Source organism: Saccharopolyspora galaxeae (assembly GCF_016526145.1).
Taxonomy (GTDB): domain Bacteria; phylum Actinomycetota; class Actinomycetes; order Mycobacteriales; family Pseudonocardiaceae; genus Saccharopolyspora_C; species Saccharopolyspora_C galaxeae.
Genome location: NZ_JADDUE010000012.1, coordinates 56492 through 167405, shown reverse-complemented (window position 1 = coordinate 167405; position 110914 = coordinate 56492). Strand labels below are relative to the sequence as shown.

Sequence of the window (110914 nt, the reverse complement as noted above, 5' to 3'; positions counted from 1 at the left end):
CAAGGACCTCCATCGTTCGGTGCGTGATGTGGTGATCCACACCGAACCTGGGGGTCCTTCCTATTCCAAGATCATCCAACCGCATGTTCCAAATTCACAACCTCCCGAGGCACTACAGCTACCGGCACCGCCACGCAAACCGCTCTGAATGATCTTCAATATCCATCGCCGCCGAAGAAGATTTCTTCGATGTGGTCCGCCGTGTCGGACACGAAGGTCAGCGGGTCGATGAACTCGTTGATGTCCAGGTTCATCAGCGGGATCGAGTGCCGCAGCACCACGTGCTCGCCCATGATGACCGCGCCGCACACGACGGAGGTCTCGCCGATCTCCGCGAGCAGCCGGTGCAGGTCCACATCCGCGACGCGGCCGCACACCGAGGCGATCTGCACCCAGTCCTCGCGCTTGTCCAGCTCCTCGCGGCAGATCATGATGACCTGGCTGCGGTGGTCCTCGTACTCGATGAGGATCCGGATCTCGTCGCCGGTGTCCTCGATGACCTTGTACTCGGAGCGGACGAAAGTGGCGATGTCGCCCCAGGTGGCCATGTTGCTCCTCAGCTCGTGATCGTTTCCGACACGAACGGTAGTGCATCGATCACGCCGCCCGGAACACGGCGACCGCGTGACACCGACTCCCGTTTTCTCCAGGAGTGAACGGACTGTTCGACCAATCTAGTGGGACCAACAGTCCGTTCACTCGGCCCGAGTCGCCCGGATCGAGCGATTCGCCCGTGTGTCGGCCGCACGGTTTCTCCAGGAGTGAACGGCCTGTTCGACCAATCTAGTGGGACCAGCGGTCCGTTCACTCGGAGCGGGCCGGGTTCGGTGCGGCTCCGCCACCGGCACCGCCGCGTTGCTGCTCGCGAACGGAATCCTCAGCGGTGCGCGGGGAATTCGACGACCTGCTGGTAGGTGGGGCGGTTCTGCCAAGTGGCCTTGTCCTGCGCGATGCCGCCGATCTTGTTGTGGATCAGCGAGTCGGCGCACCACTGGTCGCCGGGTTCGCAGTCGCCGTCGCCGGGGTAGGTCTGCTCGGGCGGTTCGGCGTCGGCCGCGGCGAGCGTGTCCAGCAACGTCTGCCGGCATTCGCCGAGATCCCCGCCACCGCACAACGTCTGCTTGCCGTTGACCTCGGGGAACCCGCCAGGCACGGGTTCGCCGAGCGCGCCGCGGATGTTCTTCGACACCTGCCCGTACCAGCCGTCCAGGAACGCCGAGCCCTGGTGCTCCTGCCCGACGTGCTCGCCCGGTTGGGCGTTCTGCCAACCGGAAGGCGACTCGTTGATCTGCTCGGCCTCGGTGAGCGCCCGGAACGCGTCCGGCCCGACCGCGGGTTCGAAGATCCCCCGCGTCAGCAGCGGCCACCACGCGTCCATGAGCTTGATCGCTTCGGCGTGCTCGTACTCGTGGCTGCCCGGTTCGGTTTCGGTGCGCTTGCCGCCGTCGGCGAGCCAGGCGCGCAGCGACTCGATCCGCCGGGCCGTGCCCGGGTCGTTGACCGGCGCGGATTCAAGCACTCGCAGCAGATCCGGCAGCACGCGCTCGGCCTTGAGGTCGGTCAGCGCCGCGTCCTCCATGGCCTTGGTGAGGTCGGCGCGATCGACGTCACCTCGCTCGACCAGGTCCCGCACCCGCGAGTCGAGCAGGTCGCCGCGCTGCACCGCGCCCATGTTCGGCAGCGCACCGGCGGTTCCGGGCGCTTGCTTGTTGTTCCAGCTGATCAGGTAGTCCTGATCGACGACCTGCGGATGCTGCTCGGGCGGCGTGTAATCCGCGGTGTTGGTGTCCGGATTCCAGCCGCGCCAGTCGAACCCCGACCGCACCGGCATGTTCGAGTCCACATCGGACGGACGGTGCGGGTTGTCGCCCGAGTTGAAGTAGGCGGTGTGCGCGGCGTCGGCGTAGAACCAGTTGAACGTGTAGTTCACGTCCTGCGCGGCCCGCTGGAACGCCTGCGGCGACGTGATCACGTTGGGGTCGTTGAACTTCTGGAAGCCGATGATGGAGTCCACCTCGTGCTTGAACGTGGAGCGCGCGGTGGTGTAGGCGACCGGTTTGCCGTCGATCGTGGCGCGATGCGTCACCGGCCCGTAGCGCGTGCGCAGCGACACCAGCCGGTAGGAGCCTTCCGAGGTGTCGTCGCCGAGGTTCGGTTCCCAGGAGTTGCGCCGCTCGACCCGCTCCATCGGCAGGCACTCGCCGCGGAACAGGTAGTGGCCGGAGTCCTTGGTCACCGGCCGCCCGTCCGGTTCGCACAGCTCGACGGCGTAGGTGTCGATCATGTCCTGCGCCGCGGTCGTCGCGCTCCACGAGTAGTCCTGGCCGCGGCCGAGCAGCGTGTAGAAGCTCAGGCCCGCGAACGACGCGCCCTTCGAGGAGATCCCCGGCCCCTGCAGCTCCTGCAAGGTCAGCAGCTGCGGGGCGAAATACCCGGTCTGCGGCCCGAAAACGGCCACCGGGTTGCCACTTTCGGTGTGCGCGCCGGAAACGGCCAGCGCGTTGGACATGCCGCGCGGTTCGGCCAGGTCCGCGGGCACCACGCCGTCGTCGAAGATGCCGCGCAGCGACTCCACCGGATCGAGGTCCGAAGGCAGCGGATGCTGGCGGGATTTCGGTTTGTCGGCACCGCTGTCCGGGTCGTTGGCCGAGCCGGTCGGGTCGAAGACCTGTTGCTGCGGAGTCACCGAGCCCGGATCCGGCAGCGCTTCGCCGCGCGGATCATCCGGCGTCGTCGCATACGGGAACTTCTGTCCGTTGTGGACGGTCGAGATGGCTTCCGGGTCGTTCTCCGCGCGGAAGGTGCGCCACACCTGTTCACCGCGCTCCGGGCCGAACTTCTCCTGCAACTCCATCCGGGCGACGGCGTGCTGCACCTCGTTGCCGCCTCCGCCGCCGAACTGCGCGCCGACCAGCGAGGCGAGCACGACGAGGTCGGTGAGCTTGAACGGCTCGATCTCGCCTTCGTTGGTGATCGCGTCGACGTGCCCGGTGGCGACGTACTCACCCGGGAAGGTCCGGTCGTGGTGCGCCTGCGCGATGTAGTCGTTGATTCCGTCCACGTAGGACTTCGCATCGGCGAGCGCCTGCTCGCCCGCCGGTCCTTCTTGCGCAGCCGAGTCGATCTGCTGCTGCAGCTCCTGCTCGGTGTACGGGGAGGTGGCGAAGAAGTCCTGCTCCAGCTTCCGGTTCGCCGCGGCACCGCCCGCGAACGGGGTCACCTCGCCGCGGCCCGCGCGGCGGAGCGCGTCCATCAGGAACAGCTTGTCCTCGGCGGTCGTGTAACCGGCGCCGAACGTGGTGCCGCCGCGGGTGCTGCCGTAGATGTGCGGGATTCCGGCGGTCTTGTCGCGGACCACCGTGACGTCCTCGCGCGGCTGGTAGCGGCGCTCGACGTCGTCCGGCGCCACGCCGAAGGAGTTGTCGTTGAAGAACTCGTTGATCGTGCCGGTGTCGAGCTGCTTGTAACCGGCGGCGAGGTCGTCGTACTTGCCGAGCTGGTCGTCGGAGTGCGGCGGCATCGTGCCCAGCAGCATGTGCCCGGCGAGGTCGGCCAGCGTCGCGTTGCCGTTCTGACCGGGCGGCAGCACGTGGTGGCACTGGTCGCCGCAGTAGTCCGGCGCGGGGTTGCGCACCGGGTCCGGCTGCGGGCTCGCGGTCGCGGGCGGAGCCAGGAGCAGAGCACCGAGCACGGTCCCCACGCTGAGCAAAGCGATGCTGCGGTGCCCTGTCATCCGATCCTCCCCGTCGATCTGCCGCGGGACGCTAATCGGCGGAGCCCGAAAATGAAAGGGTTTCACGTTCATTCTGGGCTGTTCGGGTGAAGGAGCAGCGGGGTGCGCTGCGCCGGATGCCGCTCGGCGCCGCATCCGAGGAGGCTGCCGGGTACAACCGGATCGCTCGCCGCCGCTGGTGCTTCCGGCATCCGTCGGCAGCTCGGCGCGGTCGGCGCCGGGAGATCAGCGGGGCTGGCTTCCGGAGTTCCGCAGGCAGGTCGGCACGGCTCGCACCGTGGCCGGCAGATCGACGCGGCTCGCGCTCGGGTTTTCGGCAGGTCGAGAGGCCCGGCTCAACCAGACCGCTCCTCCCCCGGGCCGAGCGGGAACGACTCGGACGGCAGGGGCTCGGAGTGCAGCGAATCGGGCGGCAGGGAACCGGAGGGCTCCGGCCGCGCAGGCTCGACCAGCTTGAGCCGCCGCCTGGCCCGCCGCTCCCTGCGCATCGCCACGGCCTCGCGCCACACCACCAGCACCCCGTGCGGCAGCAGGTCGAATCCGCGCCGGAACAGCCACGGCACGCCCTTGAACAGCAGCCACGCCAAGTGCTGCCAAGCCCGCACCCGCGCGCCGCCGGAGCAGCGCAGGCTCACCGGACACGGCACCGGGCACCCGGCGCCGGCCAGCGAGTCGGCCATCGCCCGCGCCAGCATCCGGTGCCCGAGTTCGGACGGGTGCAGCCGGTCCACCGCCCACGTCGCGAGGTCGTAGGCACCGGGCAGCGCGTCCAGGTCGACGCAGCACGCGCCGTGCCGCGCGACCACCGCGTCGATGACCTCGTTGACCTGCTCGATCCGTTTGCGCAGCGCGCGGTGCAGCGGCGCGGGCAACCGGAACACCCGGCCGTGGTCGTGGTACCGCGCGGTGACCACGAGTGCGCCTGCGCCGGTGAGCCCGCCGATCACCGCGTCCAGCTGCCCGCGCATCCGCGCCGGGTCGAAGTCCGAGCGCAGGGTGTCGTTCATGCCCACCACCAGCGCCACCGCGTCCGGCCGCAGCCGCAGCGCCGCCGGGTACTGCTCGCCGTGCACGTCCGCGACCCGCGCTCCGGATGTCGAGAGGTTCGTCAGCGCCGCCCCGCCGAGCGCGTCCGCGAGCAGCGGGCCGAATCCGCGCCACCCGCCGCCGGGCAGCTTGTCGCCGATGCCGAGGGTGGTCGAGTCGCCGAGCGCCACCAACGTCCGCACCGGGCGGGCGCCGGTGGCTTCCGTTCGCAGCTCGCTCACCCGCCCACCGTCGCCGCCGCAGGCTCACCTCGGGTGAGGAGACGGTGACCGGGCGGGGACGAACTGGGTAAATCTCACTGCGCGGATTCTGCGCAACACGTTCAGCTCGCCGCCTGCGCGCACTCCGCGGCGACCGCGATGTTGTGGAAGTAAGCGGCCAGGTTCGCCTCCAGGCTGCGATCACCGGTCGCCGCCCGGATGTGCTCGAGCAGGAAGGGCGTGGTCGCCGGACCGCTGATGCCGCGTTCCCGGGCGGCCTGCCAGGCTTCGGCAACGACCCGCTCGTGCAGTTCCGGGTCGAGCTGCGCGGGCAGCGGGACCGGGTTGGCCAGCACCGTCGCCGCGCGCAGCCCGAGCTTGCGGCGGGCGGTGAGCAGCGCGGCCACCTCGGCAGGAGTGTCCAGGCGGTGATCCAGCGCGAAACCGGAATCCGCGACGTAGAAGCCGGGGAACTGGTCGGTGCCGAACCCGACGACCGTGATTCCCAGCGTCTCCATCCGCTCCAGCGTCGCCGCCCGGTCCAGGATCGACTTCACGCCCGCGGTGACGACGGTGATCGGCAGCGTCGCCAGCAGCGGCAGGTCGGCGGATTCGTCGTAACTCGGCGGTTCTTCGATGCCGCCCGCGGCTCCGTGGTGCACCCCGCCGAGCCCGCCGGTGGCGAAGAACTCCAGCCCGGCCCGATGCGCCAGCCAGGCCGTGGCCGCGACGGTCGTGCCCGCGGACCTCGATTTCGCCCACAGCACGGGCAGGTCCCGCACGCTGGCCTTGGCCGCGTCGGTTCCGGCGAGCCGGTGCAGTTCGCCGGGGGTGAGCCCGACCTTGGGCACGCCGTCGAGCACGCCGGTGGTCGCGGGGACCACTCCGGCGCGGCGCAGCGATTCTTCGGCTTCTTCGGCGATTTCGGCGTTGCGCGGGCGTGGCAGGCCGTGCGTGATGATGCTCGTTTCGAGGGCGACCACGGGTCTGCCGTCGCCGACCGCCTCGCGGACCTCGGCGGAGATCGCCGGTAGTTCAGGACTCATGGCCGGGTTTCTAGCAGCCGCCGGGGCGCTGCGGGCCATGGTGTGCGCTGCGGCCGGACGCGTGCGCCGGGAAAGCCCGATACTCGTTTCGCTGGAAATTGCCGCGAAAACTTTGGAATATACCCACCGGCTGCCATTTGCCCCGCAACGGATGCACCTGCGAAAACAGCGCCGCAGTGGGATTCTTACCGGATTCGGCAAAACATTGCCGAAGTCCGGCAACTGCACAAACACCTGATCGAGCGAAAGATTTGTCCGCGCGCTGATCATATTCTGGTAACCATGTCGAACTCCCCCCGCGCGCGGGCGCTGGCTGCCGAGGTCCGGGCCGCGCGCAAAGGCAGCGGCATGTCGCAAGGGCTCGTGGCCGAACAGCTCGGGTGGAGCATCGCGAAGGTCAGCCGGATCGAAACCGCCCAGCGCGGCCTGACCGCAGCGGACCTCGCCGCGATCCTCGCGGTGCTGCGCATCCGCGGGCAGCGGCGCGAATACCTGCTGGGACTGGCCGAAGAACTGGACCACCCCGCTTGGTGGGAGGCGATGAGCGGGTTGTCCGCGCACGTGCGGGCCACCATCGACGCGGAACAGCGGGCCAGCCGCATCGCCGAACTCGCGCTGGCCTACGTGCCGGGGCTGCTGCAGATCCGCGCCTATTCGGAGGCGGTGCTCGGTGGAAACGCCGCGGAATCCCGCAACACCGACGAGGCGGCCAACGTCTGGCAGGTGCGCCAGGGCATTCTGCACCGCGCGGAGCCGGTCGCGTTCGAGGCGTTCCTGGACGAGTCGGTGCTGCGCAGACCCGTCGGCGGCCCCGCGGTCGCGGCCCGGCAGTTGCGGCACCTGGCCGAGCAGCAGGCCGAGCACGTCTCGGTGCGGGTGCTGCCCACCGAACTCGGCGCGCACATCGGGCTGAACGGCGCGTTCACGCTGATCGAGTTCGAGCACGGCATGACCAGCGTGCTGGTGCAGAGCCAGGAAACCGGTGCGCTGCTGGCCGAGCCGGAGGACGACGCCCCGTTCCGCGGCTCGCTCGCCGAGCTGGACCGGGTGGCGCTGGACGTGGCGGACTCGCGTCGGCTGATCACCACCCACGCCGAGCATTTCGAGGCGCAGGAGGAAATCGCGACACTCTGAAGAATCCCGATCCGATGTGGACGGTATTCGTCGCGCTCAGTACGCAACCGTGCCACCGGAACCGCTGAGCCGCGCACAGCACCCACGTTCTCCAGGAGTGAACGGACCGTTCGCCCAATCTAGCCGGACCAACAGGCCGTTCACTCGGGTCCACTTCACCCGGAGCGAGTGATGCGCGGGCGTGTCGGTTCTTGTGCTCAGCGGAGCGGCTGGGTCGGGGTTTCGCGAGGAGTGAACGGACCGTTGGACCAATCTATTGGGACGAACAGGCCGTTCACTCGGTGAGAGGTGGGGCGCGTCGCTGGTCGGGGTCCGCGACGCGCCCCCGTCGGTCTCCGTCGCGCGGTCGGCGGAGTTCGGCCGCTGCGGGCGGGAGACCGCCCCGGGCTCGTGCGGCGGGGAGGCGGGAGGCCGCTCGAGCCCGGAGAAGCCGCTAGTCAGATCGGGGCGTGCCGGGCGTCGGCTGCGTCGCGCGCAGAATCCCGTTGCACGCCGGGCAGGTCGGCGCCGCGAACCAGTCCACTTCGGACACTTCAGCGGTCAGCTCCAGCTGAGCGCCGCACACCGAGGTCGCCTCGGTTCTGCCACTCCACCGGCGCCCCCAGAAGGCGTGGCGCACCGAATCACTGCTCGGCCGCCAGAAGTGCCGCAACGATTCCTCAGCCATCCCCCGACCCCACTTCCGCGCACGACCGGCACGCATCGCGATCGAACTCCCCGTCCGGGCAAGCGCCGCGCCGCAGATGCACCGGCCCGTAGACGAAAGCACCGCAAGCCGACGGCAACGCCCCGCCATCGGTCCGCCGCACCACATGCCATCGCGAATCCACCGGGCCGCACGAAGCCGCCCACACCGAGTCCGTCATCTCGAAATCCCCCTGGTACCGACTGTCTCTGCCGTTACCGCACCAGGTAATCATCGACTGTTCCGGAGCCGCAAGAACGCTTTCGGGGGATCTTCAACTCCCGATCTGCTCGGCATATTCTGTGGTGCATGGCTGGTACCACCCCGAAGGCGCGAGCACTCGGCGCAGAACTCCGAACCGCGCGCGATGCCGCGGGGTTCAGCGTCCGCACATTGGCCACCGCGCTGGACATCTCACACGCGACGCTGTCCCGCTGGGAGACGGGCGATCGCTCGCCGAAGCCCGAGATGGTCGCGGCTTACCTGGCGAAAGTCGACGCACCCGCCGAACTCCGCAGCGAGCTGGTAGAACTCGCACGCAACCCGGACGGCCCGCACTGGCTTTCCGTGGGGATGCCGGAGCAGCAACGGCAACTCGGCGCCCTGGTCGACATGGAGAGCACGGCAACCGCGATGACGACGGTAGCGCCGAATCTGGTTCCTGGATTGCTGCAGACCGCCGACTACGCACGAGCGATCATGGTCGCTGGCAACGTCACCGGATCGGAAATTGCGACCCGCGTCGCGGTCCGCGTGGGACGACGCGAAGCGATCGTCCGGAAGAACCCTGTGCAAATGCAGGCATTCATCGGCGAGCCGGTCCTCATGCAAACCATCGGTGGCGCCGAGGTGATGGCCGATCAGCTCGCGAAGCTGCTGGATTTCGGGCAGCTGCCGAACGTGACGATCCGGGTCATGCCGACTCGTTGTGAGTGGCATCCCGGCCTTGAGGGACCCTTCCTGCTCATGGACTTTGCGGACCAGGGTCCGGTGGTCCACCTCGAGAATCGGGTTTCCGCTCTCTTCCTGCACGAGCCGAACGACATGCAGCAGTACCGGGACGCGGCCGAGGCCATCGCGGAGGCGTCGATGAGCGAAGCGGATTCGCGCGAGCTCATCGCGAAGTTGAAGGAAGAGAAGGAGTGAAACTCATGATGCCCGAGCACATCACCAACTGGCGAAAGTCCAGCCGCAGTGTCAACACGGACAAGTGCGTCGAGGTCGGCCGTGTGCTCGACGGATCGGCGGCGGTCCGCGATACCAAAGATCGTGCCGCCGGACATCTCACCACGAGTCCATCGCAATGGTTATCGTTCATAACCGCCCTCAAGTCCGGCCGCTACGACAACTGACCGCAGCTGCGAAAAGGCGCGGGAGAACCGATCTCCCGCGCCTTTCGCGTGCGTGCGATCAGGAGTTGATCTGCTCGGTCAGCTCCTGGTTGTAGGCGCCGACGCGGCCGTAGATGCCGGGCTTGCCGGGCCGGGCGCAGCCTTCGCCCCAGGACGTGACACCGATCAGCCTGCCGTCGGCGACGATCGGGCCGCCGGAGTCGCCCTGGCAGGCGTCCACGCCGCCCTCGGGCAGCCCGGCGCAGACCATCGCGTCCGGCTTGTACTCCTGGTACGCGGCGGAGCAGTCCGCGTCCGATCGCACCGGCACGGTCGCCTTTTGCAGGTGGTCGGAGCTCTGGCCGCCCTCGCTGGTGGTGCCCCAGCCGAGGACCGTGGCCGGGGTGTCCGGCGCGTAGCCGGGGTCGTCGGCCGCGGCGAGTTCGATCGTGGGCTGCTGGACCGGCGCGGACAACGTCAGCACCGAGACGTCGGCGCCCAGCGTGGCGTCGGTGTAGTCCGGGTGCACCCAGATGTCGCTGACCTCGGAGACCGTGCCCTCGTTCCCGCTCAGCGAAGTCTGGCCGCTGAGCACGTTGACGTTCGCGGGCTGTTCGCCCTGGGTGCAGTGCGCGGCGGTGACGACCTTCGTAGGGGACGCCAGCGAACCGCCGCAGAACTGCTGCCCGTCCGGGGTGGTCAACGCGACGACGAACGGGTGATCGGCGATCTCGGCGTCCTCGCCGCCGACGACGAACGGGTTGACGTCGGCCGAAGCCTGACCGACCGACAGCGTGGCGAAAGCCGACAGCGCGACCGCGGTGAGACCCGCGAACCGCGCGATGCGTGGGGCAGCGACCATTTCGTTTCTCCTCCAAGTCGCGCCCGGGGCAGTGGGGCGCCCCGGACGTGGCGATGTCCCGGGCGACCGGCCGCGGCGCAACGCGGACTCGACCCGGAGTTCCCGGTGAAACGCCGCGTCCGCTGCGCTGCAACGGGAAACCGATCGAACCTTAAACGTCGCCGCATTCCGCCCAAAAGTCCCGCTATTTGCCGTTTTCCCAGCTCCAGCGGCCTATTGTGCGAATTCCGCGAATCGGCTGCGAGCTAGCCCGGCGGATCGAGAGGATCACCCGGAGCGCGTCCCCGGCACGCCCCGAACGCGCCGGGGACGCGGCCGCCCCGGCCGGAACTCCCACCGGCCGGGGCGCACGCCACCGGTCCCCGCACCGTGGCGGAAGCGTCCCCCTCCCGGCCCCGACCGCCGGTCGTACCGAGGACGCCGCACCCGGTTTACCCAATGCCGTGTGGCATATACCAGACCCTATTCGGGGCGGACTTCGCCGCACTCGACTGAATCGGCGCTGACCAGGCACGCTCCGAAGATCACAGGTTGATTGCGGAGCGCCGGAAGCGGTGCCCGCGGCGCAGCATCCGCTGCACTGCGGCCGGTCCCGCTGACACACCCGACCAGCGCCGATCACGCGCGATCAGCGCTATTCGAGCTGCGGAATCCAGTGCGACTCGACCGGATCCCAGCGTCCAGGCGATTCAGCGGCGAGCAACGGCGTCACGAAACGGTCGACCAGCTCGACGGCTTCGCTCAACCGCCGGTACTCGCCGAGTCCAGGCACACCGGCCGCCTCGCGTTGGTATCCGCTCTCCCAGACCTTCCGATCCGGCACGGTGAACCGCACCGGCAGCGCCTGCAACGTTCCCGCGTCACGCCGGCGGTTCGCCTCAGCCTGCAGCGCATCCCGGGCCACCCGCCCGTCGAGCGGGTCACGCAACGCGATGACGACGAGGTCGACCAGGTCTTTGAGCCGGGTCGAACCGGTGCAGCCGTACTGCTCGTACAACGCGCAGATCTTGTCCGCGACATGGTCCGGCAACGGGTATAGGAGAACGTTGGGCCAGGTGTCCGCACCGAGATCGAGGTCGATCGGCGGGTTCAACTGCCGGACACCGGGTTCTCCCAACGGAGCCAGGTCAGCTACGAGGTCGACGCTGACCATCACAACGGGCTTGCCGCCCAAGTACGGCTGGAATCGCACGCGACGGGCGATCCGCCCTTGGGTCTCCCGCGTCGTGTCGTAGTGCTCGAAACGCAAGAAGTCTCCGAGTTCGAGCCCCGCCGCCCGGCGCAACGCCTTGACCGCGTCGTCCAAACGTCCTTCATCCGGTCGATAGAAGAGATCGATGTCGCGCGAGTGGCGAGCATCCGGGTAGCGGACCAGCAACGCTTGCCCGCCCTTGAGCAACCACCCGTGCGGATCATCGACGAATACCCGCGCAAGCAGTCTGGCCAGGTAGAAGCGGCGAAGAATCTCGTTGGTGTCGACGCCTTCGGCCGAAGCGGCGGCATTGGCGCGTTTGTGCAGCGCGGCACGGAGCGCTTGCGGGCTGCGGTACGGGTTTGTCACCACGGGCTCGTCTCGTCAGTGCTATTTCGAGTGCACGCTTGTGTCCAGGTTCAGCATTGCTTCGCTCAGCGCTTCTGCTATTCGCTGTTGTTCCGCGAGAAGGCTCCGCACCTTGTCGAGTCCGGTCGTCCGAACAGCATCGATGTGGCTGCGCAGATGCTCGAGCAGCGCTCGCCCGTCGCGGCCGGTGACCCCATAGCGCCGTGCGTAAGGCGCGGCGCGGTCGGCGAGCTCATCGAGATCGACCTTGCCCGCCCGGTCGGCTTCCTGGATGACCTGCGCGAGATGGCTGGCGTCCACGCGATCGGCCATCAGATCGACGATCGTGCGCAGCACGGTCGTGATCGGCAGTCCGTCGACGAGCGTCACGTCGTCTTCGGGCAGCTCAGCGCGCCGCAGCCGGACGGAGGTGTCCCGGACGCGGCGGCGGCGCGGCACCGTCATCTCGATGCGTGGCACGACCAGATCGCCGAGTCCGTGCAGCAGCGCTGCCGAGCGATGCGAGACGACCCCACCGTCGCGATCGAGCTTCGGCCGCCGCCAGCCGGGCTGGCTCGGGTTGAGCTTCAGCCACACCGCCTTCTCGTCTTGGTGGCCGGTCATCTCGCCGGCGGACACCGCGTACACGCCGTGGCGCACCTGCGTCAGCAGCCCGGCTTCGACCAGGCGCACCAGCGTCGTGGTGTTCACGCCGAGCTCACCGGCCTGCGCGGTGGTGAGCAGCCCCCACTGGTCGCTGCTCACCTCAGCCAGGCGGGACATGGCCTCAAACACCTTCATGACACCGAACCATACGCCGCTTGCGCAACGTTTGCTACTTCCGATGAAGCTTTTGGTGCATCGAGTTGTAGTTTTCGGTGTGTCAGCGTGCGATGAGCCCCGCCTCGTAAGCCAGCAGCCCGGCCTGCACGCGGTTGCCGCAGTCGAGCTTGACCAGCATCCGCGAGACGTAGCCCTTCACCGTCGCCTCGGACAGGTGAGCCGCTGCCCGATCTGCGCGTTCGACAGGCCTTCGCCGAGACCGGTGAGCACCTCCACCTCCCGCTCGGTCAGCTCCCGCACCAGCCGCAGCGCCCGCTGCCGGGCACCCTGCTCGCCGGAGGACGCGGCCACCAGCCGCTGCGCGGCCTGCGGTGAGAGCACGGTGTGCCCGTCCGCAGCGACCCGCACCAGGCCGAGCAGGTCCTCCGGCGGCGTGGACTTGACCAGGAATCCCGAGGCACCGGCCCGCAACGCGCGCAACACGTACTGGTCCGCGTCGAACGTGGTCAGCGCGACCACGGCGGGCGGGTCGGGCAGCCGGCTGATCCGCTCGGTGGCGGTGAGCCCGTCCACCCCGGGCATCCGCAGGTCCATCAGCACCACCCGCGGCCGGTGCCGCACCACTGATTCCACGGCGGCCGCGCCGTCCTGCGCGTCGTCGACGACTTCGATGTCCGGGGCGGAACCGAGGATCGTGCGCAGGTGCGCGCACACCATCGGCTCGTCGTCGACCACGACCACGCGGACGGGCTCGCTCACCGCTGGGCCTCCTGCAGAACGCCTAGCCGTCCGAGCCGGCTTCGGCAGTGGGCACGTACGCAGGGAGTATGGCACTGACCTCGAAACCCCCGTCCGGCAGCGGACCGGCCCGGAAGGTGCCGCCGACGAGTTCCACCCGCTGCCCCAGCCCTTGCAAGCCCGCGCCGGAACCGCTGCCCGCCAGCTCGTGGTCGCCGGCCGGTGGAGTGTTCCGCACGGTCAGCAGCACCCGTTCGCCGTCGTAGACCACGCCGACGTCGACCTCGGAATCGGGCGCGTGCTTGTGCACGTTCGTCAACGCCTCCTGCACCACGCGATAGGCGGTGCGGCTGACCAGCGGCGCGACTCCCGCGGTTCCGCCCTGCTCGGTCAGCCGCACCGGGATGCCCACCGCCTCGGTCTCGGCGATCAGCCCGGACAGGTCCGGCAACGCGGAGCGCTCCGACTCGTCCGGCGAGTCCTCGCCGCCGGAGCGCAGCACGCCGATGAAGTCGCGCAACTCGTCCAATGCCTGGCAGCCGCCGGAGCGCAGTTCCTCGGCGGCGGAGCGGGTCGGCTCGTCCTGCGCGGTGACGCCGAGCGCGCCGGCCTGCAGCACCATCAAGCTCACCCGGTGCGTGACCACGTCGTGCATCTCGGCGGCCATCTTCGCCCGCTCGTCCGCGCGGGCCTGCTCGGCGAGCAGCTCCTGTTCGCGCTCGGCGCGTTCCGCGCGGTCCCGCAACGCGGTGACCAGCTTGCGCCGCGCCGCGATCCACGCGCCCAGCACCGGCGGGAACGCGGTGATCCAGAAAGCATTGCTCATCGTCTCGCTGTCCGGATTCGTCCACAGCCGCAGCGCGGTGAGCACGACGACACCGACCAGCACCCAACCGGTGATCTGCCGCTTCCGGCCGGTTTCGTAGGCGGCGAACGCGTAGAGCACGAACGGGAGCACACCCGGCATCCACGGGTCGGTGCGCTGGTTCATCGGCAGGAACGCGCCGATGCCCGCGGAAAAGGTCGCGGCGTGCAGCAGCATCGCCGCCGCGCCCGCGCACAGCAGCGCGAACGGGAATCGCCGCCGCACCAGCAAGCTCACGGTGAACAGGTGCATCAGCAGCTGGGCGACCCAGCGCCCGCCCATCCAGCTGTAGTCCTGCGGCGGCAGATCCGGCGGGTAGAAGCTCGCCAGGATCGGGCCGAGCGGCAGCAGGACCGCGACCAGCGCCACGTCGAACACCGCTGCACGCGGCGAATCCCACAGGTACCGCCAGATCGGACGTCGCACGGGCTCACGGTAGCCGCCGTGCGGGCGCGAACGGCCGCGGAAACCCACCGTCGTCGGTGGCGGAACCTACGAAAGTTGCACCGGTGATCACCGGAGGTCGCTACCTTCAGGTACCAAGCGCCGTCGCACCGCCAGCGCCCGATGTCCTGGAATGGCGGCGAATCGCGCAAGGACCTTTGGGGGAACCATGCAAGCAGTGCTCGCACCGGAGAGGTCGGCGCCGCCCGGCCGACCGTCGCTCGCGTGGCGGCCGGTCCTGCTGATCGCCGCGGTGTTCACGGCCTTGCACGCGATCGCGAGCGCGTTCGGCGGCTACTGGCTCGACGAGGCTTACATGCTCGCGATCGGCCGGTACCACCTGGACTTCGGCTACGTCGACCAGCCGCCGATGGCTCCGCTGCTGGCCGGGGCGTTGGAGTGGCTGGCGCCGGGCGTGCAGCTGTTGCCGCGGGTGGTGATGACGCTGATCTCGGCCACCGGTGTGCTGCTGGCCGGGATGCTGGCGCGCGAGTTCGGCGGTGATCGGCGGGCTCAGCTGCTCACCGCGCTGGCCTTCGCCACCGGGACCTGGACCGCGCTCACCGCGCACTGGCTCACGCCCTACGCCATGGAAGTTCCATTGTGGATGGTGCTGACGTGGTTGCTGGTGCGCTGGCTGCGGCTGGACGCCGAGGACCGCGCCGACGATCGGCTGCTGCTCGCCATGGGCGCGGTGATCGGCGTGACGATGCAGACGAAGTTCCAGATCGCCCTGCTGTGCGCGGCATTGCTGGGCTGCGTGCTGGTGTTCGGACCGCGGCGGCTGCTGCGGCGGCCGATGTTCTGGGCCGGAGTCGGGATCGCGCTGATCATCGCGGCACCGACGCTGATCTGGCAGGCGGCGCACGGGTGGCCGCAGCTGGCGATGGGCCAGGTCGTCACCGAGGAGACGCCTTCGCTGAGCAACGGCAGGCGAGGGATGGCCGTCGGAGGAATCGTCTCCGCCGGTGTGCTCGGCGTGCCGCTGCTGCTCTGCGGCATCGGGCGGATGTTGTTCGGCAAGGACATGCGGCCTTACCGGTTCATCGCGGCCGCTTTCCTCGTGCAGTACGTGTTCTACGTCGTCACCAGCGGGCGGCCGTACTACCTGATCGGCATGTACGGAGTCCTCGTGGCGGCCGGAGCGGTCGGCCTGCAACGGCGACGCGAGGCAAAGACCGCGCACTCGTCCCGGAACTGGAGCTGGGTGCGCTGGCCGGTCGGCGTGGCAGCCGTGCTCACCGCGGGCGGGATGGTCTGGCTGTCCACGGTCGCCATGGGAGATCCCGCCAAACCCCTGGACCGCACCATCACCGAGTACACCGCGGCCGAGTACCGAGCGCTTCCCGCCGGGGTCCGGGAACGGACCGCACTGGTCACCGGCAGCTACGTGCCCGCTGCGATGCTCGACGCGCACTCCGCCGAGTCCGGCCTGCCGCTGGCGCGCAGCGCGCACCGCGGCTACGGGTTCTTCGGGCCTCCCGGGCCGCAGGCGGACAACATCCTGCTGGTAGGCAAGGAGGTCGACGAGTGGCGGCCGCTGTTCGCGCAGACGCGGCTGGTCCGCGGCGGCGACATCCCGGTGTGGCTGCTCACCGGCCGCGAACAACCCTGGCCGCAAGTCTGGGAACAGGTGCGAAGCCTTGCCTGATCGGAGAAATCGAGTGTCCACAGCGGAGGAAGGCGGGGTGCGGCTGCGCCCGCCCCGCAACCCGGTCGACCGCCGCTCCATCGGCTGGTGGACGGTGCAAGCCTTGGTCGTGGCCGTGCCGCTGCTCGTCGTGCTCGGCGTGCTGGCGGCCCTGATCACTCCGGCCAGGCCGTGGCTGCTGCTCGGGCTCGCTGTCGTCGCAGTTGTCGCACTGCCGTACGTGGTGGTGCGACCGCAGTGGAGCTATCGGGTGCACCGCTGGGAAACCACCGACGAAGCCGTCTACACCGCGGCGGGCTGGGTGCGCCAGGAGTGGCGGATCGCGCCGATGTCCCGGATCCAGACCGTGGACACCGCGCGCGGGCCGGTGCAGCGCCTGTTCGGGCTCTCCAGCGTCACCGTGACCACCGCATCCGCGGCCGGGCCGTTGCGCATCGACGCGCTCGACCAGCACGTTGCCGCCGAGCTGGTCACCCGGCTCACCGCGAAGACCCAGGCCGCGCGAGGAGACGCGACATGAGCTGGCAGAAGCTGAACGGCCGGATCGTGGCCGCGCTGGCCATCCTGGTGCTGGCGCCGATCGTGCCGACCATCGCGGTGATGCTGATCGCCGGAGCGGGAGCGGACGCGGTGCGCAACGTCGCCCAGGTGTATTCGGCGATCGCGGCGCTGCTGGTGCTGTCCCGGGCGCTCGAGTGGTACGCGACCAGCTACCGGATCACCGACGAACGGGTCGAACTGCGCAGCGGAGTGGTCTCGCGCAACCACCGCTCGCTGCCGCGCGAGCGCATCCGCAGCGTGGACCTGACCGCCGATCCGGTGCACCGCCTGCTCGGGCTCGCCGTGGTCAAGATCGGCACCGGGGCGCAAGGAGCGGGCGAGCTCAAGCTGGACGCGGTCGCGCGCGGCGAGGCCGACCGGATCCGAACCGAGCTGCTCCCGTCCACTTCGGACGGTCAGGATGCTCCGCTGGCGCGGCTGAATCCCGCCTGGCTGCTGTATTCCGCGGTGACGCTGTCGATGATGCTGGCGGTTTGGGGCGCGATCGCCTCCGCGTTCGGTTCGCTCTCGGACGTGTTGCAGAAGTTCGGGCTGTACGGGGAAATCGGCGAGCTGTTCCGGTCGGTGCCGCTGTGGGCGGGCATCGGCGTGCCGGTCGCGGCGGTGCTGCTGACCGGTGTGCTCGGGGCTTTCCTGCTGTCGCTGGAGTTGTGGTGGGACTTCACGCTCACCCGGGAGGACTCCGGAACGCTGCGGGTGCGGCGCGGGCTGCTGACCCGGCGCTCGATTTCCCTTGAGGAGCAACGACTTCGCGGCGTGGAGGTCGCCGAGCCGCTGCTGCTGCGCTGGACCGGCGGCGCGCGCACGAACGCGATCGCCACCGGGCTCAGCGAGCAGGCCGACGGCAAGAACCAGCCGGACGCGAAGACGCTGCTGCCACCGGCACCTCGCGCGCAGGCCATGCGAGTGGCCGCGGCGGTGCTGCGGGAACCGGAATCGGGGGAACCGGAATTCCCCTCCACCGCCGAGTTCCGCCCGCATCCGCGTGCCGCGCTGCGGCGGCGGCTCACCTGGGGATCACTCAGCGCCGCACCGTTCGCAGCCTTCGTGATCACCGCCGCCGCGCTCGGCTGGATCCCCTGGTGGCTAGCGGTAGTGGTGGCCGCGCTGAGCGTCGCGGTCGCGGCCGCGTTCGCCGTCGACGCCTACCGCAACCTCGGGCACCGGCTGCACGGTCGGTTTCTACTGGCGCGGCGGGGAAGCGGGCTGCGGAGAACGGTGGCGCTGCAGCGCAGCGGGATCATCGGCTGGCGCTTCGAGCAGTCGTTGTTCCAGCGCCGCGCCGGACTGCTGGACGTCGTCGCCACGACCGCGGCCGGGACGGGCCGCTGCACGGTGCCGGACGTGGCGGCAGGAGCGGGTCTGGAGTTCGCCGAGCAGACCGTTCCGGGACTGGTCGCCCCGTTCCTCGAACCCAGCCACCCGGAGGATTAATGCGGTCCGCCGCCGCGGCCATCCGGGTGAGACGCAATTCGCAGTATTTGCGCCGAGCACCCGTGATCAAGCCCCGGATCGGAGCATTTTCCGGTGATCAACAGCGGAATAATCCAGATCGGATAATGCCGGCCGAGCGGGTGCGGATCTGGCGACCCGCCCGGATCTGGTGGATTCCGGCGCGCCGGGAACTCCGATGCCTCGGGCGCGCGCTACGGGATCAGCGGTCGAACTCGCCGCGCTTGATGCGCTGGACGAAGCCCGCCCACTGCGCGGGTGTGACGGTGAAGTAGCCGCCCGGCCGGTTCTTGGTGTCCCGGACGCCCACGCGCCCGGTCCCGAATCCGACCTCCACGCACTGCCCTTGATGCGAGGTGCGGCTGCTCGTACGCCAACCCGTGACGTATTCCATCTACAGCTCTCCTATGCGCTCCTGAATCAGCTGACCAGACCCTTCCGGGTTGATCGCATGTGCGCGTAGATGGTCCATCATCGTCGCGTACTTCAACAGCTCGTTATCCCGTTCGAGGTAAAGGCCACCGACGTGGGTTTCCAAATAGACCACATCCGGATCGATGTGATTGGAGTAGCGCAGGATGACGAAAGGACCCGCCTGCGCCGGATGCGCGCCCACCTCCAGCGGCATGACCTGCACCGTCACGTTCGGCAGCTCGGAGAGCTTGAGCAGGTGCTCCAGCTGCTTGCGCAGCACGTCGGTACCGCCGACCACGCGGCGCAGCGCGGCTTCCCCGATCACCGCCCACAAGTCCAAGGGCTGGGAGCCGGTGATCCGGTCCTGCCGTTGCATCCGCAGCTCCACCCGGCGGGTGATCTCCGGTTCGTGCGCGCGGATCAGGGTGGATTTGGTGATGGCGTAGGCGTATTCCTCGGTTTGCAGCAGGCCGGGGATCGCCTCCGACTCGTAGGTGTGCATCGAGGAGGCCTCGGCCTCCAGGCCGACGTAGGTCTCGTACCACTCCGGCAGCACGTCGCTGTAGGAGTGCCACCAGCCGCGCTTGCGGGCATCGCGGGCCAGGTTGATCAGGTGCTCGCGCTCGGCGCCGGTGATGGCGTAGAAGTCCAGCAACGCGCTCACGTCGCCGATCGAGGGGGAACGCTTCGCGGTTTCGAACCGGCCGATCTTGGCCTGGGTGCAACCGAGGTGCGCGGCGGCCTGCTGCTGGGTCACCTCCGCCCGTGCCCGGAGCGTGCGCAGCTCCGCGGCGAGGCGTCGGCGACGCACCGTGGGACTCACTGTCATGAAAACAGTGTCCACCTCTGCCCACAGCGAGTCACCACCGCATCACCCGGACAAGGTGAGCAGGCAGCGGCTGCCGGTTGCCGCGTAGCTCGCGGGATGCGCAGTCCGCTGCCGCTGACCGCCGCGCCCGAGCCGCGGCTTTTCGTTGGCACGCGGGCTGATCGATGCTCTCGGCGGCGTTCCGGCCGACTCGCGGCCGACCGGGCGAACAGCTGGAACAAGACCTCAACAAGCTTACGCTGAGCAACGATCGACGCGAATGATCGAATTTCGACATAACCGAGCAGCGTGAACGCTCAGCGCCCGGGGATGTTGCGCAGGTTGCTGCGCGCCAGCTGCACCATCTTGCCGACCCCGCCGGAGAGCACCGTGCGGCTCACCGCCAGCGCGAACCCCTTCACCTGCGTGCCGGTGATCCGCGGCGGGATGGACAGCGCGTTCGGGTCGGTGACCACGTCCAGCAACGCGGGACCTCGGTACGCCAGCACCTCGGCCAGCCCATCGCGCACCTCGCCGGGCTTCTCCACCCGCACCGAGTGAATTCCCGCAGCGGCGGCCACCGCGGCGAAATCCGTCGCGTCGTAGTCGGTGCCGAAGTCCGGCAGACCGTCCACCAGCATCTCCAGCTTCACCATGCCCAGCGAGGAGTTGTTGAACACCACGGCCTTCACCGGCAACCCGCGCGAGCGCAACGTGAGCATGTCGCCGAGCAGCATGGACAACCCGCCGTCGCCCGCCATCGCCACCACCTGCCGCCGCGGGTCGACCAGCTGCGCGCCGATCGCCTGCGGCAGCGCGTTGGCCATCGAGCCGTGCACGAACGAGCCAAGCACCCGGCGGCGGCCGTTCGGCGTGACGTACCGGGCCGCCCACACGTTCGCCATCCCGGTGTCCACTGTGAACACCGCGTCGTCCGCGGCCAGGTCGTCGAGCACGTCGGCGACGTACTCGGGGTGGATCGGCACCTGGTTCTCGACGTTGGTGGTGTAGGCGTCCACGACCCGTTCGAGCTGCTCGGCGTGCGAGCGCAGCATCCGGTCCAGATAGCCGCGGTCGGACTTCTGCCGCAGCTGCGGCAGCACCGCGCGCACCGTCTCGCGCACGTCGCCCTGCACCGCCAGGTCCAGCACGGTGCGCCTGCCCAGGTGCGCCGGTTCGATGTCGACCTGGACGGTGTTGGCCTGCGGGAGGAAGTTGTCGTACGGGAAGTCGGTGCCCAGCAGCACCAGCCGGTCGGCCTTGCCCATCGCCTCCTGGCACGCGCCGTAGCCGAGCAGCCCGCTCATGCCCACGTCGTAGGGGTTGTCGAACTGGATCCACTCCTTGCCGCGCAGCGCGTGCCCGACCGGGGCGTTGAGCTTGCCCGCCAGCTCCATGACCTCGCGGTGCGCGCCGCGGCTGCCCGCGCCGCAGAACAACATCACGCGCTCGGCCGAGTTCAGCGACTCCGCCAACCGCTCGACCTGCGCAGGTGACGGCACGACGGTCGGCGGCTCGGAGTGCACCACGCCGGAACCGGTGGGCCGCGCGGCGGGTTTGTGCGCGATGTCGCCGGGCAGCACCAGCACCGACACCCCGCGTCGCCCCGCAGCGGTCTGGATGGCGCTGCGCAGCAGCCGCGGCATCTGCTCCGGCTGGGACATCAGCTCGCAGAAGTGGCTGCACTCGCCGAACAGCTTCTCCGGGTGGGTCTCCTGGAAGAAGCCGGTGCCGATCTGCTCGGACGGGATGTGCGAGGCCAGCGCCAGCACCGGCGCGCCGCTGCGGTGCGCGTCGTAGAGCCCGTTGATCAGGTGCAGGTTGCCCGGCCCGCAACTGCCCGCGCACACCGCCAGGCGCCCGGTGACCTGGGCTTCCGCTCCGGCGGCGAACGCGGCGGTCTCCTCGTGCCGGACGTGCACCCACTCGATGCCTTCGGTGCGCCGCACCGCGTCCACGACCGGGTTGAGGCTGTCGCCCACGATCCCGTAGATCCGCTGCACCCCGGCTTGCACGAGGACTTCGACGAACTGGTCTGCGACGGTCGGCATAGCTGCTCCCGCTGACTGGGCTACGACACGTTCCGCCACTCCGTGTACGCGCAGCGCACCGGCCCCGCAACACTGCTCGGCCGGGCGGGCCCCAGCACGCGGCGGTAACGTCCGCGCGGCCACCGGCGATCACTTCTTCGTCGACGTGCCCCTGCTCCCGGAAGGAAGACGCGGTGAACCTGCGCCTCTACACCGTTTGCGCGCTGTCCGTCACGATCTCGGCCGTGGCCGGACTTTTCGTCGGTGGGTTCATCGCATCCAGTGAACGGGACGAGCCGAAGGTGGCGGTGAGCACCGTCGGCCCCACCGCACCCGAAGATGTCGGGGCGCGACTGCGCTGACGTGCCCGCGGGCGGCGTGCGCCGGTGCACTTTGGTTCTGCTTCAAGAAGCGGCGGCAGCCGCTTGCGGCGTCCGAGGACTCAGCCGGACCACCGGCGGGTTCTCAGACGTCTTCTGGCGAGGACAGCGGCCCGGACCTATGAAGACGCCGAGTAGGGAGCTACTTCAGGATGAGATCCCGGAGCCAGAAGGCGTCTGAGGTTCCGCTACCTGACCCCTACGCAAACCGCTCACTGAACAGCCCCTAGCGTCGAGGGCATGAGCGAACAGCAGCGACTTGAGGCGGGTGACACCGCGCCGGAGTTCTCCCTGCCGGACGCCGACGGCAAGACCGTGGCGCTGGCCGACTACCGCGGCCGGTCCCTGGTGGTCTACTTCTACCCGGCGGCGAGCACGCCGGGCTGCACCAAGGAGGCCTGCGACTTCCGGGACAGCCTGGCGCCGCTGAGCGACGCCGGTTTCGACGTGGTCGGGATCTCCCCGGACAAGCCGGAGAAGCTGGCGAAGTTCCGGGACGCCGAAGGGCTCACGTTCCCGCTGCTGTCCGATGTGGACAAATCGGTGATGGCCGAGTGGGGTGCTTTCGGGGAGAAGAACAACTACGGCAAGGTCGTGCAGGGCGTGATCCGCTCGACGTTCGTGGTGGACCCCGACGGCAAGATCGCCAAGGCGCTCTACAACGTCAAGGCCACCGGCCACGTCGACCGCCTCCGCAAGGACCTCGGCGTCTGACTCCCCGCATTTCCGGGTGAACGGCCTGTTGGTCCGACTGATTCGGGCGAACAGGTCGTGCACTCCAGGGAATCGGCGGGTGCGCGGGCGTGTCGGGCGGGCTTAGTCCAGGACCATGTAGACGGCGACGCCTGCGGCGATGACCACTACGACGTAGCGCAGCAGGGTCGCGGGCAGCCGCTGGGCGATCTTGCCGCCCGCGAAGCCGCCGAGGACCGTGGTGGGCACCAGCGTCAGCACCGCGATCCAGTCGACCGGCGCGATCAGCGCGTACACCGCGAAGGTCACCGCGCTGCCGATCAGCCCGAGCCAGCTCTTCAACGCGTTGAGCCGCCGCATCGAGTCGTTCACCGCGAGCACCAGCACGGCGATGAAGATGACGCTGCGCGCGCCGCCGAAGTAGCCGCCGTAGATCGAGGCCAGGAAGATCCCGATCGTGAGCCCCCAGGTGCGGTCCGGCCCGCCTTCGGCCGGTTGCCCGAGCCAGCGGCGGATCGTGTTCTGGAACGCCATCAGCACCGCCGACAGCGCGATCAGCGCCGGGACCACGGCGTCGAAGACCGCACCGGGCAGGATCAGCAGCAGCACGCAGCCGATCACCGACCCGATCGCGGCCGCGACCGAGGTGAGCACCAAGCGCCGCCGCGCTCCGCCCAGATCAGCGCGCTGGCTGACCGCGGCACCGACGAATCCCGGCCCTTGCGCGACGGAGTTCGTCACGTTCGCGATCAGCGGCGGCATCCCGGTCGCCAGCAGCGCGGGGAACACCAGCAGCGAGCCCCCACCGGCCACCGCGTTGATCGCGCCGGAGAGGAATCCGACGACGACCAGCACAACCAGCTCGAACCATTCGGTGAACACTCGCGGAACCTAACCGCCCGGATGGCGGTACACCCCACCGGGGCGATCGCCGTCACACCCCGAACGTCCCTCGCCGAGCGGAAGAGCAGTCTCCCGGACGGCGGGATCCGGAACCGGTCGGGCGGGCTGAAACCGGACGCCGGGGGTGCTGATCGCCGAATTCCACCGGAGCGACCGCGGTTGCCCTGGTGATCGCTTTGCTACGGTCGCGCCGACGTAGCGGCGGCAAGTTTGCAGGGGTTTCGGTGGGTTTATTCGACAAGGTCCGCGGCGAGTTCATCGACACCATCGAATGGACCGACGACAGCAGGGACACCATCGTCTGGCGATTCCCCCGCCACGACAACGAGATCAAGATGGGCGCCAAGCTCACCGTACGTGAATCCCAGGCCGCCGTCTTCGTCAACGAGGGCCAGGTCGCAGACCCCTTCCCGCCCGGCATGTACACGCTGCAGACGCAGAACATGCCCGTCCTGTCCACGCTCAAGGGCTGGAAGTACGGCTTCAACTCGCCGTTCAAGGCCGAGGTGTACTTCGTCAACACCCGGCAGTTCTCCGACCTGAAGTGGGGTACGCAGAACCCGGTCGTCGTGCGCGATCCGGAGTTCGGCATGGTCCGGCTGCGCGCGTTCGGCGGATACGCGCTCCGGGTGATCGAGCCCGTCGCGCTGCTGCGCGAACTCGTCGGCACGGACCCGGCGTTCCGCACCGACGAGGTGTCCGAACACCTCCGCCAGATGATCGTCGGAAAGCTCGGACCGGCGCTGGCGTCCTCCGGTGTGCCGATGCTCGACCTGGTCACCCAGCAGTCCCAGCTCGGCGACCGGATCGCCACCGCGCTGAACCTGGAGCTTCGCACGCTGGGCGTGGAGATCTCGCGGTTCGTCATCGAGAACATCTCGGTGCCGCCCGAGGTCGAGGAGATGATCGACAAACGCACCCGGATGGGCATCGCGGGCGATCTCAACCAGTACACGCAGTTCCAGGCCGCCAACGCCATCGAGCAGGCCGCGTCCAACCAGGGCGGCGCCGGCGAGGGAATGGGCATCGGCATGGGCGTGGCGTTCGGGCAGCAGACCGCGGCAGCCGCGTACCAGCAGCAACCGGTGCAGAACGGCCTGCAGGCGCCGCATCAGCCCGCCGGACAGCCCCCGCAGTACGGGCAACAACCTCCCGCTCCCGCGCAGCAGCCGCCGCAGGCCGGACCTCCGCCGCTGCCGCAGCAGGACCAGTGGTACCTCGGTGTGAACGGTCAGCAGCTCGGGCCGTTCGACTTCGCCGCCCTCGCCCAGCAGGTTTCCAACAGCGCCCTCACCGCGGAAACCCTTGCGTGGAAACAAGGCATGTCGCAATGGGCACCCGCAGGCCAAGTGCCGGAGCTGAGTCCCCTGTTCGGCCAGGCGCCGCCGCCATTGCCGCCGCAGTCCTGAGTCCCTTCCGGACCTGAGCGCGGGGCCCCGCAACCCGGGAACTGATCCGGTTGTGCCGGGACACCTGCGCCGGAAGGCACCGACTGGACCTGATTTCCGCTACTTCCGAAGGAAAACCTGATGTCAGATCCGTACGGCGACGGGCGAACCGCGTCAGCCGCCACCTATCCCTGTGGCGGCTGCGGCGCCCGCGTGGAGTTCGCGCCCGGCACGAACGTGCTGCAGTGCCCGTACTGCGGTTTCCGTCAGGAGATCACGGCCAGCAGCAGGCAGGTCCGGGAGATCGCGATCGAGGACCTGGACGTGCTGGCCCGCAAGCCGGTCGGGCAGCTCGCGCCGTACACATTGGTCTGCCAGCGCTGCGCGGCGAGCACGGAGACGACCGAAACCGCGGGGTTGTGCCAGTTCTGCGGCTCACCGCTGGTGATGGACGCGGCCGCGACCGGTCAGATCATCCCGGAGGGCGTGCTGCCGTTCGAGGTCGACCACAACGGCATCCGGGAGGCGCTGGGCAAGTGGGTGTCGTCGCGGTGGTTCGCGCCGTCGGCGTTCAAGAAGGTGGCCGCGGCGGAGTCGACCAAGGGCACCTACGTGCCACATTGGACGTTCGACGCGGAGGCGTTCTCGGCCTACAGCGGTCAGCAAGGGCGGCATTACTGGGTGACGGAGAACGACGGCGAAGGGCGGACGAAACGGGTCCGCCGGACGCGCTGGCACCACGTGCGGGGTGAGGTCTCCAGCGGGTTCGACGACGTCCTCGTGCCGGCCAGCACCGTGCTACCGGTCAACCGGGTGGACGCCCTGGGCCCGTGGCCGCTGCCCGAGGCCGGGCCCTACCAGCCCCAGTACCTCGCCGGTTACCACGCGCTGCGGTACGACGTGGAACCCGAGAACGGCCTCGACGAGGCCAAGTCGCGGATGTCGCGGGAGATCCACGAGGAGTGCCGACGGGACATCGGTGGTGACGAGCAGCGGGTCGAGCGGGTCGACACCGACTTCAGCAACATCACCTTCAAGCTGATGTTGCTGCCGGTCTGGGTCGCGACGTACATGTACGCGGGCCGCAGCTGGCAGCTTCTGGTCAATGGCCGGACCGGCGAGGTCCAGGGCGAACGCCCGTGGAGCAAGGTGAAGGTCACGCTCGCGATCCTGCTCGCGGTGATCGTCGTGGCGGCCCTGGCGGTCCTGTACTTCAACGGCCACCACACCGGCGGGTCCAAGACGACGAAGCACCACTGAGGAGCTCGCCCACCGGAATTCGAATTGAACTACCGAACCACTCGGTTTGCAGGCAAGATCTGCTAACGTCCGCGACATGAACGAGCACCACCGGCCGCAAGAGGTTTGCACATCACCTGCCCAGAGCACGGACCGGGGGCTGCCACCGCCTTCAGCATTTCAGTCCGCCGGACAGGTGGACCGCGTGTGGAAAAAGGGCCGGTTCGTTCCGTTGCTCGCCGCCGTTTTCGTGTTCTTGTTCCTGCTTTTCTCCTGCTGGCTCACTCTCGGTGCTGCGGTCCACCGCCCCAAGGGAACCGGCTTTTGGGTCGTTGCGGACGTCGTCCTGGCGGCGATCACCGCCTGCTGCATCGCGGCGGCTTTCCGGCGACGGGTCACCTTGACCTCGAACGACCTGGTAGTGCGGACGTTGTTCCGGACCCGGGTGTTGCCGCTGGGCGATATAACCGAATTGCGCATCGCACGGCGCCGGTCGCGCGCACGTTTCCGCTCGGCCCGCGTCCGCACGGACACCTACGACCATTCACCGAACGAATTCCCCTTGTTGAAGTTCGTGAGGTTCCTGCTGCGACGACTGCACCCCGGGCAGGTGCGGATCGAAACCTCGCGAGACGGACGGACCTGCAAAACCAAATCCTTCGGCTGGCGCCCCTGGGAAGCGATGCAAGAGATCGCAAAAGCCGCGAAAGCCGCCGGCAGCCCGATTGATCTGCACGCCACCGGACAGGGTCCGGCGGGGATCGAATGGATGTCAGAGCGCGTGCGCGACGCGCGTGACCGCATGTGAACAGAACGGGTTTGCACCGCAGCTCACGCGGGGATCTGCAAGCGGCCTGCGCTGGTTTCGGAACTGGACGACGGCTCTGGCCGGAGAGTCGGCGGGCCCCGGCTGCCTCCGCTGCCGCTACCCGATCTGACCGGCGATCTCCCGCAGGTGCGGCACCAGCTTTTGCAGGGCGCGGCCGCGATGCGAATCCGCGTCCTTCTCCTCCGCCGAAAGCTCCGCAGACGTCCGCGTCTCGCCTTCCGGCACGAAGATCGGGTCGTAGCCGAAGCCGTTCGTGCCGCGCTCCTGGCGGATGATCGTGCCGGGCCACTCGCCGCGCACGACGGTCTCGGTGCCGTCCGCGCGCACCAGCGCGCAGGCGGACACGAAAGCGGCACCGCGGCGCTCGTCCGGCACGTCGTGGATCTGGCCGAGCAGCAGGTCCAGGTTGGCCTGGTCGTCGCCGTGCCCGCCGGACCAGCGGGCGGAGAGCACGCCGGGCATCCGGTTCAGCGCGTCCACTTCCAGGCCGGAGTCGTCGGCCACCGCGGGCAGGCCGGTGGCGCGGGCCGCGTCCGCTGCCTTCGCGAGCGCGTTCGCCTCGAAGGTCGCGCCCGTCTCGGGGGCTTCCGGGAACTCCGGAACCGCGTCCAGGCCGACGACCTCGATGCCGGTGACACCGGCGGCTTCCAGGATCCGCCGCAGCTCCACCAGCTTCTTCGCGTTGCGGGTGGCCAGCAGGACGCGGCTCACCGGGAGCTCCCGGGCAGTTCGCCGGGGTACGGCGCGGCCAGCGCCTCGGCCTGCTTGCGGGCCAGCTCGCCGCAGCCGTGCAGCGCGTAGTCGATCATCGTGTCCATCGTGGACCGGGTGAACGTGGCGCCCTCACCGGTGCCCTGCACCTCGACCAGGGTGCCGTGGTCGGTGGCGACCACGTTCATGTCCACCTCGGCGCGCGAGTCCTCCTCGTACGGCAGGTCCAGCCGCACCCGGCCGTCCACCACGCCGACGCTGACCGCCGCGATCGAGCACGACAGCGGCTTCGGGTCGGAGAGCCTGCGCGCCGAGCTCAGCCAGGTGATCGCGTCCGCCAGCGCCACGTAAGCGCCGGTGATCGCGGCCGTGCGAGTGCCGCCGTCGGCCTGGATCACGTCGCAGTCCAGCGCGATCGTGTTCTCGCCCAGCGCGGCCATGTCGATGCAGGCGCGCAGCGAGCGCCCGACCAGGCGGCTGATCTCGTGCGTGCGGCCGCCGATGCGGCCCTTCACCGACTCGCGCTGGCCACGGGTGTTCGTCGCGGACGGCAACATCGCGTATTCCGCGGTCACCCAACCCAGGCCGGAACCGCTGCGCCAGCGCGGCACGCCCTCCTGCACGCTCGCCGCGCACAGCACGCGGGTCCGCCCGAACTCCACCAGCACAGACCCGGCGGGCCAAATCTGGTAGCCGCGGGTGATCTGCACTTCTCGGAGCGCGTCGTCGCTCCGCCCGTCCGCTCTAGCCACGATCCCCACCCTAAGAGGACACGCGCGGCCGGTGGTCACGCCCCTACCAGTCGACGGTGCGCCAGTCCACGACCTTCGGCCGCGACGCGGTCTCCAGGAAGTCCTTCAGCGCCGCGGCCAGCACGCCCACCGCGACTCCGCTGCCCGCGGGGAACTCGATGTCCTCGCTGGTCAAGCCAGGGGATTCCGGGTCGCCCTCGATCACCGCGAAGTCGTGATCGACGTCGAAGTGGCTCAGGTAGCCGTAACCGCCATCCACCGCGGCGATGACGTCGTGGTCGAGCATCCCGGTGCTCTCGTCGGCCAGTTCGCGGTGCTCGTGCCAGATCGAGGCCGGGCCCGCGTTCGGCTCGGACAGGCGGCGGATCAGCTCGTCGACCTCGCCGGGCTCGGTGATGGTGAGCCCGTCACCGGCGTTCGCGTCGGTCTTCGACGCGATCGGCCAGACCGCCGTGATCGTCATTAGTTCCTCCAAGGACTCATCCCGCGCAGATGCTGCTCGTGTCGACGGTCGCCCGGGCGAGCGGTTGCACGGCTACGAGCCGGCCGGGACGCGCTCACACCTGGTAGCTGCGGGCGGCCTCGACCACCTCGACCGGACCGTCGAACTCCGCGGTCGCTTCCCGCAGGATCTCCCCCGCGTCGGTCCACGGCTGCAGGTGGGTCAGCAGCAGCTTGCGCACCCCGGCCTGCTTCGCGACCCGGCCCGCCTGCGCGCCGGACAGGTGCACGCCGTCCGGGCGGTCCGGCGCGTCCGGCCAGGACGCCTCCGCCAGCAGCACGTCCGCGTCGCGGGCCAGCTCGCCCAGCTCCGCGCACGGGCCGGTGTCGCCGGTGTAGGCGAGCACCCGGTCCTCGCTCCGCACCCGGAAACCCCAGGACGGGCACAGGTGATCCATCGGCAGCGCGGTGACCTCGAACGCGCCGGCACGCATCGGCTCGTCCACACCGCCGAACTCGAACACGTCGGACAGGTCGGTGTCGCCGAGCTCCGCGGAGCTCGGCGCGTACAGCCGGGCCAGCCGGTCCGCGGCCTCCGGCGGCCCGAACACCGGCAGCCGGTGCTCCCTCGCATCGAACGGCGGATCCGGGTGGTAGCGCCGCAGCACCGTCAACCCGCCGAAATCCGCGCAGTGGTCCGGATGCAGGTGCGTCAGGAACAGGCCGTCCAGCGCGAACGGGTCGGCGAAGCGTTGCAGCGTGCCGATGCTGCCGCTGCCCAGGTCGAGCACGATCCGCGAACCGGCGGACTCGACGAGGTAACCGGAGGCGGGCGAATCCGGCCGCGGGAGGCTGCCGGAGCACCCGAGAATCGTCAGCTTCACGAGACCGAGCCTGACATGGCGAACGACCGCACGGACCCGGTCGCCGACATCGGCCCCAGAAAGCGGCGGGCCAGCTTGGCGAACCGGTCCGGCTCGCCGGTGGCCAGGAACTCGTGCTCGGCATCGCCGGCCGTGCTGAGCAGGTCGTTCTCGGTGAGCACCCGCACCACGTCCTTGGCGGTCTCTTCCGCGCTGGAGACCAGCGTGACCTGCTCGCCCATCGCCAGCTGCAGCACGCCGGTCAGCAGCGGGTAGTGCGTGCAGCCGAGCACCAGCGTGTCCACGTCGTCCTGCTGCAACGGGTCCAGGTAGCCCTGCGCGAGGCCGAGGACCTGGCGTCCGCTGGTGATGCCGCGGTCGACGAACTCGGCGAACCGGGGGCAGGCGGCGGTGCTCAACCGCACTTGCGGGGCGGCGGTGAAGGCGTCCTCGTAGGCGCGCGAGCGGATCGTGGCCTGGGTGCCGATCACGCCGACCCGGTTGTTGCGGGTGGTGGCCACCGCGCGGCGGACCGCGGGCAGCACGACTTCCACGACCGGGATGTCGTAGCGCTCGCGGGCGTCGCGCAGGCAGGCCGACGAGGCCGTGTTGCAGGCGATCACGAGTGCCTTCACGCCGTCCGCCACCAGCGCGTCGGTGATCGCGAGGGTGCGGGCGCGGATGTCGGCCAGCGGCTTCGGGCCGTAAGGGGCGTTCGCGGTGTCACCGACGTAGCGCACGGATTCGCCGGGAAGCTGGTCCATGACCGCGCGGGCGACGGTAAGCCCGCCCGCGCCGGAGTCGAAGATCCCGATCGGCGCGTTGCTCACGCGGACAGTGTGCCAGGCGAGGCGGGCTTGTCCGGACGACGAGTGTTGCGGGACACCAGCCACGCCGCGAGCAGCCCGCCGAGCGCGCCGCACAGGTGGCCCTCCCAGGAGATGCCGGGCTGGCCGGGCAGCACGCCCCACAACATGCCGCCCCAGTAGAAGAACAGCACCGCGGCCACCAGGATCTGCCCGACGCTGCCCAGGAAGAAGCCGCGGACCAGCAGGAACACCATCCACCCGAAGGCGACGCCGGAGGCGCCGACGTGCGTGGGCGGCGCCCCGATCAGCCAGGTGCCGAGGCCGCCGACGATCCACACCGTGGCGGTGACCGCGATGAACTGGCGTGCACCGTTGGCCAGCACCAGCCAGCCCAGCACCAGCAGCGGCAGCGTGTTCGAGATGAGGTGCGCCCAGCCCGCGTGCAGCAGCGGCGCCCACACGATCCCGTCCAGGCCGTCGACCGCGCGAGGCACGATGCCGTTGTCGTCGAGGCTGGTGGCCGGGGTCAGCTGGTCCGCGAACTCGACCGCGTAGAGCACCGCGATCAGGAAAGCCATCTGGACCGCCGCGCGCAGCGGCTGCTGCGGCAGCACCCGGGGCCGTTGCCGTGCCGGCTGGTTCGTCACCCTTCCGAGATTACCCGGATGACTCGGGTACGACCTCGGGTCGACAGCGGCGAACGTTAAGCTCCCCGGCGACCGGAAGCCGTTCGCAGGAGGTGGCGATGACCGCGCGAGCCGAGTTCGCGGTGCGCGCGAACGCTTCCGTCGGCCTGAGCCCCACCTGGGACGTCGGCACCGACACCCTGCTGTGGACCGACCTGCGCGCGCACTCCGCGCATCGCTACGCGCCGGACGACACCGATCACGCCATGGACGTCCCCCAGCAGATCAGCGCGGCCAAACCGCGGACGCGCGGCGGGCTGCTGCTGCACTTCGACGAGGGCATCGCGCTGTTCGATGCGGACGGCAAGAGCCGCACCTGGCTCACCTTCTGGGCTCGGGAAGGCGTGCGCGCCGGGGAGAGCACCATCGACACGCGCGGGCGGCTGTGGGCGAACACGGTCCCCGAACAGCACGGCGGCGACGGCTGGCTGGTGCGGGTCGACGCGCGTGGCGCCGCCCACGTCGTGCTGCGCGGTGTCGCCGCGGGCAACGGCTTGGCGTTCAGCCCGGACGACACCCGGCTCTACTTCGTCGACAGCGCGACGCACCGGGTGGACGTGCTCGGTTTCGACGCGCAGTCCGGCGAGGCGGGCGGCCGCCGCCCGCTGCTGGCGATCGACGGCGAACCGGGCGGGTTGTGCACCGACGCGGACGGCTGCCTCTGGATCACCGTGCGGGACCGCGGTGAGGTGCGGCGGTACGCGCCCGGCGGCGAGCTCGACCGCACGATCCAGCTACCCGCGCAGCGCCCGACCAGCTGCTGCTTAGGCGGCGCGGACCTAACCGACCTGTACGTCACGACCGCCCGCGAAGAACTCGCCTCCCCCGGCGAAGCCGACGGCGCCGTGCTGGTCGTGCCGGGCGTGGGCGACGGGCTGCGCTCGTACTCCTTCACCGGCTGATCACAGGTCCACCACCAGCCGCGGCGACCGCGCGCGGGACACGCAGGCGAAAATCCGCCCCTGCTCGGCGCCGATGTCGTCCCGGTGCTCGGGCTCGCCTTCGACGACGGTGAGTTCGCAACTGCCGCAGACGCCTTCGCGGCAACCGGACGCCACGGGATGCCCGGAGTGGTTCAGCGCGTCCAGCAACGTCTCGTCCGCCGCGACCTCGACGGTTCGCCCGGAGCGGGCGCACGCCACCTCGAACGCGGTGTTCGGCGGGAAGGTCTTGGCCACCGGCCGGAAACGTTCCGCGTGCAACCGCTGCGCGGGAAACGCGGCCTCGGCAGCAGCGATCATCGACGTGGGTCCGCAGCAGTAGATCAGCGCACGCGGACCGAGTTCCCCGGCCAGCGCCGCGAAATCGGGTCGGCACTGATCTTCCGTGGCGACGATGCGCACCCGATCGCCGTGGTCGCGGCGAAGTTCGTCGGCGAACGGCATGGCCGCCACCGACCGTCCCACGTAGACCAGCGTCGCCGAGGACCCCGCCGCCACGGCCGCCCGCAGCATCGGCAGGATCGGCGTGATCCCGATCCCGCCCGCGACGAACAGGTACTCCGGCGCGGCCCGGAGCGGAAAATGGTTGCGCGGCAACGAAATGTCCAGCGTGCGGCCCTGCCGGAGGAACCGGTGCACGTACTCCGAACCGCCTCGGCTGAGCCGGTCGTGCCGGACCGCGATGCGGTAGTGCTCCCGGTCGGCGGGATCACCGCAGAGCGAGTACTGCCGGGTCAGCCAGTTCGGCAACGCCAGATCGATGTGCGCTCCCGGCTCCCAGGGCGCCAACGGGGCGCTCGCACCGCGCAGGACGAGCGCGGCGACGTCCTCGGCCACCGGGTCGATGCGATCGAGAATCGCTTGCTGCATCGGGAAAATCCTCGTGGTCAGTACAGCTGGCGGTAGGCGGCTTCGAGCCGGTCGTTCAACACCTGGGGATCGGCTCCGAGCTCGGCGGCGACGATCTCGCCCGCGGACGGGATCTCGTCGGCCAGCGCCTGGCTGGCCGGATCCCACAGCCGGGAGCGCAGCAGCGCCCGCCCGCAGTGGAAGAACACCTGCTGCACCTCGACGATCAGCGCGAACATCGGGTCCTTGCCCTCGACCTGCATCCGCGCGAGCACGTCGGGTTCGTCGGTGGCGTAACCGCGGCCGTTGATCCGCAGCACTTCCCGCACGCCGGGGATCAGCAACAGCAACCCGATCCCGTCGTTGTCCGCCAGGTTCCGGAACGAGTCGGCGATCTTGTTGCCTGGCCGGTCCGGGATCGCCAGCGTGTGTTCGTCCAGCACCTTCACGAAACCCGGGTAGTCACCGCGGGGTGAGCAGTCCGGCAGCCCCGCCGCGTCCGCGGTGGCCAGCGACAGGAACGGGCAGTGCGCGATGAACCGGTGCGCGTGCTCGTCGATGCGGGTGCCGGACTTCGCGGCCTTGAGGCCGTCGTCGGGCTCGCCGATCCGGGCGCGGATCTCGTCCAGCGGCACTCGGCGGAATCGCTCGCGGGCGCGGGTCACGACCGGAGCCGATCAGCTCGCACCGTTCGATGGCTAGTTTCTTCGCAGTTCATGGCACTATTATGAGCAATTGCTCAGTTCCCGGTCTACTCGCTTTCACGGCCCGGCAGGAGGTGCCATGACATCCGGCGAGCGCAGGCTCCGGCCCCGCAAACAGCCCCGCCAGGTCCGCGCCGAACTCACCCGGCGACGCATCCTCGCCGCGGCTGCTCACGTTTTCGCCGAACACGGTTACGCCGCGGGCACCACGAACCGCATCGCCGAGCGGGCGCGGATCTCGATCGGCTCGCTGTACCAGTACTACCCGAACAAGGACGCCATCCTCGCCGAGCTGATGAGCAGGCACCTCGACGACGGAGCGGCCGCGCTGCGGCGCCAGGACGAGCAGCTGCCCGAGTCGTTCGAGGAGATCGTCCGGGGGTTCGTGCGCACGGCGATCGACAACCACCGCGAGGATCCGCGGCTGCTGCGCCTGCTGCTCGAACAAGCACCGCGCTCCCAGCAGCTGCTGGAACGGATCTCGCAGCACGAGCGCGAAAGGGTGGCGGGCGTGCGGGAACTGCTCGACGGGCATCCCGAGGTCCGGGTGGACGACACCGGCACGGCCGCCCGGCTGCTGGTGTCCACGATCGAATTCGTCGTGCACCACCTCGTCGCCGCACCCGACCCGATCGACACCGCGCGGCTCGAGGACGAGCTCGTCGCCATGCTCACCCGCTACCTCACGGCCGCCGGCTGACGACCTCGTCAACGGCGGAGCGGCTGGGCAGCGCTCGCCTCAGCAACCTGACCACCGGCTCGCCCGGAGTGTTCTCGCGTGCGGTCACGCTCCGGCCCGATCAGTCGGTGACCGAGGCCCCAGCGGCCGCCCATGCGCGTGCCTCGGCGAGATACGCCTCCCACTCGTGGGGCTCGTGTTCGCGGGTGTACTCGACCGCGGCCACGGCGGCGGACTCCCAATGCTCATCGAGCAGCCGCCGGATCGCCTCGTCGACGCTGACGCCGCCGAATTCCTCTTGTGCCAGCTGCCGGACCCGCTCACGGGTCTGCTCACTCACGCGCAACATGCAGCTACGTTGGCACGTCCCGTCGCCGCAAAGTCAACGCGCATTGCAGCGAGCACCTGGCACGGCGAAAACGCAAGGCCCACCCGAGCGGATCGGGTGGGCCTTGCGAAGAAATGCGGGCGGCGGGATCAGGCCCAGAGCTGGCCGTCCAGGCGTTGCGCCGCCTCGTCGAGGGTGCCGCCGTAGGCGCCGGTGGACAGGTACTTCCACCCGGCGTCGGCCACGACGAAGACGATGTCCGCGGACTCCCCGGCCGCGGCCGCCTTCTCGCCGATGGTCAACGCCGCGTGCACCACGCCGCCGGTGGAGATCCCGGCGAAGATGCCCTCGGACTCCAGCAGTTGCCGGGTGCGCCGCAGCGCGTCGTAGGACCCGACGGAGAACCGGCGGGACAGCACGCTCTCGTCGTAGAGCTCGGGCACGAACCCCTCATCGAGGTTGCGCAGCCCGTAAACCAGCTCGCCGTAGCGCGGCTCGGCCGCCACGATCTGCACCCCGGGCTTGTGCTCGTGCAGGTAGCGCCCCACGCCGACGAGCGTGCCCGTGGTGCCGAGCCCCGCAACGAAGTGCGTGAGGCCCGGCATGTCCCGCAGGATCTCCGGCCCGGTCCCCCGGTAGTGCGCGTCCGCGTTCGCGGAGTTGCCGTACTGGTAGAGCATCACCCAGTCCGGGTTCTGCTGGGCGAGCTCCTTGGCGACCGCGACCGCCTGGTTCGAGCCGCCCGCGGCGGGCGAGGACACGATCCGCGCGCCGAACGCCTGCAGGATCTGCCTGCGCTCCTCGGAGGTGTTCTCCGGCATCACGCACACCAGGCCGTAGCCCTTGAGCTTGGCGGCCATCGCCAGCGAGATGCCGGTGTTGCCGGAGGTCGGCTCCAGGATGGTGCAGCCGGTGGTGAGCCGGCCTTCCTTCTCCGCCGCCTCGATCATGGACAGCGCGACGCGGTCTTTGACCGAACCGGTCGGGTTGCGGTCCTCCAGCTTCGCCCACAGCCGCACGTCCGGTGCGGGTGACAGGTGCGGCAACCCGACCAGCGGGGTGTCGCCGAGCGCGTCGAGCAATGAGTCGTAGCGGGCCACGACGTTCGCCTCCGCCTCAGCGCATGCCGCCGGCCACGGCCGGCAGGATCGTCACGCTGTCCCCGTCGGCCACGCTGGCTTCCAGGCCACCGGAGAACCGCACGTCCTCGTCGTTGACGTAGACGTTCACGAAGCGGTGCAGCGAGCCCTCCTTGACCAGCCGGTCCTTGAGGCCGCTGTGCTTGCTGTCCAGGTCGTTGATGACCTCGGCGACCGTGTTGCCGCTGGCCTCCACCGACTTCTGGCCATCGGTGTGGGTGCGCAGGATGGTGGGGATCGAGACGTTGATTGCCATGGGGGTACCTCCCTGTCCACAGGAACTACTGAACGGAACTTGCACACGCCCGCTCGCCGAATGACTGCGGCGAGCGCGGCTCAGCCGCGGTCGGGCACCTCGTCGGTGCCGGTGTGGGCGAACATGTAGGACTCCACGATCTCCACCGGCTCCTCGGTCACCACGCCGTCGAGGATGCGGTACGAGCGCAACTCGTGGGTCTCCGGGTCCCTGGTGGACACGAGAACGTAGTGCGCATTGGGTTCCAAGGCGTAGGACACGTCGGTGCGCGACGGGTACGCCTCGGTCGCGGTGTGCGAGTGGTAGATGACGACCGGCTCCTCATCGGCCTGGTCCATCTCCCGCCACACCTTGAGCTGCTCGCTCGAATCGAAGCGGTAGAACGTCGGCGAGCGCTCCGCGTTGATCATCTCGACGAACCGCTCGGGCCGGTCCGACCCGTCCGGGCCGGCAATGACGCCGCACGCCTCGTCCGGGTGGTCCCGTCGAGCGTGCGCGACCATCGCGTCGACGAGGTCGCGTCGAATCACCAGCACAAGCACCATCCTACTATGTGGGGCACCGGTGTCCCACGATCCGGGAGGCCACGCCCCCGGCCGGTGCCGTTCGGCGGGATCAACGTCCGCCAACCATGGTTCATTCCCGCGCCGAGGGGTAGGTGCGCGTGTAGGAAGTCACCTCGCCCACCGGTTCCGCGGCCAGCACCGCGCGCACGATGGCGTGCTGCACGACGTCGGCCGCGGCGGCGCAGACCTCGTCGAGCAGCCGCGCCTCGGCACCGGCCAGCCGCTGATCGGAATCCCGTTCCCTGGACGCCGCGGGGGAACCGGTCGACAGCGCGAACACGGTGTCCCCATCGGACATCCCGTGCGCCGGCCGGATCGCGCGCGCCAGCCCGTCGTGCCCGGCGACCGCGATCCGGTGGCACTGCGGTTTGGTCAGCGCGAGGTCGGTGGCGACGACTCCGATGGTGGTGTTCACCGGGCGCTGCGCCGTCCCGTGCCGCGACGGCCGGGGGCCGAGCCGCTTGCCCGCCGCGATCTCGTCGGCGGATGGGGCGCGCAGGCCCGGATGCGGGTTCCAGGGCAACCCGGTCTCCGGGTCGATCACCGAGCCCGAGGAGTTCACGGCCATCAACGCGCCGACGGTGACCTCGCTGCCCAGCACGTCACTGGTGAACACCGCGCTGGCGGAACCGGTGCCGCCCTTGAGCGAGCCCGCGACCGCGCCGGTTCCGGCGCCGACGTTGCCCTCCCGAGCCTCGGTGGCCGAGGCCGCATCGCAGGCGCGGTGGCCGAAGGCGGCGTCCGGCCGGTTGCCCCAGTCGCCCATCGGCAGGTCGAACAGCACCGCCGCCGGGACGACCGGAACGATCTCGTGCGGCTCGGTGCCCACCGGGAAACCGTGCTCGCGTTCGCCGAGCCAGCGCATCGCGCCATCGGCGGCGGCCAGCCCGTAGGCGCTGCCGCCGGTGAGCACGATCGCGTGCGCCTGCTGCACCGCGTGGGTCGGTTCGAGCACATCGGTCTCGCGGGTGCCGGGGCCGCCGCCGCGCACGTCGACCGCCGCGGACGCGCCGCCCGCGGTGAGCACCACGCTGGTACCGGTCGCCCACTGCTCGTCGAGCCGCTGCTCGTGCCCCACGAGCACGCCGCGCACGTCGGTGATCGAGTTCCGCGCTCCTGATCGCATGCGACGACCCTGCCCGATCTGCACCGCGGCTTCACCCCCGGCTTTCCCGAGTGAACGGACTGTTCGTCCCACTAGATTGGGCAAACGGTCCGTTCACTCTTCGCGAACCCCGGCTCTGCCGCTCTGGCGAACACCCGCGCACCACTCGCCCTGCGCGAAGTGGACCGAGTGAACGGCCTGTTGGTCCGGCTAGATTGGTCCAACGGTCCGTTCACTCCTGGAGGAAACGGCTCAGGAGGTGAGGGTTTCGACCAGGGAGTCCTGGACCCAGGTGAGCCACTGGTAGACGCCCAGGTGCTCGCGGCGCAGGTCGTCCTCCGGCGGCTCCTCGGGCATGTCCTCCTGCACGTCGAGGGCGGTGCCCAGTGCCAGCCGCACGTCGTTGATCGCGCTGAGCCAGTTGTCGGCCTGCTCACCGCTGAGCACCACCCGGCCGCCGTCGCGCGGGCAGGTCTCCAGCACCACCGCGGCGGTGCCCGTCTTGCGGTCCAGCAGCTCCGGCTCGTACAGCGAGCGCATCGCCCCGGCGGCCGCGGGCTTCTCCTCGTCGGTCTCGCCGGTTTCCGGGTCGCGCCGGTAGAAGTCCGGCAGCAGCCGCTCCAGCACCCGGTCCTCGGGCGGGGTGGACGGGCCGGTGCGGATGCCGGTGAGCTCGGCCAGCTCGTCCTGCGGGGCCTCGTCGGCCCGGGCGTCGAGCATGTCCTTGATCTGCCCGACCAGGCCGCGGATCACCGCCGCTTCCTGCTGAGACAGTTCGGCGACGACGTGCCCGTTCTTGCGCGTCCAGCCGTTCACTTGAGATCACGAGTCTTTCTGCATCGTCGCCCACAGGCCGTTGGCGTGCAGCTTCGCCACATCGCCCTCGACCTTCTCCTTCGTGCCCGAGGACACCGCGGCCCGTCCCTTGTGGTGCACGTCGAGCATCAGCTTGGTCGCGTGGTCCCGGCTGTAACCGAAGATCTTCTGCAGCACGTAGGTCACGTAGGACATCAGGTTCACCGGGTCGTTCCACACCACGGTCACCCACGGTTTGTCCTCGTTGCCGAGTTCGTTCGGCTGCGCGCGCTCCAGTTCAGCGGGCGAAGTCATGTCCCCATGTTCGCACGTGTGCGCGGGAACCGTGTCGACCGCACGGGCACACCCGGCCCGACCTGTGCGGGAACCGCGCGGGCGGCACGTAGCCTCTGATCCATGACGGCCGCATCCAGTACCGCACTGCGCACCGATCACTACGAGCTGACCATGCTGGCCAGTGCCCTGCGCGACGGGACCGCCGAGCGGCGTTGCGTGTTCGAGGTGTTCACCCGGCGATTGCCGGACGGGCGCCGGTACGGCGTGCTCGGCGGAATGCAGCGGGTGCTGGACGCGATCGAGAACTTCCGCTTCGACGAGGCCGAGCTGACGCGGCTCGCGGAGGCCGGGGTGGTCGACGAGACCACGCTGGACTGGCTGCGCAACTACCGGTTCCAGGGCGATGTGGACGGTTATCCCGAGGGCGAGCTGTACTTCCCCGGTTCGCCGCTGCTGACCGTGCGCGGCACGTTCGCGGAAGCGGTGCTGCTGGAGACGGTGGTGCTGTCGATCCTCAACCACGACAGCGCGATCGCCGCCGCGGCCGCGCGGATGGTCTCGGCGGCCAACGGGCGCCGGATCATCGAGATGGGATCCCGCCGCACGCACGAGGAATCCGCGGTGGCCGCCGCACGCGCCGCCTACCTGGCAGGGTTCTCCGGGACGTCGAACCTGGAGGCCGGTCGCCGCTACCGCATTCCCACCATGGGGACCTCGGCGCATTCGTTCACGCTGCTGCACGACTCCGAGCGTGCCGCGTTCGAGTCGCAGATCGCCGCTCTTGGCGCGGACACGACACTCCTGGTGGACACCTACGACATTTCCCGCGGGATCGCGACGGCCGTGGAGGTCGCGGGTTCCGGTCTCGGCGCGGTCCGGATCGACTCCGGTGACGTGGGCGTGCTGGCGCGGCAGGCGCGGGAGCAGCTGGATTCGCTGGGCGCGACCGGAACCCGCGTGGTCGTCTCCGGTGACCTGGACGAGTACGCGATCGCGTCGCTGCGCGCGGAACCGGTCGACGGCTACGGCGTGGGCACTTCGCTGGTGACCGGTTCGGGGGCGCCGACGGCGGGCATGGTCTACAAGCTCACCGAGGTCGAGGGCCGCCCGGTCGCCAAGCGCTCGTCGAGCAAGGAGTCCCGCGGCGGCAGCAAATCCGCGCTGCGCAGGCACAAGAACACCGGTACCGCGATCGAGGAGGAGGTGTACCGGACCGGGTCGGGCTTCGCCGCGCCGCAGCCGGGCCCGCACGACCGCGAGGTGCCGATTCCACTGGTGCGCGGCGGGAAACAGGTCGATGACCTGCCCACGCTGGAGGACAATCGGGAGCGCCTGCGGCACGCACTGGTGAGCCTGCCGTGGGAGGGGCTGAAGCTTTCCGGTGGCGAACCGGCGATTCCGACCGTCTTTCCGGAGAGCTGATCCCCCGCGAGCCGAGTGGAGGAGCACGGATGAGCACTGCGCTGCTGATCGTCGATGTGCAGCTCGACTTCTGCGAGGGCGGGGCGCTCGGGGTGTCCGGCGGGGCCGGTGTCGCCGCGGCGATTTCCCGCCATGCCGCGGAGAACGAGTACGCACACGTGGTCGCCACCCGCGACTACCACGTCGATCCCGGGGATCACTTCAGCTCGCAGCCGGACTACGTGCGGTCCTGGCCGGTGCACTGCGTCGCGGGGACGGCCGGCGCGGCGTTCCACCCGGAGCTGGAGGTGGGGCCGGTGCGCGCGGTGTTCTCCAAGGGGCAGTACAGCGCCGGATACTCCGGTTTCGAGGGGAAAGATCGGCTTGGCACGCCGCTGCGCGATTGGCTCGGTGAACGCGGAGTGGACGCCGTCGATGTGGTCGGCATCGCCACCGACCACTGCGTGCGCGCCACCGCGCTGGACGCCGCGAAAGCGGGCCTGACCACGACGGTCCTGCTGTCGCTGACCGCAGGAGTCGCACCGGCCACAGTGGACACAGCTGTTCGCGACCTCCGCGCGGCGGGAGTGGCGCTGACGGGGACGCCGGTGGTGGCGTGAGGCCGGGACATCAGCAGCGGCACCGCTACAACTCGGGAAATCCCGGGGGCAGCGGGTCGAGTTCCGCGACGAGCGGCGCTCGCCGGTCCCGGTACTCCGCGCACAACGCCCGATAACCGAGGGCACGTCCGACCGGGGCGAGCACCCCGAACAGCAAGCGCTGCACCGGCCACGGCGGTGCGGCGAACCGGACGATGTCGGCGTATTCGGCGGAGGTCACCGCATGCTGCAGCAGGCCGGGCTTGCCGTTCGAATCGGTCCTGCCGTCTTGGGCCAGCCCGTACAACTGCCGGAACACGGCCTGCTCGAAGCGATCCACCCGGCCCTGCATCCGGATCACGATCCGCGTCGGGCCGGAGTCGCCGTTCCAGAAGTAGTGCCGGGTGCCCGCTTCGGCGAGCACGCTCTCGCCCACTTCTTCGAGAACCCGCGACCGGCCGCCTGCCCGAATGCCCAGCTTGCCGCTGACCAGCACGAACCTCTCGTCGGCCGTCGGATGGTAGTGCTCGCCGACCACGGTGCCGCCGGGCTCCAGGTACAGGTCCCAGATGAGCACGGACCCGTCGCCTTCGTCGTTGCCCCGCCGGATGACGACGCGCTCACCGCAGACCGGGTTGTCGTAGACCTCTTTCGACCGGACGACCATCCGTCCCCTCCTCGATCCCGCCCCTCCTCGATCCCGGCTGGTCAGCGCTTCACCGCGAACGCCAGCCCGTCGGCGAACGGGAGGATGCTCAGGTCCACCCGCTCGTCCTCCCGGATCTTCTCGTTGAACGCGCGGATCGCCGTGGTCTCGCTGTCCTGTTCGGCCTCGTCGAGCACGGCGCCGTGCCACAGCACGTTGTCCACCAAGATCAGTCCGCCGGGCCGGACCAGGCGCAGCGCGATCTCGTAGTAGTCCGCGTAGCCCTCCTTGTCGGCGTCGATGAAGACCAGGTCGAAGGAGCCGCGCCGGTCCGCGCGCCCGGCGAGTCCGGTGAGTCCGGTGAGGACCCCGACGGCGTCACCGACCCGCAGGTCGACCTTGTCCTCGACGCCGGCCCGGCGGGCGTGCGCCAGGGCGATCGAGCTGGCCTCCGAGCTGATGTCGCAGGAGAGCACGCTGCCGCCGGCGGGCAACGCGCGTGCGATGGAGATCGTGCTGTACCCGGTGAACGTGCCCACTTCCAGCACGCGGGAAGCACCGAGCGCTCGCACCAGGACCCCGAGGAACTGGCCTTCCTCCGGCGAGACCTGCATGATCGCGCCGGGCATCTGCTCCGTCTCCTCCCGCAGCGCGGCCAGCGCCGCGGGTTCCCGCAAGGACATTTCGGCGATGTAGTCCTGGAGCGCGGACGTCACTTCGACCTGTACTCGCACAGGGCGACTCCTTCGATGTTCGCGGACCGCGCACCGAATCGGACGATGCCGCGGGCGCGCCAAGGCCCCGCGAATCGCTTCGGCGCGGATCATCGGAATGCACCCGGAAACCCCCATGGCACGGGTGATGCCGCCGATGTTAGCGGCGGCAAATCGAAGATCGTAATGTGATTCAGGACACTGCCGCAATTTTTCGACAAGAACTCCTTGCGTCCGGGCATCGGATCCGTCCGGTTGCCGTTCACCGCTTCAGAGCAATTATTCACCTGCACAGCGGAAGCCGCCGGAAAATCCACCGCGCGCACGTGAGCCGTTAGCACCAAACGACAACCGATCGGCCCCGGTGCGAATGTGAAATCGGAGCGGGAAGCGGTCGCGGAGCCGCATTTCGCTTGACACACCGGGTGCCCCGCCCCAAACTCGGCAGCACACCGGACATCTCGGGATGTGCGGGACTGGGGAAGGAATCAGGGCCGCGCGGTCCACCGCGGAACGCAGCGCAGCGCGCCGTGTGCGATCGATCGACACTTCTGGCCCGACCGCGTGGCGAAGCGCCACCCAATTCACGCTTCCGCCGTTTTCGCACGCTCGTACACGGAGGGAACGATCCTTGGTAGACGCAGTGATCGTCGCAGACCTCAACGAACCGTCGGACATCCACGGAATGCACAGCGGCGAAGGCCTGGCCCGCTGGAAAGTGCTGGCTCGCAGGGGCAGTTTGTTCGGCTACTGGGAGGCGGTCGAGTGGTCCGCACTACCGCCGGGCGGGGTGAGCGGAGAACATATTCATTCGCGCACCGAAGAGTTGTACTTCATCGTCTCCGGCGACGGAGAGATGACGCTCAACGGACGGACGCACCAGGTCCGGCCGGGCCACCTCATCGTGAACGGCCTGGGCACCCGCCACGGCTTGCGCAACACCGGTGACGAGGAACTGGTCTGGCTGGTCATCGAAGTCTCGGGACCGCACACCGCGGCGGTGCTCGACACCCCGCGAGAAACACCCCGACACGAGCCGGAGAGGACAGCAATGAGCGACGCCGTGGTCATCGATCTGCGCCAGGCAGGCCAAGTGGACACCACCGAGCACCTGACCGGTCCGCTGCGGCTCGCGCGGCTGGTGCGCCTGCGCCCTGGAGAGCCGCTGGAGCTTTCCGCCGACTCCGAAGAGCACACCGTCTACACCATCGGCGGCCAGGGACGCGCACGCGGATCCTCGGAAACGGTCGCGCTCCGCTCCGGAGTGGGCCTGACGCTGCCGCTCGGCGGAACGGTTTCCATCGAAGCCGCGTCCCAGCGGGAACCGCTGGAACTGTTCGTCGTGAGCCTCGCCGTCCCCGGCGCCGCGGGAGGCCGGCAATGATCGTCACCGACTCGCGCGGACTGGTGCTGACCGCCGACGAGCGCACCGGCGTGATCAGATCGCGTTGCCTGGCTCGGCGCGGAATGCTCTACAGCGAATGCGAAGCCGTGGACTACTTGCTGCTGGCGCCCGGGGCAGCGCAGGACGCGCGCGGGCAGTCCGGTGTCGAGCTGGCGGTGCTGGTGCTCGGCGGGAGCGGCGAGCTGTCCGATACCCGGCGGGACCGGCCCGCTCCCCTGCGTCCCGGGGCGCTGGTGCTCGCGCCCGCGGGTTCGGGCACGGTGTTGCGCAACACCGGCGAGGCCGAATTGGAACTGCTGCTGATCGCGGTTTTCCCGGAATCGGTGACCGGCCGGTTGCCGATCCGGAAACCCGTGGAACGGCCCGCGGGGGCCGGCGATGGGTAGCGGAATCCCCGGAGCGCGAAACGTCGACCACGTCGCCTTCACCGTGCCCGATCTGCAGCGGGCGGTCGACTTCTTCGTGGACGTGCTGGGTGCCGAAACGATCTACTGGGAAGGTCCGGTCCAGGACCTGGCCGGTGACTGGATGACTCGCAAGCTCAACGTGCACGAACGAGCGACGGCCCGGATCGCGATGCTGCGGCTGGGCCCCACCACCAACCTGGAACTGTTCGAGTACACGGCCCCGAACCAGCAGCGCCGGATACCGGAGAACAGCGACCACGGCGGTCACCACCTGGCCATTTACGTCGACGACGTGGACGTCGCCGCCGAATACCTGCGGAACCAGCCGGGGGTGCGGTTGCAGGGCGAACCGGAAACGATCGAAGAAGGCCCGCTCGCCGGGAACAGGTGGATGTACTTCACCGCGCCGTGGGGAATGCAGCTGGAAGTGGTCGACATGCCCGCGGGAATGCCCTACGAACAGCGCACCGCCGCACGCAAGTACGGACCGGCCCCACGCTGGGACAACAGGGCCGAGCAAAACCGCGACGCGATCCCGAGCAGCGCCGACGCGAATGCGGCCGGCGATCCGCACCCGTCCCGGAACACCGGCGCGAACCTGACAGAGAAGGAGCGTTAGATGACGCCGACCGCAACGGAATCGTTCGCGCCGTGGCGGGATCGATCCGAAGCATCCCGCAACCGCTGGACCGTAACGGCGACCCGGCCCGTCAGCTACGACGTCGCGCTCTGCGACGGCATTCTCGATCCCGCGAATCCGGCGCTGCTGCGGGCCGTTCCGCGCGGCGTGCCGCCAACGGCGCGACGACTCCTCGTGATTGATTCCGAGGTGCACCGGCACTACGGCCGTTCGTTCACCGACTACTTCGAGCGGCATTCGATCCCGTCCGCCACCTGCGTGCTGGATTGCGACGAGACGACGAAGCACTGGGGCAACGTGCGCACCGTGCTGCAAGCGCTCGATCGGTTCGGCATCGACCGCCGGAACGAGCCGATCGTCGCGGCGGGTGGCGGTGTGCTGCTGGACGTCGTCGGTTTCGCCGGCAGCCTGTACCGCCGGGGCACGCCGGTGGTGCGGGTGCCCACGACGCTGATCGGTCTCGTCGACGCGGGCATCGGAGTGAAGACCGGCGTCAACTTCGACGAGCACAAGAACCGGATCGGGACCTATCACGCGGCCGATCGCGTCGTGCTGGATCCGGCGTTCCTGCGAACCGTCGACCGCAGGCATCTCAGCAACGGGCTGGCCGAGATCCTCAAGATGGCGCTGATCGGGGATCGCCGGCTGTTCGACCTGCTGGACTGGCACGGTGCCGGGCTCCTCGCTGCCAAGTTCCAGCGCGACGGCCGGCACCGGGAAGCCGCGACCGAAGTTCTCGAACGGTCCATCGGCGGCATGTTGGACGAATTGCAGCCGAACCTGTGGGAGAGCTCGCTGGAACGCGTCGTCGACTACGGTCATTCGTTCAGCCCGACGCTGGAGATGCGGGCGTTGCCGGAACTGCTGCACGGCGAAGCGGTGAGCATCGACATGGCCTTGAGCACGCTGCTCGCCGAAGCGCGAGGTCTGGTCACCGCTACCGAACGGAGCCGCGTGCTGCGGCTCATGCGCGCGCTGGAACTGCCGATCTCGCACCCGCTGTGCACCAGCGAGCTGCTGATCTCGGCGCTGGGCGACACCACCCGACACCGCGGCGGCAGGCAGCGGTTGCCGCTTCCCGTCGGCATCGGGGCCGCCCGGTTCGTCGACGACGTCGACGAGCGGGAACTCGAGGTGGCGGGCGAGTCGCTGGCTGAGCTGGCGAAGAACGGCTGATGCGCGGCCACGCGGCGATGCCCGGCCCCGCGACCGGTGCGGTGCGATGCGCCACCAGGGCGATCGCACCGCACCGGTACGGGCCTGTCCCATCAGTCCGGCAGCCGCACGGATTGGGCGTGCCGGAACACGTCGCGCGGATCGAACCGCTTCTTCACCTGCTGCAGCCGCTCGTAGTTCTCCTTGTAGTAGAGCCGGTACCAGGGCACTTGCGACTGGTTGTGCTCCGCGGAGTTCAAGTCCACGTCCGGGTAGTTCACGTAGCAGCCGTCCGTGAGCTCGTTCGGCACCGGCACCCCGCCGGTGTCCCGGTACAGGTCCGCGTAGAACCGGCGCAACCAGGTCAGGTGCTCGTCGTCATCCGCCGGGTCGTCCCACAGCACTTGCCAGTAGAGCTTGAAGAACGAACTCCGGTGCGCGAACGCGGTCGCGGACTCGGGCACCGCGTTGACCTGGGCCCCGAAGCCCTGCAGGTGCATGGTGGCGGTCGAGTTGTCGATGTCGGTGCTGGTGAGGCTCTGGTACATGGTCGCGACGTGCTTGTCCGGGAAGTTGCCGCGCATGTACCCGGATTTGTAATCGGCGCGCAACGTCGGATTGTTCAGGTCGACGTTGTTGGTGCCCAGGAAGCGCGTCGCCTGCAGCCACGGCAAGCGCTGCGCTTCGTAGCACCCGGGCATCGCGTTGTACTCCCCCATCGACGCGGTCATCGGTTGGAGCGGTGCACCGACCCCGTCCGTGATCGCGTCGAGGTATTCCGCTAGCAGGTCGTCCGCCCCCGGCAGATCGGCTTCCACCTGGGTGATCAAGCCGATCTGCCCGTTCGACCGGTGGTTGAGCACGGCCAGCCCGAACAGACCTGCGGCCCGGCTGCCCGGCCGGGAGTTGCGCACGTGCCAGTCGGCGTAGTTGTTCACGAGCCGGGTGAAGCCTGCTTCGGTGATCTCGTCCCAGGACAGCGCGGCTGCGCTGAGCAGCACGTGCCGCGGTGGGCGCGGCAGGATCTCGCCGGGTTCGCGGCCGGTCGCGCCGGGACTGCGGAACCAGTAGCGGGTGATCACGCCGAAATTGCCGCCGCCACCGCCGGTGTGCGCCCACCACAGGTCCCGGTTGGGGTCGTCTTCCTCCCTCGTGGCCACTACCCGGCGGACCTCACCGCCTTCGCCGACCACGACGACCTCGACCGCGTAGAGGTGGTCAACGATCAAACCGTGCCGCCGGGCCAGCGCGCCCCATCCACCGCCGGAAACGTGTCCCCCGACACCGACCGAGTAGCAGAGGCCGCCGGGGAGGGTGACACCCCACCGCTCGTAGAGCTTCTTGTACACGTTGAGCAGGTTCGAACCCGCTTCGACGGCGACGGCGTTCATGGCCGGGTCGTAGTACACGGCGTCGAGGTGCTTCATGTTGATCACGACATCGACGTCGCTGTTGTAGACGAAGTCCTCGAAGCAGTGCCCGGCACCGTTCACCGTCATCCGCTTGCCGTCGCGGACGGCTTCCTGCACCACCGGTGCGACCTGCTCCACGGACTCGACCAGGACAACGGATTCCGGAGTCCCCGACCACCGCTGGTTGTACCCGCTGGTCAGGTCCGGGTACTGCCGCGCTTCTTTTGAAATTGTTGCCATTGCAGAAATACCTCTTCAGTCCAGTGCAGCGACCCCCAGGGCGCTGCGCGCGAGAATTGCCGACGAGCTCGCCCGTGAACCGCGGTGCTCGGGCCGCGCAGGCCCGGAACGCGATCAGGCCCCCAGAGCCTTGGGCCCGTACTCGGCCGGTGGTGCGGTTTCGGGCGCACCCCGGCTCGATGGAACTCGCCCCAGTAGTGATGACCCAGTGAATGCCCAGTGCTAGTGATGCCCCAGTGCCGCTGCCTCAGCAGCAGCGCTGACTTCTCCCACGAACCCCCGGTTCTCCGCACCGTTGCACGGTCGGCGGAGCCCGCTGCGCACCGGCCGTCGAATCAGGCCGCCCATCCCCCGTCCACGGGGATCGAGGCACCGGTGATGTGGCGCCCACCGGCACCGGACAGGTGCACGACGGTGTTCGCGATGTCTTCCACCACGCCGTAGTGCCCCAGGGCGGTGATGGCGCGCTGCCCGTCGGCCCCTTCGGAATCCGCCGGGTTCATGTCCGTGTCCGTAGGCCCCGGGTGCACCACGTTGACCGTGATCCCGCGGGGGCCGAGCTCCCGGGCCAGCGCCTTGGCGAAACCGGTGAGCCCGGACTTGCTCAAGGTGTACAGGCTCACGCCGGGGAACGGCACCCGTTCCACGAACGAGGTTCCGATGTGGATGATCCGGCCGCCGCCGGACATGTGCCGCACCGCGGCCTGCGTCGTCAGGAAGGCGGTCCGCACGTGCACCGCGATGGCCTGGTCGAACTGCTCCAGCGTGACGTCCTCGATCAACCCGTAGGGGAAGATGCCGGCGCAGTTGACCAGGATGTCGAGTCCGCCGAGGCGGTCGGCGGCCTCGTCGACCGCGACGCGGGCGGAGTCCGCGTCCATCCCGTCCAGCGGCAGGGCCGCCCCGCGCACCCCCGAAGCCTCGATGTCGCGCACGACGGAATGCGCTTTGTCCTTCGAACCCGAGTACGTGATCGCCACGTCCGCGCCGTTCGACGCGAGACCGCTCGCCGCTCCGGCCCCGATGCCCCTGCTCCCGCCGACCACGAGTGCCTTCTTGCCCGCGAGCTCCGCCATCGTTCCCCCATCGATTGTTCTGTATCGGTCGATACAGAAGTAGTCTGACGTCACCACTGGTGGCCGTCAAGCAGAATTTGCGGCAGGAAGCCGCGACACCGGCCGGGGAGGGCACGAGATGACCGAACGCGGACGACCGCGGGCCTTCGACCGGGAGGTCGCGCTGCACAAGGCGATGGAGGTCTTCTGGGCCAGCGGGTACGAGGGGACTTCCATCGGCGACCTCACCGCCGCGATGGGGATCAACGCACCGAGCCTGTACGCGACGTTCGGCAGCAAGGAGGGACTGTTCCGGTCCGCGACCGAGCGGTACAACACCGTCGAGGGCCGCGCCGCGAACGACGCCCTGCACCGGGCTGCGACCGCGCGGCTGGCGGTGGAGTCCATGCTGCGCAGCTACGCGCGGTCCTACACCGACCCGGCGACTCCGCGGGGCTGCATGATCGTGCTGGCTGCGAACGTCGGCACCGCCCGCAACGCCGGTGTTCGCGAGCACCTCGCCGGGCTGCGCCGCGAAGTGCTCGCGACGCTGCGGCAACGCCTGGAACGCGGCATCGCCGAAGGCGACGTTCGGGCGGACACCGACACCGCATCGGTCGCGACCTTCTACGCGACGGTGCTGCAAGGGCTGTCCATCCAGGCGAAGGACGGCGCGTCCCTGGCGGACCTGGAAGGCGTGATCGATCACGCCATGAGCGCCTGGCCGGCGGCGCCTTCCTGACCCGCTGGGAACGGCGCGGTGCTGCGAGTGCCGGGCAGGCGGCGTAGCAGCCGCTTGGCTGCGGCCACGCCCATCCATGCGTCACCGCCCGACTCGCGCCGGTGTGTGCCCCGCAGCCTTGACGTGGCCGCGCGGTAGCGTCGGAGGGTGCCTGGTTCCGTTCCGCAGTGGTCCGATCCGGACGTGTTCGCGCCCGACGATTCCGACGATCTTCCGCCGGAGATCGCCGCCGACCTCGCGAAGCAGGGCGGGCCGCAGCAGGCTCAGCACCGGAGCGAGCCGAGCACCGCGAAACCACCGGAGCAGGTACCAGAGCTGGCCGAGCTGCTGGAGATCGCGGTCCGCTCGGTCGGCGGCACCGAGCGCGAGGGCCAGGCGCGGATGGCCGACGCCGTGGAGCACTCCATCGGATCCGGTGAGCACTTGGCCGTGCAGGCCGGAACCGGCACCGGCAAATCCCTCGCCTACCTGGTTCCCGCGATCCGGCACGCCGTCACCGCGGCCACCACGGTGGTGATCTCCACCGCGACGATCGCGCTGCAGCGCCAGCTGGTGGACCGCGACCTGCCGCGGCTGGCGACCGCGCTGGCCGAGGCGCTGGGGCGGCCGCCGACGTTCGCGATCCTCAAAGGCCGCCGCAACTACCTGTGCCTGAACCGGATCCACGGCAACGCCCCGGAAGAACCCGACGAAGGCGCGCTGTTCGACCCGTTCGCCGCCTCCGCGCTGGAGCGGCAGGTCAAGCGGCTGCGGGAGTGGGCGACCGAGACCGAATCCGGCGACCGGGACGAACTCGTGCCGGGCGTGACCGATCAGGCGTGGCGGCAGGTTTCGGTGACCGCCAAGGAATGCCTCGGGGTGCAGCGCTGCCCCGTCGGCACCGACTGCTTCGCCGAACGCGCGCGCGGTGAAGCGGGCCGGGCCGACGTGGTCGTGACCAACCACGCGCTGCTGGCGATCGACGCGCTCGACGACCGGCCGGTGCTGCCCGAGCACGACGTGGTCATGGTCGACGAGGCGCACGACCTGGTCGACCGGGTGACCTCGGCCGCCACCGGAGAACTCACCGGAGGCCAGGCGAAACTCGCCGCGCGGCGCTGCGGGCGCGCGATCGACCAGAGCATCGCCGACCGGCTCGACGAGGCGGCCGAAGGACTCGAAACCGTGCTGGAGGACGCGCCTGCGGAGCGGCTGGAGGCGATGCCGGAAGCGCTCGGCGGGGCGCTCACGGCGTTGCGCGACGCGGGCGCGGCGTGCATGACCGCGCTCGGGCCGGAGCGCAAGGAGGACGTCGAAGGCAGCACGGCCCGCAGGCTCGCGCTGGCGTTGACCGAGGAGCTGCACGACACCGCGGTTCGGTTGCTGGACGCCTTCGACGAACCGGAGGGCCAGCGCCGCGACGTGGTTTGGATCAGCGCCGAGCCGAACCGGCCGCGAGCGGTGAAGGTGGCCCCGCTCGGCGTCGGCGGGCTGCTGCGGGAGCGGCTGTTCGGGCAGCGCACGACGGTGCTGACCTCGGCGACGCTGGCGCTCGGCGGGTCCTTCGACACGCTGGCCCGGCAGTGGGGCCTGCCGCCGGAGCGCCAGGCGGCCGCGGCCGAGGACATGGCCAGCCGCAAGGAAGCACCCTCCGACAGCTCCAGCACCGCCTGGACCGGGCTGGACGTCGGCTCACCGTTCGAGCACCGGCGCAGCGGCATCCTCTACATCGCGCGGCACCTGCCGCCGCCGGGCAAAGCCGGACTTCCGGACGAGTACCTGGACGAGCTCACCGAGCTGGTGCAGGCCGCGGGTGGCCGCACGCTCGGGCTGTTCTCCTCGATGCGCGCGGCCAAGCAGGCGTCCGAACAGCTGCGGGACCGGCTGTCGACGCCGGTGCTGTGCCAGGGCGAGGACAACACCGCGCAGCTGGTCGCGAAGTTCTCCGAATCACCGGAAACCTCGCTGTTCGGCACGTTGTCGCTGTGGCAGGGCGTGGACGTGCCCGGTGACTCGCTGCAACTCGTGGTGATGGACCGCATCCCGTTCCCGCGGCCGGACGACCCGCTCGCCTCGGCGCGGCAGAAGGCGGTGTCCGCGCACGGCGGCAACGGGTTCATCACCGTCGCCGGGACGCACGCGGCGCTGCTGCTGGCCCAAGGCGCCGGGCGGCTGCTGCGGTCCGTGCACGACCGCGGCGTCATCGCGGTCCTCGACCCGCGGCTGGCGACCGCCCGCTACGGCAGCTTCCTGCGCGCCTCGCTGCCGCCGTTCTGGGCCACCTACGACCCGCAGGTGGTCCGCGGCGCACTGGGCAGGCTGAACGCGGCGGCCTCCGGCTGACGGCGCAGGAGCGGTCGCCGATCAAGCGGCGGTTGCGGGGCCCGCTCCCCTGCTCGCCGATGGTGAGCGGAGCCGCGAACGAACACGGTGGGTTTTCTTCCGATCACGTTCCGTACGGTGTGGTCATGATCGTGCGGGTGTTCTACGTCGACGACTCCGGCTCGGAGCAGCACGGAATCAACGTCTTCGGCTGGGTGGAGCTTGAACTGGGGGCGTGGAATCAGGTGCTGCGCGGCTGGCTGGACTGGCGGCAGGAGCTGTACCGCTCGATCGGGCTGGCCACCGACTACGAGCTGCACGCGACGAAGTTCCTGGGCGGGCGCGGGCGACCGACGGGCACGGACTGGGACACGGCGAAGCCGAATCGGTCGCAGGTGATGCGTGATGCGCTGTCGACCATTGACGGTTTGGACGGATTGGCGGCAGGCGCGGTCTTTCTGCGGACGACGCCCGGAGTGAAGCATCCGGCGGCGAAGGCGGATGCGTACGCGCGGCTGGTGCGGTACCTGGACGCACGTCTGACCGCGGCGGGCGAGCTGGGCCTGATCATGATGGACGGGGACGGCAGTGATCACACGTATCGCGGTGCGCACCGGGAGTTGAAGCTGGCGACGCGCTCGGTGATCGAGGATCCGCTGTTTCAGCACTCGCACCACAGCCAGTGGGTGCAGATGGCTGATCTGGTGGCGTACGCGGCGTTCATGCGGGTCGAGCGCATGGTCGGCAAGCCGTTCGCGTGGGAGTGGTTCACGCTGCTCGCGGACTGCTCGACGAGCGGCGTAGAGCCACTCGACCGGCACCTGGCCTGAAAACTCGCCCCGGACAATAAGCAAGACCCGCTACCCCAAGCACATGGGACGGGTCCGCGACGACCAATGTACACGATGCCTGCGGTCGGCACCAGGACTGCCCGGCGGCAGCAACCGTCGCCGGGCGCGGCAACGACGCGGTACCAGGGATTCAGGCCGGGCCGGTCGCGGCGCGGATCTCGGTGATGACCTGGTCGAGTTTGTTGAGGACGAACAGTTCGGTGGAGCCGTCCGCGCAGTCGATCCGCAGTCGGGTGCGCAGGCCGCCGTTGTACGCGGCGCGCAGGTTCAGGGTGCGCGGCTGCTTGCCGACCTCGGTGATCGCCGCCAGCGGGATGCTCCGGTATTCGCCACCGGTGTTGGCGTCGAAGGCGTGCGGGCAGAACAGCACTCGCCGGTTCGTCAGGTACAGCCTGCCGCCGGCGGCGCGGGAATTGCTCTGCGTCCGGTTCGCCCAGCGGCGCCAGGTGACGATCTCGCCGTCATCGGTGGGAGCGACGTTGCCGGGTAGTTGCGTGGTCACGACTTCCCCTTTCGGGACTCGGGTAGGGCCGGGCGCGATCTTCGCGGCAGCCGGGGAATGCGGGCAAGCCCGGCACCGCCCGGTTGTGGAGTGTCCACAATGGGACGGAACACTTTCTGTTCCGCAGGCCGAGCCGGGTAGGTTGACGCCGGACCGCGATCGGTGAGGAGTCGTCGTGCCTGGACAACGCACTGCCCCGGCCACCGAGCTGGCCCGGACCGTGGTGTTCGCGGCGTTCATCGCCGTGCTCGGCCTGTTCCCCGGGTTCTACCTCGGCGGCGCCGCGGTGCCGGTGGTGCTGCAGAACATGGGGCCGCTGCTGGCGGGCAGCATCCTCGGTGCCCGCCGCGGAGGCGCATCGGTGCTGCTGTTCCTGGGACTCGTGGTGATCGGGTTGCCGCTGCTGTCGGGTGGCCGCGGCGGCATCGCGCCGTTCGCCGGGCCGAGCGGCGGGTTCCTGCTGGGCTGGCTGCTGTCGGCGTTCGTGGTGGGGCTGATCGTGCAGCGGGCGACGCCGCGTCCGGGGCTCGCGGTGCTGCTGCTGGCGAACCTGGCCGGGGTGGCGGTGGACTACCTGGTCGGCATTCCGTACTGGGCCGCGTTCACCGGTGATCTCGGTGCGGCCGCGGTGCAATCGCTGGTGTTCGTGCCGGGTGACGCGGTGAAGCTGGTGCTGGTTTCGCTGGTCGCGGTGGCGGTGCACCGGGCGTTGCCCGCTTCGCTGAGTGGTTCTGCGCAGGGCGGTTCCCGGACGGCGCGGGAATGACCCTGCCGATCCTCGGGCGCCGACTCACCGCCGGCGTGTCGTGCGGTGCGGACGTTCTCGACGGCGCCGAGATCATGCGGCACGCGCAGGGCGCGGCGGGCGAACTCGCCGGAGTCGATCGGGTGGCGGTCGACGACCCCGACCCGCTGCACCGGCTGTGCTGGCTGCTGGGCGCGGACCTCGCCGGAGCCGCCACGCTGATCGTCGACCCGGATTGGCCGCGGCCGCAGGACGTGCTGGACGAGGCGAAACCGGGCCGGGTGGTCCGCGGCCTGCCGATTCCGGGCGAGCCGCCGGAAACGCCGCGCGGCGACGAGCTGACCTGGTTCTACCTGCCCACCACTTCCGGCAGCAGCGGCACGCCGAAAGTGCTGGCGCGATCCCGGAAGTCCTGGCTGCGCAGCTTCACCGCGCTCGACGCACCGTTGCGCGACGACGATTCCGCGCTGATCCCGGGGCCGTTGAGTTCCTCGCTGTACCTGTTCGGCGCGCTGCACGCGCTGCACCAGGACCGCGATGTCCGCCTGCTGCGGCGCTGGTCCGCGCGCACCGCCGCGCAGGAGTGCCTGCACGCGACGGTCGTGCACGTCGTCCCCGCGATGCTCGCCGAGTTGCTTTCGGTGTGGGAGCGGCATCCCGAGCTGCGTGCCTCCTGTGCGCTGCGGCTGATCGTCTGCGGCGGGGCCGACCTGGCGCCCGAGCTGGAGACGCGGCTGCACGCGCTGCTGCCGGGCTGCGAATTACTGGAGTACTACGGCTCCGCGGAGACCTCGCTGATCGCGCTGCGCCGCGGCGAGCATCGGCTGCGGCCGGTGGTGGACGTGGAAATCCTTGATGCGCAAGGAAATCCGGTCAGCGAAGGCGAATTGCGGGTGCGCTCGGAGCTGGCCTTCGACGGCTACCTGCGGCAAGGCGTGCTGGAAGCCCCGGAATCGGACCGGATCAGCGTCGGCGACCGCGCCGTCCGGCACGACGACGGCGGGCTGAGCGTGCTCGGTCGCTGCAGCGCCACGATCAGCACCGGCGGGACGCTGGTGGCCGCCGAAGAGGTCGAGTCCGCGCTGCGCGGCCGGGGCGTCCGCGAGGTGCTGGTGACCGGGACGCCGCACCCCCGCCTCGGCGCGCTCGTCACGGCGGTCGTCGAGGTCGATCCGGCCGCGCCCGCGACGCGGGAGGAGCTGCGCGCCCGGGTTCGCGAGCTGGAGCCCGTCAAGCGCCCGCGGCGCTGGCTGACCGTGCCCGAGCTGCCGCGCACCGGCTCCGGGAAACCCGCGCGCGGCGTGCTGGACGAGTGGCTGCGCAACGGCGCGCCGCAAGCCGAGGTCTTGCGCCCGAGCACCCCTTCGCAGGAACGACCGTGACCGACCGGACACCCGTGATCATCGCCGCGCGCCGCAGCCCGATCGGAGAAGTCGGTGGCGTGCTGCGCAATGTGGCGACCGATCAGCTCGCCGCTCCGGTGCTGCGCGCCGCGCTCACCGATTCCGGGCTGGACACCGTGGACGACGTGCTGCTCGGCAACGCGCTCGGGCCGGGCGGGAATCCGGCGCGGGTCGCCGCGCTGCGCGCCGGGTTCGGGTTCGACGTGCCCGGCATGACGGTGGATCGGCAGTGCGCCAGCGGGCTCAGCGCGATCCTCACCGCTGCGGCGCTGCTGCGCGCCGGGGTCGGCGATCGGTTCCTGGCCGGTGGCGTGGAGAGCCCGTCGACCGCGCCGTGGCGGGCGTGGCGACCGCGCACCGCCGGTGAGCCACCGCGGTTCTACTCGCGCGCCCCGTTCGCCCCGGCCGACATCGGCGACCCGGACATGGGCCCGGCCGCCGACCTGGTCGCCGCCGAGGCGGGCGTTTCCCGCCGGCGCCAGGACGATTTCGCCGCGCGCAGCCACGCCCGCGCGATCGCGGCGCAGGATTCCGGCCGGTTCGACGCCGAACTCGTCGAGGTCGGCGCCGCGCGCGACGAACGCCCGCGGCGCAACTTCACCGCGCAGCGGCTGAGCCGGTTCCGCCCCGCGTTCACCCCGGACGGCACGGCCACCGCCGCGAACTCGTGCGGCGTCAGCGACGGGGCGGCCGCAGTGCTGCTCACCACCGAGGACGAGCGCCGCGCACTCGGCGTGCCCGGCCTGCGGCTGGCCGCCGAACGGACCGCGGGCGTGGACCCGAACCGGCTCGGGCTCGGCGCGGTACCCGCCTTGCAGGCCGTGCTGCAGGACCGGCCGGAGCTGGTGGAGTTCACCGAAGCCTTCGCCGGGCAGGTGCTGGCGTGCGCGGACGCGGCCGGGCTGGACGAGCGCACGATCAGCCCGGACGGCGGCGCCGTCGCGCTCGGGCACCCCTGGGGAGCGTCCGGCGCGGTCCTGGTGGTGCGATTGTTCAGCCGCATGGTGCGCGAGAACGGGCCGCGCACCGGAGTGGCGGCCCTGTCCTCCGGCGGCGGGCTAGGCGTGGCGAGCGCGTGGGAGCGAGTGGGTTGATCGAGTTCGAAGACGTCGCGCACTCCTACGGCGAGCACTCCGTGCTCACCGGCGTCGACCTGCGGCTGCGCGAGCCGCGGGTGGCGTTCGTCGGTGCGAACGGCTCCGGCAAGTCCACCCTGGCGCGGATGGTCAACGGGCTGGTCACGCCCACGCGGGGCCGCGTGCTGGTGGACGGGCTGGACCCGGCGAAGAACGGGCGGGCGGTGCGCAAGCGCGTCGGTTTCGTGTTCACCGACCCGGACAGCCAGATCGTGATGCCGACCGCCGGTGAGGACGTCGCGTTCTCGTTGCGGCGCCGCGGAATTCCGAAAGCGGAGCGGGAGCGGCGCGCGGCCGAAGTACTCGCGCAGCACGGCCTCGGCGGGTACGAGCAGCACCCGGCGCACCAGCTCTCCGGCGGGCAGAAGCAGCTGCTGGCGCTGTGCTCGATGCTGGTGCTGGAACCGGACGTGCTGGTCTGCGACGAGCCGACGACGCTGCTCGACCTGCGCAACAAGCGGCACTTCATGGAGTTGCTGCGGGAATTGCCGCAGCAGGTGCTGCTGGTCACGCACGACCTGCACCTGCTGGAGGACTTCGAGCGGGTGGTGGTGCTCGACCGGGGACAGGTGGCCGCCGACGACTCGCCGGACGCGGCGTTGACGCGGTATCGGGAGCTGGCCGGATGAACCCGCTCGGGCTGTACGAGCCGGGAACGAGCCCGCTGCACCGGGTTCCGGCGGGCGTGAAGTTCCTGGCGCTGCTGGCGCTCGCGGTGCTGATCTTCGTGTTCGCCGCGCCGACTCCGCTCGGAGTGCTCGCGGGCGCGGTGCTGCTCGGCTACCTCGTCGCCCGGGTTTCGCCGGGACGCTGCTGGCGGCTGGCTCGGTTCCTGGTCCCGCTGCTGGCGGTGATCTTCGCGTTGCAGTGGTGGCTGCTGGGGCTGGATCAGGCGATCGTGGTGGCGCTGCGGCTGTTCGCGGCGCTGGCGGCGGCGAACCTGTTCACCCTGACCACCCGGGTCGACGACATGGTCGGCGCCGTCGAGCGCGGGTTGCGCCCGCTGCGGCGGTTCGGCGTCCGGCCGGAGCGGGCCGGACTGCTGGTGGGGCTGACGATGCAGGCCATCGCGGTGCTCTCGACCATCGCGGCGGAGACCCGCGAAGCCCAGCGCGCTCGCGACGCGGACCGTTCGGTCTCCGCCTTCGCCATCCCGTTCCTGGTGCGCACCCTGCGCCACGCCGACGAACTCGGGGAAGCGCTCGCGGCACGGGGCGTCGGCGACGACTGATCGGGTCGGCTCAGCCGTGCAGGAGGTCGCTCGGGCCGGACGGGTCGTCGTCGCGCACCGGCTCGCAGGACAGCGACTCCGGGAAGCCCGCGTGGGCGAGCCGGGTGAGTTCGTGCTTGCACGCGGCGCTGGTGGGTTCCTCGCTCACCAGCTCCGTGTCGAACGCGCCGCCCAGCACCGCCACGGACGCTCCCACTGCGCACAGCGCCACGGCCGGAACGACGTTACGCAACCTCACGAGCATTCCTCTTCTTGTACGCCTTCGAGCTTCCACCGGGATGCTACGCGGAGTCGCGGGGCGCGGTCCGTGCCGCTGAGCGCGGTCCGGCGCCGCCAGGACTTTCGCCTCTGTCGGCGGGGCGGCGGCGACCGCAGGCTGGGGTTGCCGGGAAACCGGCGGATCCGCCCGAGAGCGATCTGGCCTTGACGACTCAAGAGCCGCCGAAGACCTACCTTGCAACCGCAAAGGTTGCCCGAGCTCTCGGGCGGGTTCTCGCGGGCGCGAATCCCACCGCTGCCCGGTTGCGCGAGCAACCGGATCAGGCCGGGAAAGTCGCTTCGCCGTTCCGCTTCGGACACGCGCCGGAATCGACCGCTGCCGCCGAATTCCTCGCGACCGGACGGTTCCCCGCGTTTTCGGGGTTTCGACGCCCGGAGCGACGCAGCCCCAGCTTCCGCCGCGGCTCCTGTACGCCGCACCGCCCGAACCGGGGCCCGAAGTGAGCGGAACCGGCCGTTTCCGGAATACTCCCCTTCTGCACCGACGAAAACCGATCCCCCGCCGCACGGCGGGGGATCGGTTTCGAGTACCGGGCTCAGCCACGCACGAGGACCTGCGGGCCGTTGTCATCATCGGTGGTCGGTTCGCACATCAGCGGACCCGGGTCACCCTGGTCGGCGAGCCGCTGGAGCTCGGCCGAACACTGCTCGGCCGTGTCGAAGTGCCCCACCACTTCTTCGGCGACGGCGGTGCCCGCACCGAGCACGGACATTCCCGCCGCGCACAAGGCCAGGGTGGCAACGGTCTTGCGGATACGCATGAGTGGTTCCTTCCGCTCGAAATCTGATTACGTTGGGAAGACTATTCGCGGCCGGGCAGACGAGCGGGCACTGTCGGCATGACACGGGGAAACCCCTCAATTCATTTCCCACGGGGATTTCCCCGAAGGAGTGCCACGCACCCGACGAATCCGCCTGGATGCAGGTACCGCATCCGGCGGAAATGCGCGGAGAACCCGCCCGGCACGCGGCCATCCGGGAACGAGGCCGCCCCGGGCGGGCAGTAACGCCGAATTCGCTCCTCGGCGGGTTCACCGGGAATGACGGATGTGCGCGGTGGTCACGTCGCCGGACGAGTCCGCCGCTTCAGCCCTCCGGTCGTTCTCGCAGCGGCGCTTCGGGCTCGACCTCCACCATCGTCAGGTGCGAACCCCGCGGGGTGCCGACGATCGCGGTGATCGCGGCCGCCACGTCGGACGGGCGCAGGAAGTAGGGGTGCCGCGCGAGTCCCCAGTGCACCCAGTCCTCCAGCACCGCGGTCGCGACCTCGTCCTTCCAGGTGGTGCCCATCGCGGTCTTCGTCGGCCCGGGACGCACCAGCGACGTGCGCACGCCGGTGCCTTCCAGCTCCATCCGCATCGTCTGCACCATCGCCTCCAGCCCGGCCTTCGCGGGCACGTAGCCGCCCATCCGCGGGCGGTGGGTGCGCGCCACGTCGGAGCTGATGAACACGAAATCGCCGCGCTGCCGGCGCACCATCGACGGCACGATCGCCGCCGCCAACCGCTGCGGGCCGCCGAGGTGCACTTCGACCTGGCTGGCGAAGGTCTCCGGGTCCTGCTCGTGGATCAGCGCGGCGTCGATGTCGCCCGCGCCGGAGACGACCGTCTCCACCGGACCCAGCGAGTCCTCGACGGCGGCGACGAAGTTCTGCACCGACTCGGTGTCGGCGACGTCGAGCGGTTCGGCGATCGCCTCTCCCCCGCCAGCGCGGATCGTCGCGGCGATCTCCTCGCACAGCTGCACCCGCCTGGCGCCGAGCGCGACGGGGTGCCCGGCGGTCGCCAGCGCCTGCGCGGTGGCCGTGCCGATGCCGGAGGACGCCCCGGCCACGATGGCCGGGCGCCGCTGCGGATGGGGATCGAATCTCGGCATGTCACGCCTTCTTCCGTTCCGGTGGTGCGGTTCCGGAGCGAACGGCATGTTCGCCCGATCTGTTCGGACGAACGGTCCGTTCACTGCTCGCGGCTTCCCAGGTGAACGGACTGTTGGTCCCGCTAGATTGGACGAACGGTCCGTTCGCTCACTGCTCCCGCGGGGGCGCGGGTGGTGCGGAGAGCCCCAGTCCTGGCCCGAGGCCGGTGAGCGCGTGCCGGGCGAGCGGGACGTCGACGCCCAGCTCCCGCGCCAGCTCGATCGCGAACCGCAGGTCCTTCTCCCCCAGCGCGCGGACGTGCTCGAAGATCCCCACCCACGGGTCGCCGTCGGCCAGCGGCGCGGCCGTGTCGCGGTGCATGATCGCGCCTGGTCCGCCGGTGATCCCGTCGGTGTGCCGCACGACCCGGCCGAGTTCGACCAGGTCCAGCCCGGCCGCTTCGGCGAGCCGCTGCGCTTCCGCGGCCGCGGTGAACGATGCGAAGTGCAGCAGGTTCCTGGCGAGTTTCATCCTGGTTCCCGCGCCGATCGGGCCCGCGTGCACGACCTGCCCGCCCATCCGGCCGAACGGTTCGGCGCAGGTGGCGAAGGCGGTTTCGGGGCCGCCGACCATGATCGCCAAGCTGCCGTCCGCAGCTCCCATCGGACCGCCGCTGACCGGCGCGTCCACCAGCGCGACGCCGTGCTCGGCGGCCTGTTCGGCCAGCTCCGCAGGGGTACCGGGGGCGATCGTGGAGTGCACCGCGACGACGAGTCCGTCGCGGGCCGCGGGCAGCACCTCGGCGAGGACCGAACGCACCTGGTCGTCGTCGCGGACCATGACGCACAGCAGATCCACCTGCGCCGCCAGTTCCGCCACGTCCCGCGCGACCTTCGCTCCCGCCGCGCGCAATTGCGCCACCGGCTCGGACGCGATGTCGAAGACCAGCAGGCCACCGGGGCGGTCCACGAGCCTGGTGGCCATCGCCTTGCCGATGTTGCCGAGACCGGCGAACCCGACCGCGCTCATCGGATCACCTGGCCGCCGTCGACGTTGAAGATCTGCCCGGTCACCCACGACGCCTCCTCGGACAGCAGGAACAGGCAGGCGCCGACCATGTCCGCCGGTTGCCCGATCCGCTTGATCGCCAGCCCGCGCACCAGGTCCGCGGCCGCTTCCCCGACCTGGTTGCGGGTGGCTGCGGTATCGGTCGGTCCCGGCGCGATGGCGTTGACGCGGATGTTCATGCCGCCGAGTTCGTGCGCGAGCTGCTGCGTCAGCCCGTTCACGCCCGCCTTCGCCAGCCCGTAGAAACCGGAGTAGAGCCAGGCCGCGGTGGAGCTCTGGTTCACGATCGCGCCACCGCCGCGCCGCTGCATGTGCGGGTGCACCGCGCGGGTCACCACCAGCGCGCCGTCCATGTTCACGCTCATGAACTTGCGGTAGTAGTCCCAGTCGACGGTCAGCAGCAGGTCGAACTCCATGTCGCCGTAGATCGCGGCGTTGTTGACCAGCAGGTCGATGCCGCCGAGCTCCTCGGTCGCGCGCGCCGCCAGTTCGGCGGCCGAATCCGGGGAGGAGACGTCGGTGCGCACGAACATCGCTCTCCCGCCGTCGCTCTCGATGGACTTGGCGCAGGTTCGCCCGGCGTCGGCGTTGAGGTCGGCGATCACCACCGACGCGCCGTGGGCCGCGAGCGCTTGCGCGTAGGCCGCTCCGATGCCCTGCGCCGCGCCGGTGACGATGGCGACCTTGCCGTCGAACCGCTTTCCCATGCCCGCTCCCGTCATCCCGGTCGGCGAACCGCCGGCGGCCTCGCCGCCGAATTCCCCGGCGGTCCCTCTGACTCCGCCATCGAATTCCCGGGCGGTCACGCCGGTTCCGCCAAGTAACCCGCTGGCGGTCACGCCGGCTCCGCCAAGTAACCCGCCGGCGGTCACGCCGGCTCCGCCAACAACTTGGTCTCCAAGTACTCCTCGAACCCGGCCACACCCATCTCGCGTCCGATGCCGGATTGCTTGTACCCGCCGAACGGCGCGTCCGGGCTGAACCAGAGCCCGCCGTTGACGGCCAGCGTCCCGGTGCGAACCCGGGCCGCGACGTTGCGCGCGCGCTCGATCGAGCCGCTGTCGACCGACCCGGACAGCCCGTACGGCGAGTCGTTGGCGATCCGCACCGCGTCGTCGTCGCCGTCGTGCGCCAGCACGACCAGCACCGGCCCGAAGATCTCCTCGCGGGCCACGCGGTTTTCGTTGCGCAGCCCGGAAATGACGGTCGGTTCGATCCAGAACCCCGCGTCCTTGCCCGCCGGAATCCCGCCGCCGGTGGCGAACGTGCCGCCTTCCTCGGTGGCGAGCCGCAGGTAGTCCAAGACCCTGTCGCGCTGGGCCTGCGAGATCACCGGCCCGCAGATCGTGCCCGCATCGCGCGGATCGCCCGCGCCGATCTTGCGCATCGTGCGTGCGGCGATCTCCACCGCCTCGTCGTAGCGGTCCCGCGGAACGACGAGCCGGGTCGTCAGCGCGCATCCTTGCCCGGCGTGCACGCAGACGCCGAAGGCGGTCGCGCCGACCGCGGCGCCGAGGTCGGCGTCGTCGAGCACGATCGCGGCGGATTTCCCGCCCAGCTCCAGGAAAACCTTCGCCAGCGTCGTGGACGCGGCGGCCATGATCGCGCGCCCGGTGGCCGTGGATCCGGTGAACGAAACCAGATCCACCCTCGGATCGGTGGTCAGCAGCGCCGCTACCGCGTCGTCGTGCGGTGTCACGACGTTGAACACGCCGGGCGGGATGTCGGTCCGCTCGGCCACCAGCCGCTCGAGTTCGGCGGCCACCCACGGCGTGTCCGGCGCCGGTTTCAGCACGACGGTGTTGCCCGCGGCCAGCGCCGGGCCGATCTTGGCCAGGTTGACCTGGTTCGGGAAGTTCCACGGCGTGATCGCCGCGACCACGGCCACCGGCTCGCGGCGGATGGTGCGCCGGGTGGCGATCCCCATCGGCTCGGCGACTCCCAGGTCGGTGCACCACGGGTAGCCCTCGGCCATCTCGACCGTCCACTTGAGACTTTCCACCGGCACGTCGTACTGCGGCCCCGCGGTCAGGAACGCGGGCGCACCCGCTTCTTCCGTCGTCAACGCGCGCATCGCCGCGCCGTGCTCGACCAATGCCGAGTGCAGCTGGCGCAAGCAACGGATGCGGAATTCCGGGGAGGTGGCCCACTCGCCGAAGTCGAATGCGCGGCGCGCGGCGCCGATCGCGTCGTCGACGTCGTCGGCCGTGGCGCTGGGCGCCCTCCCGATCTCGACGCCTTCGGCAGGGTTCAGCACGGGATGGCTCCGCCCGCCGGAACCGGCAGTGAGCCTGCCGTCGATGAGTTGCCGCGGCTGCGGCAAACCGAGGTCCGACGGTCCGCCGAGGCTCACCGCGCCCCCTCCTCGACCACCGGCGGCCACACCGTGGACGGCAGGTCCGCAGGCCGATAGTGCCCGGGCTGCGACTTGCCGTCGGTCTTCATCCGCTCCAGCAGCCCCGGCGTCGCCTTCCCGGATTCGGCCAGGCTGAGGAAGGTCCGCGCGGCGGCGCCCAGGTCGAACCAGTCGCGCTGCCACTCGAACCGGCCGTTGCCCGCGGAGTCCTGGCCGTAGCCGAACCAGCTGCCGCCGATGCCCGGCACCTCGTACTCGCGGCCGTGGTCGTCGGTGATCCCGGCGCGCTGCTTCCAGAAACCGATCACCATGCCGTTCGATTCGTCCATGACGGTGGCCACGTAGTCGTAGTGCCACCCGTCGAGCCCGGCCATCTCGGTGCCGAGCGCGTACTGCCGGATCTCCTCGCGCCCCACCGCCATGAAGTGCTCGTCCGGCGAGTACATCCAGCCGTAGGTGGCGTCTTCGGCGTAGTGGTCGGCGAGTGGTTTCCAATCGCGGAGGCGTTCGGCCTCGCGGTTCGCGGCCAGCCAGCGCTGCCAGAACTGTTCCATGTCAGTGCGGGTGAAGCCGCCCATCGGGCCCCTCCAGCCTGTGCTCGCGCCGGCGTGAGCATCGAGTGAACGGACCGTTCGCCCGATCCATTGGGACGAGCGGTCCGTTCGCTCACGGGCGGACAGTTGATTGGACAGGTGTCCATTATGCGTGCGGGCCCGGCCCCGCACAAGGGATCAGGCGATGCCGAGGCGGGCCGCGTGCCGCCCCAGGAAGGCCACCACCTCGTCGGCGGGCTTGTCCGGCAAGCCCCAGATCGCTTCGGTGACACCGGCCTGCGCCCACTCCCCGAGCAGTTCAGGAGTGGGTTTCGCGGTCGCGAGCACGTGGATCTCCGGCGCACCGGGACGTCCCGCCGCGGCCCAGGCCGCGCGCAGCCGGTCCGCGTTCGCGCGCACGTCCCGCTCAGCGGGAGTGGTCATCCAGCCGTCCGCGTGCGCGGCGATCCAGGCGAACGTCTTCGGCCCCGCACCCGCCCCGATCAGCAGCGGGACGTGCGCCTGCGCGGGCTTCGGGTAGGCCCACGACGGTCCGAAGTGGACGAACTCGCCGGAGTAGGAAGCCTCCTGCTGCGTCCACAGCGCCCGCATCGCCTCGACGTGCTCGCGCAGCGCGGTGCGCCGCCTGCCTGCCGGGACGTGGTGGTCGGCGAGCTCGTCGGTGTTCCAGCCGAAGCCCGCACCGATCGTGACCCGGCCGCCGGAGAGCCAGTCCAGCGAAGCGATCGTCTTCGCCAGCGTGATCGGGTCGGACTCCACCGGCAGCGCCACCGCCGTGGCCAGCCGGATCCGGGAGGTCACCGCCGCGGCCGCGCTCAGCCCGACCCACGGATCGAGGGTGCGCAGGTAGCGGTCGTCGGGCAGCTCCGCGCCGCCGGTGCCGGGATGCGCGGCCTCCCGCTTGATCGGGATGTGGGTGTGCTCCGGGACGTAGAAGGTGTCGAACCCGGCCTCTTCGGCGGCTTTCGCGGCCCGGTCCGGGGTGATCCCGCGGTCGCTGGTGAACAGCACTATGCCGTGTCGCAAGGGAATTCCTTTCCGCAGCAGCAGCCGGAACCCGGTGGCGAGGCCCATCGGGAGGCGACGGATCGACGGCGCATTGTCATAGGTGCTTCAATGACCCTAGCAAGCGTCTGGTGGCTGCCCAAGGAAACGACTTGGCACCGCCCGGAAACCGGAGCAGTCAGCAAACCGGTCCGACCGGAACGAACGCACCGCGCGGAAGGGAGTCAGCGTGCCCGAGGTCCTACCCCCGTCCGCCATCCCGGAGCAGGCCGAGCAGTTCGACGTCGTCGTGGTGGGCTTCGGCATCGCGGGCGGCTGCGCCGCGCTGGAAGCCGCGCGCGCGGGTGCGCGGGTGCTGCTGCTGGAACGCGCCGCGACGCACGGCGGCACAACGGCCATGGCGGGCGGGCACTTCTACCTCGGCGGCGGTACCGCGGTGCAGCGGGCCACCGGGCACGAGGACTCGCCGGAGGAGATGTACAAGTACCTGCTGGCCGTGTCCCGCGATCCGGAGCCGGACAAGATCCGCGCCTACTGCGACGGCTCGGTGGCGCACTTCGACTGGCTGGAGTCGCTCGGTGTCCACTTCGAGCGCTCCTACTTCGCCGAGAAGGCGGTGATCCAGCCCGGCACCGAAGGGCTGATGTACACCGGGAACGAGCAGGTCTGGCCGTTCCGCGAACAGGCCGTTGCGGCACCGCGCGGGCACAAGGTCCCGGTGCCCGGCGACACCGAGGGCGCCAAGCTGGTGATGGACCTGCTGCGCGAGCAGATCGAGCAGGCGGGGGTGCAGGTCCGCTTCGACACCGGCGCGACCGCGCTGGTGCAGCAGGAGGACGGCCGCGTGCTCGGGCTGGCTTGGCGGCGGTTCTCCGAAACGGGCCTGGTCCGGGCGTCCGCGGTGGTGCTCGCCGCCGGCGGGTTCGTGATGAACGAGCGGATGGTCGCCGAGCACACCCCCGCGCTGGGAGCCAAGCTGTTCACGCTCGGCTCCAGCTACGACGACGGGACCGCGATCAAGCTGGGCGAGGCAGCGGGCGCCGAGCTCAAGCACATGGCGCAGCCGTTCATCACCGCGCCGTTCTACCCGCCCGGTCAGCTGGCGACCGGGTTGATCGTCAACAAGCTCGGCGAGCGGTTCGTCGCCGAGGACTCCTACCACGCGCGGACCAGCTATCACGTGCTGGCGCAGCCCGATTCGACGGCTTACCTGATCGTCGACGTCGAGCACGAGGCGAAGCCGAAGGACCCGCTGGTTCCGCTGCTGGACGGCTTCGAGACGGTCGAGGAGATGGAGTCCGGGCTCGACCTGCCGTCCGGCTCGCTGGTGAAGACGCTGACCCGCTACAACGAGCACGCCGCGCGCGGCGAGGACCCGGACTTCCACAAGAGCCCGAAGTGGCTGGCGGCCCAGGACACCGGCCCGTGGGCGGTCTTCGACCTGCGGTTGGGGCACGCGCTGTACGCGGGGTTCACCTTGGGCGGGATGCGGACCACCGTCGATGCGCAGGTGCAGCGCGCGGACGGCTCGGTCGTGCCCGGCCTTTACGCCGCAGGGGCCTGCGCGTCCAACATCGCGCAGGACGGCAACGGCTACTGTTCCGGCGTCCAGCTGGGCGAAGGCTCGTTCTTCGGCCGCCGCGCCGGGCTGCACGCCGCGGGCTCGGCGTGAGCCCGGAGGTGCAGCTTGCGAGGTGGTCCGCATGACTCTTAGCGCGAAAGGCACGCGGCTCAACCGCAGGGGCCTGGAGACGCGGCGCACGCTGCTGAAAGTCGCCATCCGCTGCCTGGCCGACGGTTCGGAAGGCGTGAGCGCGAACCTCATCGCCCGCGAGGCGGGCGTCACCTGGGGCACCGTGCAGCACCAGTTCGGCGACGCCGACGGGTTGTGGGCCGCCGTGCTGGCGCACATCTCCGAACGCAGCGATCCGCTGCTGCCGCCGCAGCACGCCGCGCTGCCGGACCGGGTCGGCGCCGTCGTCGACATGCTGTGGCGGGCGCTGGATTCCGCCGGTGCGCGCGCGATCCACCACCTGCGGCTGGCGCTGCCGCGCGACCGCGGCGAGTTGGAAGCCGAGTTCCCCCGCACCGCCGAAGCGCTCGCCGCCTGGGACGCCAGTTGGAACGAAGCCTGCGAGCGCGCCTTCGACGGGCTCGCCGTGGACAAGGTCAAGCTGCGCCGGGTGCGGGCGCTGCTGCCCGGCGCGATGCGCGGGCTGCACGGCGAGCAGGACCTGAGCACCTACCTGGACATCGACGACGCGAAGCGCGGTCTCAGCGACGCGGTGACCGCCTACTTGTCCTGAATCCGCCCTCGATCCGCCTGCGCCCGGCGAGCCCGGGCCGAGTCGATGTAGGAGAAGACCGGTGCAGCACACACCTGATTCGTTCGACGTGGTCGTGGTCGGTTCCGGCGGTGGCGCGCTGGCCGGCGCCTACCTCGCCGCCAAGGCGGGGTTGTCGACCGCCGTTCTCGAGCGCACGGCGCGGGTCGGTGGCACGTCCGCGTACTCCGGCGGTGCGTGCTGGCTGCCCGGTTCCGAGGTGCAGCAGCGCGCCGGGCTGGCCGATTCGACCGACTCCGCGCGCACCTACCTGGGAAGCCTGCTCGACGCGCCGGACTCCGGCCGGGTCGAAGCGTTCCTGGCCGAGTCGCCGCGGCTGGTCAAGGCGTTCGAGGCCGATCCGGCGCTGGAGTTCGAGTGGATCCCGTTCCCGGAGTACTTCGACGCGCCGGGCCGGGTCGGGCTCGGGCGGTCGATCCAGCCCGTCGACATCCGCCGGGACGAGCTGCCTGCCGAGGTCGCCGAGCTGGTCCGGCCGCCGGTGGAACGCGACCGCGCAGGCAGGCCGGGGCGGAGCAAGCTCAGCGGCGGGCAAGCGCTGATCGCCCGGCTGCTCACCGCGTTCGTGCGCGCGGGCGGAAATGTCCTAACAGGACACAACGTCGTCGGTTTCCACCAGGAGCACGGGCGAGTGGCCGGTGTCGACGCGGTGGTGGACGGCGAATCCGTCCGGATCGCGGCCGAGCGCGGAATCCTCGTGGCAGCAGGCGGTTTCGAGGGCGACGCGCAGCTGCGCGACGAGCACGGCGTGCCGGGTGACGCGCGGTGGACGATGGCTCCGGCGGGCACGAACCGCGGCGAGCCGATCTTCGCCGCGGCCCGGCTGGGTGCGGCCACCGACCTGCTCGACCAGGGCTGGTTCTGCCCCGGCTTGGCGCAGCCGGACGGCGGCGGCTCGTTCGCGCTGGGCTTCCGCGGCGGGATCATGGTCGACGCGACCGGCCGCCGCTACGCCAACGAATGCCTCCCCTACGACCGGTTCGGGCGCGCCATGGCCGCCGCTGCCGAACGCATCCCGTCGTGGTTCGTGTTCGACTCCCGCGAAGGCGGCGGCCTTCCCGCGATCGCCATGCCGGAGGGCGATCCGGAGGAGCACGTGCGAGCCGGAATCCGGTTCCGCGCGGACACGATCGCCGAACTCGCCGCGGACATCGGCGTCCCCGCGCAGGCCTTGACCGGCACCGTCGAGCGCTTCAACGAGTTCGCCGCCGCCGGTGCGGACGCGGACTTCCACCGCGGCGAGGACGAATACGACGCGTTCTTCGCGGGCGGCGAACCGCTGGTCGCGATCGACCAGCCGCCGTACTACGCGGCGAAGTTCGTGCTCTCGGACTTGGGAACCAAGGGTGGTCTGGTCACCGATGCGCGCGGCCGGGTGCTGCGCGGTGACGGCAGCGCGATCGGCGGCCTGTACGCGGCCGGGAACTCATCGGCCTCGATGACCGGGGCCGTCTATCCCGCGCCCGGGGTTCCGCTCGGCACGGCGATGGTGTTCGCGTCGCTGGCGGTCGCGGACATGGCGGAGTCTTGAGCGGGCGGGTCCGCTGAGCGGTTCAGCCCGGCATTTCCAAAATGAACTTCCCCGGAAACCCATGACTCGACAAGTTCGTTTTGGAAACACCCTCGCCTTTTCGGCGGAATACGCACCCCCGTGCGGCCCAATCCGCGGATTCCGATACATTGCGCGCTCATCCAGCGAGTTAGGACGCAACGTGGACGAGCCGCATCTGGACGATCCGGATCGCTGGGCGATGCTCGGGGTGCACTGGCACGGATCGGCCGAGATCAGACCCGAAACCTCTTCCGATCCTGCCGAGGAACCGGCCGCGAACCTGCCGGAGATCGAGCCGCGCTGCCTGCGCAGCCCCGATGAAGCCATCGACTGGGTGGATGAGCTGACCCGCACGTACGCGCATCGCTACGAGGTCCGGATCCCGTACGCCGACCCGCCGCACAACGTCGGCACGGTCGCGGACGAGGCGCATTTGGAACGGGATCGCGCGGCGGATGCGCCGGTGCTCCAGCGCGGCGACAGCCTCCGCCGCGATTTCGTGCTCGCGCACACCGAACCGGAACCGGGCTTACCGCGGCAGTTGACATACCGAGTCCACCTCCGGGTGGAAGCGGTGCTCGGACCGTGCAGGCAGACCAAGCACGAAGCGGAGGAGGCCGGTCAGCGCAAACCTCAGAGCTGGTGAAAGAAGCCCCGCACGTAAGGATCTTCGAGAGCACGCACCTCGGCCGGTGAACCCGCGGTGATGGTGCGGCCATCGCGCATGAAGACGATTTGATCGGCGGCTCCGGTCTCGATGAGCAGCGCGACGTCGTGGGTGATGGTCAGCACCGCAGCTCCGGAATCGGCGTAGGCGCGCAGATTGGCCCACACCTCGTAGGCAGTGCCGAGATCGAGGGACGAACTGGGCTCGTCCACGATGAGCAGATCGGGATCGGGCAGCAACGCCGCGGCCAGCGCGGCCCGCTGGATCTGCCCGCTGGAATGCTGCTCCGGATGCAGATCGAATGCCTCGGCCGGATAAAGCGCCGCCGCGCAGGCATCCTCGACGCTCCGGCCGCCATGCAGCCGTTGCCGCTCGAATAGTTGCGCGCCAACGGTTTTCTCCGCCGCGAACGCCTCGACCCCGAATTGCGGCACCAGGCCAACGGTTCCGGCACGGAGCTTTCGCCACTGCTGCTCGTCCCGCACCGCCGTCCCGTTGATGCACACGTCCCCGGTACTGCGCGCGACCGCGGGGAGCAGACCCGTCAGCGCCGCGGCCACCATGGATTTGCCGCAGCCGGATTCGCCGAGCAGCGCGGTGATCCGGCCCGCGGGCACCGCGAGGTGCACCGAGTCCAGGACCGTCTCGTTCCACCGGCCCGTGTCGACGTGCACGGTCAGATCGCTCAGCTCAGCGGTCCGCATCCGACTCCCTCCAGCGCTCGATCCGCGACCTCAACCGTCGAAGCGGCCATCTTTGGCGGCGTTGATGAAGTCGCTGAACGCTTTCGCGGACACCTCCAGCACCGGCGACCACGCACCGAGCTTGCTGTCCCGGACCAACCGGGCGTCCGCGACCTCGACACAGTTGTTGCCCTGCCCGCTCCGGCTCGATTTCCGCCAATGAATACCTGCGCTCATGGTGCGACTCCTCCGTACGGGTGGCTTGCAATCTCCAGGATGCTAGTGGGCAAGCGCCTGTATTCCGAGAACGAATGCGCCTGCGCCGATAAGCCGTCGGGTACTTGGTGGGTTCGTCGGCCGTTCGCCGGAATGGGTGAAGGCAGTCGAGTCCGGTCGGCTCCAGACCCCGAAGCTCCACATGCTCACCAAGATCGCCGGTGCGCTCGACATCAGCGACCTCGCCGAGCTGACCGGTAATGGAGAAGCAGTCTCGATCTCCCGGTACGCGATAGGCCCCGCGCACGGCGCGCTCAACGACGTCCGGGCGGCTTTGATGGACTACCGGCTCAGCTCGGATACGCGCCCGGTGGACCTGGCGCACCTGCGCGAGCGGCTTGCTGCAGCGTGGCATCTTCGCCACTCGTCACCGGACCACCGGACACAGGTCGGTGCCGTTCTTCCGAATCTCATTCGCGATGCGCAGCGTGCTGTGCGGGCGCGATGGGGAGAAGAACGACGCAACGCACGACGGGTCTTGGCGGGCGTCTACCAGTTGGCGGATTTCTACGTTGCCTACCAACCCGCTCCTGAGCTGGTGTGGCTCGTCGCTGATAGAGCGGTCACCGAGGGACAGGACGCTGACGACCCGTACGCGATGGCGGCGGGCGCATGGGCACTGGTGCAAGCGCTGCGCGAGTCCGGGCGTTGGGACGAGGCGATCTCGGTCGCACATGACGGTGCCGCTCAGCTTGAGCCCTACGTGGAGTCGGCGGCTGCTGACTGGCGCGGGATGGTCGGTGCGCTACGGGCGGAAAACGCCCTTACATGCGCCCGGAAAGGGCGGCATGGGGACGCCTGGCGGTATTGGGAGTCCGCGTACGAGATCGCCCGGAAGCTTGGCCCGGGCTATCGCCACGTCCAATCCAGCTTCAGCCTCCCGATCATGCAAGCAACTGCCTTGAGCCTCGGAGTGGATCTGCGCCGCACATTGGTGCGCTCTGGACATAATCTTCAATGCCGAAAGACGCTATTTGCGGTTCAGCACCGCGCTGCGAGCGGCTCCGCCAATGCCCCGATTGCCTGCGAATCCCATGACGAACGCGAAAAAGCTCCGCCCTGTTCGCAGGGCAGAGAAGACCCCGCCCTGCAAGCAGGGCGGTGACCCGGGCGAGCGGTTCTCCCCGTCGCTGCCGCTCGGGTCGGCCGGTCGGCACCTGCCAGCAACCTCCCCCGACAGGAGGTGCCGACCGCCTCCGCTCCTCGTCGATCAACAGCGCCGCGGCGAGGGTCGTACGAGCCGCAAGACAGCGAGTAGGAGTGCCCGGCCGGAGCCCGGGGCGGCCGGGCGGGACCGACTGCGCACAGGATCGATGTAGCCGGATAGCAACACGGGCCCGATGCTCTCCGAGCACGCGGCGTGGGGCGACTAGAGTTGCGGCGCCAGCTGTCCGCCCACCCGACGCTTCCGGAGATGGCCGCGTGTCTGATCGGTTCGTTCACCTGCACGTGCACACCGAGTTCTCGATGCTCGACGGTGCTGCCAAGCACGACGCGCTGTTCGCCGAGGTCGCCCGGCTGGAACAGCCCGCGGTGGCGATGACCGACCACGGCAACATGTTCGGCGCGCACTCGTTCTACGAGCACGCCACGAAAAGCGGCATCAAGCCGATCATCGGCATCGAAGCCTACGTCGCTCCGGAGAGCCGTTTCCACAAGAAGCCGGTGTTCTGGGGCAGCAGGGCCGTGACCGGCAAGAAGGCGTCCGGGGACGAAGAGGGCGGCGACGTCTCGGGCGCCGGTGCCTACACGCACATGACGATGCTCGCGCAGAATTCGACCGGGCTGCGCAATCTTTTCAAATTGTCCTCGCTGGCCTCGACCCAAGGCTTTTTCCGCAAGCCGCGGATGGACAAGGAATTGATCGCCGAACATTCCGAGGGGATCATCGCCACGAGCGGCTGCCTGGCCGGTGAGGTGCTGACCCGCCTCCGGATCGGCCAGAAGCAAGAAGCGATTCAGGCCGCCTCGGACTACAAGGACATCTTCGGCGCGGATCGCTTCTTCATCGAGGTCATGGACCACGGCATCCAGATGGAGCGCAACATCCGCGCCGATCTGGTCGACATCGCCCGGCAACTCGATTTGCGCACGGTGGCGACCAATGACAGCCACTACGTGACCGCCGATCAGGCCGGGCAGCACGATGCGTTGCTGTGCCTGCAAACCCGGTCGATGCTGGCCGACACCGACCGGTTCAAGTTCCAGGGCGATGGCTACCACATCAAGTCGTCCTCGGAGATGCGCGAGTACTGGGACACCGAGGTGCCCGGCGCGGCCGACAGCACGCTGCGGATCACCGACATGGTCGAGGGCTACGAAGACGCGTTCGCCGAGGCCAACCGGATGCCGCAGGCGAAGATCCAGGCCGGTCGCACCGACGTCGAGGTGCTGCGCGACGAGGTCGAGGAATTCATCCCCACCCGGTATCCGGACGGGTTCACCCAGGAATACCGCGACCAGCTCGAATGGGAGCTCAAGGTCATCACCGAGAAGGGGTACAGCTCGTACTTCCTGGTCGTCGGCGACATGATCCGATGGGCCAAGAACAACGGCATCCGGGTGGGGCCGGGTCGCGGCTCGGCGGCGGGCGCGCTGCTGTCGTACGTGCTGCACATCATCGACATCGACCCGCTCCAGCACGGCCTGCTGTTCGAGCGGTTCCTCAACCCCGAGCGGGACTCGCCGCCGGACATCGACATCGACTTCGACGAGCGCAGGCGCGACGAGGTCATCGCCTACGCCAAGGAGAAGTACGGCGAGGAGTACTTCGCCAAGGTCATCACCTACGGCACGATTAAGACGAAGGCGGCGTTCAAGGACGCCGCCCGCGTGCACCTCGGCCAGCCCGGTTTCCAGCTCGCCGACCAGTTCAGCAAGGCGCTGCCCGCGCCGATCGCGGCCAAGGACATCCCGCTGTCCGGGATCGTCGACCCGGAGCACGAGCGCTACCAGGAGGCCGCCGAGGTCCGCTCGCTGATCGAGAACGACCAGCAGATCGGCAAGATCTTCGACACCGCGCGCGGTCTGGAAGGCCTGATCCGCAACGCAGGCGTGCACGCCTGCGCGCACATCATCTCCCGCGAGCCGCTGCTGGACGTGCTGCCGCTGTGGAAGCGCGACGACGGCGAGATCATCACCGGGTGGGACGGGCCGCAGTGCGAGGCGGTCGGCCTGCTCAAGATCGATATTCTCGGCCTGGTCAACATGACCACGATCGACGACACCGTGCGGATGGTGCGGGCCAACCACGGCACCGAGATCGAACCGCTGGACATCCCGCTGGACGACGAAGCCGCCTACGAGATGCTGGGCCGCGGCGAAAGCCTCGGCGTGTTCCAGCTCGAAGGCGGCGGGATGCAGTCGCTGCTCAAGCGCATGACGCCGACCCGGTTCGGCGACATCGTCGCCTGCGTCGCGCTGTACCGGCCGGGTCCGATGGACGTCAACTCGCACCTGGAATACGCCGACCGCAAGAACAACAAGAAGCCGGTCGAGCCGATCCACCCCGACCTCGACAAGCCGCTGGAAGGCGTGCTGGGCGACACCTACGGCCTGATCGTCTACCAGGAGCAGGTCATGGCGATCGCGCAGACCGTGGCCGGCTACAGCCTCGGGCAAGCCGACCTGCTGCGGCGGGCGATGGGCAAGAAGAAGAAATCGGTACTGGACCAGGAGTTCGAGCGCTTCCAGGCCGGGATGGTCGAGCGCGGGTACCGCAAGGAGGCCATCGACCAGCTCTGGGCGACGGTGCTGCCCTTCGCCGGTTACGCGTTCAACAAATCGCACGCCGCCGCCTACGGCCTGGTGACCTACTGGACCGCCTACCTCAAGGCGCACTACCCGGCCGAGTACATGGCCGCGCTGCTGACCGCCAACGCGCACAACAAGGACAAGACCGGCGTCTACCTGTCCGAGTGCCGCCGGATGGGCATCCGCGTGCTGCCGCCGGACGTGAACGAGTCCGAGGTCGGGCACGCCGCCGTGGAGGGCCGCATCCGCTTCGGACTCGGTGCGATCCGCAACGTCGGCGCGAACGTGGTCGAGTCGATCATCAAGACGCGCCAGGAGAAGGGCCGCTTCAGCTCGTTCACCGACTTCCTCGACAAGATCGAGATCACCGCGTGCAACAAGCGGGTCATCGAGTCGCTGATCAAGGCCGGTGCCTTCGACTCGCTCGGGCAGACTCGGATGGCGCTGACCCAGCACCACGAGGCGGCGGTCGACGCCGTGATCGGTCTCAAGCGCCAAGAGGCGATGGGCCAGTTCGACCTGTTCGGCGGCGGCGACGACACCGCGAGCGCCGACGACACCTCACCGCTGGCGCACCTGCAGTTCACCGAGGAGGAATGGCCGCGCAAGCAGCTGCTGGCCTACGAGCGCGAAATGCTGGGCCTGTACGTCTCGGCGCACCCGCTGGACGGGGCCGAACGCTTGTTGCGGCCGTACCAGGACACCAGCATCGCCGAACTCGTCGGCGGTGAACGCGAGCCCGGCAGCGGCAAGGAAGAGGCCAAGATCGCCGGAATGATCTCGGGGATCCAGCGGCGGCTGAACAAGAACGGGCAGCCGTGGGCGATCGTCACGCTGGAGGACTTCGACGCCAGCGTCGAGGTGCTGTTCTTCCCGAAGTCCTACGAGATGTTCTCCGAGAGCCTGGTGGAGGACAACGCGCTCGCGGTCAAGGGCCGGGTCAACGAGCGCGAGGGCGAGATCAGCGTGTTCGCCTCGGACGCGGTGCCGGTGGACATCACCGCGGCCGAGCACAAGCCTGGCTCCGAGCCGCCGCTGGTGCTGCGCGCCGACTACAAGAAGATCAGCAAGGACACGGTCGCGGAGCTGCGCAACACGCTGGGCGCCTACCACGGCGACACCCCGGTGCACGTCCAATTGGGCACCACCCGGCTGGAACTGCCGGAGTGGCCGGTGAAGATCTGCACCGAGCTCGTCTCCGAGCTCAAGTCGGTGCGCGGCATCGCGATCGAGCGCGCGGGATCGGCGTGACGAGCCGACCACCGTGGCGGCTCCGTACGCGATCTTGCCCGGTGTTCCCCACCCGCTTTTCCGAGCGAACGGCCCGTTCGTCCAATCTATTCGGACCAACGGTCCGTTCACTCCAGGAGACCGGGTGAGTGAACGGACTGTTCGTCCAATCTAGTGGGACCAGCAGGCCGTTCACTCGTCGAGCGCGATTGGCGGACGGGCGCCGCGGCGGCCCTCACGTCTCGTTGAGCAGCAACGCTTGGGTCGGGCAGTAGGCGACCGCGCGGCGCACGTCGGCGTGCTGATCGGCGGCCGGGTGTTCGTCGAGGATTTCGACCGAGCCGTGCTTGGGAACCCGGAAGACCTCCGGGGCCTCCAGCTCGCACATCGCGTGCCCCTGGCACAGGTCCACGTCGGCGGTGACCTCCATCAGCTCCTCCTGCGGCGGTAGCGCACGGTGCACGGCCGCGCGAGCTGCACGACCATCTTGCTGTGGTCGTTGCGGTAGCTGTCCGCGGGCTGCGCCAGCTCGAACTCGTACTCCCGCAGCAGCGCCGAGAAGATCGCCTTGAGCTGGATCATCGCGAAGTTCGCACCGACGCAGCGATGCCGCCCGGCGCCGAACGGGATCCACGTCCACCGGTTGACGATGTCCTCCTGGCGCGGTTCGGCGTAGCGGTGCGGGTCGAAGGCGTCCGGGTCGGGGAAGTCCTCCGGGATCCGGTTCGAGATCGCCGGTGTGGCGCCGACCAGGTCGTCCTCGCCGATCCGGTGACCGCGCACCGCGAACTCGTCCTTGGCCACCCGCAGCAGCAGGATCAGCGGCGGGTGCAGCCGCAGCGCCTCCTTGATCGAGGACTCCAGGTGCGGGATCTCGCGCAACGCCTGGAAGCTGATCTCGGAGCCGTCCGCGTACAGCTCATCGAGTTCCTTGACCACAGTGGACATAACGGCCGGGTGGCGCAACAGCTCGATCAGGGTCCAGGCCGCGGTGCCCGAGCTGGTGTGGTGCCCGGCGAACATCATCGAGATGAACATGCCGGTGATCTCGTCCGCGGAGAACCGCGATTCGCCGGCCTCGTCCTTGACCGACATGAGCACGTCGAGCATGTCCCGGTCGGATTTCTCCTGCCGCGGCCCGGAAGCGCGCTTGGCCATCACGCCCTGCACGAGTGCGACCAGTCCCTCGCGGGCCTCGTCGCGGCGGCGGAAGCTTTCGATCGGCGCATAGGGGTCCACAAAGGACAACGCGTCGGTACCGCGTTCCAGCTCGTGGTAGAGCGTGGCGAACCGGCTGTCCAGCTCCTCGCGGAACTTGCGCCCGATCAGGCAGGCCGACGAGGTGTAGATGGTCAGTTCCGCGAACCAGTCCAGCAGGTCGATTTCGCCTTCGTCGCCCCAATCCGCGAGCATCCGGGCGACCTCGTCGGCGATCGTCGCGGCGTGCCCCTTCAGCTGCTCGCCGCGCAACGCCTGGTTGTGCAGCATCTCCTTGCGCCGCTCGGGCGGGGCGTCGAAGACCACGCCCGCGCCGAAGATCGGCTTCATGAACGGGTACGCCTCGCCCTGGTCGAGCTCTTCGTCCGCGGAGCGGAAGAAGAACTCGTTGGCCTGCGCTCCGGACAGCAGCACCACCCGGCGGTCCGCGAGCCGGAAGGCGCCCACGTCGCCGCATTCGCTCCGGACCCGGTTGAGCAGTCCGATCGGGTCGGTGCGCAGTTCTTCGAGGTGGCCGTGCCGACCGGATTCGCCGGACACCAGCGGTGGCTCGGACAACGTCATGATCAACCTTTCCGGAGTCGGCGCGGTCGCACGGTCACGGGCAAGGTGGCGAATCCGCGCACATTGCTGGAATGCACTCGCTGCGCGGCTTCGGCGTCGATGTCGTAATCACGCACGCGGTGCACCAGCTGCGTCAGCGCGATCCGGGCTTCCAGCCGGGCGAGGTGCGCGCCCAGGCAGAAGTGCGTGCCGCTGCCGAAGCTGACCAGCTGCCGCCCGGTGTCCCGGTCGAGGTCGTAGCGATCGGGATCGGCGAAGGCGCGTCCGTCCCGGTTGGCCGAGCCGACCAGCAGCAGCACGCAGTCCCCGCTGGGCACCGTGCGCCCGTGGAACTGCAGGTCCTCCGTCGCGGTGCGCGCGAGGACCTGGGTGGAGGTGTCGTAGCGCAGCGTCTCCTCGACCCAGTCCGGCACCCGCTGCGGGTCGGCCATCGGTTTGGCCAGCTGCTCCGGGTTCCGCCACGCCCAGTAGACGGCGTTGCCGAGCAGCTTCGTGGTGGTCTCGTTCCCGGCGACGACCATCAGGACCAGGAACCCGACGATCTCCTCGTCGGTGAGCCGGTCGCCGTCGATCTCGGCCGCCAGCAGCGCGGAAGTGAGGTCGTCGGTCGGGCGCCGCCTGCGCTCGGCGAGCATCTCGACGTAGTACTGCACCAGTTCCAACGCGGCCGCCACCGCAGGTTCCGGCACGTCCGGTACGCCCTCTTCCCGGTGCATCACGGTGTCGGCGAGGTCGCGCAGCGCGTCGCGGTCGGACTCCGGCACGCCCAGCAGCTCGCAGATCACGTCCATCGGGAGCTTGCCCGCGAAGTCCGCGATGAAGTCGAACTCGCCGCGCTCGATCGCCGGTTGCAGGTGCAGCCGGGTCAGCTCCTCGATGCGGGGCTCCAGGCTCTTGACCCGGCGCGGCGTGAATCCCTTGGACACCAGCGAACGCATCCGGTGGTGCCGGGGATCGTCCATCGCCAGGAACGACATCGTCTTGTGCGCGTGCGGGCCGTAGGCCGCGGGGTCCAGCGTCACCCCGTTGGCGTTGGACAACCGCTCCTTGTCCCGGAAGGCCGCGACGACGTCCTCGTACCGGGACAGCGCCCAGAAACCGCGCTCCGCGTTGCGGTAGAGCGGCGCCTCGTCCCGCAGCCGCGCGTAGATCGGGTACGGGTCCTCGTGGAACTCGTAGTCGTAGGGACTGAACGTGACGGGCACGGCAGCTCCGGTGTTCGTCATGGGGTTCGCTCCACGGGTTCAGGGCCCACGGGGCCAGGGGCCGACAGTCCTCGCCCCGGCTTCTCTCCTTCGGTCCCGCGCCGTGCGCACTGGCTCGAGCGGTTGCCGGAGCGGGAACGCCAGACCGGACACTTGTCCAGACAGTACTACAGCTAGATTGCGCACAACAACCGCGAACACGCGAGAAACGGTGGGACAGCACGGGTTTCGCACTCCAACGACGTTCTGGACAACTGAACAGACGCGTGACTACAGTGCGATGCGCGCTGGCTCCCCAGCGTTGACCGGACACCGCCACCGGCTACCCGGGGCCGCCGAGGAGGACTCGTCGTGACCGACAAGCCCACGGCCAAGAAGCGACCGACGCAGCTCGATTCGCCGCTGGTGCCGAAGATGATGCGGATCATGTCCCGGATGCACGTGCGCGTGTACCGCGCGACGGGCGGGCGCATCGGCGGGACCTGGCGCGTCGGCAGCGCACTGCGAAGCGGGGTGCCGACCTGCTTGCTCACCACCACCGGGCGCAAGAGCGGGCAGCAGCGGACCAATCCCCTGCTGTACATGCGCGACGGCGACCGGGTGGTGCTGGTCGCCTCGCAGGGCGGACTGCCGCGGCACCCGAGCTGGTACCACAACATCACCGCCAACTCGGAGGTGACGATCCAGATCGGCAAGCAGGTGCTGCGGATGCGCGCGCACGAGGCGGACGAGGCCGAACGCGCCGAACTGTGGCCGAAGCTGCTCGAGGTGTACTCGGACTTCAACTCCTACCAGTCCTGGACCGAGCGCACGATCCCCATCATCGTCTGCGAACCACTGGACTGAGAGTCCACAACGGACCGGACCACGGAGGAGCGTCCATGGAATCCCGGCGCGCACAGGGACTCGACGTGATGCAGCAGGTCTACGGCTGGGAGGTGCAGGACGGCCCCGGCGACTTCTTCGGGACCACAGTGGACCACCTGTTCGCGGACATCTGGTCGCGGCCGGGCCTGAGCCTGCGCGACCGGCGGCTGCTACTGCTCGGCGCGCTGACCGCGCAGGGCCTCGACGACGTGGCCGACATCCAGGTGCGGGCCGCGCTCGGCAACGCCGAACTCGACGCCGACCAGCTCCGGGAGATCGCGCTTTTCCTGACGCACTACGTCGGCTGGCCGCTGGGCACGAAACTCAACATGGTCGTCGAAAAGGCGATCGGCGAGCACGACCGCTCGTAGCGCGGAGATCCACACCGATCCCGCGGGCGGACATCGCCGATCGCCGATCCGGGTCGGCGCAATCGGGCGTTTCCGCGCGGCGCATCGGCGAGCAGTGGAAGATCAGCGGGATCGACGTGCGCTGAACCGTGGGTTCAGGATTTTCCCTGCAACACGAGTTCGGCCGTTTTGGTGAGCCGGTCGGCGACTTTGCTGTAGGAGGTGTAACCCATTCCGGCGTGCACCATGGCGCCGGACCATGCGAATTCCAGCGCGTTCAGGACATCCGGTTCGTTGCGCTCGCCGAGCGCGGTTTCCAGCCGAGTGCGGATTTCCAGCCCGATCCGCGCCCGCAAGTGCTGGACGTCCGGGTCGTCGCCGAGCAGCGCGGTGGTGCTGGCCACCGCGAGTTCCGGCTCGTCGGAAACCACCAGCGCGATTTCCCGCAGCACTTCGACCACCCGCCGGGCGGGATCCTGCGGTTGTTCGGGAACCGGTTCCAAGGATTGCAGCCGCCGCCAGAACACCTCGGCGATCAAGTGGTTCTTGGAGGAGAAGTAGGTGTACGCCGTGGCAGGCGCGACACCGGCGCGGGAGGCGACGTTGCGCACGGTCAACCCTGCGTAGCCCGATGCCCGCAGCTCGTCGACCGCGGCGGTGGTCAGCCGCCGGACGGTGTCGAGCTGCCGGGAGTTCAACCGGCGCCGGGTGGATTCGTTCGCGAGGTTTTCAGACACATGTCCAGACGCTACTGCACGCCTGCACCGGCGACAACAACGGGATGGAATCACCGGTCGGCGAGCATTCGGATGAATTTTTTCGCATCGCACTGGACACGTGTCCACCGAGCGGTTTACCGTACTGCTGCGAACAATTCTCCGAACGACACTTCCACCACGCGGGACGCGGTGCGGAGTCACCGGATCACCGCGCACCGAAACTCCTCGGAGGCTCCGGTTGAACTCCTGTTTCGACGATCTGGAACGCGCCGAACTCGCCGCGCTGCTGCCCGAACTGCTGCTGGCGGGACAGCTCATCGACCGCTCCGCCATGGCGTGGTGCATCGCCGCGTTCGGGCGCGCAGGAATGACCCGGATCGCGATCGAAGAATGGATGGCAGCCAGCCCGATCTACACCCGGAGGATGCAGCGCGCGCTGCGCTACGAGGGCGACGACGTGATCACCATCTTCAAGGGACTGCAACTCGACATCGGCGCGCCGCCGCAGTTCATGGACTTCCGCTACACCGTGCGCGACCCGTGGCACGGCGAGTTCCACCTGGACCACTGCGGAGCGCTGATGGACGTCGAGCCGATGGGCGAACGCTACGTGCGGTCGATGTGCCACGACATCGAGGACCCCACGTTCGACGCGACCGCGGTGGCCACCAACCCGAGGGCGCAGGTGCGCCCGATCCACCGGCCGCCGCGCGAGCCGGTCGACCGGCACCCGCACTGCGCGTGGACGGTGATCATCGACTCCGCGCATCCGCCGGTAGCCGAATCCGACGGGTGCCGCGCGCTGCGCGGCTGCCGGGCGGCGACCACCGAACTCGGCGCGATCGATCCGGACGACGACGGCTGGGCGGACTATTCCGGGCCGCTGCGCAGTGATCTGGTGTTCCACGAGTTCTCCAGATCGGCGCTGGTGCGGATGGCCGACGAGGTCTGCCTGCAAATGCACCTGCTGTGCCTCGGTTTCGCGCGTGCGGTCCACAGCAGACTCGAAGCGGACGAGGCACGGCAGCTGTGCGCCAAGCAGCTGCTCGGCATCGCGGGCATATCCGCCGAACGGTTGCACCGGGCGCTGCGACTACCGGACGGCATCGAGGGCGCGCTGCGCGTTCTCGCGCTGCACCCGCTGCTCAACCCCGCGGCCTACGTCAACGCGCACGTCGGCGATGCACTGACCGTCCACAACGGACCTGCACATGAGGACGGTGCATGGATCTCGTTGTGCGGCCCGGAAAACACCGCGCCGCTGCAAGCGATCGTGCGAGCCGTCGATCCGCACCTGGACGTGGCCGTCGAAGGCTCGGACACCGACTGGTCCGCGCGGGTGCTGCGCCGCGCCGAACCGGCGGCGGAGTTCGACGAGGTCGCGGTCACCCGCGTCAGCACCGGTGCATCCTTCGCCTTCGAACCCCGCAACTCCATCCCGATCACCCCGGCCCGCTGAGGATCGAGCTACCGGGACGGGCCGGGCTGACCATCGACTCCGGCGGCGAGAAGATCTTCGCCGAAGAGGTCGAGCGGGCCGTCGCCGCACATCCGGCCGTCCACGACGTCGTGGTCGTCGGCAAGCCCTCGCCGCGCCGGGGCGGCGAGGTCGTCGCCCTCGTCCAGCTCGCCCCCGCGAGACCACCGACGCCGAGCCGCGCGCGGAGTGCGGCAACCACATCGCGCGCTACAAGCAGCCCAAGATCTTCCTGCGCGTGCCGGAAATCGTGCGCTCGCCCGCGGGGAAGGCCGACTACCGGTGGGAGCCGCGGCGGCAGGTTCGCCCGCGGTCGGTACCGGCTGAGGCGGGCTCATCCCCGATCGGCCCGCACCGCCATTGGGCCACTCACCTCCACTGGGCCAGCACCGTGACCGTCCCGGGATCGACCTCGGTGAAACCGGCATCACGCACCGCCGCCACACCGTCGCGCCGCCACGCAGTGCCGGGATCACCGCCGGGGTGCAGGCCCTCCCACGTCCGCGCGTCAGCGGTGCGCACGGCGCACGGCAACCCGGCGGCGAACCAGGACTCGAGTTGCTCGTCCCGCCCCGAACCGTGCAGCAACGCGGCCAGGAACATCGTCGCGTGCCCCACCTGCGCAGCGGCTTTGCCCGCGCTCATCGGGACGTCCGGGTTCAGCCACAGCACCGGTGCGCCCGCGGCCCGCGGTTCCGGCTCGTCCACCTCCAGCTCGCTGCCGGAGATCTGCAGCCGGGTGAGTTCCTTCGGCATGTCCGCGACCCGCGTCGGCAGGAACGCCCGCACCTCGGCACCGCCGATCTCGAAGGTGCGGCCCGGCAACTCCTGCACCGCGGCCCAGTGCGAACCGCGAGCGCGCCGCGCCACCTTGCGGATGCGCCCGGAGATCCAGCGGTGCACCGGCTCGTGCCACTCCCCGCCCACCTTCGAGCGCTCGTCGAGGCACACGCCGAGCGCGGCCGCGGCGGCCGCCTCCAGCAGCGCCGTCCGCGGCGGCGGATCGTTGCGCTCGATCCGCAGCACCATCGGCATCAGCACGACCTGCTCGGGATCTTCGTCCGAGGTGTCATCGGTCAGTTCGGTCGGCATCGCCAGCCACGAGGCGTACCGGCTCAGCAGCGGATCAAGCACAGCAGCGTCGAACACGACCCCGATTATCCGCTGCGCACGGCACGACCGAGGAGCGGGTGCATCAGCGCTCCGCGGCCGTTTTCAGGGCGCGGAGGGTTTCGCGCATTCCTTCGCGGAAGGACGCGGCGAACTTCTCCCGGCCGCCCGAGATGCCGTACATCGGCCGCATCAGCCAATGCCGCGTCGCGGAGGTGTCCCGCTGTTCCGTCACCACCGTGCCCGCGCCGTCCGCGGTGAGCACGTAGCGCCACAGCGTGTTGTGCAACCCGGTGCGGAAGGAGAACTCCTGCGCGGGCTCGGCCCGTTCCACGACGTTCGGCATCGGCACGGTCAGCGGTCCGAGGCGGTTGAAGCCGGTGAACCGGGCGCCCGCGACCGCGCACTGTTCCTCGCCGCGCCAGGTGCAGCGGCGCAGGTTCGGGCTCCACTCCGGCATCCGCGTGATGTCCGCGAGCAGCGCCCACACCACGTCGGGTGCGGCCTCGATGCGGATCGATTCCTCGTCCACGTACAGCACCTTTCGCACCGGCCCGGCAACCGCACCGGACCACCTGACCTCCTCAACGAAGCCGCCCTGTCGCCGGTTGCGCGCACGACCGCAACTACCGGCGGCCGGGTTGCTGCGCCGCGCGGGAGTCGTTGATCCGCAGCGGGGCGAACTCCAGGTAGGTGCCGCACCGCCACACCCATTCCAACGGCCCGTAGCGGAACCACCGGAGCCACAGCACGGAAAACGCGCATTGGAACACGACCACCGCCAGGCAGAATCCCAACCCGAGCGATGCGGACTTGGGCCCTGCTGAAGCGAAAACAGGAAGGAGGGTCACGCAGATGACCGTCTGCCCCAGGTAATTGCTGAAGGCCATCCGTCCGTAGAACCGCAGGAACGACAGCGCCCGCTCCGCTTTCGCCCCGCGCAGCAGCAGGATCAATCCGGTGACGTACATCAGGCCGGGAATCATGGCCGTGAAGAACGCGATGTCGTGGGCCTGCTGCGTGCCGGTGCCGGCCGCGAGCGTCCACACCCAGACCGGCACGGACAAGGCGAGCGCGACGTAAAATACCTTCTTGACCGGAATGCGCGTGCCGACGGAGAAAAGGCCCCGTTCCGCCAACCAGTAGCCGAGCGCCATGTGGCCCAACGAGCGGCCGAATTGCAGCGCTGCCAGCGCGGGCGGGAGACCGTCGCTGCCACCGAGCGACGCGCCCAGCGTCAAGGCGTCCGGAACCAGCGTGAGCACGACCCCCACCGTCACCAGGACCGAGCGCGGCAGGAATGTCAGCCCGAGCAGTACCAGTGCGAGCACTCCATAAGACATCAGCACATCGATGCCGCCGAGCGCGGAATTGAGCACACCGGCCAGGAACAAGATGATCATGCGCCGGACGTACACCCACAGCGAGCCTTCCTTCGCCCGGAGCCGGGACAGGAAGATGAACACGCCGGTGCCGAACAGGAAGGCGAAAACGAAGTGGAACTTGCCCAGCGCAAGAAGATCGACGAGCTGCCAGACCACTGCATCGCCACCGGTGGGCTCGCCGGACTGAACCGCCTGGTTGAGGAAGTAACTGATATTGATCAGGAGGATTCCCGCGATCGCGATACCGCGGATGACATCGATGGACACGATGCGGTCCGCAGGTGACGATGCCACCGGAAGACGCACTGTAGGAGCGGAATACACCACTGGATCCGTTCTTGTCAGAGACTCGACCATGCCGGTTTCGCCATACCGAGCCGAACACGCCGAGGTTCGAGTCGACGAACCACGCTGGTGACCACCGGCGCGCTGGAATCGTCCAGCCGCAGGCAGCCGACCAGCCGGCACCGCACATCGCATTCGGCGGATGCTTCGGCTGCGCAGGAAGCCGCGCCAGCGGCTTATGCGCGAACCTCGTAGTCGGCGGATTTCATGGGATCGGCGAACGCAGCGTCGGCGAACGTCCCGGTCGCACGAACGACCGGCGTCGCTGAACTCTTGCGGACCCGCGAAGCCATTCCCCCTCGGTCGGCGAAACAAGGACGGCGAACACCGCCCGGCGGCAAACTACCCGCCGTACCGGCCACGAAACGGCTCGAACTCGACCCGGCAGCGAGAGGGAGGGGAAACCTTCGCAATTCTCGGTTTCACCCGGCGACGGCCCCCGAATCACGCCGCCGACACGCTGCGAAGCGGGAGGCGGAAATCCGGCCCGGTAGACCCGGAGGACTCACGCTTCCAGCGGAACCCTGCGCAGCACACCGTCCTCGGCGTCGGCGACCTCCACCTCGGCGCGGGTCACACCCAGCACGAACAGCACCGCGTCCAGGAACGGGTGCGACAACGCGGTGTCGGCCACCTCGCGCAACGCCGGCTTCGCGTTGAACGCCACGCCGAGCCCGGCCGCGGAGAGCATGTCGATGTCGTTCGCACCGTCCCCGACCGCCACGCACTGCCCGTTCGGCACTCCGAACTCGTCGGCGAACCGCTGCAACGCGCGGGCCTTGCCCGGCCGGTCCACGATCTCGCCGAGCACCCGGCCGGTGAGCTTGCCGTCCACGACCTCCAGCTCGTTCGCCGCGCTGAAGTCCAGCCCCAGCTCGTCCACCAGGTGATCGACGATCTGGCTGAACCCGCCGGAGACGACGCCGGTGTGGAAACCCAGCCTGCGCAGCGTGCGCACCGTCGTGCGGGCACCGGGAGTGAGCTCCAGCTCGGCGGCCACCTCGTCCAGCACCGAGGCGGGCAGCCCCGCCAGCACCTTGCAGCGCTCCCGCAGCGACTCGGCGAAGTCCAGCTCGCCGCGCATCGCGCGCTCGGTGACCTCGCGGACGGCCTGCTCGCAGCCGGCCTTCGCGGCCAGCATCTCGATGACTTCGCCCTGGATCAGCGTGGAATCCACGTCGAACACGACCAGCCGTTTCGCGCGGCGGGTCAGCCCGGCGCGTTCCACCGCCACATCGACGCCGAGGCCTGCGGAGAGGTCGCCCATCGCGGTGGTCAGCGCCGCACCGGTCCGCTCGCTCAGGTCCGGCGCGGTGACCTGCAACTCCAGCCCGGTCACCGGGTAGTCCGCGACCCGCCGGATGCCGTCGATGTTCACGCCCAGCTCGGCGAGCCTGCGGGAGACCTCGGTGAAGCTGCGCGCCGAAACCGGATGCCCGAGCACGACCACGACGTGCGTGGACTCCAGCTTCGCCGGATCGCCGTCGCGCGCGCCGATCTCCACGTCGACGCTCATGCCGACGGTGGCCATCGCCTGCTCCACGGCCTCCTGCAGGTGCTCGGGGTCGCGCTCGGTGGAGACCAGCACCCCGAGCACGAGCCTGCCGCGGATGACGACCTGCTCGACGTCGACGATGTCCACCCCGTGCGCGGTGAGGGCGGCGAACAGCACGGACGTGACGCCCGGCTTGTCCTTCCCGGTCACTGTGATCAACACGGTGGTGGGGTTCGGCGTGCTCACGGCTGCCGGCACTCCTTTCCGGTGGGAACACGAGAAACCCCGGCGAGCCTCAGCGGCCCGCCGGGGTTTCGTCAGCTGAGCCAGTCCGACCCTTGCACAGGTGTGCGGTCCGGGACTAGCGCGCACATCACGTTGCTTTTTCGACGGCTACTTCTCCCTGGAGTCGCGGTCGCCGCCCTGCTCCGGCGGGACGATGGCCTGCGCGGCCTTCTCCGTCGGGGCCGCCGCGTGCGCCAGCGGTTTGCCGGTGAGGCCCACGTGGCCCTCCAGCCGCATCCGCTCCGCGACGTGCGGGTAGTGCAGCTCGAACGCCGGACGCTCGGACCGGATCCGGGGCAGCTCGGTGAAGTTGTGCCGCGGCGGCGGGCACGAGGTGGCCCACTCCAGCGAGTTGCCGTAACCCCACGGGTCGTCGACCGAGACGATCTCGCCGTAGCGGTAGCTCTTGAACACGTTCCACAGGAACGGAAGCATCGAGGCGCCGAGGATGAACGCGCCCACCGTGGAGAGCATGTTCAGCCCGGTGAACCCGTCGGATTCCAGGTAGTCCGCGTAGCGCCGCACCATGCCCTCGTTGCCCAGCCAGTGCTGCACCAGGAACGTGGTGTGGAAGCCGATGAAGGTGAGCCAGAAGTGCAGCTTGCCCAGCCGCTCGTCCATCATCCGGCCGGTCATCTTCGGGAACCAGAAGTAGATCCCGGCGAAGGTCGCGAACACGATCGTGCCGTAGAGCACGTAGTGGAAGTGCGCCACCACGAAGTAGGTGTCCGAGACGTGGAAGTCCAGCGGCGGCGCGGCCAGCAGCACACCGGTCAGACCGCCGAACAGGAACGTCACCAGGAAGCCGATGCTGAAGATCATCGGTGATTCGAAGGTCAACTGGCCGCGCCACATGGTGCCGATCCAGTTGAAGAACTTCATGCCGGTCGGGATGGCGATCAGGAACGTGGTGAACGAGAAGAACGGCAGCAGCACCGCGCCGGTCGCGTACATGTGGTGCGCCCACACCACCACCGACAGCGCCGCGATGCCAAGCGTCGCGTACACCAGGCCGTTGTAGCCGAACAGCGGCTTGCGGCTGAACACCGGGAAGATCTCCGAGACGATGCCGAAGAACGGCAGCGCCACGATGTAGACCTCGGGGTGCCCGAAGAACCAGAACAGGTGCTGCCAGAGGATCACCCCGCCGTTGGCCGGGTCGAACACGTGCGCACCCAGGTGCCGGTCGGCCATCAGGCCCATCAGCGCCGCGGTCAGGATCGGGAACGCCAGCAGGATCAGGATGCTGGTCACCAGGATGTTCCAGGTGAAGATCGGCATCCGGAACATCGTCATGCCGGGCGCGCGCAGGCACACCACCGTGGTGACCATGTTGACGCCGCCGAGAATGGTGCCCAGCCCGGAGACCACCAGCCCGGCGACCCAGAAGTCGGCACCGTGGCCCGGCGAGTGCATCGCGTCGGACAGCGGCGTGTAGGCGAACCAGCCGAAGTCGGCCGCACCGCCCGGCAGCAGGAAGCCGCTGACGACCATCAGCCCACCGAACAGGTAAAGCCAGTAGGAGAAGGCGTTCAGCCGCGGGAACGCCACGTCCGGCGAGCCGATCTGCAGCGGCAGGATCACGTTCGCGAAGCCGAACAGGATCGGCGTCGCGTACAGCAGCAACATGATCGTGCCGTGCATCGTGAACAGCTGGTTGTACTGCTCCTGGGACAGGAACTGCAGCCCCGGCGTGGCCAGCTCCCCGCGGATCAGCATCGCCATCAGCCCGCCCACGATGAAGAAGGCGATCGAGGTGACGAGGTAGAGGATGCCGATCTGCTTGTGGTCGGTGGTGCGGAGCATCCGCGCCAGGAACGACCCCTTGACCGTTTTGCGCACCGGATAGGGGCGCGTGGCTATCGGCTCTGGCGCGACGGCCGTCACGGTGCCTCCTGCACAGTTCCTCGTGATTGCGCGGACCCGCCTGCGGGACCGCCCGACCCGGTCGGGTCGGCGCATCGTCGGCGGCGCGCCGGGTGACGACCTCGCGGCCTGCGCCCGGAACGATCGCTGCCGTCTGCGGATAGTAGTCCGGCCTTCGGGTGGTCCTGCGGCCGGGCCGTAGCCACCCTAGTCATCGCCGCGGTCGTGGTCATCGGCGTGAGATCGAACCGACACCCACACCCGCGGTGGACGCCCGGCCCCCGCGGCGGTCGATAGCCTGGCGGTGGACAAGGCCCGGCCGAGCCCGGCGACCCGCGCGGGCGGGCCGCGACGACCAACACCTTGGGAGGGCGAGTGCACCGGAGCACGATCATCGGCGCGCTGCTGACCTGCGGTCTCGCGCTCGGTGGCTGCGCGGGCGAGCAGCCCGGACCGCCGCCTCCGGCGCCGGGAGACGCCGCCGGGGCCACCTCGCCCGAAGATGAGGCCGCCGAGGACGACCCGGCCGCCGACGACGCCGAGCACACCGCGACCGACCGGGACTTCGCGCAACAGCTGCGCACCCACCACCAGCAGGTGCTCGACGTGGCTGCGATGGCGCGGAGCAACGGCGCCGGACCGGCGCTGACCGGGTTCGCCGAGCAGGTGAGCAGGCAGCGGCAGGTCGAGCTCGGCGAACTGGACACCTGGTTGTCGGCCACGCAAGGACGGCAGTCCGGCAGCGCACCGGAGGACTCCGGCGGCCCGCACTCCCGGCTGCCCGGCGAGCTGAGCCCGGAGCTGCTGCAGCGACTGCGGGACTCGCAGGGCCCGGAGTTCGAGCGCTCGTTCACCGAGGCGATGGGCGGGCTCTACGACGGGGCGGCGCAGATCGCGCAGGCCGAGCTGGACGAGGGCTCGGCCGCGCAGATGCGCTCGCTCGCCGAGGACCTGCTGGCCCGCCACGACGCGGAACTGGCGCAGCTCAACGCCCTGTGAGCCCCGCCCGTTCCGGAGTGCGCGATCTCCGCGCCCCACAGGTCGGTCGAACGGCCCCGCCACTTGCGAACCGGTGCGCCGTGGTGGTCCGAGCGATGGGCTCTTTCGCCCCGCCGGGCCTCCACTCGGGAAGTTCCGCATTCGGAAGGCTGCGCCGGAAAGGTCCGCGGGGGATCTACCGAAAGTAAGCTACTGGCAGTAGGCTACTTCGGAGTAGGTGTTCCGCTCGAGCGCAGGGAGTGCGTATGCCGCCGAAGATGTCCGGCAAAGTCGTCCTGATCACCGGTGCCGCCCGCGGCATCGGCGCGCAGACCGCCAGGGAACTCGCCCGGCGCGGCGCGACCCTGTCGCTGATCGGACTCGAACCCGGCGAGCTCGAAGCCGTCGCGGAAGAACTCGGCGAAGGCCACACCTGGTTCGAGGCCGACGTCACCGACCCCGACTCGCTGCAGGCCGCCGTGGAGGCCACCGCGGCCGCGCACGGCCGGATCGACGCGGTGATCGCGAACGCCGGCCTCGCCCCGTTCGGCACCGTGCGCAGCGGGGACCCGCATTCGTTCACCAAGACCATCGACGTGAACCTCAACGGCGTGTTCCACACCGCGCGGCTCGCGCTGCCCTACGTCATCGAGCAGCGCGGCTACATCCTCGTGGTGTCCTCGCTGTCCGCGTTCGCACCGATCGGCGGGATGGCCGCCTACACCGCCAGCAAGGCGGGTGCCGAGGCGCTGGCCAGCGCACTGGCCAGCGAGGTCGGCCACCTCGGTGTCGCGGTGGGCAGCGCGCACCCGTCGTGGATCGACACCGACCTGGTGCGGGACGCCTCCGCGGACCTGCCCAGCTTCCGCCGGATGCGCCAGCGGCTGCCGTGGCCGATGCACGCGACGACCACCGTCGAGCAGTGCGGCACCGCCTTCGCCGACGCGGTGCAGCGGCGCGCCCGGCGGGTCTACGTGCCGCGTCCGATCATGCTGATGCACTGGCTGCGCAACCTGCCCGCGTCGAAGCTGGTGGCGAGGCTGATGGCGCCCACGGTGCGCAAGCTCATGCCGCAGATGGAGCGCGAGGTCGCCTCCCTCGGGCGCTCGCTGAGCGAGCGCAACCAGACGTTGCAGGGTTCGCCGAAGCAGGACGCAGCGGAGCACAGCCGGGGCTGAGCGCGCACTCGAAGCCGCTGCGAAGGCTCGGTTCGCTGTTCGCCCGGTCAGCGGCGGAGCCGCTCCGGCAACCGTGCACGCAACCGGCACCGCCGCGGAGGTTCCGCTACCCGACCAGCTACGCGAACGGGAAACCGGTGGCCGGGCACGGGTGCGGCCGGCTCGGCCACCGGCGTCAGGGCCGCCGGGCGGGCTCGCGCACGGCCCGGTGCGGCGGGATCGGAGTGCGCGCGCCCGGCGTCCGCACCGGCAGGTCGCCGGTGCCGGGGTTGCGCGGTGCCGACGCGTTCGGCGCTGCCGCGGGCCGCGCCGCTGCGGACGGTGCCAGCTCAGGGCTCGGCGCCACCTTCGAGGCCGGGCCCACCTTCGAGGTCGGCCCCGCCTTTGAGGTCGGCGCTGCCTTCGAGGTCGTCGCTGCCGCTCGGCCGGGTGCCGCCGCAGGGCTCGAGGCCGGCGCTGCCACGCCGCTCGCCGCCATCGAGTCGGGTACCGCGGGCCCGGCCGCTGCCGCAGACACCGCCGTTGCGCTCGACACCGCCATAGGCCGCGACGCCACGGACCGCGGCGCAGCCACGGACCGGGGCGCACCCACGCGGACGGTCGGCGAACCGCCGGGGCTGCTCGGCGCGGCTCGCCGCCTCGCGGGCGTGCGCTCGTGCTCGATCTTCTCGATGATCCGCCACACCGTCTGCGTGGTCTCCGGCTCGGCCGGGCGGTGCGAGGGCCCCGGCAGCGGCTCGTACCCGCTCCACCACGGGGTGCACACCAGCAGTCCGCCCAACGTGGCGCCGAGGGTGTTGAGCACGACGTCGTCGGTCGATGCGACCCGGCCGGGGATGGCGAAGAACTGCACGGTCTCGATCACCAGCGCGGTCAGCAACCCGCCGATGACGATCTTGCCGAGGCCGTCGAACCAGCGCACCCGCAGCGGCACCAGCACCGCCACCGGCACCAGCAGCACCAGGTTCCCGGCGAGCTGCACCCACGGCTCGGAGTTGCCGGACCCGGCGGTCAGCGCGGTGTACAGGTCGTCGCCGACCTCCATCTTCACCTGGTCGGCGATCTCCGGCTGCGGGTAGAACACCAGGAAGCCGGTGAGCAGCACCGCGAACACCAGCAGCGCGTCGATCAGCGGGTCGCGCAGCGGCGAGACGGACCGCAGCCGGTTGCTGCGCACCGTCCCGGACAGCGCCGCCACCAGCACCGCCGACGGGAACAAGACTGTGAACGCCGGGATGAAACCGTCGAAGGCCAAAATAATCTGCTGCACTGTGCCGCTCTTCCTCTGGCCACTGCCAGCGCCGCAACGAACGTGTCCGGCAGGCGACCGCGCGCGAGGCGGTCACCTTCTGCGCTTGCCGCGCAAGGAATCGGCGGTCGGCATTGACCGATCCAGAAGGGCCCCGAACGAAGGGCCGGGCATCTGCGACACCCGGCCCTCTCGTTCGCGCGGAATCAGCTCGCCGGGACCTGCAGCAGGTCGGCGATGGTGCCCTGCGGAGCACCCTGGATGACGCCGACCGAAGCGGCGTCCTGCAGGCCCTTCACCGCGTCGGCCGGAGTGGCGCCCTGGTTGGCTTCCAGGAACAGCGCGGCGGCACCGGCGACGTGCGGGCTGGCCATCGAGGTCCCGTCCATCGCCTCGGAACCGCCGCCGGGGACGGTGGAGGTGATGCCGACACCGGGCGCGTAGCCCTCGACGGTCTGGCCGAAGTTGGTGAACTCGGCCGAGCCGTCCTGCTCGCCGGAGGCGGCCGTGGTGAACACGCCCTCGGCGCTGGCCGGGGAGGTGTTCTCCGCGTCCTGGCCCTCGTTGCCCGCCGCGACGGCGAGGAACACGCCCTGGTTGACCAGGCCGGTGGCGGCCTCGTCCAGCGCCGGGTCCTTGCTGCCGCCCAGCGACATGTTCGCCACCGACGGGCCGTTGGCGTTCTGCGCGACCCAGTCCATGCCCGCGATGATGTCGTCGGTGGTGCCGCTGCCGTCGTCGCCGAGGACCTTCACGCCGACCACGTTGGCCTGCTTGGCCACGCCGTAGGTCTTCGAGCCGACGGTGCCCGCGGTGTGCGTGCCGTGCCCCTGCACGTCCGAACCGTCGCCACCGGTCGCGTCGAAGCCGACCTTCGCCCGGCCTTCGAAGTCCGGGTGCCCGGCGTCGATGCCGGTGTCGATGATGTAGGCGGTGGTGCCCTGGCCGGTCTGCGCCGGGGCGTAGTTGCCGTCCAGCGGCAGCGCGGGCTGGTCCAGCCGGTCCAGGCCCCACGACTCGGTCGCGCCGGCGTGCGGGTTCTCCACCTGGATGCGGAAGGTCTGCGAGACGCCTTCGACGGACTTGTTCTTGCGCACGTCCTGCAGCTGCTGCGGGCCGAGCTTCGCGGAGAAGCCGTTGAGGGTGTTGTTGTAGACGTGCTTGGTCTGCACCCCGAGGTCCTTCGCGACCTGGGCCGCGTCCACCCCCGGCTTGAGGTTCACCACGAACGAGTCGCCCGCACCGGCGGCGTTGGCCGTGTGCATGGTCAGCGGGGCCAGTTCCTCCTGCGGCGCACCTTGGGCGGGGACCGTCGCCAGCAGCAGCGCCGCGGCCGACACGCCGGCCCCGGCACCGAACAGCATTTTCTTCACGAGATTCCCTCCGTCGCGAACCGCCCGAGTTTCCCGGCCGGCGGGGCCGCCCGGCTGCGGGCCGATTCCGTTGAATTGACTTCGGATAGATCCGAAGATATCGGCCTGATCGGGCCCGGCCAGGCCGCTGGCTAGAACCCGCCATAGCCCTGCGACGTGCGGCTACCCTCACGAACTCCAGGTTGACAGGGGTCAACTGGGGTTTTCCCGAATGCTGTGCGGGCTTATCCCGGAGTTTGCCATTGCCAGAAACGATTGATCGTTGCCAGAATTCCCATCAACGGTGCGCGCGACGTGTTCTTCGGCACATGCGAAAGCGCGGGAAAAACGTGGAGAACATCGGTTGAATCCGCGGTGCTCCGGCAGATCCCGGAGCACCGCGGGCCGGCGGTTTCAGTCCCGCTTGCGGCGGAAGAACCGCAGGACCGGGTCGTAGTGCCGGTCGGCGGCGCGCTCCTTGAGCGGGATGAGCGCGTTGTCGGTGATCTGGATGTGCTCGGGGCACACGTCGGTGCAGCAGCGGGTGATGTTGCACAGGCCGAGCCCGTGCTCGTCGCGGGCCTCGCTGGCCCGGTTCGGCCCGCCGCGTTCGCGGCTGTCCAGCGGGTGCATCTCCAGCTCGGCGCCCCGCATCAGGAACCGGGGCCCGGAGAACGCCTCCTTGTTCTCCGCGTGGTCGCGGATCACGTGGCAGGTGTCCTGGCACAGGAAGCACTCGATGCACTTGCGGAACTCCTGCGAGCGCTGCACGTCGACCTGCTGCATCCGGTACTCACCGGGTTCGAGGTCCGCAGGCGGCTGGAACGCGGGCACCTCGCGGGCTTTGACGTAGTTGTACGAGACGTCGCAGACCAGGTCCTTGATCACCGGGAACGTCCGCATCGGCGTCACGGTGATCACCTCGTCGCGGGCGAAGGTGGACAGCCGCGTCATGCACAGCAGCTTCGGCTTGCCGTTGATCTCCGCGGAGCAGGAACCGCACTTGCCCGCCTTGCAGTTCCAGCGCACCGCCAGGTCCGGGCATTCGGTGGCCTGCAACCGGTGCACCAGGTCCAGCACCACCTCGCCCTCTTCGGCTTCGACGGTGTGCTCGCGCAGCTCGCCGCCACCGGCGTCGCCGTGCCACACCCGCAAGTGCGCCTGGTAACCCATAGCCGTAACCCTTCCTCAGCCGTTCGCGGCCGCCCGATTCATCAACCGTTGGCGGCAGCCAACTCTTCTTCAGTGAAGTACTTGCCGAGTTCCTCGGTCGCGAACAGCTCCAACAGGTCCTCGCGGACCGGGAGCTGCCGCTGTTCGCGCACGTCGACACCCCGATCGGCCATCGAGCACACCAGCAGCGCGCGGCGCCACGCCGATTCCATCGACGGGTGGTCGTCGCGGGTGTGCCCGCCGCGGCTCTCGGTGCGCAGCAGCGCGGCGCGGGCGACGCATTCGCTGACCAGCAGCATGTTGCGCAGGTCCAGCGCCAGGTGCCAGCCCGGATTGAACTGCCGGTTGCCCTCCACGGCCAGGTTCGCGGCCCGCTCCCGCAGGTCGTGCAGCCGCTGCAGCGCGGACTGCATCCGCTCCTCGACCCGGATGATGCCGACCAGGTCGTTCATCACCTGTTGCAGCTCGGCGTGCAAGGTGTACGGGTTCTGCGCGGCGTCGTGCTCCGCGGCCACGTCGAACGGCCGCTCCGCCCGCCGGGCCGCATCGTCCACATCGGACGAACGGATTTCCGGGAACACCCCGCCCGCCAGGTATTCGACGGCGCCGAGCCCCGCGCGGCGGCCGAACACCAGCAGGTCGGACAGCGAGTTGCCGCCCAGCCGGTTCGAGCCGTGCATCCCGCCCGCGACCTCACCGGCCGCGAACAACCCCGGCACGCCGGAAGCCGCGGTGTCCGGGTCCACCTCCACGCCGCCCATCACGTAGTGGCAGGTCGGCCCGACCTCCATCATCTCGCCGGTGATGTCCACATCGGCCAGCTCGCGGAACTGGTGGTGCATCGACGGCAGCCGCCTGGTGATCTCGTCCGGGGTCAGCCTGCTGGCGATGTCCAGGTACACCCCGCCGTGCTCGGAGCCGCGGCCCTGCTGGATCTCGCTGTTGATGGCACGGGCGACCTCGTCGCGGGGCAGCAGCTCCGGCGGGCGGCGGTTGGTGTCCGGGTCGGAGTACCAGCGGTCGGCCTCGGCCTCGTCGTCGGCGTAGGAGTCCTTGAACACGTCCGGGATGTAGTCGAACATGAACCGCCGGTTCTCGGAGTTGCGCAGCACTCCGCCGTCGCCGCGCACCGACTCGGTGACCAGGATCCCCTTCACGCTCGGCGGCCAGACCATGCCGGTCGGGTGGAACTGCACGAACTCCATGTTGATCAGCGACGCGCCCGCGCGCAGCGCCAGCGCGTGCCCGTCGCCGGTGTACTCCCACGAGTTCGAGGTGACCTTGAACGACTTGCCGATGCCGCCGGTCGCCATGATCACCACCGGCGCGCGGAACAGCGCGTACCGGCCCGTTTCCCGCCAGTACGCGAACGCCCCGGCGATGCGTCCGTCCGGGGCGTCCTTGAGCAGCTCGGTCACCGTGCACTCCTGGAAGACCTTCAGCTGCGCCTCGTAGTCGCCGTGCGCGGCGTGGTCGTCCTGTTGCAACGAGACGATCTTCTGCTGCAACGTGCGGATCAGCTCCAGCCCGGTGCGGTCCCCGACGTGCGCCAGCCGCGGGTACTCGTGCCCGCCGAAGTTGCGCTGGCTGATCTTGCCGTCGGCGGTGCGGTCGAACAGCGCGCCGTAGGTCTCCAGCTCCCAGACCCGGTCCGGGGCCTCCTTCGCGTGCAGCTCCGCCATCCGCCAGTTGTTCAGGAACTTCCCGCCGCGCATGGTGTCGCGGAAGTGCACCTGCCAGTCGTCGCGGGAGTTCACGTTGCCCATCGAGGCCGCGATGCCGCCTTCGGCCATCACCGTGTGCGCCTTGCCGAACAACGACTTGCACACCACCGCCGTGCGCAGCCCGCGCATCCGGGTCTCGATGGCCGCGCGCAGCCCGGCTCCGCCCGCGCCGATCACGATGACGTCGTAGTCGTGCCGTTCGATCTCCATCCGCGCCCTCTCAGTTGAACAATCTCAGGTCGCCGATCGCGCCACTGGCGATCAGCAGCACGTACAGGTCGACCACCGCCACCGACACCAGCGACGCCCAGGCCAACTGCATGTGCCTGCCGTTGAGCCAGGTGGCCTTGGTCCACAGCCAGTAGCGCACGGGGTGCCGGGAGAAGTGGTTGATCCGCCCGCCGACCAGGTGCCTGCACGAGTGGCAGGAAAGCGTGTAGGCCCACAGCAGCACCACGTTGATGACCATGAGCAGGGTGCCGAGCCCGGCGCCGAACCCGCCGTCCGCGCCGCGGAACGCGATCGCGGTGTCGTAGGTGAGCACGGCCGCCACCAGCAGCGCGGCGTAGAAGAAGTAGCGGTGCGCGTTCTGCAGCTTCAGCGGGAACCGCGTCTCACCCGTGTAGTAGCTGTGCGGCTCGGTGACCGCGCACGCCGGCGGCGCCGCCCAGAACGAGCGGTAGTACGCCTTGCGGTAGTAGTAGCAGGTCAGCCGGAAACCGAGCACGAACGGCAGCACGAACACCGGCGGCGGCAGGAACGGCCCGAGTGCCGGGAACCACTGGCCCCAGTGGCTGGCGCCCGGCACGCACGCCGCGCTCAGGCACGGTGAGTAGAACGGCGCGAGGTAGTGGTACTCGGGCACCCAGTAGTAGTCGTTCATGAACGCGCGGATCGCGCCGTAGATCACGAACAGGCCCAGCGCGACCGCCGTGACCAGCGGTTGCAGCCACCACCGGTCGGTGCGCCGGGTGCGGGGCTCGGTGCGGCCGGGCGGGCGGGAGGGCTCGACGCTGGACGGGTCGGTACCGGGGAGTGCGGACATTGCTGACCTCGTTGTCGGTGTCCGGTGAGTGGTCGGTGCCCCAGTGCCCGCGCCCTAATGCGGCTGCCAGCCTCCGACACCTTCGTCGTCGGAGTCCTGCCACAGCGAGCGGTCGTAGGGCGTGTCCGGGACGAGCACGGTGTCGCCGGGGGTGGTTTCCGTGCGCGGCGCGGGCAATGCCGACAGCTCGGAGAGGTCGATCTCGAGCCGTTCGACATCGTTGCTCAACCTGCGCACCGCCGCAGCGTTTCCGTAGCGGGTGCGCAGCACTCCGACGCTGCTGCGCAGCTGACCTAGGAGGCGCTGCGCATCGCTCAGTTCGGTGCTCGAAGCCATGGGCGCGAACCTCTCGTGCGGTGGTGGGCGCATCGACCTGTTCGAGAGTGCCGCGCAGTCAAGATTGTGACAAGAGCCACAAGCGCTTCCCGCGCAATTTCCCTCGACCGAGCCGGGGCCGGTAACTCAAGCAGCCGTACCTACGGGCCAGGCGCAACCACCAGCTCGGCGTCGGTGACAGCGCTCCGGCAATGAGAATCGTCGCTGCAGCAGGTGCACGGAGGTCTGAGGTCTCGGCCGAGGCTTGGGAAGCCGATCCGGAGGGTGTCGCGGGCGCGGATCTCAGGGCGGCGAGCTGCGCGCGTTCGCTGGAGATCCACGTCGCCTGCCAGTCCCGCGGAGGCGACCAGGACGGATCAAGGTTCCGGGCGGTCGGACCGCCGCTGCAGTGGTCCGACGCGCTGCTCAGGCGGTGCGCCGGAACTGGCTTGCCGTCAGGTAGTTCTCAGGCGGTATCAGCCGCCGCCTCCGCCGCCATCGCCACCGCCGCTGAGATCACCACCGGAGAAACCGCCGCCGGTTCCGCCGCCACCGCCATCACCGGAGATACCGCCGCCGCGGTTGGAACCGTCCTTGCGGTTGGAAGCCCTCCCGACCAGCGCCCCCACCAGAACGCTCGCCGCGGCGAGCGCGGTAATCAACAGAACGGACAGCACCTGCACCTCCTGCACCCGCTAGACCCGACATCCAAGCACGCAAGATCACTGCGGGGAACCGGTGTAGCGCGCGTGCGAGGGTCAGCCCTCACCGACGGCTTGCGGCAAGCCGATCCACAGCGTGTCCCGCGCCCGCGTCAACGCGACCAGCTGCGCCCGTTCACCGCGCTCCCGCTGGTCGCGAACTCTTTCGTCGCCGTTCTGCCCGGCGGGTAGTTCGGGCACGAAAACCGCGCGGAATTCCAATCCTTTCGCGCGGAACACGGTGCCGACCTTGACCTTGCCGTCGCGTTCGCCGACGTGCTCTTCCAGATCGGCGACCGCGATGCCCGCCGTGCGCAGCACCGCGCGCCAGCGCTTGGCTTCGGACTTGCCGAAGGTGAGCACCGCGATGTCGTCCGGTGCCACCTCGCCGAGGCCGCGCAACGCGCACACCACCGCCTGCTCGTGCTCGTCCGGCGGCCCGCGCCACGGCACGACCTCGCCGCCGCGCAAGGTCGCAACGGCCTCGCGCAAGGAGAAACCGGCCGCGCCGTCGAGGTCGTCGACCTGGTTCGAGGCGTCGAACCGCTTGGCCCAATCCAGGATCCGGGAGGCGTTGCGGTAGTTGTTGCGCAGCACCTCGCCGCGCCCGCGGATCGGGATCCCGGCATCGGACAGCCGCCAGCCACCCGCGTAGATCTGCTGCTGCCCGTCCCCGACGAGCAGCAGCCGGTTCGGCCCGTCGCCTGCCATCGAGCGCAGCAGGCGCAGGCCGGTGAGCGTGATGTCCTGGACCTCGTCGACGACGACGGCGGCGGGCGGCTGGTCCAGCGGCCGGTGCTCCAGCTCGGCGTACGCCTCGGCCAGCAGGTCGTTGAAGTCGTGCAGGCCCTTCTCGCGCAGGTATTCCTCGTACTGCGCGTAGAGCCGCCACACCAGGTCGCGGTCACCGCCGCGGTCGACCCGCATTCCCCGGCCGGTGCGCTGCACCGCCTGGTACTCCTGCGGGTCGCGCAGGCCGCGGCCCTTGATCACCCGGTCGATCTCGTCGCGCCAGTAGTCCGGCCGCGGGTTCAGCTCGCTCAGCCTGCCGTGCTTGCCGATCTTGCCCCACGCCCGGTAGAAGCAGCTCAGCACCGCGCCCTGCGGCACGCTGCGGTTGCGGCCGCGGTCCCGCAGCAACCGGCTCGCCCAGCTGTGCAGCGTGCTGAACTCGGCCCGCTCGGCCAGTTCCGGCGCGAGCCTGCGGAACAGCCGCTGCTGGATCGGCGGCAGGTTGCGCGCGTAGGTGGTGAACAGCAGCGGACCGGTGCTGCGCCTGCCCAGGTGCACCAGCCGGTGCAGCGCCACCACGGACTTGCCGGTGCCCGCGGGGCCGCTGATCCGCGCCGGGCCGCTGTAGTCGCGGCGCACCATCGCCGACTGCGAGTCGTCCAGGAACGTCAGCCACGACTCGAACGGACCGTCCAGCGCGGCGTCGAACCGGTCGCGGGCGAGTTCGGACAGGTCGAACAGCTCGGCGCCATCGGCGGGCTCGGCGTCGGATTCCTCGCACGGCGTCAGTTCGACGAAATCGTCGCTCGCGGCCAGGTGCGCGGCCAGCGACTCGGCGTCGCGCTTGGTCAGCCGCCGCTCGCCGCGCTCCAGCAATCGGCCCAGCACGGACTCGGACACCGTGAGGTGGTGGCCGATGGAGCGCTTCGACATCTCCCGGCCTTCGGGCAGCACGACCACCGGCCGCACGACGGCTTCGCTGACCGTGCCTGCGGCCACGCGCAAGCCGAGGAACACGTCCGCGGCCGCGCGCAAGGCTTTCCGGGTTTCGTCGAGTTCCGGTTCCGCGTCCCGGACTGCGACCGCGAGCACGCCTTGCGGCCCGATCAGCAGCAAGTCGGCGCGGCCCGGCGGAGTGGCCGGGAAGTCCTTGTGCGCGTAGGTGCGCCAGCCGCGCCTGCTCTCCACCAGGAATCGGGCCAGCACCCGGCGTTTCCAGCGCGGCAACGCCGGAAATCCGGCGATGGCCCGCTCGGCCGCGCGGCGCAGGCGTTCTTCCCGGTGATTCGTGCTCGGCAATTCGCACCCCCTGCAGCGTTGATGATCAACGCTAGCGGGGCGCGTGGACGCCGGTCAGCGCTCGCCGGAGTGGATCACCCGATCGCCGGAGGGCACCTCGGCGGAAAAGGGCCGCACACCACCCGTCCGGGCCTTACGGACGATCGCGATTGCGCCATTCGCTCGGCAAGTTGCGGCCAATGGCCCATTCGTTCGGCACGATCCGTGCAGCCGACGGCGCACCGCCGCGGCGATTCGCGGCGAACGGGGTTCGCGCCGCCCACGGAAGTGTGGTCGGAAACGACGGTCAGAAGCCGTGCACCTGCCGGCGGGCGGTTCGGTAGGCGTGCCGGACGGCTTCGCCCTGGTAGATCTTCTCCGCCGCGCAATGCTCCGAGTTCAACGGCCACTCCGGTGGAGCCGCCGATCCGGAAGCAGCCCACGCGGCCTGCTTCGCCGCGCCGAGCGCCACGTATTCCGCGCTGCGCGGCACTTCCACCGGGACGCCGAACAGCGACGGCGCCACCGCTCGCACCGCCGCTGACTCGCTGGCGCCGCCGATCAACAGCACCCGGCGCACCTGCACTCCCGTGCGGCGCAGCGACTCGATGCCGTCGGCGAGCCCGCACAGCATTCCTTCGACGGCGGCGCGCGCGAGGTTCTCCGGCGTCATGTTCGCGCCGCGCAGACCGGTGAGCGTGCCTGCAGCGGCGGGCAGGTCGGGCGTGCGCTCCCCTTCCAGGTAAGGCAGCAGGCTCAGCCCGCCCGCACCGGGCTGCGCTTCGAGCGCGAGCCGGTCCAGGCCCGCCAGGTCGGTGCCGAGCATCTCCGCGATCCCGGTCAGCACGCGCGCCGCGTTCAGCGTGCACACCAGCGGGAGGAACCTGCCGGTGGCGTCGCAGAAACCGGCCACTTCCCCGGTTTCGTCCGCGCCGGGCTGCTCGGCGACGGCGAACGCGGTGCCGGAAGTTCCCAGCGACACCACCACGTCACCCGGACCGGCACCGAGTCCCAGCGCCCCGGCCATGTTGTCGCCGGTGCCCGCGCCGATCACCGCCCCGTCCAGCGAGCCGAAACCGGTGACCCGGCCCGCCGATTCCGCAGGACCCAGCACGTCCGGAAGCTGCGGCGTGCGGCCGCCCATCGCCTCGGTGAGCAGTTCCGGCAGCCAGCGGCCGGTGGACGGCGCGAAGTAGCCAGTGCCGGAGGCGTCCCCGCGGTCGGTGCAGGCCCGCTGCGGACGCCCGGCGAACAGCCAGCTGACCCAGTCGTGCGGCAGCAGCACCTGCGCGACCCGATCGGCGTGGTGCGGTTCTTGCTCGGCCAGCCAGGCCAGCTTGGTGAGCGTGAAGCTGGCGACCGGCACCAGCCCGGTGCGTTCGGCCAGCTCGGCGGCGCCGTAGCGCTCGATCAGCGCGCGGGCCTGCGGCGCGGAGCGGGTGTCGTTCCACAGCAAGGCATCCCGCACCGGGCTGCCCGCCTCGTCCAGCGCGACCATGCCGTGCTGCTGACCGGCCACGGACAGCGCTTCGATCGGGCCGGGCGCGTCCGCGGCGGCCTGCTCGACGGCTTCCCGGGCGGCCCGCCACCACGCCCACGGGTCGACCTCGGTGCCGACGGGGTGCACGGCTTTGCCGGTGGCGAGGACCTCGCCGTCTTCGGCGTCGGCCACCACGGCCTTCGTCGACTGGGTAGAGCTGTCGATGCCGAGAACGAGCACGGTTGGCCTCTCGAAGATCTCCCGGTCCGCCTGCGGACCGTCAATGTTTGCAGCCGCGCGCGGACCATCAGTGTTTGCAGCCGCCCGCGGACCGTCAGGGTTTGCGGCCCAGCCCGCCGAGCATCAGGTTCTGGCCGGGTTCGAGGGCGTGCATCGGCGGCCCGTCCGGCCACCAGTCTGCCGCGCGGACGAAGCCCGGCGGAACGATCTCGGTGCCGTCCAGCAGCGCGGTGATCTCCGCGGCGGTGCGGAACCGGCCGGAGCCCAGCAGCCGCAGGGCCGCGTCTTCCAGTTCACCGGCCACTTCCGCGGCAGGCTCACCGGGTTCGGGCCGATGCAGATGGCTCACCGCGACGTAAGAACCCGAAGGCACGGTTCCGAGGCAGCGCGCCACGGTGCCCCACGGATCCTGCTCGTCGTGCAGGTGGTGCAGCGAAGCGGCGTGCAGCACCGCCACCGGCCGGGACAAGTCGATGTTGCGCGCAACCACGGGGTGCGCGAACAGCTCCTCGGTCCGGGTGAAGTCGGCCAGCGCGAAGTGGGTGTGGTCGTTGTCCGCCAGCAGCGCCTTGCCGTGCGAATGCACCATCGGGTCGTGGTCGATGTAGACGACCACCGCCTCCGGATTGGCGCGCTGAACCACCTGGTGGGTGTTCTCGTCGGTCGGCAATCCGGAGCCGCAGTCCAGGAACTGGTCGATCCCGGCGACCACGGCCAGATAGCGCACCACGCGGATGAACCACTGCCGGTTGTCCCGCGCCGCGAGGTGCGCGGTGGGCGACAAGCGCCGGATCTCGTCCACTACCGCGCGGTCGACCGCGTAGTTGTCCTTGCCGCCGAGCATCGCGTCGTAGCAGCGCGCCACGCCCGGGTTGCCGGTGTCCAACCGACTCGTGTCGAGCGGGCCGGTTCGCTGCAGCGCAGCGCTGGGCCGGTCGGGCATCCAACACCTCGCAGCGCTTTACGACACCAAGACTGTCGCAAGCAGTATAGGCACGCCGATCGCCCGTTCCGAACAAGTGGGCGCTATCGAACCCTGATCAGCGCGCCCGCAGCCAGCTAAGCTCGATCTCAATCAGACGTGAGAGGGAGCACAGGTTGCACGTCCAGATCAACCTCAACGGCACCGAACAACGACACGAGATCGCCGATCGCACGCTGCTGGTGCACCACCTGCGGGAGAACTGCGGCCTCACCGGCACGAGCACCGGTTGCGACACCACGTCCTGCGGTGCGTGCACCGTGCTGCTGGACGGCGAGTCGGTCAAGTCGTGCACGGTGCTGGCAGCGCAGGCCGACGGGCACCAGGTCACCACCATCGAAGGGCTCGCGGACGGCGACGAGCTGCACCCGGTGCAGCGCGCCTTCCAGCAGCACCACGGCCTGCAGTGCGGTTTCTGCACGCCGGGCATGGTGCTGGCGTCGGTCTCGCTGCTGCAGGAGAACCCGGCGCCGACCGAGCGGCAGGTCCGCGACGGCCTCGAGGGGAACCTGTGCCGGTGCACCGGATACCAGGGCATCGTCGAGTCGGTGCTGGCCGCCGCTGAGGAGGGCGATCGATGATCCCCGGTTCGTTCACCTACCACCGCGCGGAGTCCGTGGACGACGCGCTGTCCCTGCTGGCCGAGCACGGCGAGGACACGAAGCTGCTCGCGGGCGGGCATTCGCTGCTGCCGCTGATGAAGCTGCGGCTGGCGGCGCCGGAAGTCGTCGTCGACCTGACCGCGTTGCGGGACCTCTCGTTCGTCGAGGACGCGGGCGACGCGGTGCGGATCGGCGCACTGACCCGGCACCACGACCTCGCGAACTCGGATCTGCTGACGCGCGAGGTGCCGCTGCTGGCGCACGCGGCGGGCACGATCGGCGATCCGCAGGTGCGCCACCGCGGCACCATCGGCGGCTCGATCGCGCACGGCGACGCGGCAGCGGACCTGCCCGCGGTGGCGTTGGCACTGGACGCGGCGCTGGTGCTGCGCGGGCCGGACGGGAACCGCGAGGTCGCGGCGAGCGAGTTCTTCGTCGACTTCTTCGAAACCGCGCTGGAGCCGGGCGAAATCCTCACCGAGATCCGGGTGCCGAAGCACTCCGGCGGCTGGGACTTCCAGAAGTTCACCCGCCGCGCCATCGACTGGGCGGTGGTCGGCGTGGCCGTGGCCGGGGACGCGGTCGCGCTGGTGAACATGGGCCCGACGCCGATGCGCGCGAGCGCGGTCGAGTCCGCGCTGGCCGCGGGCGCCTCCCCCGCCGATGCGGCCGAGCACGCGGCCGAGGGCACCTCGCCCGCCGACGAGCCCGAAGCTTCCGCCGAGTACCGGCGGCACCTGGCGAAGGTCCTGGTCCGCCGCGCGCTGGAGCACTCCCGCAGCTGACCTGTCGCCCCGCCGGGAACGGCTCGGCGGGGCGGGGTGCACCTGAAACCCGGCATCGAGCCGGTCAGCGGCCGGCGGACGTCCTGCCGGGCCGCAGGCCCGCTCCGCTGGGTCAGGCCGGGCCGTCGATGGTCAGCTCGCAGGTGACCGGTTCGCCGGGCTGTCCTCGTTCGGTCACCCGTTCCTTGCCTTCGACCAGCACCTCGCAGGTCAGGGCCGAAGCGGGCGAATCCGGCGTGACGACGAACTTCGCCGGACCGCCCATCGGCGCCCACTTCTCCCGGTGCGGCACGCCGACCGGCTCCGGCGCCTGATCCTTGGAGTCCGAAGTGGACTTCTGCACGGTGCCGCTTTCCCCGGCAGGTCCCGATACTTTCAACTCCACCTCGTAGGCGGTTTGCTCCGGAGGATTGCTGCCGCACGCGGTGAGGCCGACGAGGGCGAGTGCAGGTACGGCCAACACGAGTGAACGTTTCAAGGGATGAGCTCCTTCACGCCGAGGGCGGTCGATCCGTCGGACGACGAAGGTATTGATCACCCCGCGAGGCGCGGATCTGCCGGACGGCCGGTTTCGGCCGGAAACCTCCGCCTATCGGCCGAGGATCTTCGACTGCCAGGCCCACGCCGCGATCTCCACCCGATTCCGTACGTCCAATTTGGACTGGACGCTCGCCAGGTGGGTCTTGACCGTGCCGACCGAGAGGAACAGCTGCTCGGCGATCTCGGCGTTGGTGGCCCCGGTGGCGACCAGCCGGGCGACGTCGAGCTCGCGCGCCGACAGCGGATTGGGCAGGTCCGCGGGCGGTTCAGCCGCGGAGCGGTTGCGCAGCAACTTCACCGTGATCGCCGGGCTGACGAGCGCGTCGCCCGAGGCCGCCGCCCGCACGGCCTCGAGCAGCAGCGCCGCGCTCGCGGTCTTGAGCACGAAACCGCTGGCGCCGCCGTTGAGCGCGCGGTGCACGTACTCGTCGTCCTCGAAGGTCGTGACGACCACGACCTTGGGCGGATCGACCGCGCCCGGGACGTTGATCCGCTGCAAGGCGTCCAAGCCGTCCAGCCGGGGCATCCGGATGTCCATCAGCACCACGTCCGGCCGGAGCCGCTCGATCTGCTCCAGCGCCTCCACACCGTCGGAGGCCTTGCCGACCACCGCGATGTCGTCCTCGGCCGAGAGGATCATCTCGAAACCGGTGCGGACCATGGTCTGGTCGTCCGCGATGAGCACGCTGATCGTCACGCTGTACCTCCGTTCGACGGCAGCGGCATCCGGGCTTCGAGCGCCCAGCCGCCCTCCGCGCAGGGCCCGTCCTCGAACTCGCCGCCGACTTCGGCGACGCGGTCGCGCAGACCGCGCAGACCGAAGCCGCTCCCGGGCATCTTGCCAACCGCACCGTCGTCGCCGACGCGCACCAGCAGCTCGGAATCCGCGCGCTGGACGTCGATCCGCACGGTCGTCACGTGCTGGCCGTGCTTGCGGACGTTGGTGAGTCCTTCCAGGACGATCCGGTGCGCGGTGGAACCGATCGCGGGCGGGATCCCCTCGGTCGAACCGCGCAGCGCCAGCCGCGCGTCCGGCCCCAGCTCGCGGTTGAACCGCTCGACCATGGTGGCGATCTCGTCGATGGTGGCCAGCGGCGCAGTGGTCGGACCGTCCTCGGCGCGCAGCAGGCCGACCATGCGGTGCAGCGATTCCATCGCTTCGGTACCGGCTTCGGCGATGCCGTCCAAAGTGTCCAGTGCTTGCTGCGGTGACCGGGCGGCGATCGCCTGCGCGCCGCGCGCCTGCACCACCATGCCCGTCACGTAGTGGCCGACGAAGTCGTGCAGGTCGCGGGCGAACTCGGTGCGCTGGAGCAGCCGTTCGTGCTCGATCTCGCGCAGCCGCGCCCGGCGGGCCAGTCGCGCGGCCAGGCCGATCGTGCAGGACAGCACCACGCAGCACAGCAGCAGGAACGCGATCACCAGCTCGGTCAGCTTGCCGCGTCCGATCGCGGGTTGCGCCACGACCACCGGGATCACGACCACCGCCGCGGCCGCCACCCAGCGCTTCTCCGCCCGCCACACCACCAGCCCGAGCAGGATCAGCAGCGCGGCCGTCGGGGTGAGCACCGCCAGCGCGGCGTCGGGACGATCTTGCGACTCCCCGGGCCGGTACGCGGTGTAGTACACGGCGGCCACGATCACGGCGACGGCGATCGTGACCCCGGGCAGCGAGCGAGCGCCGGCCCGCGGAGCGATCAGCAGGGCCACCGCGGCGATCGGCCCGGTCGACATGATCACCGCGGGCGGCCACCTCGCACCGTCGAAGCCCTCGTAGATCACGTGCTCCAACAGCATCAGCGCCGGCGTAGCCAGCACGATGCCGAACAGCCAGAGCGCCGACTGCCACGCGGACTTACCGGGGAACAGCACGAGCCCGCATCCTAGACAGCCGATCTCCGCCGTTTGCATCAGCCGAAAGGCAGAGCGCTTCGCCGCGAAACCGGTCGGCGGACGGAGGTGGACCGCGCCCACGACCGGACAGGCTCCTGGACATGAGCCACAACAGCCGACCAGCGAGCACGGTCGGGACAACCGCGAATCCCGGTCCGGCCATCGCGGTCGAAGCGGTCGACCTCGTCAAGACCTACGGCACCGGCCGGACCGAAGTGCGCGCGTTGGACCACCTCTCCATCCGATTCCCCGCATGCGGTTTCAGCGCGGTGATGGGGCCTTCGGGCTCCGGCAAATCGACGTTGTTGCAGTGCGCGGCGGGTCTGGACACCCCGACCGGTGGGAGTGTGCTGCTCGGCGGCGTCGACCTGGCCACGTTGCGGGACGACGAGCTCACCCGGGTCCGGCGGGAGCGGATCGGGTTCGTGTTCCAGCAGTACAACCTGCTTCCCGAACTCACCGCGGAGGAGAACATCGTGCTGCCGGTCCAGCTCGCCGGACGCAGGCCGCAACGCGGCGCGGTCGGCGAGCTGGCCGAACGACTGGGACTGTCGGGCCGCTTGATGCACCGACCCGCGGAAATGTCCGGTGGGCAGCAGCAACGGGTTGCGCTGGCCCGCGCGCTGCTCACCCGGCCCGAGGTCGTCTTCGCCGATGAACCGACCGGGAACCTGGACACGCGGGCGAGCGAAGAGATCCTGGGCCTGCTGCAAGCGTCGGTGCGCGAACTCGGGCAGACCGTCGTGATGGTGACCCACGATCCGATAGCCGCCTCGTACGCCGACGGTGTCGTGCTGGTCGCGGACGGGCAGGTGGTCGACACGCTCGTCCGGCCCGACGCCTCCCGGATCGCGCACTCGATGCGGCTGCTGGGGCAGGACCGATGAGCGCCGTCGTTCCGCACCTGCGTGCCGTCCGGCGGACTCCGGCGCGGTTGGTGCTGTGCGGGCTGACGATCGCCTTGGCCGCCTTGTTCATCACCGGCACGCTGCTCGGCCGGGACATGGCGATGCGCACGATCACCAGTGAGCTGACCTCGATCCCGGATGCGGCGTCCGCGGTCGTGCAGTCCCCCTCCGGATACGGCCCCGCGCAGCTGGACCGGATCGAGGACTTTCCCGGCGTGACCGAGGCGACCGGCCGGGTGAGCGGATCGGGCCTGGTCGGGAGCGTGGAGGTCGAACTGACCGCCGATCCGGGGCAGGGGCCGCTGAGCCGGGTCCAGGTCGAGGCCGGCACGTATCCGCGTGCTCCGGGAGAGGTGGCGGTGTCCGAGCGCGCCGCCGAGCGGCTGGGCTTGCACGTCGGCGACGCGGTCGATTTCGCCGTGCAGGACGGCGGGGCGCCGCACTCGTTGACGGTGACCGCACTCGTGGATTCCCCGTCAGCGGACGGAGTTGCGCTTTACGCCCCGGATCGGGAAGTGCTCACCCGCACCGCTGCGGAACTGTCGCGGGTAGACCTCACCGGGGACGTGCCCGCGATCATGCAGAGTGCCCAGCCGACGGCGATGACCGTGCTCTCCGCCGCGGACGCGCGGCAGGCCGAAGTGCGCCAGAGCCAGGACACGGTCGACCGGGTTTCCGTGCTGCTCAGCGCGTTCGTGGTGCTGGCGGCGCTCGCGTCGATCATGGTCGCGGTATCCGCCTTCCGGATCGTCTTCGCGCAGCGCATCCGGCACCTCGCCATGCTGCGTGCGCTGGGCGCCACCCGCGGTGGGCTGCGTCGGGCGCTGGTCGCTGAGGGCGCGAGCACCGCATTGATCGCGGGTGCAGCCGGGACCGCGCTGGCCGTCGGGATCAGCAGGCTCGTGCCGCTGGTCGCACCGGTCGCAGCGGCCTCTCCCTCCCCGCTGATGCTGGGGTCGGTGCTGGTGGGAGTCGTGGTCGCGGTCGTCCTCGCCGTGCTGGCCCCGGCCCGCGACGCGGCGCGGGTGTCCCCGCTGGAAGCGCTGCGGTCGACGACCCGGCCGAGCGAGCACAAGGCCGGGACGGCGACCCGGACCGTGGTCGGTGCCGCGCTGCTGGCGGTGGGGGTGCTGCTGATGGCCCTCGCGGTTTCCCAGGGACTGCTTTCGCGCTATCGCCCGGCCGGGAGCACCGAAGATCTCGTGCTGTTCGGGGTGCTGGCCGCCGCCGCGTGGTTCGGCGCGTACCTGGCGTTCGCGCCGCGTCTGGTGCGCCCGGTGCTCGCCGGAGCACACCGCTCGGTGCGGCGGCTCGGCCCGGTCGCGACGTTGGCCGTGCGCAGCGCGGGAGGTATGCCGCGCCGGGCGGCGGCGGTGTCCTCGGTGGTGGCGCTGGCCGCGACGCTGCTCATCGCGGCGCTCACCGCCGGGGAAACCATGCGCGAGCACAACGAGGCGAGTTCGGCCGCGGAGTACACCGCGGGCATCGAGGTACGAGCCCCCGAAGGGGCAACACTGCCCGCTGACCTGCCCGGGGCGCTCTCGGCCGATCCCGCGGTGGGCACGGTCGTCCCGTATCGCGCCGTTCGGTTGCAGCTGGGTGCCCCGGGCGGATCGACGAACTTGGAAGTCTCGGACCTGCCGATCACCCAGCTGCCCAGGTCGGCGGACATCGTGGCCGGTGACGGGTCACTGCACGACCTCGGACCGGGAACGCTCGCGGTCTCCGACGGCTTCGCGAGCAAGAACCGGGTCGGCGTCGGCGATTCGGTCCTGCTCGGCGATCGCCGAATCCGGGTCGCGGCAGTGGTCGTCGGGCAGCGCATCGGCGGCTCGCAGGTCCTTGCGCACTCATCGGACCTCAACGCCCTCGGGATCGACCCGGCGCCTACCGGGGTCATGATCGACGCGGGCGGCAGGGGCATGGCAGCGGCGCAGTCCGCGGTCGGCGCCCACACCGGCAACAGCCCGGAACTGGAGATCAGCGTGCTCGACGACCTCCGCGCCGAGCAGTCCGGCCTGGTCCGGCAGGTCACCGGCAGCGCGTTGGCACTGATCGCGCTGACCGTGTTCGTCGCCATCGTCGGGGTCGGTACCACCGCGACCTTGTCGGTACTCGAGCGCGGCCGGGAAAGCGGCGTCTTGCGCGCGGTGGGCCTGTCCCGCAACGGCTTGCTCACCGTCCGGATCGGCGAGTCCGCCATGCACGGCGTGCTCGGAGTGGTCTTCGGGCTGCCGCACGGCGTCCTGCTGGGTGCACTGCTGATCATCGCACTGGTTCCGGAGGCGCCACTGGCGATACCGGTCCTCGCGTTGCCCGCGGTTTGCGGCGGACTCGTCGCGGTGGCCGCGGCGGCGGGCTTCCTGCCGTCCCGCCGCGCCAGCAGGACACCTCCGGCCACGGCGACCAGGGAAACCTGAGTCCGTCCGCCCGGAGGGTGCGTACGGCTGCTTCCGGGCTCGTCGAATCAGCAGTACCAGGGTTCGCCGATGGGCGATCTCGCATCCGGTCGGCGGCGGAACCGCTCCAACGATGACCACGCGAGCAACGGCACCGTCGCTCGTGGCGGTTTCCTCGCGGGGACAGCGGTTTCGCCGCGCGGAGCCCGAAGGGCTCTGAGCCGTTCCACAGGCCGATCGGCCAGCGACTCCGGCCGACCGGACGACCGGGGATGACCGCGCGGTCGAGGTGTGTCCCCGCCGGCTGCTGCGAACGTTCTCCTCGATCGAATTCCGCGCCAGGACCCTGCTCCACCACGGCGCGCACATCGACCGAGGGGAATGGACAAGTGCACCAAGGACGCACACCGGCGGGGAACCCGGTTCTGGTCGGCAACGGACTGGCGAAGCAGTACGGCGAGCACTGGGCACTGGGCGGCGCGGACATCTCGGTCCAGGCCGGTGAAGTGCTGGCGATCGTGGGGCCGTCCGGGTCCGGCAAGACCACGATGCTGCACGTGCTCGCCGGGATCCTGCGCCCGGACCGCGGGGAGGTCAGCCTCGAGGGGCGCCGCATCGACCAGCTCACCGAAACCAAGCGCAGCGAATTGCGCAGGCACGAGTTCGGCTTCGTGTTCCAGCAGGGCATGCTCGTCGGCGAGCTGACCGCCGAGGAGAACGTGGCGCTGCCGCTGCTGCTCGGCGGCACCGATCGGCGCAAGGCCACCGGCACCGCCCGCGAATGGCTGGCCGGGCTGGGACTGACCGGCATGGAGCAGCGCCTGCCCGGCCAGCTCTCCGGCGGGCAGGCGCAGCGCGTGGCGATCGCGCGGGCGATGGCGCACCAGCCGAAGGTGATCTTCGCGGACGAGCCGACCGGCGCGCTGGACACCCGCACCGGCGAAGCGACGATGAGCGCGCTCGCGGGCAGCGCGAGCCGTTCCGGAGCCGCGGTCATCGTGGTCACCCACGACCGCGAGCTGGCCGCCCGGTGCGGCCGCGTGGTGGAGATCCGCGACGGGCTCATCGCGAACAGCGCGCCCGCGCGCGGCGGGGCGGTGGCCGGATGAACCCCGTGCAGCTGGCCTTGCGGGTGCTGCGGCACGACTCCCGCACCCGCACTTCGGCGATCCTCACCGCCCTGGGCGTGATGGTGGCGACCGCGCTGGTGCTGATCCTCACGGCGCTGCCGCACGCCGCGCACGCGCGCACCGAACGCTCGTCCTGGCAGTACGGACACCCGGGCGTCTCCGACACCGGTGGGGTGGAGCTGGCCTCGCAGGACTACGTGCGGGGCGAATTCATCACCAGGCTGGACGTCTCCGGCGCCACCGGCGGCGGGAACGCCCCGGAGTACCCGGCTCCCGGCGAGGTACTGCTGTCCCCGGCGCTCGCGCAGAAAGCTGGAGAACTGCCGGACAACGCGCTGGCCGATCGCTTCCCCGAGCGCATCGCGGGCACGATCGACCCGCAGCAGCTGCGCTACCCGGAACAGCTCGTCGCGATCGTCGGGCACCCGAAGGGCGCTCTGGACGAAGCCACCGCGATCGC

111 protein-coding genes and 1 pseudogene (1 of these 112 only partly in view) are annotated in these 110914 nt (G+C 70.0%); 46 read left to right on the top strand and 66 right to left on the bottom strand.

All coding sequences use genetic code 11. The annotated features are described in order from the left end of the window. Positions 1-155: 155 nt before the first annotated feature. The 4 genes from INP57_RS24935 to INP57_RS24920 all read right to left on the bottom strand — a co-directional run bounded on the left by INP57_RS24935 (position 156) and on the right by INP57_RS24920 (position 6026). Complete coding sequence (locus INP57_RS24935; protein WP_200072764.1) at positions 156-548, bottom strand: hypothetical protein; 393 nt, start codon at positions 546-548, stop codon at positions 156-158. A gap of 329 nt (positions 549-877) precedes the next feature. Then, positions 878-3733, bottom strand: a complete 2856-nt coding sequence (locus INP57_RS24930) for a penicillin acylase family protein (RefSeq protein ID WP_200072763.1) — start codon at positions 3731-3733, stop codon at positions 878-880. A 335-nt stretch (positions 3734-4068) separates the two neighbouring features. Next, positions 4069-5001, bottom strand: a complete 933-nt coding sequence (locus tag INP57_RS24925; RefSeq protein ID WP_307850270.1) for an SGNH/GDSL hydrolase family protein — start codon at positions 4999-5001, stop codon at positions 4069-4071. Between the two features lie 101 nt (positions 5002-5102). Next, positions 5103-6026: a pseudouridine-5'-phosphate glycosidase gene (locus tag INP57_RS24920; protein WP_200072762.1), complete on the bottom strand. Its 924-nt coding sequence runs from the start codon at positions 6024-6026 to the stop codon at positions 5103-5105. Here INP57_RS24920 and INP57_RS24915 point away from each other — a divergent pair. Both INP57_RS24915 and INP57_RS24910 read left to right on the top strand, forming a co-directional pair. Continuing rightward, complete coding sequence (locus INP57_RS24915; RefSeq protein WP_200072761.1) at positions 6025-6264, top strand: hypothetical protein; 240 nt, start codon at positions 6025-6027, stop codon at positions 6262-6264. The two genes, INP57_RS24920 and INP57_RS24915, sit on opposite strands and share 2 nt — an antisense overlap. Positions 6265-6308: 44 nt before the next feature. Next, the gene (locus INP57_RS24910; protein WP_200072760.1) at positions 6309-7160 is read left to right on the top strand and encodes a helix-turn-helix domain-containing protein; all 852 of its coding nucleotides are present in this window, start codon (positions 6309-6311) and stop codon (positions 7158-7160) included. Positions 7161-7593: 433 nt separating this feature from the next. On the opposite strand, the gene INP57_RS24905 is transcribed toward INP57_RS24910, so the two are convergent. After that, on the bottom strand, positions 7594-7827 hold the full coding sequence (locus INP57_RS24905; RefSeq protein ID WP_200072759.1) for a hypothetical protein: 234 nt from the start codon (positions 7825-7827) through the stop codon (positions 7594-7596). A gap of 327 nt (positions 7828-8154) precedes the next feature. Between INP57_RS24905 and INP57_RS24900 the strand changes: the two genes are divergently transcribed. Beyond that, entirely contained in the window at positions 8155-8991 is an 837-nt protein-coding gene (locus INP57_RS24900; RefSeq protein ID WP_200072758.1) for a helix-turn-helix domain-containing protein, read from the top strand. A gap of 8 nt (positions 8992-8999) precedes the next feature. After that, complete coding sequence (locus INP57_RS24895; RefSeq protein ID WP_200072757.1) at positions 9000-9197, top strand: DUF397 domain-containing protein; 198 nt, start codon at positions 9000-9002, stop codon at positions 9195-9197. A gap of 58 nt (positions 9198-9255) precedes the next feature. On the opposite strand, the gene INP57_RS24890 is transcribed toward INP57_RS24895, so the two are convergent. The 5 genes and pseudogenes from INP57_RS24890 to INP57_RS24870 form a co-directional block, all read right to left on the bottom strand. Next, positions 9256-10038, bottom strand: coding sequence for a S1 family peptidase (locus INP57_RS24890; RefSeq protein WP_200072756.1), 783 nt, complete (start codon positions 10036-10038; stop codon positions 9256-9258). A gap of 634 nt (positions 10039-10672) precedes the next feature. After that, a complete protein-coding gene (locus INP57_RS24885; RefSeq protein ID WP_200072755.1) occupies positions 10673-11599 on the bottom strand; it encodes a nucleotidyl transferase AbiEii/AbiGii toxin family protein in 927 nt (308 codons plus the stop codon). Between the two features lie 21 nt (positions 11600-11620). Beyond that, a complete protein-coding gene (locus INP57_RS24880) occupies positions 11621-12379 on the bottom strand; it encodes a type IV toxin-antitoxin system AbiEi family antitoxin domain-containing protein (protein ID WP_200072754.1) in 759 nt (252 codons plus the stop codon). Positions 12380-12461: 82 nt separating this feature from the next. Then, positions 12462-13078, bottom strand: a pseudogene (locus tag INP57_RS24875) (response regulator). A 64-nt stretch (positions 13079-13142) separates the two neighbouring features. Further along, on the bottom strand, positions 13143-14390 hold the full coding sequence (locus INP57_RS24870) for a sensor histidine kinase (RefSeq protein ID WP_200072753.1): 1248 nt from the start codon (positions 14388-14390) through the stop codon (positions 13143-13145). Between the two features lie 187 nt (positions 14391-14577). Between INP57_RS24870 and INP57_RS24865 the strand changes: the two genes are divergently transcribed. The 3 genes from INP57_RS24865 to INP57_RS24855 are packed head-to-tail and all read left to right on the top strand — an operon-like array spanning position 14578 to position 18054. Then, entirely contained in the window at positions 14578-16059 is a 1482-nt protein-coding gene (locus tag INP57_RS24865; protein ID WP_200072752.1) for an ArnT family glycosyltransferase, read from the top strand. A gap of 13 nt (positions 16060-16072) precedes the next feature. Then, positions 16073-16579, top strand: a complete 507-nt coding sequence (locus tag INP57_RS24860; protein WP_200072751.1) for a PH domain-containing protein — start codon at positions 16073-16075, stop codon at positions 16577-16579. Then, entirely contained in the window at positions 16576-18054 is a 1479-nt protein-coding gene (locus INP57_RS24855; RefSeq protein ID WP_200072750.1) for a PH domain-containing protein, read from the top strand. The genes INP57_RS24860 and INP57_RS24855 overlap by 4 nt, the downstream gene beginning before the upstream one ends. Positions 18055-18274: 220 nt before the next feature. Here INP57_RS24855 and INP57_RS24850 read toward each other — a convergent pair whose 3' ends face one another. The 3 genes from INP57_RS24850 to INP57_RS24840 all read right to left on the bottom strand — a co-directional run bounded on the left by INP57_RS24850 (position 18275) and on the right by INP57_RS24840 (position 21345). Continuing rightward, positions 18275-18466, bottom strand: a complete 192-nt coding sequence (locus tag INP57_RS24850; protein ID WP_200072749.1) for a DUF397 domain-containing protein — start codon at positions 18464-18466, stop codon at positions 18275-18277. Further along, positions 18467-19315, bottom strand: a complete 849-nt coding sequence (locus tag INP57_RS24845) for a helix-turn-helix domain-containing protein (RefSeq protein ID WP_200072748.1) — start codon at positions 19313-19315, stop codon at positions 18467-18469. Positions 19316-19611: 296 nt separating this feature from the next. Continuing rightward, positions 19612-21345 carry a pyruvate dehydrogenase gene (locus tag INP57_RS24840; RefSeq protein WP_200072747.1) on the bottom strand — a complete coding sequence of 578 codons (1734 nt, stop codon included), beginning with the start codon at positions 21343-21345 and terminating at the stop codon, positions 19612-19614. Between the two features lie 173 nt (positions 21346-21518). Between INP57_RS24840 and INP57_RS24835 the strand changes: the two genes are divergently transcribed. Together INP57_RS24835 and bcp are read left to right on the top strand one after the other, a co-directional pair. Next, positions 21519-21686: a hypothetical protein gene (locus INP57_RS24835; protein WP_200072746.1), complete on the top strand. Its 168-nt coding sequence runs from the start codon at positions 21519-21521 to the stop codon at positions 21684-21686. Positions 21687-21944: 258 nt separating this feature from the next. Further along, positions 21945-22418, top strand: coding sequence for a thioredoxin-dependent thiol peroxidase (bcp, locus tag INP57_RS24830; protein ID WP_200072745.1), 474 nt, complete (start codon positions 21945-21947; stop codon positions 22416-22418). Between the two features lie 102 nt (positions 22419-22520). On the opposite strand, the gene INP57_RS24825 is transcribed toward bcp, so the two are convergent. Next, a complete protein-coding gene (locus INP57_RS24825; RefSeq protein WP_200072744.1) occupies positions 22521-23279 on the bottom strand; it encodes a sulfite exporter TauE/SafE family protein in 759 nt (252 codons plus the stop codon). A gap of 245 nt (positions 23280-23524) precedes the next feature. On the opposite strand from INP57_RS24825, the gene INP57_RS24820 reads away from it, so the two are divergent. The 3 genes from INP57_RS24820 (at position 23525) to INP57_RS24810 (ending at position 26735) form a co-directional block, all read left to right on the top strand. Further along, a complete protein-coding gene (locus INP57_RS24820) occupies positions 23525-24709 on the top strand; it encodes an SPFH domain-containing protein (protein WP_200072743.1) in 1185 nt (394 codons plus the stop codon). Between the two features lie 120 nt (positions 24710-24829). Beyond that, a complete protein-coding gene (locus INP57_RS24815; protein ID WP_200072742.1) occupies positions 24830-25948 on the top strand; it encodes a hypothetical protein in 1119 nt (372 codons plus the stop codon). 76 nt (positions 25949-26024) lie between these two features. After that, complete coding sequence (locus INP57_RS24810) at positions 26025-26735, top strand: hypothetical protein (RefSeq protein ID WP_200072741.1); 711 nt, start codon at positions 26025-26027, stop codon at positions 26733-26735. Between the two features lie 117 nt (positions 26736-26852). On the opposite strand, the gene rdgB is transcribed toward INP57_RS24810, so the two are convergent. From rdgB to INP57_RS24780, 6 genes are all read right to left on the bottom strand, one after another. Further along, complete coding sequence (gene rdgB, locus INP57_RS24805; protein ID WP_200072740.1) at positions 26853-27467, bottom strand: RdgB/HAM1 family non-canonical purine NTP pyrophosphatase; 615 nt, start codon at positions 27465-27467, stop codon at positions 26853-26855. Further along, positions 27464-28219: a ribonuclease PH gene (rph, locus tag INP57_RS24800; protein ID WP_200072739.1), complete on the bottom strand. Its 756-nt coding sequence runs from the start codon at positions 28217-28219 to the stop codon at positions 27464-27466. Before rph ends, rdgB begins: the two co-directional genes overlap by 4 nt. A 43-nt stretch (positions 28220-28262) precedes the next feature. Then, the gene (locus tag INP57_RS24795; protein WP_200072738.1) at positions 28263-28682 is read right to left on the bottom strand and encodes an Imm1 family immunity protein; all 420 of its coding nucleotides are present in this window, start codon (positions 28680-28682) and stop codon (positions 28263-28265) included. Between the two features lie 94 nt (positions 28683-28776). Then, positions 28777-29544 carry an MBL fold metallo-hydrolase gene (locus tag INP57_RS24790; RefSeq protein WP_200072737.1) on the bottom strand — a complete coding sequence of 256 codons (768 nt, stop codon included), beginning with the start codon at positions 29542-29544 and terminating at the stop codon, positions 28777-28779. Continuing rightward, a complete protein-coding gene (gene murI / locus INP57_RS24785; RefSeq protein WP_200072736.1) occupies positions 29541-30353 on the bottom strand; it encodes a glutamate racemase in 813 nt (270 codons plus the stop codon). The genes INP57_RS24790 and murI overlap by 4 nt, the downstream gene beginning before the upstream one ends. Continuing rightward, complete coding sequence (locus INP57_RS24780; protein WP_200072782.1) at positions 30350-30946, bottom strand: rhomboid family intramembrane serine protease; 597 nt, start codon at positions 30944-30946, stop codon at positions 30350-30352. The genes murI and INP57_RS24780 overlap by 4 nt, the downstream gene beginning before the upstream one ends. A gap of 131 nt (positions 30947-31077) precedes the next feature. Between INP57_RS24780 and INP57_RS24775 the strand changes: the two genes are divergently transcribed. After that, positions 31078-31920 carry an SMP-30/gluconolactonase/LRE family protein gene (locus INP57_RS24775; protein WP_200072735.1) on the top strand — a complete coding sequence of 281 codons (843 nt, stop codon included), beginning with the start codon at positions 31078-31080 and terminating at the stop codon, positions 31918-31920. Here INP57_RS24775 and INP57_RS24770 read toward each other — a convergent pair whose 3' ends face one another. Both INP57_RS24770 and INP57_RS24765 read right to left on the bottom strand, forming a co-directional pair. Further along, positions 31921-32829, bottom strand: a complete 909-nt coding sequence (locus INP57_RS24770) for a PDR/VanB family oxidoreductase (RefSeq protein ID WP_200072734.1) — start codon at positions 32827-32829, stop codon at positions 31921-31923. A gap of 17 nt (positions 32830-32846) precedes the next feature. Then, the gene (locus tag INP57_RS24765; RefSeq protein WP_295143093.1) at positions 32847-33473 is read right to left on the bottom strand and encodes an MSMEG_1061 family FMN-dependent PPOX-type flavoprotein; all 627 of its coding nucleotides are present in this window, start codon (positions 33471-33473) and stop codon (positions 32847-32849) included. Positions 33474-33591: 118 nt separating this feature from the next. Between INP57_RS24765 and INP57_RS24760 the strand changes: the two genes are divergently transcribed. Next, positions 33592-34212 (top strand): TetR/AcrR family transcriptional regulator, encoded by a 621-nt coding sequence (locus tag INP57_RS24760; protein ID WP_200072733.1) that lies wholly within the window; start codon positions 33592-33594, stop codon positions 34210-34212. A gap of 100 nt (positions 34213-34312) precedes the next feature. Here INP57_RS24760 and INP57_RS24755 read toward each other — a convergent pair whose 3' ends face one another. The 7 genes from INP57_RS24755 to clpS form a co-directional block, all read right to left on the bottom strand. Beyond that, entirely contained in the window at positions 34313-34540 is a 228-nt protein-coding gene (locus INP57_RS24755; protein WP_200072732.1) for a hypothetical protein, read from the bottom strand. A gap of 128 nt (positions 34541-34668) precedes the next feature. Continuing rightward, entirely contained in the window at positions 34669-35619 is a 951-nt protein-coding gene (locus INP57_RS24750) for a PLP-dependent cysteine synthase family protein (RefSeq protein WP_200072731.1), read from the bottom strand. 16 nt (positions 35620-35635) lie between these two features. Further along, positions 35636-35914 carry a MoaD/ThiS family protein gene (locus INP57_RS24745; RefSeq protein WP_200072730.1) on the bottom strand — a complete coding sequence of 93 codons (279 nt, stop codon included), beginning with the start codon at positions 35912-35914 and terminating at the stop codon, positions 35636-35638. Between the two features lie 80 nt (positions 35915-35994). Next, positions 35995-36450, bottom strand: coding sequence for a M67 family metallopeptidase (locus tag INP57_RS24740; RefSeq protein WP_295143081.1), 456 nt, complete (start codon positions 36448-36450; stop codon positions 35995-35997). Positions 36451-36550: 100 nt separating this feature from the next. Further along, a complete protein-coding gene (locus INP57_RS24735) occupies positions 36551-37606 on the bottom strand; it encodes a P1 family peptidase (protein WP_200072728.1) in 1056 nt (351 codons plus the stop codon). 231 nt (positions 37607-37837) lie between these two features. Then, positions 37838-38401, bottom strand: coding sequence for a DUF2017 domain-containing protein (locus INP57_RS24730; protein ID WP_200072727.1), 564 nt, complete (start codon positions 38399-38401; stop codon positions 37838-37840). A 6-nt stretch (positions 38402-38407) separates the two neighbouring features. Next, a complete protein-coding gene (gene clpS, locus INP57_RS24725) occupies positions 38408-38695 on the bottom strand; it encodes an ATP-dependent Clp protease adapter ClpS (RefSeq protein WP_200072726.1) in 288 nt (95 codons plus the stop codon). 102 nt (positions 38696-38797) lie between these two features. Here clpS and INP57_RS24720 point away from each other — a divergent pair, with 102 nt between their 5' ends. Both INP57_RS24720 and INP57_RS24715 read left to right on the top strand, forming a co-directional pair. Beyond that, a complete protein-coding gene (locus tag INP57_RS24720) occupies positions 38798-40099 on the top strand; it encodes a nicotinate phosphoribosyltransferase (protein ID WP_200072725.1) in 1302 nt (433 codons plus the stop codon). A gap of 29 nt (positions 40100-40128) precedes the next feature. Continuing rightward, the gene (locus tag INP57_RS24715) at positions 40129-40698 is read left to right on the top strand and encodes an isochorismatase family protein (protein ID WP_200072724.1); all 570 of its coding nucleotides are present in this window, start codon (positions 40129-40131) and stop codon (positions 40696-40698) included. Between the two features lie 25 nt (positions 40699-40723). Here the strand turns inward: INP57_RS24715 and INP57_RS24710 are convergent, their stop codons facing one another. Together INP57_RS24710 and INP57_RS24705 are read right to left on the bottom strand one after the other, a co-directional pair. After that, a complete protein-coding gene (locus INP57_RS24710) occupies positions 40724-41344 on the bottom strand; it encodes a cupin domain-containing protein (RefSeq protein WP_200072723.1) in 621 nt (206 codons plus the stop codon). Positions 41345-41385: 41 nt separating this feature from the next. Further along, positions 41386-42057 carry an O-methyltransferase gene (locus INP57_RS24705; RefSeq protein ID WP_200072722.1) on the bottom strand — a complete coding sequence of 224 codons (672 nt, stop codon included), beginning with the start codon at positions 42055-42057 and terminating at the stop codon, positions 41386-41388. Between the two features lie 610 nt (positions 42058-42667). Here INP57_RS24705 and INP57_RS24700 point away from each other — a divergent pair. From INP57_RS24700 to INP57_RS24685, 4 genes are read left to right on the top strand one after another with little or no spacing between them, the layout of a single operon-like run. Beyond that, a complete protein-coding gene (locus tag INP57_RS24700; RefSeq protein WP_233628218.1) occupies positions 42668-43420 on the top strand; it encodes a cupin domain-containing protein in 753 nt (250 codons plus the stop codon). Further along, the gene (locus tag INP57_RS24695; protein ID WP_200072721.1) at positions 43417-43827 is read left to right on the top strand and encodes a cupin domain-containing protein; all 411 of its coding nucleotides are present in this window, start codon (positions 43417-43419) and stop codon (positions 43825-43827) included. Before INP57_RS24700 ends, INP57_RS24695 begins: the two co-directional genes overlap by 4 nt. Further along, the gene (locus tag INP57_RS24690; protein ID WP_200072720.1) at positions 43820-44467 is read left to right on the top strand and encodes a VOC family protein; all 648 of its coding nucleotides are present in this window, start codon (positions 43820-43822) and stop codon (positions 44465-44467) included. Before INP57_RS24695 ends, INP57_RS24690 begins: the two co-directional genes overlap by 8 nt. Further along, on the top strand, positions 44468-45664 hold the full coding sequence (locus INP57_RS24685; RefSeq protein ID WP_200072719.1) for a sedoheptulose 7-phosphate cyclase: 1197 nt from the start codon (positions 44468-44470) through the stop codon (positions 45662-45664). 92 nt (positions 45665-45756) lie between these two features. On the opposite strand, the gene INP57_RS24680 is transcribed toward INP57_RS24685, so the two are convergent. Together INP57_RS24680 and INP57_RS24675 are read right to left on the bottom strand one after the other, a co-directional pair. Continuing rightward, a complete protein-coding gene (locus INP57_RS24680) occupies positions 45757-47295 on the bottom strand; it encodes an FAD-binding oxidoreductase (protein WP_200072718.1) in 1539 nt (512 codons plus the stop codon). Positions 47296-47630: 335 nt separating this feature from the next. Beyond that, positions 47631-48371: an SDR family NAD(P)-dependent oxidoreductase gene (locus tag INP57_RS24675; RefSeq protein ID WP_200072717.1), complete on the bottom strand. Its 741-nt coding sequence runs from the start codon at positions 48369-48371 to the stop codon at positions 47631-47633. Positions 48372-48489: 118 nt separating this feature from the next. Here INP57_RS24675 and INP57_RS24670 point away from each other — a divergent pair, with 118 nt between their 5' ends. The 3 genes from INP57_RS24670 (at position 48490) to INP57_RS24660 (ending at position 52223) form a co-directional block, all read left to right on the top strand. Then, positions 48490-49092 (top strand): TetR/AcrR family transcriptional regulator, encoded by a 603-nt coding sequence (locus INP57_RS24670; RefSeq protein ID WP_200072716.1) that lies wholly within the window; start codon positions 48490-48492, stop codon positions 49090-49092. 147 nt (positions 49093-49239) lie between these two features. Further along, positions 49240-51414, top strand: coding sequence for an ATP-dependent DNA helicase (locus INP57_RS24665; RefSeq protein WP_374220966.1), 2175 nt, complete (start codon positions 49240-49242; stop codon positions 51412-51414). Between the two features lie 125 nt (positions 51415-51539). Beyond that, positions 51540-52223 carry a DUF3800 domain-containing protein gene (locus INP57_RS24660; protein ID WP_200072715.1) on the top strand — a complete coding sequence of 228 codons (684 nt, stop codon included), beginning with the start codon at positions 51540-51542 and terminating at the stop codon, positions 52221-52223. A gap of 151 nt (positions 52224-52374) precedes the next feature. Here INP57_RS24660 and INP57_RS24655 read toward each other — a convergent pair whose 3' ends face one another. After that, complete coding sequence (locus INP57_RS24655; RefSeq protein WP_200072714.1) at positions 52375-52746, bottom strand: GRAM domain-containing protein; 372 nt, start codon at positions 52744-52746, stop codon at positions 52375-52377. 175 nt (positions 52747-52921) lie between these two features. Between INP57_RS24655 and INP57_RS24650 the strand changes: the two genes are divergently transcribed. From INP57_RS24650 to INP57_RS24630, 5 genes are read left to right on the top strand one after another with little or no spacing between them, the layout of a single operon-like run. Further along, on the top strand, positions 52922-53512 hold the full coding sequence (locus INP57_RS24650; protein WP_200072713.1) for a biotin transporter BioY: 591 nt from the start codon (positions 52922-52924) through the stop codon (positions 53510-53512). Next, entirely contained in the window at positions 53509-54873 is a 1365-nt protein-coding gene (locus tag INP57_RS24645) for an ANL family adenylate-forming protein (RefSeq protein ID WP_200072712.1), read from the top strand. The genes INP57_RS24650 and INP57_RS24645 overlap by 4 nt, the downstream gene beginning before the upstream one ends. Then, on the top strand, positions 54870-55988 hold the full coding sequence (locus INP57_RS24640; protein ID WP_307850269.1) for a thiolase family protein: 1119 nt from the start codon (positions 54870-54872) through the stop codon (positions 55986-55988). The genes INP57_RS24645 and INP57_RS24640 overlap by 4 nt, the downstream gene beginning before the upstream one ends. After that, on the top strand, positions 55985-56659 hold the full coding sequence (locus INP57_RS24635; protein WP_200072711.1) for an energy-coupling factor ABC transporter ATP-binding protein: 675 nt from the start codon (positions 55985-55987) through the stop codon (positions 56657-56659). Before INP57_RS24640 ends, INP57_RS24635 begins: the two co-directional genes overlap by 4 nt. Further along, positions 56656-57261, top strand: a complete 606-nt coding sequence (locus tag INP57_RS24630; RefSeq protein WP_200072710.1) for an energy-coupling factor transporter transmembrane component T family protein — start codon at positions 56656-56658, stop codon at positions 57259-57261. Before INP57_RS24635 ends, INP57_RS24630 begins: the two co-directional genes overlap by 4 nt. A gap of 10 nt (positions 57262-57271) precedes the next feature. On the opposite strand, the gene INP57_RS24625 is transcribed toward INP57_RS24630, so the two are convergent. The 8 genes from INP57_RS24625 to INP57_RS24590 all read right to left on the bottom strand — a co-directional run bounded on the left by INP57_RS24625 (position 57272) and on the right by INP57_RS24590 (position 64399). After that, positions 57272-57499, bottom strand: coding sequence for a hypothetical protein (locus INP57_RS24625; RefSeq protein ID WP_200072709.1), 228 nt, complete (start codon positions 57497-57499; stop codon positions 57272-57274). A gap of 577 nt (positions 57500-58076) precedes the next feature. Then, on the bottom strand, positions 58077-58301 hold the full coding sequence (locus tag INP57_RS24620) for a hypothetical protein (protein ID WP_200072708.1): 225 nt from the start codon (positions 58299-58301) through the stop codon (positions 58077-58079). 325 nt (positions 58302-58626) lie between these two features. Next, entirely contained in the window at positions 58627-59415 is a 789-nt protein-coding gene (locus tag INP57_RS24615; protein ID WP_200072707.1) for an SDR family oxidoreductase, read from the bottom strand. Positions 59416-59563: 148 nt separating this feature from the next. Continuing rightward, complete coding sequence (locus INP57_RS24610) at positions 59564-60424, bottom strand: NAD(P)-dependent oxidoreductase (protein WP_200072706.1); 861 nt, start codon at positions 60422-60424, stop codon at positions 59564-59566. Further along, positions 60421-61170 carry an SDR family oxidoreductase gene (locus INP57_RS24605; RefSeq protein WP_200072705.1) on the bottom strand — a complete coding sequence of 250 codons (750 nt, stop codon included), beginning with the start codon at positions 61168-61170 and terminating at the stop codon, positions 60421-60423. Before INP57_RS24605 ends, INP57_RS24610 begins: the two co-directional genes overlap by 4 nt. A 161-nt stretch (positions 61171-61331) precedes the next feature. Next, a complete protein-coding gene (locus INP57_RS24600; RefSeq protein ID WP_307850268.1) occupies positions 61332-62816 on the bottom strand; it encodes an aldehyde dehydrogenase in 1485 nt (494 codons plus the stop codon). After that, positions 62813-63373 (bottom strand): nuclear transport factor 2-like protein, encoded by a 561-nt coding sequence (locus INP57_RS24595; protein WP_233628217.1) that lies wholly within the window; start codon positions 63371-63373, stop codon positions 62813-62815. Before INP57_RS24595 ends, INP57_RS24600 begins: the two co-directional genes overlap by 4 nt. Before the next feature lie 177 nt (positions 63374-63550). After that, positions 63551-64399, bottom strand: a complete 849-nt coding sequence (locus tag INP57_RS24590; RefSeq protein WP_200072703.1) for an LLM class F420-dependent oxidoreductase — start codon at positions 64397-64399, stop codon at positions 63551-63553. 208 nt (positions 64400-64607) lie between these two features. Between INP57_RS24590 and INP57_RS24585 the strand changes: the two genes are divergently transcribed. The 4 genes from INP57_RS24585 (at position 64608) to INP57_RS24570 (ending at position 68921) form a co-directional block, all read left to right on the top strand. After that, on the top strand, positions 64608-66050 hold the full coding sequence (locus tag INP57_RS24585) for an FAD-binding protein (protein ID WP_200072702.1): 1443 nt from the start codon (positions 64608-64610) through the stop codon (positions 66048-66050). 31 nt (positions 66051-66081) lie between these two features. Next, complete coding sequence (locus INP57_RS24580; protein ID WP_200072701.1) at positions 66082-66684, top strand: TetR/AcrR family transcriptional regulator; 603 nt, start codon at positions 66082-66084, stop codon at positions 66682-66684. Positions 66685-66745: 61 nt separating this feature from the next. Next, the gene (locus INP57_RS24575) at positions 66746-68254 is read left to right on the top strand and encodes an FAD-dependent oxidoreductase (protein ID WP_200072700.1); all 1509 of its coding nucleotides are present in this window, start codon (positions 66746-66748) and stop codon (positions 68252-68254) included. 181 nt (positions 68255-68435) lie between these two features. Further along, positions 68436-68921, top strand: a complete 486-nt coding sequence (locus tag INP57_RS24570) for a hypothetical protein (protein ID WP_200072699.1) — start codon at positions 68436-68438, stop codon at positions 68919-68921. Here the strand turns inward: INP57_RS24570 and INP57_RS24565 are convergent. Both INP57_RS24565 and INP57_RS24560 read right to left on the bottom strand, forming a co-directional pair. Then, on the bottom strand, positions 68909-69571 hold the full coding sequence (locus INP57_RS24565) for an ATP-binding cassette domain-containing protein (RefSeq protein WP_307850267.1): 663 nt from the start codon (positions 69569-69571) through the stop codon (positions 68909-68911). The two genes, INP57_RS24570 and INP57_RS24565, sit on opposite strands and share 13 nt — an antisense overlap. Positions 69572-69676: 105 nt before the next feature. Continuing rightward, a complete protein-coding gene (locus INP57_RS24560) occupies positions 69677-69862 on the bottom strand; it encodes a DUF397 domain-containing protein (RefSeq protein WP_200072697.1) in 186 nt (61 codons plus the stop codon). A gap of 181 nt (positions 69863-70043) precedes the next feature. Between INP57_RS24560 and INP57_RS24555 the strand changes: the two genes are divergently transcribed. Further along, a complete protein-coding gene (locus tag INP57_RS24555) occupies positions 70044-71006 on the top strand; it encodes a hypothetical protein (protein WP_200072696.1) in 963 nt (320 codons plus the stop codon). A 317-nt stretch (positions 71007-71323) separates the two neighbouring features. Continuing rightward, positions 71324-74905 (top strand): DNA polymerase III subunit alpha, encoded by a 3582-nt coding sequence (gene dnaE / locus INP57_RS24550; RefSeq protein WP_200072695.1) that lies wholly within the window; start codon positions 71324-71326, stop codon positions 74903-74905. Between the two features lie 214 nt (positions 74906-75119). Here the strand turns inward: dnaE and INP57_RS24545 are convergent, their stop codons facing one another. From INP57_RS24545 to INP57_RS24535, 3 genes are read right to left on the bottom strand one after another with little or no spacing between them, the layout of a single operon-like run. Next, complete coding sequence (locus INP57_RS24545; RefSeq protein ID WP_200072694.1) at positions 75120-75314, bottom strand: ferredoxin; 195 nt, start codon at positions 75312-75314, stop codon at positions 75120-75122. Further along, a complete protein-coding gene (gene cyp51, locus INP57_RS24540; RefSeq protein WP_200072693.1) occupies positions 75314-76666 on the bottom strand; it encodes a lanosterol 14-alpha demethylase in 1353 nt (450 codons plus the stop codon). The genes INP57_RS24545 and cyp51 overlap by 1 nt, the downstream gene beginning before the upstream one ends. A 2-nt stretch (positions 76667-76668) precedes the next feature. Next, entirely contained in the window at positions 76669-77892 is a 1224-nt protein-coding gene (locus INP57_RS24535) for a cytochrome P450 (RefSeq protein WP_200072692.1), read from the bottom strand. A gap of 330 nt (positions 77893-78222) precedes the next feature. Here INP57_RS24535 and INP57_RS24530 point away from each other — a divergent pair, with 330 nt between their 5' ends. Further along, positions 78223-78717, top strand: a complete 495-nt coding sequence (locus INP57_RS24530; protein ID WP_295139667.1) for a nitroreductase family deazaflavin-dependent oxidoreductase — start codon at positions 78223-78225, stop codon at positions 78715-78717. 35 nt (positions 78718-78752) lie between these two features. Further along, a complete protein-coding gene (locus tag INP57_RS24525) occupies positions 78753-79109 on the top strand; it encodes a carboxymuconolactone decarboxylase family protein (RefSeq protein WP_200072691.1) in 357 nt (118 codons plus the stop codon). A 134-nt stretch (positions 79110-79243) separates the two neighbouring features. Here the strand turns inward: INP57_RS24525 and INP57_RS24520 are convergent, their stop codons facing one another. Then, complete coding sequence (locus INP57_RS24520) at positions 79244-79825, bottom strand: TetR/AcrR family transcriptional regulator (protein WP_307850265.1); 582 nt, start codon at positions 79823-79825, stop codon at positions 79244-79246. A gap of 220 nt (positions 79826-80045) precedes the next feature. Between INP57_RS24520 and INP57_RS24515 the strand changes: the two genes are divergently transcribed. Beyond that, positions 80046-81266, top strand: coding sequence for a hypothetical protein (locus tag INP57_RS24515; RefSeq protein ID WP_200072689.1), 1221 nt, complete (start codon positions 80046-80048; stop codon positions 81264-81266). After that, entirely contained in the window at positions 81215-81679 is a 465-nt protein-coding gene (locus INP57_RS30575; RefSeq protein WP_374220967.1) for an AMP-binding enzyme, read from the top strand. The genes INP57_RS24515 and INP57_RS30575 overlap by 52 nt, the downstream gene beginning before the upstream one ends. On the opposite strand, the gene INP57_RS24505 is transcribed toward INP57_RS30575, so the two are convergent. The 5 genes from INP57_RS24505 to ctaD all read right to left on the bottom strand — a co-directional run bounded on the left by INP57_RS24505 (position 81654) and on the right by ctaD (position 87791). Beyond that, positions 81654-82376 (bottom strand): peptidyl-tRNA hydrolase, encoded by a 723-nt coding sequence (locus INP57_RS24505; protein WP_200072775.1) that lies wholly within the window; start codon positions 82374-82376, stop codon positions 81654-81656. The genes INP57_RS30575 and INP57_RS24505 overlap by 26 nt on opposite strands. A gap of 103 nt (positions 82377-82479) precedes the next feature. Continuing rightward, a complete protein-coding gene (locus INP57_RS24500) occupies positions 82480-82926 on the bottom strand; it encodes an SRPBCC family protein (protein ID WP_200072688.1) in 447 nt (148 codons plus the stop codon). A gap of 94 nt (positions 82927-83020) precedes the next feature. After that, positions 83021-84046 carry a DUF418 domain-containing protein gene (locus tag INP57_RS30435; protein WP_200072687.1) on the bottom strand — a complete coding sequence of 342 codons (1026 nt, stop codon included), beginning with the start codon at positions 84044-84046 and terminating at the stop codon, positions 83021-83023. 583 nt (positions 84047-84629) lie between these two features. Then, on the bottom strand, positions 84630-85865 hold the full coding sequence (gene serB / locus INP57_RS24490; protein ID WP_200072686.1) for a phosphoserine phosphatase SerB: 1236 nt from the start codon (positions 85863-85865) through the stop codon (positions 84630-84632). A 147-nt stretch (positions 85866-86012) separates the two neighbouring features. Then, positions 86013-87791: an aa3-type cytochrome oxidase subunit I gene (gene ctaD, locus INP57_RS24485; protein WP_200072685.1), complete on the bottom strand. Its 1779-nt coding sequence runs from the start codon at positions 87789-87791 to the stop codon at positions 86013-86015. Between the two features lie 354 nt (positions 87792-88145). Between ctaD and INP57_RS24480 the strand changes: the two genes are divergently transcribed. Together INP57_RS24480 and INP57_RS24475 are read left to right on the top strand one after the other, a co-directional pair. Beyond that, positions 88146-88769 carry a DUF305 domain-containing protein gene (locus INP57_RS24480; protein WP_200072684.1) on the top strand — a complete coding sequence of 208 codons (624 nt, stop codon included), beginning with the start codon at positions 88146-88148 and terminating at the stop codon, positions 88767-88769. A gap of 245 nt (positions 88770-89014) precedes the next feature. Beyond that, on the top strand, positions 89015-89926 hold the full coding sequence (locus INP57_RS24475) for an SDR family oxidoreductase (RefSeq protein ID WP_200072683.1): 912 nt from the start codon (positions 89015-89017) through the stop codon (positions 89924-89926). Between the two features lie 175 nt (positions 89927-90101). On the opposite strand, the gene INP57_RS24470 is transcribed toward INP57_RS24475, so the two are convergent. The 10 genes from INP57_RS24470 to INP57_RS24425 form a co-directional block, all read right to left on the bottom strand. After that, a complete protein-coding gene (locus tag INP57_RS24470; RefSeq protein WP_200072682.1) occupies positions 90102-91196 on the bottom strand; it encodes a VanZ family protein in 1095 nt (364 codons plus the stop codon). A gap of 185 nt (positions 91197-91381) precedes the next feature. Next, complete coding sequence (locus tag INP57_RS24465; RefSeq protein ID WP_233628232.1) at positions 91382-92539, bottom strand: S8 family peptidase; 1158 nt, start codon at positions 92537-92539, stop codon at positions 91382-91384. Positions 92540-92941: 402 nt separating this feature from the next. Further along, complete coding sequence (locus INP57_RS24460) at positions 92942-93700, bottom strand: succinate dehydrogenase/fumarate reductase iron-sulfur subunit (protein ID WP_200072680.1); 759 nt, start codon at positions 93698-93700, stop codon at positions 92942-92944. A 41-nt stretch (positions 93701-93741) separates the two neighbouring features. Next, positions 93742-95634, bottom strand: coding sequence for a fumarate reductase/succinate dehydrogenase flavoprotein subunit (locus tag INP57_RS24455; RefSeq protein WP_200072679.1), 1893 nt, complete (start codon positions 95632-95634; stop codon positions 93742-93744). A 10-nt stretch (positions 95635-95644) separates the two neighbouring features. Further along, positions 95645-96469 carry a succinate dehydrogenase subunit SdhC gene (gene sdhC / locus INP57_RS24450; protein ID WP_200072678.1) on the bottom strand — a complete coding sequence of 275 codons (825 nt, stop codon included), beginning with the start codon at positions 96467-96469 and terminating at the stop codon, positions 95645-95647. A 54-nt stretch (positions 96470-96523) separates the two neighbouring features. Next, on the bottom strand, positions 96524-96805 hold the full coding sequence (locus INP57_RS24445) for an Rv0250c family protein (RefSeq protein WP_200072677.1): 282 nt from the start codon (positions 96803-96805) through the stop codon (positions 96524-96526). A 455-nt stretch (positions 96806-97260) separates the two neighbouring features. Further along, a complete protein-coding gene (locus tag INP57_RS24440) occupies positions 97261-97476 on the bottom strand; it encodes a hypothetical protein (RefSeq protein ID WP_200072676.1) in 216 nt (71 codons plus the stop codon). A 66-nt stretch (positions 97477-97542) separates the two neighbouring features. After that, a complete protein-coding gene (locus INP57_RS24435) occupies positions 97543-99516 on the bottom strand; it encodes an ATP-dependent helicase (protein WP_200072675.1) in 1974 nt (657 codons plus the stop codon). A 286-nt stretch (positions 99517-99802) separates the two neighbouring features. Beyond that, positions 99803-101215: a xylulokinase gene (gene xylB, locus INP57_RS24430; protein WP_307850264.1), complete on the bottom strand. Its 1413-nt coding sequence runs from the start codon at positions 101213-101215 to the stop codon at positions 99803-99805. Positions 101216-101309: 94 nt separating this feature from the next. Continuing rightward, entirely contained in the window at positions 101310-102158 is an 849-nt protein-coding gene (locus tag INP57_RS24425) for an SAM-dependent methyltransferase (protein WP_200072674.1), read from the bottom strand. A 155-nt stretch (positions 102159-102313) separates the two neighbouring features. Between INP57_RS24425 and INP57_RS24420 the strand changes: the two genes are divergently transcribed. After that, the gene (locus tag INP57_RS24420; RefSeq protein WP_200072673.1) at positions 102314-102778 is read left to right on the top strand and encodes a (2Fe-2S)-binding protein; all 465 of its coding nucleotides are present in this window, start codon (positions 102314-102316) and stop codon (positions 102776-102778) included. Further along, complete coding sequence (locus tag INP57_RS24415; protein ID WP_200072672.1) at positions 102775-103584, top strand: FAD binding domain-containing protein; 810 nt, start codon at positions 102775-102777, stop codon at positions 103582-103584. Before INP57_RS24420 ends, INP57_RS24415 begins: the two co-directional genes overlap by 4 nt. 112 nt (positions 103585-103696) lie before the next feature. Here INP57_RS24415 and INP57_RS24410 read toward each other — a convergent pair whose 3' ends face one another. From INP57_RS24410 to INP57_RS24400, 3 genes are all read right to left on the bottom strand, one after another. Next, positions 103697-104062 (bottom strand): hypothetical protein, encoded by a 366-nt coding sequence (locus INP57_RS24410; protein WP_200072671.1) that lies wholly within the window; start codon positions 104060-104062, stop codon positions 103697-103699. A gap of 111 nt (positions 104063-104173) precedes the next feature. After that, positions 104174-104821 (bottom strand): response regulator, encoded by a 648-nt coding sequence (locus INP57_RS24405; RefSeq protein ID WP_295145876.1) that lies wholly within the window; start codon positions 104819-104821, stop codon positions 104174-104176. Next, positions 104818-105996, bottom strand: a complete 1179-nt coding sequence (locus tag INP57_RS24400) for a sensor histidine kinase (RefSeq protein ID WP_200072670.1) — start codon at positions 105994-105996, stop codon at positions 104818-104820. Before INP57_RS24400 ends, INP57_RS24405 begins: the two co-directional genes overlap by 4 nt. Before the next feature lie 122 nt (positions 105997-106118). On the opposite strand from INP57_RS24400, the gene INP57_RS24395 reads away from it, so the two are divergent. The 4 genes from INP57_RS24395 to INP57_RS24380 form a co-directional block, all read left to right on the top strand. After that, positions 106119-106904, top strand: coding sequence for an ABC transporter ATP-binding protein (locus INP57_RS24395; RefSeq protein ID WP_200072669.1), 786 nt, complete (start codon positions 106119-106121; stop codon positions 106902-106904). Then, a complete protein-coding gene (locus INP57_RS24390) occupies positions 106901-109345 on the top strand; it encodes an FtsX-like permease family protein (RefSeq protein WP_200072668.1) in 2445 nt (814 codons plus the stop codon). Before INP57_RS24395 ends, INP57_RS24390 begins: the two co-directional genes overlap by 4 nt. A gap of 368 nt (positions 109346-109713) precedes the next feature. Beyond that, positions 109714-110433: an ABC transporter ATP-binding protein gene (locus tag INP57_RS24385; protein ID WP_307850263.1), complete on the top strand. Its 720-nt coding sequence runs from the start codon at positions 109714-109716 to the stop codon at positions 110431-110433. Beyond that, positions 110430-110914, top strand: the beginning of a protein-coding gene (locus INP57_RS24380) for an FtsX-like permease family protein (protein ID WP_233628215.1). Its footprint extends 1726 nt past the window's final position; 485 of the gene's 2211 nt are visible here — the first part of the coding sequence; it begins with the start codon at positions 110430-110432; the stop codon falls past the right edge of the window. The genes INP57_RS24385 and INP57_RS24380 overlap by 4 nt, the downstream gene beginning before the upstream one ends.

What these genes read in the sequence shown, in the direction of transcription:
- INP57_RS24935 (WP_200072764.1), bottom strand. Translation starts at nt 548, where the DNA reads ATGGCCACCTGGGGCGACATCGCCACTTTCGTCCGCTCCGAGTACAAG.
- INP57_RS24930 (WP_200072763.1), bottom strand. Translation starts at nt 3,733, where the DNA reads ATGACAGGGCACCGCAGCATCGCTTTGCTCAGCGTGGGGACCGTGCTC.
- INP57_RS24915 (WP_200072761.1), top strand. Translation starts at nt 6,025, where the DNA reads ATGGCCGGGTTTCTAGCAGCCGCCGGGGCGCTGCGGGCCATGGTGTGC.
- INP57_RS24920 (WP_200072762.1), bottom strand. Translation starts at nt 6,026, where the DNA reads ATGAGTCCTGAACTACCGGCGATCTCCGCCGAGGTCCGCGAGGCGGTC.
- INP57_RS24910 (WP_200072760.1), top strand. Translation starts at nt 6,309, where the DNA reads ATGTCGAACTCCCCCCGCGCGCGGGCGCTGGCTGCCGAGGTCCGGGCC.
- INP57_RS24905 (WP_200072759.1), bottom strand. Translation starts at nt 7,827, where the DNA reads ATGGCTGAGGAATCGTTGCGGCACTTCTGGCGGCCGAGCAGTGATTCG.
- INP57_RS24900 (WP_200072758.1), top strand. Translation starts at nt 8,155, where the DNA reads ATGGCTGGTACCACCCCGAAGGCGCGAGCACTCGGCGCAGAACTCCGA.
- INP57_RS24895 (WP_200072757.1), top strand. Translation starts at nt 9,000, where the DNA reads ATGCCCGAGCACATCACCAACTGGCGAAAGTCCAGCCGCAGTGTCAAC.
- INP57_RS24890 (WP_200072756.1), bottom strand. Translation starts at nt 10,038, where the DNA reads ATGGTCGCTGCCCCACGCATCGCGCGGTTCGCGGGTCTCACCGCGGTC.
- INP57_RS24880 (WP_200072754.1), bottom strand. Translation starts at nt 12,379, where the DNA reads ATGAAGGTGTTTGAGGCCATGTCCCGCCTGGCTGAGGTGAGCAGCGAC.
- INP57_RS24865 (WP_200072752.1), top strand. Translation starts at nt 14,578, where the DNA reads ATGCAAGCAGTGCTCGCACCGGAGAGGTCGGCGCCGCCCGGCCGACCG.
- INP57_RS24855 (WP_200072750.1), top strand. Translation starts at nt 16,576, where the DNA reads ATGAGCTGGCAGAAGCTGAACGGCCGGATCGTGGCCGCGCTGGCCATC.
- INP57_RS24850 (WP_200072749.1), bottom strand. Translation starts at nt 18,466, where the DNA reads ATGGAATACGTCACGGGTTGGCGTACGAGCAGCCGCACCTCGCATCAA.
- INP57_RS24845 (WP_200072748.1), bottom strand. Translation starts at nt 19,315, where the DNA reads ATGACAGTGAGTCCCACGGTGCGTCGCCGACGCCTCGCCGCGGAGCTG.
- INP57_RS24840 (WP_200072747.1), bottom strand. Translation starts at nt 21,345, where the DNA reads ATGCCGACCGTCGCAGACCAGTTCGTCGAAGTCCTCGTGCAAGCCGGG.
- bcp (WP_200072745.1), top strand. Translation starts at nt 21,945, where the DNA reads ATGAGCGAACAGCAGCGACTTGAGGCGGGTGACACCGCGCCGGAGTTC.
- INP57_RS24815 (WP_200072742.1), top strand. Translation starts at nt 24,830, where the DNA reads ATGTCAGATCCGTACGGCGACGGGCGAACCGCGTCAGCCGCCACCTAT.
- INP57_RS24810 (WP_200072741.1), top strand. Translation starts at nt 26,025, where the DNA reads ATGAACGAGCACCACCGGCCGCAAGAGGTTTGCACATCACCTGCCCAG.
- INP57_RS24795 (WP_200072738.1), bottom strand. Translation starts at nt 28,682, where the DNA reads ATGACGATCACGGCGGTCTGGCCGATCGCGTCGAAGACCGACGCGAAC.
- INP57_RS24775 (WP_200072735.1), top strand. Translation starts at nt 31,078, where the DNA reads ATGACCGCGCGAGCCGAGTTCGCGGTGCGCGCGAACGCTTCCGTCGGC.
- INP57_RS24770 (WP_200072734.1), bottom strand. Translation starts at nt 32,829, where the DNA reads ATGCAGCAAGCGATTCTCGATCGCATCGACCCGGTGGCCGAGGACGTC.
- INP57_RS24760 (WP_200072733.1), top strand. Translation starts at nt 33,592, where the DNA reads ATGACATCCGGCGAGCGCAGGCTCCGGCCCCGCAAACAGCCCCGCCAG.
- INP57_RS24755 (WP_200072732.1), bottom strand. Translation starts at nt 34,540, where the DNA reads ATGTTGCGCGTGAGTGAGCAGACCCGTGAGCGGGTCCGGCAGCTGGCA.
- INP57_RS24745 (WP_200072730.1), bottom strand. Translation starts at nt 35,914, where the DNA reads ATGGCAATCAACGTCTCGATCCCCACCATCCTGCGCACCCACACCGAT.
- INP57_RS24735 (WP_200072728.1), bottom strand. Translation starts at nt 37,606, where the DNA reads ATGCGATCAGGAGCGCGGAACTCGATCACCGACGTGCGCGGCGTGCTC.
- clpS (WP_200072726.1), bottom strand. Translation starts at nt 38,695, where the DNA reads ATGACTTCGCCCGCTGAACTGGAGCGCGCGCAGCCGAACGAACTCGGC.
- INP57_RS24720 (WP_200072725.1), top strand. Translation starts at nt 38,798, where the DNA reads ATGACGGCCGCATCCAGTACCGCACTGCGCACCGATCACTACGAGCTG.
- INP57_RS24715 (WP_200072724.1), top strand. Translation starts at nt 40,129, where the DNA reads ATGAGCACTGCGCTGCTGATCGTCGATGTGCAGCTCGACTTCTGCGAG.
- INP57_RS24710 (WP_200072723.1), bottom strand. Translation starts at nt 41,344, where the DNA reads ATGGTCGTCCGGTCGAAAGAGGTCTACGACAACCCGGTCTGCGGTGAG.
- INP57_RS24695 (WP_200072721.1), top strand. Translation starts at nt 43,417, where the DNA reads ATGATCGTCACCGACTCGCGCGGACTGGTGCTGACCGCCGACGAGCGC.
- INP57_RS24690 (WP_200072720.1), top strand. Translation starts at nt 43,820, where the DNA reads ATGGGTAGCGGAATCCCCGGAGCGCGAAACGTCGACCACGTCGCCTTC.
- INP57_RS24685 (WP_200072719.1), top strand. Translation starts at nt 44,468, where the DNA reads ATGACGCCGACCGCAACGGAATCGTTCGCGCCGTGGCGGGATCGATCC.
- INP57_RS24680 (WP_200072718.1), bottom strand. Translation starts at nt 47,295, where the DNA reads ATGGCAACAATTTCAAAAGAAGCGCGGCAGTACCCGGACCTGACCAGC.
- INP57_RS24675 (WP_200072717.1), bottom strand. Translation starts at nt 48,371, where the DNA reads ATGGCGGAGCTCGCGGGCAAGAAGGCACTCGTGGTCGGCGGGAGCAGG.
- INP57_RS24670 (WP_200072716.1), top strand. Translation starts at nt 48,490, where the DNA reads ATGACCGAACGCGGACGACCGCGGGCCTTCGACCGGGAGGTCGCGCTG.
- INP57_RS24660 (WP_200072715.1), top strand. Translation starts at nt 51,540, where the DNA reads ATGATCGTGCGGGTGTTCTACGTCGACGACTCCGGCTCGGAGCAGCAC.
- INP57_RS24645 (WP_200072712.1), top strand. Translation starts at nt 53,509, where the DNA reads ATGACCCTGCCGATCCTCGGGCGCCGACTCACCGCCGGCGTGTCGTGC.
- INP57_RS24630 (WP_200072710.1), top strand. Translation starts at nt 56,656, where the DNA reads ATGAACCCGCTCGGGCTGTACGAGCCGGGAACGAGCCCGCTGCACCGG.
- INP57_RS24620 (WP_200072708.1), bottom strand. Translation starts at nt 58,301, where the DNA reads ATGCGTATCCGCAAGACCGTTGCCACCCTGGCCTTGTGCGCGGCGGGA.
- INP57_RS24615 (WP_200072707.1), bottom strand. Translation starts at nt 59,415, where the DNA reads ATGCCGAGATTCGATCCCCATCCGCAGCGGCGCCCGGCCATCGTGGCC.
- INP57_RS24610 (WP_200072706.1), bottom strand. Translation starts at nt 60,424, where the DNA reads ATGAGCGCGGTCGGGTTCGCCGGTCTCGGCAACATCGGCAAGGCGATG.
- INP57_RS24605 (WP_200072705.1), bottom strand. Translation starts at nt 61,170, where the DNA reads ATGGGAAAGCGGTTCGACGGCAAGGTCGCCATCGTCACCGGCGCGGCG.
- INP57_RS24595 (WP_233628217.1), bottom strand. Translation starts at nt 63,373, where the DNA reads ATGGAACAGTTCTGGCAGCGCTGGCTGGCCGCGAACCGCGAGGCCGAA.
- INP57_RS24580 (WP_200072701.1), top strand. Translation starts at nt 66,082, where the DNA reads ATGACTCTTAGCGCGAAAGGCACGCGGCTCAACCGCAGGGGCCTGGAG.
- INP57_RS24560 (WP_200072697.1), bottom strand. Translation starts at nt 69,862, where the DNA reads ATGAGCGCAGGTATTCATTGGCGGAAATCGAGCCGGAGCGGGCAGGGC.
- INP57_RS24555 (WP_200072696.1), top strand. Translation starts at nt 70,044, where the DNA reads ATGCTCACCAAGATCGCCGGTGCGCTCGACATCAGCGACCTCGCCGAG.
- INP57_RS24545 (WP_200072694.1), bottom strand. Translation starts at nt 75,314, where the DNA reads ATGGAGGTCACCGCCGACGTGGACCTGTGCCAGGGGCACGCGATGTGC.
- cyp51 (WP_200072693.1), bottom strand. Translation starts at nt 76,666, where the DNA reads ATGACGTTGTCCGAGCCACCGCTGGTGTCCGGCGAATCCGGTCGGCAC.
- INP57_RS24535 (WP_200072692.1), bottom strand. Translation starts at nt 77,892, where the DNA reads ATGACGAACACCGGAGCTGCCGTGCCCGTCACGTTCAGTCCCTACGAC.
- INP57_RS24525 (WP_200072691.1), top strand. Translation starts at nt 78,753, where the DNA reads ATGGAATCCCGGCGCGCACAGGGACTCGACGTGATGCAGCAGGTCTAC.
- INP57_RS24505 (WP_200072775.1), bottom strand. Translation starts at nt 82,376, where the DNA reads ATGCCGACCGAACTGACCGATGACACCTCGGACGAAGATCCCGAGCAG.
- INP57_RS24475 (WP_200072683.1), top strand. Translation starts at nt 89,015, where the DNA reads ATGCCGCCGAAGATGTCCGGCAAAGTCGTCCTGATCACCGGTGCCGCC.
- INP57_RS24465 (WP_233628232.1), bottom strand. Translation starts at nt 92,539, where the DNA reads ATGCTGTTCGGTGCCGGGGCCGGCGTGTCGGCCGCGGCGCTGCTGCTG.
- INP57_RS24460 (WP_200072680.1), bottom strand. Translation starts at nt 93,700, where the DNA reads ATGGGTTACCAGGCGCACTTGCGGGTGTGGCACGGCGACGCCGGTGGC.
- INP57_RS24455 (WP_200072679.1), bottom strand. Translation starts at nt 95,634, where the DNA reads ATGGAGATCGAACGGCACGACTACGACGTCATCGTGATCGGCGCGGGC.
- sdhC (WP_200072678.1), bottom strand. Translation starts at nt 96,469, where the DNA reads ATGTCCGCACTCCCCGGTACCGACCCGTCCAGCGTCGAGCCCTCCCGC.
- INP57_RS24445 (WP_200072677.1), bottom strand. Translation starts at nt 96,805, where the DNA reads ATGGCTTCGAGCACCGAACTGAGCGATGCGCAGCGCCTCCTAGGTCAG.
- INP57_RS24425 (WP_200072674.1), bottom strand. Translation starts at nt 102,158, where the DNA reads ATGCCCGACCGGCCCAGCGCTGCGCTGCAGCGAACCGGCCCGCTCGAC.
- INP57_RS24415 (WP_200072672.1), top strand. Translation starts at nt 102,775, where the DNA reads ATGATCCCCGGTTCGTTCACCTACCACCGCGCGGAGTCCGTGGACGAC.
- INP57_RS24395 (WP_200072669.1), top strand. Translation starts at nt 106,119, where the DNA reads ATGAGCCACAACAGCCGACCAGCGAGCACGGTCGGGACAACCGCGAAT.
- INP57_RS24390 (WP_200072668.1), top strand. Translation starts at nt 106,901, where the DNA reads ATGAGCGCCGTCGTTCCGCACCTGCGTGCCGTCCGGCGGACTCCGGCG.